Below are 114,884 nucleotides of genomic sequence, written 5' to 3' on the forward strand. Positions count from 1 at the left end.
CAAACTCAGTACCTGGCTGTTCTGGTTCAATATCGGTCTGGTCTTTATTTCTGTTTTTCTGGGCTGGCTGACCACACGTATTGGTCTGAAACCGCTACGGGAAATGACCAGTCTGGCTTCCTCCATGACCGTACACAGCCTGGATCAGCGTCTAAATCCCGATCTGGCTCCGCCGGAAATCTCTGAGACCATGCAGGAGTTCAATAATATGTTTGATCGCCTGGAGGGGGCATTCCGGAAACTGTCAGATTTCTCGTCTGACATCGCGCATGAGCTGCGCACACCAGTCAGTAATCTGATGATGCAGACGCAGTTTGCACTGGCTAAGGAAAGGGATGTTTCGCATTACCGCGAAATTTTATTCGCTAACCTGGAAGAACTGAAAAGGTTGTCACGAATGACCAGTGACATGCTTTTTCTGGCACGTTCAGAGCATGGTCTGCTGCGGCTGGATAAACATGATGTGGATCTGGCAGCCGAACTGAATGAATTACGTGAGTTGTTCGAGCCCCTGGCAGACGAAACAGGAAAGACAATCACGGTTGAAGGAGAGGGCGTTGTTGCCGGAGACAGCGATATGCTCCGACGTGCTTTCAGTAACCTGCTTTCCAATGCAATCAAGTATTCTCCCGATAACACCTGTACAGCGATACACCTTGAGCGTGACAGTGACTGTGTGAACGTGATGATTACGAATACGATGTCCGGCCAGGTTCCCGCTAATCTGGAACGTTTGTTTGACCGGTTCTATCGCGCAGACTCATCAAGGTTCTACAACACGGAAGGCGCGGGGCTGGGATTATCAATTACAAGGTCGATCATTCATGCTCACGGCGGCGAGCTGTCAGCAGAACAGCAGGGGCGTGAAATTGTGTTCAAAGTGCGCCTGTTAATGGATTAATCCCGTTGTTCAGGAGAAACCTGGAAGGTGACAAAATTGTCATCATTCAGTCACGCGATAAACAGAGGCGGTTTTTTATAATTATTCATAAATCAGGAGCAGCGTGATAACACAATCACCTGGTTCCTGGAGTGATGATTAACCCGCCCTGAGATCAACTGCTTTCTCTGTTATAAGCCATTGATTGTTTGGGTATGTAAACACCGGAGACCCAACCATGAAAAAGATTCTCGTATCATTTGTTGCCATTATGGCTGCCGCTTCATCTGCCATGGCTGCAGAGACAATGAACATGCATGACCAGGTAAATAATGCACAGGCACCTGCCCACCAGATGCAGTCATCTGCTGAAAAAAGTGCAATTCAGGGAGACAGCATGACAATGATGGATATGAGCAGTCACGATCAGGCCGCAATGTCCCATGACATGATGCAAAACAGCAATTCTGCTGCCCACCAGGACATGGCTGAAATGCATAAAAAAATGATGAAAGCTAAACCCGGAGCTACCAACGAAACAGCAAAGTCATTTTCTGAAATGAGCGAGCATGAGAAGGCCGCAGCTGTACATGAGAAGGCGAATAATGGTCAGTCTTCCGTTGTTCACCAGCAGCAGGCTGATAAGCATCGCAGTCAGATCACCCAGAATTAACCCGCAGCTCCACTTGTTAGACCCTCATTTGACGCCGAAGTCACTGGCTTACGCTCCCGTCCGGGAGCGTTTTTTTTCCCATATATCAAACTTTAACTCTGAAGAGGTGGAAGTATCTGACCAACACTGTCACGTAACGCCAGATAACTACAAAAACACCTTTTTCCTCCTGTAAATTGCAGTTCCTGCAAGAACATCAAGGTATAATGTTGGAACAGCGTGTGATACACACTTAGCATCATGTTTTGTATGTGTTTTTTTAAAACTTTACAACTTTAAAGTCTTTTTCAGGTTAAAGGATACAACTTTAATGTCTCTACACAGCTGAAAAGAACGGTTAATATTTATTTTTTTAGCGTGCTGCGTCCTTATCGGGTCCACGCTTTTTATTGTGTGCATGGTGTTTTGTCTTCTTAAAAGGGTTGTCTATGTCTGCTGCTCATCTCGGTTTCCCGACGGAAACCGTTGTTGTCTTCGTGGTGATGGCCGTTGGGGCGATGTTTATCGACCTCTTCATGCACCGTCACGATAAACCGATCTCGCTGAAAAGCGCGGTCATGTGGTCCATCTTCTGGGTCATGATGGCGATGGCCTTCGCCGGATTCTTATACGTGCACCACGGCGCGGAGATGGCCAGTCTGTTCCTCACCGGCTATGCGTTGGAAGAGGTGCTCTCCGTCGACAACCTGTTTGTGATGATGGCGATCTTCGCCTGGTTCGGCGTGCCGGATAGATATCGTCACCGCGTGCTCTACTGGGGCGTGCTCGGGGCGATTGTGTTCCGTGGTATTTTTGTTGCCATTGGCACCAGCCTGCTGAGCCTGGGACCGTATGTTGAGGTCATTTTTGCGCTGGTCGTCGGCTGGACGGCGGTGATGATGCTGAAACGCAATGAAGAGAGCGATGAAGTCGAAGATTACTCCAACCATCTGGCGTACCGCCTGGTGAAACGCTTCTACCCGGTGTGGCCAAAAATCAGCAGCCATGCGTTTATCCTGACCCAGAAAGAGGTGGATGCCGAACTGGAGAAGCCTGAAAACAAGGATGTGATGGTAGGCCGCGTGAAGAAGGCGAAGCGCTACGCGACGCCGCTGCTGCTCTGCGTCGCGGTGGTGGAGTTGTCCGACGTGATGTTCGCCTTCGACTCCGTACCCGCAATCATTGCCGTCAGCCGTGAGCCGCTGATTATCTACAGCGCCATGATGTTCGCGATCCTCGGCCTGCGTACCCTCTACTTCGTGCTGGAAGCGCTGAAGCAGTATCTGGTGCATCTGGAGAAAGCGGTGGTGTTACTGCTGTTCTTCGTGGCGTTCAAGCTGGGGTTGAATGCGACCGACCATTTCTGGCATCACGGTTATAACATCGGCGCCACGGCAAGCCTGTTTGTGGTGCTGGGGGTACTGGCGCTGGGGATTATTGCGAGCGTGATGTTCCCGGGAAAACGTGAAGCCTGATGTACCGCTTTTCTCCCTCTCCCTGTGGGAGAGGGCCGGGGTGAGGGCATCGGGCCGCACCTAACCCTTAATTGGTGAATTTCGGCGCTTGCTCGGATGATGAAAATGCCGCCAGTGCGGATCCTGCGCCGCCGCCAGCAACTCGTGGTCGCCACGCGTGTCGCCCCAGGCGCGCAGGTGATACGCGTTCAAATCCCCATACACCTTCTCCAGCCTCGCCACCTTCTGGGCACAGCGGCAGTTGTGGCCGGTGATCCGCCCGGTCAGCTTGCCGTCTTTCACTTCCAGCTGCGTGCCAATCAGCTTAATGCCGAGCTTATCGGCCCACGGCTGCAATACCAGCGCCGGGGAAGCAGAGCAAATCGTCACTTCCGCACCGGAATTGACCTCGTTGGCGACGGCCAGCACCCCTTCCGGGCGCATCAGCTTGTTCCAGTATTTTTCACAGAAGGCTTCCGCCTGCTGACGTAACCAGTGCTCATCCACCCCCGTCAGGAAGGTTTTGATCAACACCTCTTTCAGCTCATCTCGCGTCAGCTTGCGGCGCACACAGTGCAGCGTAGGCAGGGCCATGCGCACCAGTCGGCCAGCAAAGTAGCGCTTGCCAAAGGCAAAGCGCAGGAACGGGATAAAACTGTCGTGGTGCGTCAACGTACCATCAAAGTCAAAGACAGAGAGCACGCTGGACTTCGCCACGGCTTCGTCGGCAATCATATTGGTCATAAATACGTCTTAGCTGAAATACACATTCTGTTCACTAGTTTACCTGCTTTACCTTCATAGTCCTTATATCAGGTCGCATTTTTTCCTGAACCTGTGGCCTGACGGGTCAAACAATGTCATCCACCACGCCGCCGTCAACGCGCAGCGCCGCGCCGGAAGTCGCGGAGGCCTGCATGGAACAGACATACACCACCATATTCGCCACTTCTTCCACCGTGGCGGCGCGCTGGATCACCGAGCTGGGGCGATTCGCCATCACGAACTCTTTCGCCAGCTGCTCCAGCGATTTACCGGTTCTTTCGATCTCGTCTTTCATCATCGCGGCAAAACCGTCCGACATTGTCGGGCCCGGCAGCACGCTGTTCACCGTCACGCCGCTGCCTGCCACGAACTTCGCCAGACCGCGCGCCAGCGAGAGCTGGGCGGTTTTTGTCACGCCATAGTGGATCATATCCGCAGGAATATTGCAGGCCGATTCTGACGAGATAAACACCACCCGACCCCAGCCCTTTTGTACCATGCCGGGCAGCAGGGCACGGGAGAGGCGCACGCCGGACATCACGTTGGTTTGCCAGTAGCGTTCCCAGGTCTCGTCGTCGGTGGAATAAAAATCCTGCTGGCCATAGATCCCAGCGTTATTCACCAGAATATCGACGTGCGTGGCAACCCTGAGCAGTTCGTCAACGCCCTCCTGCGAACTCAGATCGGCGATGGCGGCACGAACCTGTACGCCAGGCACCACCTGCTGTAGCGCCTGAATGCCTTTGTTCACCGAGTCGACGCTGCGCCCGTTCACGATCACTTCCGCACCGCTCTCCGCCAGCCCGCGGGCGATGGCAAACCCAATACCGCCGGTGGACGCGGTCACCAGCGCCACTTTCCCCGTTAAATCAATTTTCATCATTCGCTCCTTGTCATCTTTTGGTTCAAAACTTAAAGCGTAGCAGTTGACGATGACGGATCCTGTTTAAAAAGGCGCAACAGCGTCTCAACCTGCTCGTCCAGCGGGCTGAGGGAGCGTTTGACGATGAGGTGCAGCGGCGTGGCGCGACGTACGCCGTGGCTGAGCGGCAGCGTTTTAAGGATGCCCTGCTGGAGCGGGGTCTGAATGCGTTCTTCCGGTAACCAGCCGTATCCAACCTGATACATCACCGCTTCGATCGCGGCATCGATGGTGGAGAAGGTCCACGACTCCCCGGCGGGGTGAGCGGTGGGCTGGCTGTCTGCGATCTGAATGCGCGGCCACGGTCGTAGCATCTCGTCGTTAAGCGGTGTATCCAGCGCAAACAGCGGGTGCGCGTGATGCGCGACGGCAACAAAATCGATATTCATCAGCCATTCGCCCAGGCCGGTAATGTCCTGGCGGCGGGTTAAGACCATCACGTCGGCTTCATCATTGAGCGCATCCGCGCGGCTGTTTTCCAGCACCTCGGTAAGCCGCACCTGCGTTTGCGGGTACAGCTGCTGAAACTGGCGCAAAATCGCGAACAGCCGGCTGCGCGGAAAAATACTGTCTACCATCAGGTCGATACGGGTTCGCATCCCGCTACGCAGGGTCGCTGCGCGCGTTTCAACATAGGCGAAGGCTTTCAGCAGCGGTTTAACCTGATTCAGCAACAGCTCACCCGCCGGGGTCAGCACGGCACGCCGTCCCTCTGTCATCAGAAGCGCCACGCCCAGCCGCTCCTGCAACAGCGACAGGTTATAGCTGACCGAGGACTGGCTGCGGTGGGTCTCTTCCGCCGCCTTAGCGAAGCTGCCCGCCTCGATGACTCTCTCAAGCAAGGCCCACTGTTCGAGCGTCGTCTTGTGCATAATTAATCTAAATTTTGGATGAATTTGATTCAAACATAGCGTTATTCATTCATTTTTTGAAGGGGTACGATCGTCTCATCAAAACAAAGGAGACATCTTATGAGCACCTTCGATAAACATGATTTAAGCGGCTTCGTCGGCAAACATCTGGTATATACCTACGATAATGGCTGGAACTACGAAATTTACGTTAAAAACGAAAACACCCTGGACTACCGTATTCACAGTGGTCTGGTGGGCAACCGTTGGGTGAAAGATCAGCAGGCCTACATTGTCCGTGTTGGGGAGAGCATCTATAAAATTTCATGGACGGAGCCAACCGGTACCGACGTGAGCCTGATCGTGAACCTGGGCGACCGCCTGTTCCACGGCACCATCTTCTTCCCGCGCTGGGTCATGAATAATCCGGAAAAAACCGTCTGCTTCCAGAACGATCACATTCCGCTGATGAATAGCTACCGTGATGCCGGGCCAGCGTATCCAACCGAAGTGATTGATGAATTTGCCACCATCACCTTCGTGCGCGACTGCGGTGCGAATGACGATAGCGTTATTGCGTGCGCGGCCAGCGAGTTGCCAAAAAACTTTCCTGATAATTTAAAATAAGCGCGACAATTAACTAAAAAGAAAAGTTCCCGACTCATTTCATATTTATTGGAAAGGGTCGGGGATTTTTTTATTTGTTGATGTTTGGTTTAGATAATTGGCATTAATACGGTGAGCGGAATCACATAATAAATAATTCATATTTACATAACTTATTGTTTAATAATGAATTAGAATCAATTCATCCCTCCTTTCTATCACCATCTTAATTTTTCCCTAAGAAATGAACGTTACCTTGAGATGAGTTTATGGTTCGTTGAAATAAACGCATCGGCATTTGGTTAATATCAAAAAGTTGCCATGCATAACTCAAGGAAATTATTAATGCGTGATTTTTTGCCTTTTTCCCGGCCCTCAATGGGCGCGGAGGAAATCGCCGCGGTACAGGAGGTCGTAACCTCCGGCTGGATCACCACCGGGCCGAAAAATCAGATGCTTGAAGAGGCGTTCTGTACGCTGACGGGAAACCGTCATGCGATCGCTGTCTCCTCTGCCACGGCGGGGATGCACGTCACCCTGATGGCGATGGGGATTGGTCCCGGCGATGAGGTGATTACGCCCTCCCTGACCTGGGTATCGACGCTGAATATGATCGTGCTGCTGGGTGCCATACCGGTGATGATCGACGTCGACAGAGACACGCTGATGGTGACGCCTGAAGCGGTTGACGCCGCCATTACGCCCCGCACCAAAGCCATTGTGCCGGTACATTATGCGGGTGCGCCGTGCGATATTGACGCCATTCGCGCCGTCGGTGAACGTCACGGTATTCCTGTCATTGAAGACGCGGCCCATGCCGCCGGAACGTACTACCACAGCCGTCATGTGGGCTGGCGGGGCACCGCAATTTTCTCCTTCCACGCCATCAAAAACATGACCTGCGCCGAAGGTGGGCTGGTGGTGACGGATGACGAGCAGCTGGCGCAAAACATCCGTAGCCTGAAGTTCCACGGTCTGGGCGTTGATGCCTATGACCGCCAGACCCATGGCCGCGCGCCGCAGGCCGAGGTCATCACCCCGGGTTTTAAATACAACCTCGCGGATATCAACGCCGCGCTGGCGCTGGTGCAGCTCGGCAAGCTGGGCGAAGCCAATAAGCGCCGTCGCGACATTGCCGACCGCTACCTGCTTGAACTCTCGGATACCCCTTTCCAGCCGCTGCGCATTCCGTCCTGGCCGCATCTGCACGCCTGGCACCTGTTTATCATTCGCGTGGATGAGGCCCGGTGCGGCCTCTCGCGTGATGCTCTGATGGCCGCGCTGAAGGAGCAGGGCATCGGCACCGGTCTGCATTTCCGTGCGGCACATACGCAAAAATACTACCGCGAGCGTTTCCCTGATGTATCGCTTCCGAACTCTGAATGGAACAGCGCGCGTATTTGTTCTCTCCCTCTTTTCCCGGACATGACCCATGACGACACAACCCGCGTCATTACCGCGCTCCATCAGCTTGCAGGACATTGATATGTTCAGCGCGCCGCCCGTGCAAAAAGTTTCCGTGGTGATCCCGGTCTATAACGAGCAGGAGAGCCTGCCGGAACTGATCCGGCGCACGACTGCCGCCTGCGAGACGCTCGGCAAAGCTTATGAAATTCTGCTGGTGGACGACGGCAGCAGCGACAATTCCGCGCGGATGCTGACCGACGCCGCGCAGGCGGAGGGCAGCCACATTGTTGCCGTACTGCTCAACCGTAACTACGGCCAGCACTCGGCAATTATGGCCGGGTTCAGCCACGTGACGGGCGATCTGGTGATTACCCTGGATGCTGATCTGCAAAACCCGCCGGAAGAGATCCCGCGTCTGGTCGCCAAAGCCGACGAAGGCTACGACGTGGTCGGCACCGTGCGGCAAAACCGCCAGGACAGCCTGTTCCGCAAGCTGGCGTCACGCACCATCAACCGTCTGATCCAGCGCACCACCGGTAAAGCGATGGGCGACTACGGCTGCATGCTGCGCGCCTATCGCCGCCACATCGTCGACGCCATGCTGCACTGCCACGAGCGCAGCACCTTCATTCCGATTCTGGCGAACACCTTTGCCCGTAAAGCGACGGAGATCCCGGTGCTGCACGCCGAGCGCGAGCACGGGGAGTCAAAGTACAGCTTTATGCGTCTCATCAACCTGATGTACGACCTGATCACCTGCCTGACCACCACGCCACTGCGCCTGTTGAGCGTGTTCGGCAGCGTTATCGCGCTGGCCGGGTTTGCGCTTTCCGTTCTGCTGGTCGTTCTGCGGCTGGTCTTTGGTCCCCAGTGGGCGGCGGAAGGGGTCTTTATGCTGTTTGCCGTGCTGTTCACGTTCATTGGCGCCCAGTTCATCGGTATGGGTCTGCTGGGTGAGTACATTAGCCGTATTTACAACGATGTTCGCGCGCGTCCGCGCTACTTTATTCAACGTGTTGTCCGTCAGGAGCACCTGGCATCTCAGGAGGAAAACCACCCATGAAAACCGTCGTCTTTGCCTATCACGATATGGGGTGCACGGGCACGCAAGCCTTGCTGGACGCAGGCTTCGACATTACCGCCATCTTCACCCATCCGGATGTTGCCGGGGAAAACCACTTCTTCGGCTCGGTGGCGCGTATTGCGGCTGAACACGGTATTCCGGTTTACGCCCCGGACGATGTGAACCATCCGCTGTGGGTGGATCGTATTCAGAAGCTTGCGCCGGACGTAATTTTCTCTTTCTACTACCGCAATCTGCTCTGCGACGACATCCTGAGCGTGGCGACAAAAGGCGCATTTAACCTGCACGGCTCCCTGCTGCCAGCCTACCGTGGCCGCGCCCCGCTGAACTGGGCGCTGGTTAACGGTGAAACGGAAACCGGCGTAACGCTGCACAAAATGGTACGCCGTGCCGATGCGGGCGGTATCGTGGCACAGCTGAACGTGGGCATTGGCGCTGATGAGACGGCGCTGGAGCTGCACCACAAGCTCTGCATCGCCGCGCAAAGCCTGCTTCGCGACGCGCTGCCGACGATCCTTCAGGGGACCTTTACCGAAACCGCGCAGGACGAAAGCAAGGCAAGCTGTTTTGGTCGCCGCACGCCGGAGGACGGGCGACTGGACTGGGCGAAACCGGCGCGTCAGCTGCATAATCTGGTGCGCGCCGTCACCGACCCGTGGCCGGGCGCGTACAGCTTCGCCGGGGTCTGTAAATTTATCGTCTGGAAATCCCGCGTGCGTGACGACATTCCGGCGGCAAAACCGGGCACCGTCATCTCGGTCTCTCCGCTGATTGTGAGCTGCGGCGAGCAGGCGCTGGAGATCGTCACCGGACAAACGGATAACGGGCTGTACGTGCAGGGGGCGCAGCTGGCGCAGTCTCTGGGGCTGGTGGCGGGGGCGCTGATCACCAGCGCGCCGGTGGTGGCGATCAAACGCCGCACGCGTGTCTTGATCCTCGGCGTAAACGGGTTTATCGGTAACCACCTGACCGAACGGCTGCTGAAAGACGACAATTACGAGATCTACGGTCTCGATATCGGATCCGATGCGATCGGTCGATTCCTCACTAATCCCCGCTTCCACTTCGTTGAAGGGGACATCAGCATCCATTCCGAATGGATCGAGTACCACATCAAAAAATGTGACGTGGTGCTGCCGCTGGTGGCGATTGCCACCCCGATTGAATACACCCGTAACCCGCTGCGCGTGTTCGAACTCGATTTCGAAGAGAACCTGAAGATTATCCGCGACTGCGTGAAATACGATAAGCGCATCATCTTCCCGTCGACGTCGGAAGTGTACGGCATGTGTACCGACAATAACTTCGATGAAGATGCCTCGAATCTGGTGGTCGGGCCGATTAACAAGCAGCGCTGGATTTACTCCGTCTCCAAACAGCTGCTGGACCGCGTGATCTGGGCCTACGGCGAGAAAGAGGGGCTACGCTTTACCCTGTTCCGCCCGTTTAACTGGATGGGGCCGCGCCTGGACAACCTGAACGCCGCGCGTATCGGCAGCTCCCGCGCCATCACCCAGCTGATCCTCAACCTGGTGGAAGGTTCGCCCATTAAGCTGATTGAAGGTGGCAAACAGAAACGTTGCTTCACCGATATCAGCGACGGTATTGAAGCGCTGTTCCGCATCATCGAAAACAAAGACGGCCGCTGTAACGGAGAGATCATCAACATCGGTAACCCGGACAACGAAGCGAGCATCCGCGAGCTGGCGGAAATGCTGCTGGCAAGCTTTGAACGTCACCCGCTGCGCAGCCAGTTCCCGCCGTTTGCCGGTTTCCGCGAAGTGGAGAGCAGCAGCTACTACGGCAAGGGTTATCAGGACGTTGAGCACCGCAAGCCGAGCATCCGCAATGCGAAGCGCTGCCTGAACTGGACGCCGACGGTGAAGATGGAGCAGACCATTGATGAAACGCTCGACTTCTTCCTGCGCACCGTGGAGCTGTCGGAACAGGCATCATGAAAAAGGTCGGTTTACGCATTGACGTCGACACCTTTCGCGGCACGCGCGAGGGCGTGCCGCGGCTGCTGGAGTTGCTGAGCAAGCACAACGTGCGCGCGACGCTTTTCTTCAGCGTCGGGCCAGACAATATGGGGCGTCACCTGTGGCGCCTGGTTAAACCGGCCTTTCTGTACAAAATGCTGCGCTCGCGCGCGGCATCGCTCTACGGCTGGGATATCCTGCTGGCCGGAACCGCATGGCCCGGCAGGCGCATCGGCGCGGAAAATGAAGCGATCATCTGCAAGGCCGCGCAGCATCATGAAGTGGGGCTGCACGCCTGGGATCACCATGCCTGGCAGGCCTGGGCGGGCGTGTGGGATATCCCCCGCCTGGCGCGTGAGGTTGAGCGCGGCGTGCTGGAGCTGGAAGCCATTACCGGCCAGCCTGTGCGCTGTTCCGCCGTGGCGGGATGGCGGGCCGACCAGCGCGTGGTGAAGGCCAAAGAACGCTTTGCCTTTCGCTACAACAGCGATTGCCGGGGCACCGGACCGTTTTTACCGCTGCTGGGGGAAAACCGAACCGGCACGGTGCAGATTCCGGTCACCCTTCCGACGTGGGATGAAGTGGTCGGGCGCGAGGTGAGTGCCGACAGGTTTAACCGTTACATTCTGGATGCGATGCACCGCGATGCCGGTACGCCGGTTTATACCATCCATGCCGAAGTGGAAGGCATTGCGTATCAGCAGGATTTCGACGCGTTGCTTGCGCTGGCGGCGCAGGAGGGCATTCAGTTCTGCCCGTTAAGCCAGCTGCTGCCGGACGATCCCCACACGCTGCCCCTGGGCAAAATCGTCCGTCGTGAAATGGCTGGCCGGGAAGGCTGGCTTGGCTATCAACAAACCGTGAGCCCGGCACTATGAAAACAGCCCGCTATGGCCTGACGCTTCTCGCACTGTTTGTCGTTTACTACCTCCTTCCGGTCAACCTTCGCCTGTTATGGCAGCCAGATGAGACGCGCTATGCGGAAATCAGCCGCGAAATGCTGGCCTCCGGCGATTGGGTGGTCCCGCATTTCCTCGGGCTGCGTTACTTTGAAAAACCGATTGCCGGTTACTGGGTTAACAGCATTGGGCAATGGCTATTTGGACACACTAATTTTGCCGTTCGCGCGGGGGCGATATTCTGCACCGGGCTGACGGCGCTGCTGGTGATCTGGCTGGCCTGGCGTCTCTGGCAGGATAAGCGGGTGGCGATCTTCTCCGGCCTGATCTTCTTAACCCTGTTCCTGGTCTATGGCATCGGCACCTACGCCGTGCTGGATCCCATTATCACCCTCTGGCTGGTGGCGGCTATGTGCAGCTTCTGGCTGGCTTCGCAGGCGAAAACGATAGCCGGAAAAGCGGGGGGCTACATTCTGCTGGGGCTGGCCTGCGGCATGGGCGTCATGACCAAAGGCTTCCTGGCGCTGGCGGTACCGGTGATTGGCGTGCTGCCGTGGGTGATTGCGCAACGACGCTGGAAGGAGGTGCTGGTTTTCGGCTGGCTGGCGATCCTCAGCTGCGTACTTATCGTCCTGCCCTGGGGGCTGGCAATCGCTCAGCGTGAACCCGATTTCTGGCGTTACTTCTTCTGGGTGGAGCATATCCAGCGCTTTGCCCGGAGCGATGCCCAGCATAATGCGCCGTTCTGGTACTATCTGCCGTTCCTCATCGCGGGAAGTCTGCCGTGGCTGGCGATGCTGCCGGGCGCGCTACGCCTGGGATGGCGAGACAGAGAAAACGAGAGGGCGGGGCTTTATCTGCTGGGCTGGATAGTGATGCCGCTGCTGTTCTTCAGCATCGCCAAAGGCAAGCTGCCGACCTATATCCTGCCGTGCTTTGCGCCGCTGGCGATCCTGATGGCGCGCTACGCCTGCACCGTCGCCGAAAAAGCGTTACGTATTAACGGTGGGATCAATATCGCGTTTGGCGTGCTTGGCATGCTGGCGGCGCTGGTGGTATCGCCATGGGGGCTTGCTAAACATCTGGTCTGGACACCGGTCGAATTGTACAAAGTCTTCTGTGCCGTGGTGGCGTTTCTGGTCTGGGCCTCGGTGGGCTGGTTTACCCTTAAAAATCCGCAGCGCTGGTGGCTGGCGGTGCTTTGCCCTGCCGGGCTGGCCCTGCTGGTGGGTTTTGCGATCCCGGACCGGGTAGTGGATTCCAAACAGCCGCAGTCGCTGGTGGATTCCGTTCGCGAGCCATTGCAGATGAGTAAATTCGTCCTGGCGAACAACGTTGGTATAGCCTCCGGGCTGGCGTGGGAGCTTCAGCGTAATGACATCATTTTGTATGGGCAGAGCGGTGAGCTGAAATATGGCCTGGATTATCCGGACGCTAAGGGGCGTTTTGTGAGCAAAGATGATATCGCGCACTGGCTTGAAGCGCATCGTCAGCAGGGACCGGTGTCGCTGGTGATCCTGCTGTCGAAAAACGACGACCTGGCCCGCGCCGGGCTGCCAAAACCGGACAACCTGACGATTCAGGGGCGTCTGGCTTACCTGCAATATCTGCCGCAGTGATGGCCTGGATCTGGCTGGTGCTGGCAAGCCTGTTGAGCTGCGCAGGTCAACTGTGCCAGAAACAGGCGACCCGGGCAGGCGGCGGTCAGCAGGTCGCCCTGTGGCTTGGGCTGGCCCTGCTGATGCTGGGTGGCGGGATGGTTGCCTGGCTGGTGGTATTGCAGCATCTGCCCGTCGGGGTGGCGTACCCCATGCTGAGCCTTAACTTTGTCTGGGTAACGCTGGCGGCAAAAATCGTCTGGCATGAGCCTGTCCCGCTACGTCACTGGCTGGGCGTCGGGTTGATTATCGTCGGGGTTATTTTGCTGGGAGGAAGCCTGTGAACGGTGCGTGTTGGGCGTTATGCAGCGTAGTGTTAGTCAGCGTGGCGCAGCTGCTGCTGCGTCATGCGATGGTAACGCTGCCCCCGATGAGCGACGCTTTCTGGGCAGCCCTCTGGCATATAGCCCCCGGTACGGGCGCGCTGATGCTGGGGCTGACAGGCTATTGCGCCTCAATGGGCTGCTGGTATCTGGCATTGCATCGTATGGCGCTCAGCAAAGCGTATGCCTTGCTGAGCCTCAGTTACATCCTGGTGTGGAGTGCTGCAATTTTACTGCCCGGCTGGGGAGAACACTTTTCCTGGCGCGGGCTGGCGGGCGTCGGCTTGATTATACTCGGCGTGCTGGTCATTTTTATGCCGCAGAAATACCGGAGTAAGTAACCGCTTCCGCCGTTAAGGTGAAAGGCGTAGGGGTACAGACCGCCAGGCTCAGCGAGCCGAAGCGTAGCTGACTGACCGGGAGGGTCTGGGCGGTGCTGTCAATACTGACAATCTGCCACGCGCTGCCGCCACGCTGTTTGACGATTGCCTCTTTGCGCGTCCAGATGCGCCAGAATGCGGAAAGCTGCTCTTCCGGCGCTTCACGTTCCAGCTCGTCATGTTCGGTGAGGCTGAAAACGGCATTCGCCAGCGCCTGCCAGTTTTCCCGCGGGCGGATCACTTCGATATCGCAGCCCACTTCACCTTCATCGCTCATCAGCAGGGCAATGTCGTCCCCGCTGTGGCTCAGGTTAAACCACAGAGGATGGCCGTTAGCGAAGGCCGGTTTTCCCTGCTCGCCGTAAATTATCTCGGGAAGCGGTGAGGGGGATAAGGTTCTGGCGAGCAGCGTCCGGCCTGCAAGCCAGGAAGCGTGTCGTGCACCCTGAGGTGCCATGTCTGCGAGCGTTGACGCCAGCGGGTCCGCGCTAAGGGTGGAGATCTTTCCCAGTACAAACTGGTACATAGTTACGCCCAGCGTTTAATGATTATCGAGGTATTGATGCCGCCAAAGGCAAAGTTATTGCTCTGAATAAATTCGCAATCAATCGGGCGGGTTTCCCCCATAATATAATCTAAAGCGCCGCATTGCTCATCCGGTTGTCTTAAATTGAGCGTTGGCGTGAACCAGCCCTCCCGCATCATGTGCAGACTCAGCAAGGCTTCCAGCGCGCCGCAGGCGCCCAGGGTATGGCCGAAATAACTCTTTAAGGATGAGATGGGCACGCTGTCGCCGAAAATGGCGGCGGTCGCCTGACTCTCGGCGATGTCCCCGCGATCGGTTGCCGTGCCATGGGCAGAAATGTAGCCAATCTCCTGAGGGCCAAGGCCCGCCATCGCCAGCGACTGCGCCATACACACCTGCATGGTTTCACGCTGGGGCTGGGTGATGTGCGCCGCATCGCAGTTGGTGGCAAAGCCCACGATCTCGCCATAGATTGTCGCCCCGCGCGCTCTGGCGTGATCCAGCGCTTCCAGCACCAGCGTGCCCGCCCCTTCGCCAATCACCAGGCCATCGCGCTGAACGTCAAACGGCGACGGCGTGGTTTTTGGCGCGTCGTTACGCTGGCTGGTGGCAAACAGGGTATCGAAAACCGCCGCTTCCGACGGGCACAGCTCTTCCGCGCCGCCTGCCACCATCACCGTCTGGTAGCCGTGACGAATCGCTTCCCAGGCGTAGCCAATCGCCTGGCTGCCAGAGGTACAGGCGCTCGAGGTGGGGATCACCCGTCCGCGCAGGCCAAAGAACAGCCCGGTATTCACCGCCGTGGTGTGCGGCATCATCTGCACGTAGGTGGTGCCGGTGATGTTGTGGGTGTGCTTTTCGGTGAGCATGGAGGCGAACTCGCTGACCGGCCCGGTGCTGCCGGTCGACGAGCCGTAGGCGATGCCGGTCTGACCGTTGGTCAGCACCGCGTCGTCGATCAGTCCCGCCTGCTCCAGCGCCAGCTCGGTGGCGCGGGTAGAGAGCAGCGACACCCGGCCCATGGCGCGAATGCGCTTACGGGTATAGTGAGCGGGGAGAGTGAAGTCTTCAATCGGCGCGGCGAGCAGGGTTTGCAGGCCGTCATACGCCTGCCACTCCGTCATGGTACGCACCGCATTTTCATACTCGCGCAGACGGCGCGAGATGGTCGGCCAGTCCTCGCCGAACGCGGTGACGCCGCCCATGCCCGTAATCACTACCCGGCGGGTCATAGCATGCCTCCGTTAATCGAAATCACCTGACGCGTCACATAGCCTGCTTTATCCGACATCAGGTAACTCGCCAGCCCGGCGACCTCCTCGGCCTGGCCCATACGCTGCATCGGGATCATCGACATCGCCGCGTGCAGCGCGGCTTCGTCCATCTCGATCATGCCGGTATCGATCAGCCCCGGCGCGATGCAGTTGACGGTGATTTTGCGTTTTGCCAGCTCGGTGGCGAGCGCTTTGGTGGCGCCGATGATCCCGGCTTTCGCCGCGCTGTAGTTCACCTGCCCACGGTTGCCCATAATGCCTGACACCGACGACAGGGTGATGATCCGCCCGCCCTTGCGGGTGCCGATCATCGGCATAATGCAGGGATGAATGACGTTATAAAAACTGTCGAGATTGGTGTGGATCACGCTGTCCCAGTCATCGTCGCTGAGCGCCGGAAAAGCACCGTCGCGGGTAATACCGGCGTTACTGACCACGCCATACCACGCGCCGTGGTCAGCGATCTCCTGTTCCAGCACCGTGCGGCACTGCTCGCGGTTGCTCACGTCGAAGGTGAGTAAACGGCCCGCGCCGCCTGCCTGGACAATCGCTTCCAGCGTCTCCTGCGCGCCCGCTTCATCACGATGGTAATGCACGCCGACGGTGAAACCGTCCGCCGCAAGCTGAAGGGCGATAGCGCGGCCAATGCCTTTGCTGGCGCCGGTGACCAGTACGGATCTCATGATGGTGTTCCCTGGTTGAAAAGTGTGGTTAATTCATCCTCGCTCGGCTGGAAGGTGTTCACGCGGCCCGTGGCGAGGGAGACATTATCCGCATGAATGGCGCACTCGAAGCTGCCAAAGCGTTCATCCTGCATCAGACGTTCGATGGTGATGATCAGCGTGCTGCCTGCGGCAAAATGCCCTGCGTCGCACACCAGCTCGCGCGCGCCCAGCACCATGCCCAGCGCACAGTGCGGCAGCCCTTTTTGCATCCGGTGCCATTCAGACCAGACGCCCACGGTCTGGGCCATCAGCTCCAGCGCAAACCAGCCAGGCAGGTTGCCGTCCGCGTCCAGGAACGGAGCCAGAACGCCCCGATCGTTCACCGTCACGCTGCAAACGGCGCGGTCATCGGTGACGTTTTCCACGCTCTCAAGCAGCAGCATCGGCGTGTCGTGAGGAAGATAATCCCCGGGAGGTAAGTAGCGCATCATACCCTCCCCAGCAGAAGGCTGGCGTTGTTGCCGCCAAACGCGAAGGAGTTTGACAGGATCGCCGGTTTATTCAGCGGTGCGCTCTGGTGCAGCAGGCCGAAGGCGGGCAGGGTGTCGTCTGGTGCGTAGCGGGAAAAATCCTGCGGCGGCAGCGGCAGGTCTCGGGTCAGGATCAGCCAGCTCAGGGCGGCCTCGGTGATCCCCGCTGCGCCCAGCGTGTGGCCGGTAAGATGTTTCGTGGAGCTGCACGGCACGCGGTCGCCAAAGAGATCGTGGATCACCTGCGCCTCAATGCGATCGTTCAGCGGCGTGGCGGTGCCGTGCAGGTTGATATAGCCGACGTCCGCCGCCGTCATGTCCGCCTCGTTCAGCGCCTGGTTGATGGCGCGGATCGCCCCTTCGCCCTGCGGATGCGGGGCGGAAATATGGTACGCATCGCTGGATTCCCCCGCGCCCAGGAGCGCAACCTCGCCCGGCTCGCGGGTCAGCACCATCAGTGCCGCCGCTTCGCCAATGGTGATCCCCCGACGGTGGCGGCCAAACGGTTCGCACAGGGTCGGGGAGAAGGACTCCAGGCTGTTGAAGCCGTTGACCGGCATGCGGCTCAGGCTGTCGGCCCCGCCGACGATGGCGACGTCCACCAGCCCGGCGTCAATCAGGCGACGACCGCTGACGATCGCCCGCGCGCTGGAGGAGCAGGCGGTTGAGATGGTATACGCCGGGCCGTCCAGCGCAAGCCAGCGGGCGAGAAAGCGCGACGGATCGCCCAGCTCCTGCTGCGGATATTGCCACTGCGGGCTGCTCTCGCCGTTCTGCGCGCGGCGCACGTACTCATCACCCTCGTCCAGCCCGGAGGTGCTGGTGCCCAGAACAACCGCCACGCGGTCGCGCCCCACGCGCGCAATGGCCGCATCGACGGCGGGCCGGATTTGCGCCAGCGCCGCCAGCAGCAGCTGGTTGTTGCGGCTGCGATGCGCAGAAAAAGACTCGGGGACAGGGGGAAGTTCACCCTCCACGCCCCCCAGCACGGCCTCGGGTAAGCCCTGTAGCCAGCCCGCACGCTGGCGCATCCCGGGGGCCACGCCAGCGATCAGGTTCGCCGCTATTTCATCAGCCGAGTTGCCGAGCGCGTTGACCATGCCAACGGCAGAAAGGTAAATCATCTCAGTCACCCAGATATTGAATGGTGATGTGGTAGTGAAAAGCGTGCTGCACAATGCTAATCGGATCGCGCCTGCCGTTACGGTTCAGGTAGACAATTTCCGTGACCAGTTTGCCCTCGGGGTTGCGCAGTTCGCGTCTGGTGTCAGTATCGTTCAGCGTCCAGCCTTTCGGCAACTGCTGCTGCCAGGCGCTGAGCGGCCAGTGGCTCAGCATCACGTCGGCCAGCACCTGGCTGGCGGGCGGCAGCTGCGGCATCACAACCGACTGCTCGGTGTGGATCCCGGTGTTGTCGTAGGTGGCGAGGAACAGGCGGATCCCGACGGAGGAGAGGCCGGCAAGCGCCACTTTATTTCCATCGGCGTTCAGCATCACCAGCAGCGACTGGGTCTGGCCTTTAAAACTGCCGGTAAGCAACTGCTGCGCGCGGATGGCAGGCGTGATGCCCGGCGGGGGCAGCGTGACGCGGGTGCCGGGCTGGAGCCAGGCCTGAGGGCGCGCGTCATCGCGGTTCGTCGTATGGCTACACCCCGCCAGCAACAGGGCCATCATCACTGCCGCCAGGCGAATGAAACGGGTCATGGTAAGTTCTCTTTGTTAGACGGCATCGCCAGCGGGGCGAGCAAGAACGCGGTGAAGATACCGCTCACCAGCACAATGCCAAAGCTGCTGATGGCCTGAGTGGTGCTGAACACCAGCATCCCCAGCGTCAGCAGGGTAGTCATCATGGCGAGGGTAATCGCCAGCATGGAGGTCAGCGGCGTGCCGCGCGGGTTGCTGAAAAACAGCGTGTAGTTAATGCCAATGCCGAGGACCAGCACCAGCGCCAGCAGGGAAAACAGGTTCACCGGATGGCCCGTCACGGCCAGCGCCGCCAGCCCGCCGCCCAGCGACAGCACGGACGGCACCAGCGCCACTAGCCCTTTTCGCCAGCCGAGGCGTAGCATCGCGCCGCAGGCAATCACCGCCAGCGCCACGCCCAGCAGCCCCGTCAGCAGCGAGCGGTAGAGCGCAAACAGGCTGTCGAAGCTGGCCTTACGGTCAACCCAGACGACCCCGGGATGGCGGGCGGCCAGCTCACCGAGCGCGGCGCTGTTTCTGACGCCATCGACCGGGACCAGCACACCGCTTTTGCCGTCCGGCAGCGTCAGCCACAGCAAACGCCAGCCCTCGCTGGCCGGGCTGGCGAGCCACGCTTCCACGCTGACAGGCATGGCGTTCAGGTTCGGTGGGACGGCGTTCAGCCCCGTGCTTTGCAGCATTTTCATCACCGTCGGTGCGGCGTTACGCAGAAGATGCAGATCGCTGTTCTGCCGCGCCAGCGAGTTCAGCGGCAGGGTGCGCCAGCGGGTTAATTCACCGGCTTTTTGCGCCTGCGCCAGCGCCGGGGTAAACGCCTCCAGCCGCTCCAGCGTTTCCTGAGCCGACGCGCCGTACACCACGAACCACTTCTGATCGACATTTTGCCCGGTCAGGGCGGTGATGGTTTTTTCCTGCGCCAGAATGTCCTGCGGCAGCGCCTGAAGCCGGGCGATATCGTCATCCACCCGCAGGCTGGCGATCCAGATGGCGGAGAGCAGCGCCAGCGCTACCGGCAGCCCGACAGAGAGGGCTTTACCGTCGCGCCAGGCGTTCAGCCAGCGCTGCATAATCCCTCTCAGGGGGACCGGGCGGACCGGCATGCCCCGGCACAGCCACGGATGCCAGAACATTACCGTCAGGCACGAGGCGCTCAGCCCTGCGGCGGCGAACACCGCCATCTGACGAATGCCGGGGAAGGGGGCCAGCATCATGAAGAGATACGCCACGACGGTGGTCAGCAGCGCCAGCAGCAGCGCGTTACGTACTTTCGCCAGGCTTTGCCAGGGCGAGTGTTCCGCGCCGTGCACCATCCGCTCCGTGAGGTAGTAAATCGTATAGTCCGCCGAGATGCCGATGATGCTCATGCTCATCACCAGCGTCATCAGGTGCAGTTCACCGAACAGCAGCAGCGTCACGACCGTCCCCGCCAGCGCGCCGATGGCAATGGAGAGCAGGCTCAGCAGCAGCGGACGCACGGAGCGAAACACCGACACAATCAGCAGGATCACCCCGAGCACCGTGGCGACGCCAAGCGTGGAAATATCGTTTTTAGCCTGTTGGCTGGCGTAATCGCTGTAGAACACCGTCCCGCGCGAGAGCAGCTGCGCCTGTGGATACTGGCTTTTCAGCGTCTGCTGCAACGCGTTAAGGGTGGTCACCAGCTGGTGGGTTTGCTGCATATCAAACGATGAGCCCGCCAGCTCGCCGTGCAGCAGATACCAGTAGTTCCCGGCCGCATCTTTTGTCACCAGCCAGCCGTCCATCAGCTGCATCTTCTGGCTGTTTTTCGCCAGCGCGAGCTGCGCGCCGCGCATCAGCATCAGCGGATCGTTTTGCAGCTCCTTGCCGCTCACGCCGGAAAAGGCGGAGTAGAGCTGGGACAGGATCCACTGGGCCTGTGCTTGACCGCCGTTTTGCAGGCGGGCGCGGGTGGCCGGATCGACCAGGCCATTGCGGTGTTGCCAGAAGAAATCTCCCCAGGCCTGTTGCCCGGCGGCATCCAGCGGACCTTTTACGACACTCAGCGCCTGGCTGCGTTGCAGCAGGGTTAACCACTGCTGCGCCACGCGCGGGTCCGGCTGTTTGCCGGGGCTGACCAGCCAGATGAGCTGGCGGTCGAGGCGCTGCATAAATCCGTCGTTGAGAGCGGGAGGGATCGCGCCGAGCGTCTGTTTCGGCAGCATGGCGAGCACGCTGCTGTTCAGCCGCGCGCCGGGCAGCAGCGACAGCAGCACGCCCAGCAGGATCAGGCATACCGCGGCCCACAGCAGCGCCGGGCGCAGGGCGTTACGGTGCGGCAAAGCGCTGGCGTTCTGCATCGGTCAGGCGGGCGGGCGTCAGTTGGTGGCGGGAGAGGGCGATATCCGTCGTGTCGCCCTGCTTATCGTTCAGGCGAATGGATTCCAGATAGATCGCGCCCTTCAAATCAAGGGTGGAGAAAATCTTGTCCAGCGGCGTGGTGACGGGCGTCAGCACCAGTGACCAGCGGCCTTCACCCAGATCTTTGAAATCGACGCGGAAGTTCTCTTCCAGCACCTTGCGGTCGGCCTGGAACAGCGCCCGCAGCAGATGGTTGAACTGGAACATCTGCGGGTTAGTGTCGGCGGTAATGGTCTGCGGCGACTGACCGTTGACGATCTGCACCATCCGTTTGTCATCCAGCAGCAGCGTCATCGGGAACGGCGCTTTTTGATCCCACAGCAGGCCATTGTCACGGGCGATCAGCATCTCCCCCTGCGAGCGCAGGGGCTGAGGCATATCCTTGATCGTGCGGATCTGTTCGAAGTGTGCGCGTACCACTGGTTGCTCCGCAAACCGCTGTTGCAGTTCATCCAGCGTGATCGCGTTCACCAGCGGGCTTACCAGCAGCGCGAGTAGCGTTATCCATTTCATGGCGCGATCCCCATGCGTTCGAACAGAATGGCCGGGCTGACAAAGCACATCTCCCGGCTTGCTTCTTCCACCGCCACCTGAATCGTGTAGCCGGTGGTGGTGCGTTTCCCGGTTTGCGCGTCGAAGATTTGATAGGCGATGCGCAGACGGTTTTCAACCTCTTCAATGTGGGCGCGGACGCGAATGCGCTGCTCGAAGGTCACCGCGTCGCGGTATTTCACCCGGGTATCCACCACCGGCCAGACGTAGCCGGACGCTTTCATCTGGCGATAGCCGTAATCAAACTGGTTGAGCAGCGCTTCGCGGGCAATCTCAAAGTAGCGGAAGTAGTTGCCGTGCCACACCACGCCCATCATATCGACGTCGTGGAACGGAACGGTGATTTCAACTTCAGCCGTAAAGCGGGGATCGGTCAGCACCCTTTACTCCTTCTCGTTGACCTCTGGCAGCTGCCAGAAATCGAAAAAATTAAACCAGTCGAGCGGCGACAAGAGCGCGTAATGCTCCAGCCGCTGCGCATAGCGGTCGACGGTCTGCTGTAGCGCCTGCTGGCGTTCGCCGCGCGGCAGCAGCAGCGGGTCGGCAAACGGCTCGCAGTGCAGGGTCAGCTTTCCCTGCTGACAGAGGGCAAAAATCAGCACCACCGGGCAGCGCAAAATGGACGCCAGGATAAACGGCCCCTGCGGGAACGGCGCGGGCTGGCCCATAAATTCGCTCCATATCACCCGCCAGCTGCCGCCGCGCTGCGGGGTGACGGCGATGCGATCGCCCACGATCGCCACCCATTCGCCGCGATCCAGCTTCTCTTTAATGAGGATGGCAGTCTCCGGGCCAATGTCGGTGACCGGCATCAGGTGAATGCCCGCCAGCGGCGCCATCTCCTCCATCACCTGCTTAAAGCGTCTGGCGTTGTCGCTGAAGACCAGCGCGTTGATGGTTTTCGCCCCTTCGCGCTGGGCCAGCGCACGGCAGGCTTCCACATCGCCAAGATGCGACGCGAGCAGCAGTTTGCCCTGAGGATCGTCGAGCCCCAGCGCCTCCTGCGCGCCTGGCGCAAAGACCAGATCGTGATGGAGTTTCATTTCGCCGCGCCAGCTGGCCACTTTGTTCAGCATGGCATGACCGAAGCGCAGGAAGTGGGAAAAACTGTTAAGCCGCGCGAGGGGCGGCATTTGCCGCTGTGCCATCACCGTTTTAACCCGCGCCAGCCACTGCTGAGACGCCTGACGCGCAGCGCGGGCGGTCAGCCAGTAGACGGCGGTAACCGGCCACAGCAGGGCGGTAAACGCCTTTCGCCCCAGCAGCTGCCAGACGCGCAGCATCAGGCGCATGCCCCATAATCCTTTTACCTCCTGCTGCTGCGCCCAGTGCTGTGAGCGGCGACGCATCAGCAGGGAAGGAATGCGCGGCAGCATGCCGAGAAACAGACGGGTATGCATCAACGAGATGCGCACGTTGTCTTTCAGGGCATCGAAATGGGATACCCCGTTCGGCGGATAGGTCACGCGGGTGGGCAGAAAATAGCTGGTGTTGCCCTGCCAGTAGAGGCGCACCATCACTTCGGTATCAAAATCCATTCGCCTGCCGAGCGGCGTGGTTGCTGCAAGGCGCAGAACCGGGGCTATCGGGTAAACGCGAAACCCGCACATGCTGTCTTTCAGTTGCAGGGAGAGGGTTTCAATCCAGACCCAGACGTGCGTTATCCAGCGCCCGTACAGGCGCGAACGGGGGATTGAGTCATCGTAAACGGGCTGCCCGGAAATGAGCGCATCGGGATGACGCCCGGCCAGCGCCAGCAGTTTGGGAATGTCCTCGATAGCGTGCTGGCCGTCAGCGTCCACCTGAACGGCGTGGGTGAAGCCGTGATCGGCGCAGGCTTTCAGCCCCTGCATCACCGCCGCGCCTTTGCCGCTGTTTTCGGCCAGCCGCAGCAGTGTGATCTGCGGACGATCCGCCGCCAGCGCTTCAAGCGTGCGGCGCGTGGTTTCATCGCTGCCGTCGTCCACCACCAGACAGGGCAGATCGAAAGGTGCCAGGCGCGCCAGCACCGAAGCCATCATCGCCCCGTGGTTGTAGCAGGGGATCAGCACGCAGGGGCGGAAGGTTACTGACATAAGCGAATCTTCCCGCTGCTGGCGGTGTGGCGCTCGTTACCCGCATGGCGCTGGTAGCTAAAGGTCAGCAACTGGCGTTCAGGCTGCCAGGCAAGGAGCAGCGTGACCGTGTTCTCCGGCAACAGCGGGGCGGCGAACTTCACGTTCTGAATACTGTGAAAGCGGTAGCCCGACGCCAGCGCGGCGGCGTAATGCATCACCCAGTCGAGCTGCGCCACGCCCGGCAGTAGCGGCTGTACGGCGAAATGTCCCTTAAACCAGAGCAGGTCAGGATCAAGATAAAAGGTTATCTCCAGATGCTGTGGATCGGGCTGGAGGCGCCCGATTTCAGGGATCTTCATGAAACAACTCCTGTAGCTGCGCAGTCACGCGCTTGTTCATGCTGTTGACCGGGATTTCATCAACGATCCGCCAGTAGCGCGGTACGGCAACCGGTTCAAGCCAGGGGCGAAGGGCGCGTCGCCAGGCGAGCTCCTGCGCTGTTTTGCTCTGTTCGTGTTGCTGACGCACCGCTTCATTCAGCACCAGCAATACGCCAATGCCCTGACGCCCGCCGCGCGTCACCGTCAGCGCGGCGGCCTCGCGGATGCCGTCCAGCGCCAGCAGGCGGTGCTCAATGTCATCGAGTGAAATGCGCTTATCTTCAATTTTGACCACCCGACCACGACGCCCGACGAGGCTGAACTGCCCGTCAGCCGTGAAGTGCAGGATATCATCCAGCACGATTCCCTCCGCCTCGGGGATCAGCGGCGACGTCACGCGATCGCCGTGAAACGCCACGCCGGGGAAAGGCTGCCAGCGCGTGCTTTCCTCCTGACGGTAGCGCCAGGCCATTACGCCCGTTTCCGTGCTGCCGTATATTTCATCCGGCCAGACGTTGAGCCAGGCCTGAACCGCGGCGACCTCCTGCCAGGGCAGCGCGCCGCCGGCGGAGACGAGCAGGTTGACGGGGGGCGGCGTCAGCGACGCGTCCAGCCGCTTGAGAAACGCCGGACTGCTGATGAAAAGGTAGCGTTTATCGTCGGGAAGGGCAGAGAGCTGCTCGGCATAGTTGAGCAGGCTGGCATGCAGCGGCAGGCCGAGCGCCATGGGTAAGACAACACGAAACGTCAGGCCATACAGGTGGTGCAGCACCACGGAAGCCACGACGTGACAGCCCGCCAGACGCTCGCCAAAATGCGCCGCCAGCAGACGAGCCTCACGATCAAGGCTGACCACCGGCTTACTTACCCGCTGCGGCGTGCCGGTCGAGCCGGAGGTGTAAAGCTCGATCGTGCGCGTCTCACCGATGGCTGGCAGCGGTGAAAAGGGATGGCCTGCCCGCTGCGCGGAAGCCACCCGCAGCTGTCGCCCCTGAAAATCGAGCGTGGTGTCGCTCAGGACGCCGCTGAACAGCGCCCGCTGTTCGTTAAGCTGCGCCGCCCGGCTGTGCCCGGGGAGGACCGGCGTTTTACCCGCATGCAGCGTCGCCAGCAGCGCGACAATAAACAGATAACCGTTTTCGATGCACAACGCCCAGCGCTCGCCATCTTCACGACGCAGCGTGTCGACCAACTGAGTGACGTCGTGGCGCAGATCGCCAAGCGTCCAGAGATGGTCGTCCTGCCAGGCGACAGGGGTGTCGTCAGGGCGGGGCGCACTGAGCCACTGGCTAAGCGGAAGAGGGTTAAGCATCGTTTTTCATCACCCGTTGTCGCACCACCCACTCGCCAGCCATCAGCGTGCCCATCAGGAGATAGGCAATCATCCCATTCCACAGCGTCCACAGACGGATATCGGCGTGTAATACGGTAAACAGCGCGATCGCCCCGTTGATAATAAAAAAGCCGCACCAGACCTGGGTAACCCGGCGCGTGTAACGTACCCCGACGGGGGAGAGATCCGGTTCACGCAGGCGCGCCAGCCGTTCAACGACAGGCATTGACGTCCACAGCGAACCGCCAAACACCACCAGCATCACCAGATTCACCACCACCGGATATAACAGCACCCACTGGTGCGCGTGCAGGACGTAGCTCGCCGCGCAAAGTGCTATGCCGGCCAGCGCCACGCTCACGAACAGATAACGCAGGGGGCCGCCCTGCCGACGGGCCTGGCAGACGCGCAACAGCAGCACCAGCGCCATCACGGGCAGTATCCCGTGCAGGCTATTATTCGCCAGCCCGAAGCCGATCAAAAACGGCCATGCCAGCAGCATCAGCCCCGTCAGGGCGGGAAGAACTGGAATCGAACGCACGTTACGCGTCGCGCTGAAGCTGTTCCACAACGTCCACGACGTCCTGCACCGTGCGCACCGCTTTGAAGGTTTCGGGCTTGATTTTATGGCCCGTTTTCTTTTGCAGGTGCACCACCATATCGACGGCATCAATGCTGTCGAGGTCCAGATCCTCGTAAAGACGTGCCTCAGGGGTAATATCCTCCGGGGCGATTTCAAACAGCGTAATAAGAAGCGCAGAGACTTCCTGATAAATCGTTTGTTGTTCTGTCATAGCGGTCATTCTCAGGCGCGTTGTTGATGGATAAAAGCCGCGAGCGTGGCAACGGAATAGAAGTGCTGACGCATCTCGTCACTTTCGGCAGAAAGCACTACGCCGTACTGATTTTTTACCGCCAGACCCAGCTCAAGGGCGTCGATTGAGTCCAGACCGAGGCCGTCGCCAAAGAGCGCGGCGTCTGTATCAATATCCTCTGGGGTAAGTTCTTCCAGATTCAGCGTAGAGATAATGAGATTCTTAATTTCAAGATAGAGCGCTTGCATCTTTCGTTCCTGACAAAGATTGAAGACCGGTTATTAACTGATGCTGCATATGCCGGTTTAACTGCCTTGCTGCCAGCGCGGGTTCGTGCTGACTCGCATCATAAAAATCATGAATGTTGATGCGTTCGCGAACATCCACGGTGAAAACAGGTTTGTTGGGGGGCACGTTATACCAGCTGCTCTGTTTATCAAGCATCCGTTCGCTACAGTGGATCACCACCACGCGCACGGCGCTGTTGCAGCGAACGGCGATATTCGCCGCCCCACGTTGCAGGGTCATGGCTTCCCCCACCCGGGTGCGGGTGCCTTCAGGGAAGATAAGCAGGGTGTCGCCCTGGGCCAGACGCTGCTGGCTTGCGGCAAGCAGCGTGTCGGCTTCGCTGTTAATCAGATAGTCAGCCGCGCGGATCACGCCGCTGACGAACGGGTTACGCAGCAATGCGCTTTTCACCAGACAGTCGGTTTCGTTCATCACCGACGCCAGCAGAACATAGTCCAGCAGCGAGGGATGATTCGCAATCACCAGACAGCCCCGCTCGGCGCGCAGAACGTCCAGGTTGTTGAAACGGTAATCCAGTACCCCTGCACCGCGTACCACCGCGAGGAACAGGCGAAAACTGGCAGAAATAGTGCGGCGTGCCAGGCGGCGACGTTGAGTGCGGTCGCGCTGGAAAATCAGCAGCAGGTTAAACCACACCAGCGACAGCGTCAGCCCGCCGAGGCCGAACAGGACGAAGCACAATCCGGTCATCAGCATCCGCCATATCCGATCGAGGCGGGAACGTAACCCTCTCATTGGCGCGTCCATTGCCACAGCAGGCGCTCGCCCGGCAGGGTAAACTGGCGCTCGTCCCGCAGGTAATGTCGAAGGAACTGGAGACTTTGCGGCAGCGCGGGCTCTTCAGGCGCGCGGTTGACGTGCGTTTCACAGCTGAGCGTATTTCCCGCCTCAATCACCAGCGCCAGCGCGTAGGGCCAGACGGGCATCTGCGGCGGCAGCCCGGCGTGATAAAAATCAGGCAGCAGACCGTCGAAATCCACCAGCAACACGCGGGTGTAGCCCGCATGCAGCAGGCTCAGCACGTCGCACAAGCTCTGCTGGAAGGTATCCATACCGGCGGAAACCGACGAAGAGACAACAGGCTGACGCGCAGCGATAGTGAGATTGCCGACCGCCGAGTTGTGTACCGACATGGCAAAATCGGTGGGGGAAACGGGCTGTTCTGCCGCCAGGGCCTGGAGAATACGGAAATTGCGCTCCAGCTCCCCATGACGGCTGCTGTAGACGACGGCATCGATGCGGTGTTTGCGCAGCATCATCAGGCCAAGATCGACGGCCAGCCTGCTGCCTGAATTCAGGCGGCGGGCGGTCATCATCGGCAGATCGGTCAGTTTCGCCAGCGGTGCAGCGGGATCGATGGCGTCAGACCGGCGTGACCATGCCTGCCATTCGTCGGCATCGCTGAGTCCTGGCGCTCTTGCCTGCCAGTCGATAAGGGTAAGTGTAAATTTCATCTACGCGCGTCCGCGATAAACCTGTTTCTGTGACTTCTTCTTCGCCAGCGCGATTTGCTGCGCACATCGTACAATGTTGTCGTCGCGCTGGCGAATAAACGTCACTTTTGACCCTTTCCACCCGGTTATCCCGGCAAACGGCTTTTTGGCCGACCCGGACCCAGAAGAATGGCGAGTTTACTGCCTCCTTTCGTGGTTTCCATCCAGATTTTACAGACGCTGGTGAGCGGCACGGAGAGCAGCATGCCCACCGGACCCAGCAGCCATCCCCAGATCAGTAACGATAAAAACACCACCATCGTCGACATGCCCAGACGGTGGCCCATCATGCGCGGCTCGAGAATGTTACCCAGCACCATATGCACGACAAGGAACAGCGCCCCTACCAGCATGCACTCATAAAAACCGTTAAACAGGAACGCCTGGATCATCGGCGGAACGGCGGAAAGCACCGCGCCGATATTGGGTACGTAGTTTAGTAAAAAGGCCAGCACGCCCCACATCAGCGCGAACTGCACGTCCAGCAGTACCAGCCCCAGCCAGACGATCACGCCGGTCCACAGGCTTAACAGCGTTTTCAGCGCCAGATATTTGGATACGCCCTTCAGCGCACGGTGCAAGCCGGCAATGTGGATCTGAGGATTGTTCAGGGCAAAACGCAGTTTATACGGCACGTGGCGTACTTCGAACAGCATAAACACCACCGTCATCACCAGCAGCAGAATGCTGGCCATTGCCCCGGAAAGCCCGGTCATCAACGTGGTGGCGTAGGTCATCACCTTCTCGGAATCCATCCGACGCAGCATCCGTTCCGGTGAGATATGCAGATTCACGAACGGCAACATGCGCTGAAGATCGACCAGCTTGCGCGTCAGCTCTTTATTGTACTGCGGCAGCATGGTGGAAAATTCGCTCAGCGAGGCGGCGAGCACGCCGAACAGCGCCGTCAGGACAACCAGCATCACCATCACCACAATGGTAATCGCGACCGGGCGGCTGATGCCCCGGCGTAAAAACCATGTCACCAGCGGGTTGAGCACAATGGCGAAAAACAGCGCCAGCAGAAGCTGAACAATGATATCCGCCGCCGCGTGGATACCCGCAAGGATAACCACCAGGCAGGCAAGTTTTAATAAAATATGAAGTCCGGCTTTGTCGGGCGGGCTGGCAGTCATAAGAATTCCTTTTTCCGGGGGGCTTGTTAATTGTAGTGCGCCGGATGGGCTTCGTCTGGCGTGTTAGTCTGAAAGTCGTGGCAAAAAAATGGCCCCCGGCGCAAGCGACGGAGGCCACGGCATCCTGGTGAACGATTACTGGATCACGAGGGTGTTAATGATGTTTTCAGCGGCGGTCTGCGCTTTCTGCTGATTGTCTGCCGGCAGGGTGATCTGCATGGTCAGCAGTTTATTGTCCACCTTGCCGAGCACCACGGAGGAGTAGGCGGTCTGGCCTTTGGCAGAGATGATGCTGTCCAGCTGTTGCAGCGTGTGGCCTTTCAGTTCAACAGACTTATTGGTGACCACCTGAAGCTGCGGGTCGCGGCTGCGCTGCTGATCTTCCAGGCGTTTGGCCAGCACGCCAAGATCTTCGCTGGTATCGTCACCGACGATCACAATCACCGCTTTTTGGCCGGTGGCATCGGAATAGACGTGCATATTGTTCGCCTGGGTGCCCAGCTTACCGCTCTGGTCGGTCATGTCCGCGGGCAGAGAGAAACTGAGTTTGCCATCCATCAGGCTCACCGGCTGACCGGTGGCGTTGCTTTCTGCTGACGCGCCCTGAGCAGGCGTTTTGGTGTCGCTGTTATCACAGGCTGCAAGGCCAACAACCAGCAGGCCAATCCCGACATATTTAACCAGATTGCGCATTGACTTCTTCCTTTCGATAAACGGCCATAACGGCTCATTCGTTCATCTTATCACAACTGATAAAGCGAACCCTTAACCTGCCTGCAATGCGGAGATTTCAGATTTATCTGCCAGCCTTTTCAGCAGCATATTCAACAGCACGCCGTACATCGGCAGGAAGAAAACCAGGCTGATAAGCACCTTAAAGGCGTAGTCCACCAGAGCGATTTCCATCCAGTGTTCTGCCATGAAGGCGTCCGGGCTGCGCCAGAAGGCGATGAAGAAGAAGGCCAGCGTATCGCTCACGTTACCGAACAGCGTGGAGGCCGTTGGTGCCATCCACCAGCGATGGTTTTGACGCAGGCGGTTAAACACGTGGACATCGAGGATCTGCCCCAGGGCATAAGCCATAAAGCTGGCGGTGGCAATACGCGCGACGAACAGGTTGAAGTGCGTCAGCGCTTCGAAGCCCTGCCAGCTGCCCATGTAAAACAGCGAGGAGATGGCGTAGGAGACAAACAGTGCCGGGATCATCACCGCAAAAATAATCCGCCGCGCCAGCGGTGCGCCAAAAATACGCACGGTTAAATCCGTCGCGAGGAAAATAAACGGGAAACTGAACGCGCCCCAGGTGGTATGGAAACCAAAAATGGAGATGGGGAGCTGTACCAGATAGTTACTGGAGATGATCACCAGCAGATGAAATAGCGAAAGCCAGAACAACGCCTTGACGCGCTGCGATTGTGTAAAGGAGTTCATATTGTACCTTTTTGATTAATATTTGGGGTGAGGGAACCCAATAAAGCCGCCGCATGATACTGCTTTGACGACACTTTGCAATGGCTAATTTTCACGCAATCGTTAACCTGGTTTGCATTGGCGATAGCGGGGCGTAAACTACAGCCGTTTTTACCTGAACGAGAAGAAAATGACCGACCTGTTTTCCAGCCCAGACCACACGCTTGATGCTCAGGGCCTCCGTTGCCCGGAGCCGGTAATGATGGTGCGTAAAACCGTCCGTAACATGCAGAGTGGCGAAACGCTGCTGATCGTCGCCGATGATCCGGCTACCACCCGCGATATCCCCGGCTTTTGTACCTTTATGGAACATGAACTGGTGGCGCAGCAAACCGAGACCTTGCCGTACCGGTATTTGATTCGTAAGGGGTAAGTGCGGCCTGATGCGCGGCGGCGCTTCGCTTGCATGGGCCTACGGGTGTAGTAGTTCGGGTAAGGCGCAGCCGCCGCCCGACAAGTAACCATCACAATTTCGAACCATCGTTTCAAAATTTCGCGCTTTTGTGAGGCGCTTCACCCTCCCTTTTCCAGCCGTAGTCTAATTTTTAAGCGTCAAAAACTAAAACACCGTTTTAACGCTTATCTCACTACCCTGGAGTTGACTCAATGAAAACGACCCTCAAGCCGTTACTGGCCGCGCTGTGCCTGTCTGCTTTTGCCTGCACCGTTTCTGCCCAGACCATCAAAGCCGCCGATGTGCATCCCGAAGGCTACCCGAACGTGGTGGCGGTTCAGCACATGGGTGAAAAACTCAAACAACAAACCGATGGCAAGCTGGAGATTAAGGTCTTCCCCGGCGGCGTGCTGGGGGATGAAAAGCAGATGATTGAGCAGGCGCAGATGGGGGCGATCGACATGATCCGCGTCTCTATGGCGCCGGTGGCTGCCATTTTGCCGGATATCGAAGTGTTTACGTTGCCCTACGTATTCCGCGATGAAAACCACATGCACAAGGTGATCGACGGGGATATCGGCAAGCAGATCGGCGACAAACTCACCGCCAACCCGAAATCGCGTCTGGTCTTCCTTGGCTGGATGGATTCCGGCACCCGTAACCTGATCACCAAAGAGCCGATCGTCAAACCGGACGATCTGAAAGGGAAGAAAATCCGTGTGCAGGGCAGCCCGGTGGCGCTGGCCACGCTGAAAGCGATGGGGGCGAACTCGGTGGCGATGGGCGTCAGCGAGGTTTACAGCGGCATGCAGACCGGGGTGATCGACGGCGCGGAGAACAACCCGCCAACCTTTATCGCCCACAACTATATGCCGGTCGCCAAAAACTACACGCTGAGCGGCCACTTCATCACCCCGGAAATGCTGCTCTACTCCAAAGTGAAATGGGACAAACTGAGCGCTGACGAACAGCAAAAGATCCTGGTGCTGGCCCGCGAAGCGCAGTTCGAGCAGCGCAAGCTGTGGAATGCGTATAACGACCAGGCGCTGGCGAAAATGAAGGCCGGCGGGGTGCAGTTCCACGACATCGATAAAACGGTGTTTATCAAGGCGACAGAGCCGGTGCGCGCGCAGTATGGCGATAAGCATCAGGATCTGATGAAAGCCATCGCTGACGTTCAGTAAGCCGGAGTACGTATGTCCGAACTCTACCTGAAGTGGATGGACCGTCTGTACCTGTTCGCCATGGCGGTGGCAGGTATTTCGCTGTTGGTGATGACGATTGTCATCCCCATCGGCATTTTTTCACGCTACGTGCTCAATCGCGGCGAATCCTGGCCGGAGCCGATCGCCATTATCTGCATGGTGACGTTTACCTTTATCGGCGCGGCGGTGAGCTACCGCGCCGGGTCGCATATTGCGGTCAACATGCTCACCGACCGCCTGCCCGCGTCGCTGCAAAGAGTGTGCGCGCGGATGGTGGATCTGCTGATGCTGCTGATTTCAGGCCTGATGTGCTGGTATAGCTACTGGCTGTGCGTCGAGCTGTGGGAGCAGCCGGTGGCGGAGTTTCCGCTTCTGACCTCCGGCGAAAGCTATCTGCCGCTACCTGTCGGGTCGGCCATTTTGATCCTGTTTGTGCTTGAACGCCTGCTGTTTGGCTCGCAGGAAAACCGTCCGGTCGTGCTGATCGGCAATCACAGTTAAGGGGTGAACAATGGATGCGTTTGTTTTGTTATTCACCCTCGCCATTTTGCTGGCGCTGGGGATGCCGGTGGCCTTCGCCGTCGGCTTAAGCGCCGTGGCGGGCGCGCTGTGGATTGACCTGCCGCTGGAGGCGCTGATGATCCAGATCACCAGCGGGGTGAATAAATTTACCCTGCTGGCGATCCCGTTCTTCATTCTTGCCGGGGCGATCATGGCGGAAGGGGGCATTGCCCGACGGCTGGTCAACTTCGCGTACGTTTTTGTCGGCTTTATTCGCGGCGGGCTGTCGCTGGTGAATATCGTGGCATCAACGTTCTTCGGCGCGATTTCCGGCTCGTCGGTGGCGGATACGGCGTCTATCGGCAGCGTGATGATCCCGGAGATGGAGAAGAAGGGCTATCCGCGCGAATACGCGGCGGCGGTGACGGCCAGCGGGTCGGTGCAGGCGATCCTGATCCCGCCCAGCCACAACTCGGTGATTTACTCTCTGGCAGCAGGGGGAACGGTCTCCATCGCCACGCTGTTTATCGCGGGCGTGCTGCCGGGCCTGCTGCTGGGCGTGAGCCTGATGGTGCTCTGCCTGTGCTTCGCCCGCAAGCGCGGCTATCCGAAAGGGGACAAAATCCCGTTCAGGCAGGCGCTGAAAATCATGCTCGATGCTCTGTGGGGGCTGATGACGGTGGTGATTATCCTCGGCGGGATCTTGTCCGGGATATTCACGGCGACCGAATCTGCCGCCGTGGCCTGCCTGTGGGCGTTCTTCGTCACCATGTTCATTTACCGCGATTACAAGTGGAATGAACTGCCGAAGCTGATGTGCCGCACGGTGAAAACCGTCACCATCGTGATGATTTTGATTGGCTTTGCCGCGGCGTTTGGCGCGGTAATGACCTACATGCAGCTGCCGATGCGCATCACCGAATTCTTCACGTCGCTCTCCGATAACAAATACGTGATCCTCATGTACCTCAATATCATGCTGCTGTTGATTGGCACGCTAATGGACATGGCGCCGATCATCCTGATCCTGACCCCGGTACTGCTGCCGGTGACCAACTCGCTGGGGATCGATCCGGTGCATTTCGGAATGATCATGATGGTGAACCTGGGGATTGGGCTGATCACGCCGCCGGTCGGGTCGGTGCTGTTCGTGGCGAGCGCGGTGAGTAAGCAGAAGATCGAGCACGTGGTGCGGGCGATGCTGCCGTTTTACGGTATGTTGCTGGTAGTGCTGGGGATGGTGACATACATCCCGGCGATATCATTGTGGTTGCCGGGGGTGCTAGGGATGCAGTGACGCCGTTTTATGCCGGGTGGCGGCTACGCCTTACCCGGCCTACGGTTACGGTTCGGAGATGTTGTAGGCCCGGTAAGGCGTAGCCGCCACCGGGCATTTTTACCGACGGCGCAACAGCCGCAACGCGTTCGCCGTAACCAGCACCGTCGCCCCCGTATCCGCCAGTACCGCCAGCCACAGTCCGGTCATACCGAGCAGCGTGGTGACCAGGAAAATCCCCTTCAGACCCAGCGCAATGCCGATGTTCTGCCGAATATTAGCCCGCGTCGCCCGCGCAAGATCTATCATCTGCGCCAGCCCGGTCAGGCGGTTGTGCGTCAGCGCCGCGTCGGCGGTCTCCAGCGCCACGTCGGTGCCGCTGCCCATCGCAATGCCGATGGTGGAAGCCTTCATTGCCGGGGCGTCGTTTATCCCGTCCCCGACCATCGCCAGCGGGGCATGACCGTTCAGCTCGGTTACCGCGCTGACTTTATCCGCAGGCAACAATCCGGCCTTAAACTCCAGCCCCAGCTCGCCGGCAATCGCCGCCGCCGCGCGCGGGTTATCACCGGTCAGGATCACGCCCTGTACCCCCAGCCTGTGCAGCGCGTCGACGGCGTCTTTCGCATCGTCACGCAGGGTGTCGCGCAGCGCCAGCATGCCCATCGGTACACCGTCCTGCATCACGGCAACGACCGTCTGCCCGGCCTGCTCTAATGCCTCAACCTGTGGATTCGGGTACGCGCCTGCCGCGGCGATCAGCACTTTTTTGCCTTCGACCACAGCCTCAATCCCCGACCCGACCAGCGCTCGCTGGGCGGTTGCCGGAGGGATGTTCAGCCCGCGCCCCTTCGCTTCACGCACAATCGCCTGCGCCAGAGGGTGGGTGGAGCCCTGTTCAACGGCGGCGGCCAGTATAAGCAACTCGTCTTCACTGATGTCCTGCGGATACACGCCGGTCACCTGCGGCTTGCCAACCGTCAGCGTGCCGGTTTTATCGAAGGCGATGTGCTGAATCTGGCTCAGCTGTTCCAGCGCCGCGCCGCCCTTAATCAACGCCCCGCGCCGCGCCGCCGCCGCCAGCCCTGAGGTAATCGCCGCCGGGGTGGATATCACCAGCGCACACGGGCAGCCGATCAGCAGCAGCGTCAGCCCTTTGTAAATCCAGCCCTCCCACGGCGCGCCGAAGAACAGCGGCGGGACGACGGTGACCAGCAGCGCCACCAGCATGATGGCGGGGGTGTAAATCCGGCTGAAGCGATCGATAAAGCGTTCTACCGGCGCGCGGCGCTCCTCGGCTTCTTCTATCAGCCTGAGGATGCGGTCGATGGCGCTGTCGCCCGGTTCGGAAAGGACCGTCAGCAGCACCAGTCGGTCGACGCTGGTGGCGCCCGCAGGCACCTTTTCACCTGCCGCGCGCGCTACCGGGATGGATTCCCCGGTCAGGGCGCTTTCGTCAAAGCTCGCGGTGGCGGTAATGAGGGTCCCATCGGCTGGCAGACGTCCGCCTGCGGGCACTTCAATCACGTCGCCCGGGCGCAGGGTATTGATGGCGACCGTTTCACGCTGACCATGAATAACCCGCGTGGCGGTTTCCGGCTTCAGCGCCATCAGCGCGCTCACCCCTTTACGCGCCCGGCTCGCCGCCCAGCCCTCAAGGCGTTCGCCAATTAAGAACAGCAGCAGCACCATCGCCGCTTCCGCCGTCGCGCCAATAAACAGCGCCCCGATAGCCGCCACGCTCATCAGCGTTTCGATGGCAAACCAGCTGCCGCTTCTCATCAGACGCAGCGCCTGACGCGCAATCGGGAACAGGCCAACCAGCGTGGTGGCGATAAACGCCAGGTTGCCGAACGGGTGGTTGATTTGCTCCAGCCCCCAGCTCAGGGCCATCATGATGATGAGGGTAATGAGCGGCAGATTTTCTTTTAGCGGGGACGTTTTTTCTGCGGGCGCCGTTTCGCTGCGCAGGGTATAACCCGCTTTGCTGACGGCGGCTTCAACCTGTCTGCTGACGTCGTTTTCGGCGCTGACCAGCAGCTTTTCGGTAGCGAACAGCACCTGAACGTGGTTCACACCCGGCACCTGCTTCACTGCATTTTCCACTTTGCGGGCGCAGGCCGCGCAGTCCATGCCGTTGACCACCCAGCTGTAGTGATTGCCGTTTTCAGGCAGCGCTTCGGTCCGGGTTTCGCACGCGCCCTCGCAGCAGCAGCAGTCCTCTTTTGGCGGAACCGGGCTGAGCTTAAGTGCCGAGAATTGGGGAACTTTTTTAGGTGTTTCTGGAGTCGACATGGCAGTCTCCGGTAATGATAATTTTCTCATTAACCGCAGCATACACTCTGGAGTCGACTCCAGAGTCAAGCGTTATTTAGATATACAGCGAACGCACAATCAGGAAGTGTCCGGCAAAGTAACAGGCGGCGGAAATCGCATTATCCGCACGGAAGCGGCGGCGATAGTGGCTGCCCAGCCAGACGATATTACCCAACAGCAACAGTGCGGCACCGAAGAACGCAGACATTGCCGGAGCGGTCGGACGGAAGAACCACAGCTCGCCCGCCAGCCACACCATCACCAGCGTCATGGCGATAAACGTACAGACCGGGAGACGCATCTCTTCCAGACGCGACCAGATCACCGCGATCAGCAGAGCGCCAATCACCAGCAGCACCAGCGGCAGCGGCCAGAAGAAGGAGAGCGTCATCTGGCTGGCAAAGTAGATGGTATAGAGCAGATGCGACAGGAAGAATGCCCCCACGGCGTACAGCAGGCGCTGGCGCGGCAGCAGGGTTAAGGCATCGCCAATCAGGGAAGCACACAGCCCCGCGAGGACAAGATAGCTAACGGCGTTAAACATCGGGGCCTGCCAGGCAAGCAACAGCAGGAGTAATAGCGTGACGGGTTTAAACAACCAGCGCTGCCAGGCTGGGCCACGGTAAGACGCATCGACGTAAAGCCATGCGGAAAAACAGACAGCGATAAATGACCAAAGCATATTAACTCCCTGTAACTGTTGAGGCTGAATGATCAGTTCCTGATCCAGTGTAGTGACGCGAGCGGGCGTTTGGCAATGCCGGGGCAGGCGAGGTATCCTGAATTCCGCATAATCTGATGGGATTTTTCAATGAGCAAGATGCCGCTGTTTTTCATTATCGTGGTGGCGATTATCGTCATTGCCGCCTCGTTTCGCTTCGTGCAGCAGCGCCGTGAGAAGGCCGACAATGACGCCGCGCCGCTGATGCAAAAGCGCGTGGTGGTGACGAACAAGCGTGAGAAACCGCTTAACGACCGCCGCTCCCGCCAGCAGCAGGTGACGCCTGCGGGCACAACGATACGCTATGAAGCGAGCTTTAAGCCGGAAACCGGCGGGCTGGAGATGACCTTCCGCCTGGAGGCGCAGCAGTACCACCAGTTGACGGTGGGGGAGAAAGGCACGCTGAGCTACAAAGGGTCGCGGTTTGAAGGATTTGAACCGGGGCTGTAGTTTTCCCCTCACCCCGGCCCTCTCCCAAGGGGAGAGGGTGTAATCGTCCCCTCTCCCCTTGGGAGAGGGTTAGGTTGAGGGGCCTACTTCTTCACCTGCGCCTTAAACTTCTTCATCCACACCAGCAGCTCAAACACGCCGAAAATAAACACCCGCAGCTGCTGCCAGCCGGTCATCGGTGGGCCATCTTTCGGCAGACCGTTTTTCAGCATCACCATCTGCAAGGCATGCATGAACGCGGTAAAAATCAGCGCCACGTTAATAAAGATATTCAGCGGACGCGGGAACGGGTGCACCAGATTCAAAATCAAAAATGCCCAGACGCACAGCATCAGCACGCGCCCTACGTTAATCAGTACTGGCATCGGATCCTCCTTGTGCCTGACGGTGATACAGACGATAAGCCACCTGGCCGGCGACCTTCTCGCGGTGTAGATCCCAGTGAACGGGAACGGGCGGCAGGCCATTTTCCACTTCGCTTTCAACGTAAATCAGCGCGTCGTCTGCCAGCCAGCCATTTTTTTCCAGCAACGATAATGTCTCTTCCAGCAGCCCTTTACGGAACGGCGGGTCAACAAACACCACGTTGAACGGCGTCCCCTGTTGGGCGAGGAAGCTCAGCGTGTTGGTATTCACCACTTTCGCGTTGGTTGCCTTCAGCGTAGCCAGATTTTGCTGCAACGTCTGCGCGACGCCGCGCTCCATCTCCAGCAGCGTGGCGCTGGCGGCATAACGCGACAGCGCTTCCAGCCCCAATGCACCGCTTCCGGCGAAGCAGTCCAGGCAGTTGGCGTCTACCATAGACGGGGCGAGCCAGTTAAACAGCGTCTCGCGAACGCGGTCCGTGGTGGGGCGTAAACCGGGGCTGTCCGGCACCGGTAATTTCCGGCCTCGCCACTGACCGCCGATAATGCGAATTTGACCGGCCGGGGCGCGGGTGGGTTTCTTCATCTCAGGAAAGCTCTGTTAACCATTGCCCTGCGATTGCGGGCGGTGATGTCAATTAAGTAAAGTGTTAGACTATTTCATCATTTTTTTAGCTTCCCTGTATATAGCGCCGCGAGGAGTGTAGTCGCAGATGGCAAAACAAAAAAAACGTGGCTTCTTTTCCTGGTTGGGTTTCGGTGAAAAAGAGCAAGAAACAGAACAGAAAACCGAAGAACAGCAGGTTGTAGAAGAGCCGTCACAGCCTGAAACGCCTGTCGAAACCGCTGCGGTTGTCGAAGCGGAAGAGCCAGCCCACAGCAAAGAAGAGATTGAATCCTTTGCCGAAGAGGTGGTTGAGGTTACTGAACAGGTTCAGGAGAGCGAAAAACCAGAGCCGGTTATCGTTGAAACCCTTAACGAAGCGCCGCAGGCCACTATCGAACACGAAGAGCTGCCGCTGCCGGAAGAGGTGAAAGCTGAAGAGGTTTCTGCCGAAGAGTGGCAGGCCGAAGCGGAAACCGTTGAAATTGTTGAGGCGGTGGAAGAAGAAGCGGCCCTTGAGCCAGAGCTGACCGACGAAGAGCTGGAAGCCCAGGCGCTGGCGGCGGAAGCGGCTGAAGAAGCGGTCATCGTCGTGCCGGTGGAAGCGCAGGCCGAAGAAGAGATCGTTCAGGAGCAGGAAAAACCGACCAAAGAAGGTTTCTTTGCGCGCCTGAAGCGCAGCCTGCTCAAAACCAAAGAAAATTTAGGTTCCGGATTTATCAGTCTGTTCCGCGGCAAAAAGATCGACGACGATCTGTTTGAGGAGCTGGAAGAGCAGCTGCTGATTGCGGACGTGGGCGTGGAAACCACCCGGAAGATCATCGCCAACCTGACCGAAGGGGCGAGCCGCAAACAGCTGCGTGACGCCGAGGCGCTGTACGGCCTGCTGAAAGACGAGATGGGTGAAATTCTCGCAAAAGTTGACGAACCGCTTAATATTGAAGGCAAAATGCCGTTTGTTATCCTGATGGTTGGCGTCAACGGCGTGGGCAAAACCACCACCATCGGCAAGCTGGCGCGCCAGTTTGAGCAGCAGGGCAAATCGGTGATGCTGGCGGCGGGCGATACCTTCCGTGCGGCAGCGGTGGAACAGCTTCAGGTGTGGGGCCAGCGCAACAATATTCCGGTTATTGCTCAGCACACCGGCGCGGATTCCGCGTCCGTGATTTTCGATGCCATCCAGGCGGCGAAGTCGCGTAACGTGGACGTGCTGATTGCGGATACCGCAGGGCGTTTGCAGAACAAATCGCACCTGATGGAAGAGCTGAAGAAAATCGTTCGCGTCATGAAGAAGCTGGACGAAGATGCACCGCATGAAATTATGCTGACTATCGACGCCAGCACCGGACAGAACGCCATCAGCCAGGCGAAGCTGTTCCATGAAGCGGTAGGACTGACCGGGATCACGCTGACCAAGCTGGACGGCACCGCGAAAGGCGGGGTGATCTTCTCCGTGGCCGACCAGTTCGGCATTCCTATCCGTTACATCGGTGTGGGCGAGCGTATTGAGGATTTACGTCCGTTTAAAGCGGACGACTTTATTGAGGCACTATTTGCCCGAGAGGACTAACAATGATTCGCTTTGAACACGTCAGCAAGGCCTATCTCGGCGGGAGACAAGCGCTACAGGGGGTGACATTCCACCTCCAGCCAGGCGAGATGGCATTCCTGACCGGCCATTCCGGCGCGGGGAAAAGTACCCTGCTCAAGCTGATCTGTGGGATCGAGCGGCCAAGCGCCGGGAAAATCTGGTTCAGCGGCCATGAAATTAGCCGTCTTAAGAACCGTGAAGTGCCGTTCCTGCGTCGTCAGATTGGCATGATTTTCCAGGATCACCACCTGCTGATGGATCGCACGGTTTTCGATAACGTCGCGATCCCGCTGATTATTGCCGGCGCCAGTTACGATGATATCCGCCGTCGCGTCTCTGCGGCGCTGGATAAGGTCGGGCTGCTGGACAAAGCGAAGAACTTCCCGATCCAGCTCTCCGGCGGTGAGCAGCAGCGCGTGGGCATCGCCCGTGCGGTGGTGAACAAGCCAGCCGTTTTGCTGGCGGATGAACCGACCGGTAACCTGGACGATGCCCTCTCTGAAGGCATCCTGCGTCTGTTTGAGGAATTTAACCGCGTGGGGGTCACGGTACTGATGGCGACGCACGACATGGGGCTGATCTCCCGCCGTTCGTACCGCATGCTGACCCTGAGCGACGGGCATTTGCACGGAGGCCACGGTGAATAAGCGTGATGCAATGAACCAGATTCGGCAGTTCAGCAACCGGTTTGACCGTTTCCGCAAGCCTCAGGGCGGCGGGGACGGCAATCGCAATGCGCCTAAGCGTGCCAAAGCGGCACCGAAACCGAACTCCCGCAAAACCAACGTCTTTAACGAGCAGGTGCGGTACGCCTTCCAGGGCGCGTTGCAGGATCTGAAAAGCAAACCGCTGGCGACGTTCCTGACGGTGATGGTGATTGCCATCTCCCTGACGCTGCCCAGCGTCTGCTACATGGTTTACAAAAACGTAAACCAGGCTGCGTCCCAGTACTATCCGTCGCCGCAGATCACCGTTTATCTGGATAAAGCCCTCGACGATAACGCGGCGGCTCAGGTGGTGGGGCAGATTCAGGCCGAGCAGGGCGTGGAAAAGGTGAACTACCTTTCCCGCGATGAAGCGCTGGGCGAGTTCCGCAACTGGTCCGGCTTCGGCGGCGCGCTGGATATGCTTGAAGAGAACCCGCTGCCCGCCGTGGCGGTGGTGATCCCGAAACTCGATTTCCAGGGCACGGATTCGCTCAACACCCTGCGCGACCGCATTACCCGCATCAACGGGATTGATGAAGTGCGCATGGACGACAGCTGGTTTGCCCGTCTTGCCGCCCTGACCGGGCTGGTAGGACGCGTGTCGGCGATGATCGGCGTGCTGATGGTGGCGGCGGTGTTCCTCGTCATTGGTAACAGCGTGCGCCTGAGCATCTTCGCTCGTCGCGATACCATCAACGTGCAGAAACTGATTGGCGCAACGGATGGTTTCATCCTCCGCCCGTTCCTTTACGGCGGCGCGTTATTAGGTTTTTCTGGTGCATTTCTTTCATTGATATTGTCAGAAATTTTGGTGATGCGGCTGTCGTCTGCCGTGACTGAAGTGGCGCAGGTTTTCGGAACTAAGTTTGATATCAGTGGCTTAGGGTTCGATGAGTGCCTGCTGTTGCTGCTGGTGTGCTCCATGATCGGCTGGGTGGCGGCATGGCTGGCAACGGTTCAACATTTACGCCACTTTACTCCCGACTAATAAAAGCGTGATATAATCTTTCCCTGCACCGAGATGTTCGCTTGCAGGGAAAGCGTCCCTGTTGTCTCTTCCCCTGTAATCATCTTCATGTCACATTTTGTGCGTAATTTATTCACTGTTGCACCTGGAACTTGTGGATAAAATCACTGTCTGATAAAAGAGTGAATGCTAATCTCGTTGCTCAAACGCTTTGGCATGGTTGTTGCCTGACGGGGACAACCTGGACCAGAAGAAACATTGAGAGGAATGAATGACCAAAGAAATGCAAACTTTAGCTTTAGCCCCTGTTGGTAACCTGGAATCTTACATCCGGGCTGCGAACACCTGGCCGATGTTAACGGCTGAGGAAGAAAAGGAGCTTGCTGAAAAGCTGCATTACCAGGGCGATCTGGAAGCAGCTAAAACGCTGATCCTGTCTCACCTGCGCTTTGTTGTTCACGTTGCTCGTAATTATGCGGGCTACGGCCTGCCGCAGGCGGACCTGATTCAGGAAGGTAACATTGGCCTGATGAAGGCGGTACGTCGCTTTAACCCGGAAGTGGGTGTGCGACTCGTCTCCTTCGCCGTGCACTGGATCAAAGCGGAAATTCACGAATACGTCCTGCGTAACTGGCGTATTGTGAAAGTCGCCACGACGAAAGCGCAGCGCAAACTGTTCTTCAACCTGCGTAAAACCAAGCAGCGTCTGGGCTGGTTCAATCAGGATGAAGTGGAAATGGTGGCGCGCGAGCTGGGCGTTTCCAGCAAAGACGTCCGCGAGATGGAATCCCGTATGGCCGCGCAGGACATGACGTTTGATATGTCTGCCGACGATGACGCGTCCGACAGCCAGCCGATGGCCCCGGTTCTGTATCTACAGGATAAAACCTCTAACTTTGCTGACGGCATTGAAGAGGATAACTGGGAAGACCAGGCGGCGAACAAGCTGACCTTCGCGATGGAAGGCCTCGACGAGCGTAGCCAGGATATTATTCGTGCCCGCTGGCTGGACGAAGATAACAAGTCCACGTTGCAGGAACTGGCCGACCGCTACGGCGTCTCCGCTGAACGTGTGCGTCAGCTTGAGAAAAACGCCATGAAAAAACTTCGCGCCGCTATCGAAGCGTAATTTCCGCGAAGTACACCGAGAACCCTCGAATGCAAATTCGGGGGTTTTGTTTTTTTAGCGCCCGCTCTGGCGAATTTCTTCCCCCTGGCAAACACTTACTGATGCGCTAAGCAGGCGACTTTCAGAGGGTGACAGGGTGAAAAATAACGAACTGAACGACCGGCGTTTACAGGCGACGCCGCGCGGTATCGGCGTCATGTGTAACTTCTATGCCGATAAAGCCGAAAACGCCACGGTGTGGGACGTGGAAGGTAACGAGTATATTGATTTTGCCGCCGGGATCGCCGTGCTGAATACCGGGCATCGCCATCCTAAAGTTATCGCCGCCATCGAAAAACAGCTTCACGCCTTTACCCATACCGCTTATCAAATCGTCCCCTATGAAGGTTATGTGGCGCTTGCCGAGCGCATCAACCAGCGCGTACCCATAGAGGGGCCAGCCAAAACCGCCTTCTTCTCAACGGGGGCGGAAGCGGTCGAAAACGCGGTGAAAATCGCCCGCGCGTACACCAGACGTCCCGGCCTTATCACCTTCGGCGGCGCGTTCCACGGCCGTACCTTTATGACCATGGCGATGACCGGCAAAGTGGCGCCCTATAAGCTCGGCTTCGGCCCGTTCCCCGGCTCGGTGTACCACGCGCAATTCCCCAACAGCCTGCACGGGGTGAGTACCGCCGAAGCGCTAAAAAGCCTGGAGCGCATCTTCAAAGCCGATATCGCGCCCGATCAGGTGGCGGCAATCATTATTGAACCGGTTCAGGGCGAGGGCGGGTTCAACGTCGCGCCCGCTGATTTTATGCAGGCGCTGCGTGCCCTGTGCGATACCCACGGGATTTTACTCATTGCCGACGAAGTGCAAACCGGCTTCGCCCGTACCGGCAAGCTGTTCTCCATGGAAAACCACTGCGTGAAGCCCGATCTGATCACTATGGCGAAAAGCCTGGCGGGCGGGATGCCGCTCTCTGCCGTCTCTGGCCGGGCGGAGGTGATGGATGCGCCCGCCCAGGGCGGGCTGGGCGGCACCTACGCGGGTAACCCGCTGGCGATTGCGGCGGCCCATGCGGTGCTGGATGTGATTGACGAGGACGATCTCTGCACCCGCGCGGCGCATCTCGGGCATCATCTGGTCGAGGTGCTGAATAAAGCGAAGGATGGTTGTCCGTATATCGCCGATATCCGTGGGCAGGGCTCGATGGTGGCGGTGGAATTTACCGATCCGCAAACCGGACAGCCGTCGCCGGAATTTACCCGTCAGGTTCAGGAGCGCGCCTTAAATGAAGGTCTGTTACTTTTGAGTTGCGGCGTTTACGGCAACGTTATTCGCTTCCTCTATCCGCTCACCATCCCCGAAGCGCAGTTCCGTAAAGCGCTGGACATTATTTCCGCCTCGCTGACACGATAAAGCCAAAAGCCCGGCTGAAATGACGGTCGGGCTTATCATATTTTCATTTCAAATTAGCTATTCCAAAATCATAAAAATGGGGTATGTTTTAGCAGAGTATGCTGAAAAAGCGCGAACAGCACGCCTATAACTGAAATAAAGCGCTACACAACAACATCACAACAATCGTTATAACCATAATAATGGGGAATCTCAGGATGAACATGAAGGGTAAAGCGTTACTGGCAGGATGTATCGCGTTGGCATTCAGCACTATGGCCCAGGCCGATATTAAAGTGGCCGTGGTGGGCGCGATGTCCGGTCCGGTAGCACAGTACGGCGACCAGGAATTTACCGGCGCGGAACAGGCGGTTGCAGACATTAATGCCAAGGGCGGCATCAAGGGCGAAAAGCTGCAAATCGTAAAATATGACGATGCCTGTGACCCGAAACAGGCGGTCGCGGTGGCGAACAAAGTGGTAAACGACGGGATCAAATACGTTATCGGTCACCTGTGCTCCTCTTCCACCCAGCCCGCGTCTGACATCTACGAAGACGAAGGCATTCTGATGATCACGCCAGCCGCGACGGCGCCAGAGCTGACCGCGCGCGGCTATAAGCTGATCCTGCGTACCACCGGTCTGGACTCCGATCAGGGGCCAACCGCCGCGAAATACATCGTGGAAAAAGTGAAGCCGCAGCGCATCGCGATTGTTCATGACAAACAGCAGTACGGCGAAGGCCTGGCCCGTGCGGTGCAGGACAACCTGAAAAAAGCGAACGCCAATGTGGTGTTCTTTGACGGTATCACCGCCGGTGAGAAAGACTTCTCGACCCTGGTCGCGCGTCTGAAGAAAGAAAATATCGATTTCGTTTACTACGGCGGCTACCACCCGGAAATGGGGCAGATCCTGCGCCAGGCGCGTGCGGCGGGTCTGAAGACGCAGTTCATGGGGCCAGAAGGTGTCGCGAACGTTTCCCTGTCTAATATCGCGGGTGAATCCGCTGAAGGTCTGCTGGTGACCAAGCCGAAGAACTACGACCAGGTGCCTGCGAACAAACCTGTTGTCGATGCCATCAAGGCGAAGAAACAGGATCCAAGCGGTGCGTTCGTCTGGACCACTTACGCAGCGTTGCAGTCTCTGCAAGCGGGCCTGAACCAGTCAGCCGATCCGGCGGAGATTGCCACCTGGCTGAAAGCGAACTCGGTGGAAACCGTGATGGGGCCGCTGTCCTGGGATGAGAAGGGCGACCTGAAGGGCTTTGAGTTCGGCGTGTTTGACTGGCATGCCAACGGCACGGCGACAGACGCAAAATAAACGCAAAAAGGCAACGCAAGTTGCCTTTTTTTAATGTTTTCTCCCTCTCCCCGTGGGAGAGGGCCGGGGTGAGGGCATCAGGCCGCTCAGCCCTCTTTTGCCCGGTGGCGCTTCGCTTACCGGGCCTACAATAAGCACCTCGCAGCCGCCACCCGGCTTTCTTTTAGCGCTTCTCCCACCCGTTCGCCTGCGCCGTAAACCCTAACGCCTGCATAAACGCCGCCATCACGCCGCGATCCTCTACGCCCACGTCGGCCATCCACCAGGAGGTTACGCTCGGGTTTTCGCGGATCACCTCTTCAATCAAATACTGCCCGACCCCGCGACGACGGGTCACGTCGCGCACGCGCAGGGAGTCCAGCGCCCCTTCCGTGCCGCTCAGCGTTACGCGGACGGCGGCCAGCAGACGTTCATTAAAACGCGCGGCATAGATGCGGTGGTTTTCATCGACGGCCAGCGATGAAGGGGAATATTCCGGCCAGATCTTGCCCAGGTCGATATGATCCTGGTCGCTAAAGGTCACCAGACGCACGATAGTCAGTTTCATTAGCTGCTTGTCCAAATCAAAAAGAGTAGGGCCAGTGTACTCAATTTATTTGCTCAGGCGCTTTCTCTTTTTCTTCCCATTTACCAGGTGATTAGTTTTTTGGCAGCGCGATGGGCAGTTTGAAAACACATGGATCGAAAAATAAGCAGAATTTTAACCTGAAGGGCAGTGATTTATTCGGCGCTTTGTACCGTTATTTTATGCTGCAAACTGCGCTTTTATTTGTTTATCTCCGCCTGATTTCAGAATATTATCTTTGCTTAATCGCCTGAAAAATAGAGATTTTAGTCTGGTTTTTGACAAAAAACTGCGCTAAACCATTAAAGGCACTGGTAAAAATAGCGTTGTTCATTAAAAGTACAGAATGCTTTTTAACCATAATAAAACAAAATATAAACACGACATCACGAATGGGGATTCAGAGATGAAAAGGAACGCGAAGACGTTAATCGCGGGGATGGTCGCACTGTCGATCTCGCATGCCGCTATGGCAGACGACATTAAAGTTGCGGTAGTGGGGGCGATGTCCGGCCCTGTTGCCCAGTGGGGTGACATGGAGTTCAACGGCGCGCGTCAGGCCATCAAAGATATCAACGCCAAAGGCGGCATCAAAGGCGACAAGCTGGTAGGCGTGGAGTATGACGACGCCTGCGATCCGAAACAGGCCGTCGCGGTCGCCAACAAAATCGTTAACGATGGCATCCAGTACGTCATCGGGCACCTGTGTTCCTCCTCCACGCAGCCCGCGTCTGATATCTACGAAGACGAAGGCATCCTGATGATCACCCCGGGCGCCACTAACCCTGAGCTGACCCAGCGCGGCTACCAGCACATCATGCGTACCGCCGGTCTGGACTCCTCTCAGGGGCCAACCGCCGCCAAATACATCCTCGAAACCGTTAAGCCGCAGCGTATCGCCATCATCCATGATAAGCAGCAGTACGGCGAAGGCCTGGCGCGTTCCGTACAGGACGGCCTGAAAAAAGGCGGCGCAAACATCGTCTTCTTCGACGGCATTACCGCCGGTGAGAAAGACTTCTCCGCGCTGATCGCCCGCCTGCAAAAAGAGAATATCGACTTCGTTTACTACGGCGGCTACTACCCGGAAATGGGGCAGATGCTGCGCCAGGCACGCGCTACCGGCCTGAAAACCCAGTTTATGGGGCCAGAGGGCGTCGGTAATGCCTCCCTGTCCAACATCGCGGGCGATTCTGCCGAAGGCATGCTGGTGACGATGCCAAAACGCTATGACCAGGATCCGGCGAATAAGGCTATCGTGGATGCGCTCAAGGCGCAGAAGAAAGATCCGAGCGGTCCGTACGTCTGGATCACCTATGCCGCCGTGCAGTCTCTGGCAACGGCCATGGACCGTACCGGCAGCAAAGAACCGCTGGATCTGGTGAAAGATTTAAAAGCGCACGGGGCGAACACCGTGATTGGGCCGCTGAACTGGGATGAGAAAGGCGATCTGAAGGGATTTGAATTTGGTGTCTTTAAGTGGCACGCCGACGGGTCTTCCTCGGTCGCCAGATAATCATCCCACCGCCTGGCTCACCGGGCGGGTATAAAAAGGTTTTCTTATGTCCGAGCAGTTTCTCTACTTCTTGCAGCAGATGTTTAACGGCGTCACGCTGGGAAGCACCTACGCGCTGATCGCCATCGGCTACACGATGGTTTACGGCATTATCGGCATGATCAACTTCGCCCACGGCGAGGTGTACATGATCGGTAGCTACGTCTCCTTTATGATCATCGCCGCGCTGATGATGATGGGCATCGACAGCAGCTGGCTGCTGGTGGCCGCCGGGTTTGTCGGCGCGATTGTGATTGCCAGCGCCTACGGCTGGAGTATTGAACGGGTGGCCTACCGGCCGGTGCGCAGCTCCAAGCGCCTGATCGCGCTGATCTCCGCCATCGGTATGTCCATTTTCCTGCAAAACTACGTCAGCCTGACCGAAGGTTCACGCGACGTGGCGCTGCCAAGCCTGTTTAACGGCCAGTGGATTGTGGGGGCCAGCGAAAACTTCTCCGCCTCTGTCACCACCATGCAGCTGGTTATCTGGGTTGTGACCTTTATTGCCATGCTGGCCCTGACCCTGTTCATCCGCTACTCCCGCATGGGACGCGCCTGCCGCGCCTGCGCGGAAGATCTGAAGATGGCGAGCCTGCTCGGGATTAACACCGACCGCGTGATTGCCCTGACCTTCGTGATCGGCGCAGCGATGGCGGCGGTGGCTGGCGTGTTGCTCGGCCAGTTCTACGGCGTAATCAACCCGTACATCGGCTTTATGGCCGGGATGAAAGCCTTCACCGCGGCGGTACTGGGCGGTATTGGCAGCATTCCGGGCGCGATGATCGGCGGCCTGATCCTGGGCGTGGCCGAAGCGCTCTCCTCGGCGTACCTGAGCACCGAATATAAAGATGTGGTGTCGTTTGCCCTGCTGATTCTGGTTCTGCTGGTCATGCCTACCGGTATTCTGGGCCGTCCGGAGGTAGAGAAAGTATGAAACCGATGCATTTTGCGATGGCGCTGCTCTCTGCCGCCATGTTCTTCGTCCTGGCGGGCGTCTTTATGGGCGTCCAGTTAGGACTGGACGGCACGAAGCTGGTGGTAGATACCGCTCCCGACATCCGCTGGCAGTGGGTGTTTATCGGCACCGCGGTGGTGTTCCTGTTCCAGCTGCTGCGTCCGCTGTTCCAGAAGACGCTGAAAAACGTCTCCGGGCCGAAATTCGTCCTGCCGGCGATCGACGGTACAACGGTGAAACAGAAGCTGTTCCTTGTGGCGCTGCTGGTGGCTGCCGTGGCGTGGCCGTTTGTGGTATCGCGCGGGACGGTGGATATTGCCACCCTGACCATGATCTACGTGATCCTCGGTCTCGGCCTGAACGTGGTGGTGGGGCTGTCTGGCCTGCTGGTGCTGGGCTACGGCGGCTTCTACGCCATCGGCGCGTACACCTTCGCGCTGCTGAACCACTATTACGGCCTCGGCTTCTGGACCTGTCTGCCGCTGGCGGGGCTGGTCTCTGCCGCGGCGGGCTTCCTGCTCGGCTTCCCGGTGCTGCGCCTGCGCGGTGACTATCTGGCGATTGTGACCTTAGGCTTCGGCGAAATCGTCCGTATTCTGCTGCTCAACAATACCGAAGTGACCGGCGGTCCGAACGGCATCAGCCAGATCCCGAAACCGACCTTCTTCGGCCTGGAGTTCAGCCGTACCGCCCGCGAAGGCGGCTGGGATACCTTCAGCAATTTCTTTGGCATCAAGTACGATCCGTCCGACCGCGTGATCTGGCTCTACCTGGTGGCGCTGCTGCTGGTGGTGATTACCCTGTTCGTGATTAACCGTCTGCTGCGCATGCCGCTGGGCCGCGCGTGGGAAGCGCTGCGTGAAGATGAGATCGCCTGCCGCTCCCTCGGCCTGAACCCGACCCGCATCAAGCTGACCGCGTTTACCATCAGCGCCGCGTTTGCCGGTTTCGCCGGGACGCTGTTTGCCGCGCGTCAGGGCTTCGTCAGCCCGGAATCGTTCACCTTTGCCGAATCCGCCTTTGTACTGGCGATTGTGGTGCTGGGCGGAATGGGCTCGCAGTTCGCCGTGATCCTCGCGGCTATCCTGCTGGTGGTCTCCCGCGAGCTGATGCGCGACTTTAACGAATACAGCATGTTAATGCTGGGTGGTTTGATGGTGCTGATGATGATCTGGCGTCCGCAGGGTCTGCTGCCGATGACCCGTCCACAACTGAAGCTGAAACGCACGCAGGCGAAAGGAGAGCAGGCATGAAGCCTTTATTATCCGTTAACGGCCTGATGATGCGTTTTGGCGGCCTGCTGGCGGTCAACAATGTGAATCTGGATCTGCACAAGAAAGAGATTGTCTCCCTGATTGGCCCGAACGGCGCGGGAAAAACCACGGTCTTTAACTGTTTGACCGGCTTCTACAAGCCGACGGGCGGCACCATCATGTTGCGCGACCAGCACCTTGAAGGGCTGCCGGGCCAGCAGATTGCCCGCATGGGCGTGGTGCGTACCTTCCAGCACGTACGTCTGTTCCGCGAGATGACGGTGATTGAGAACCTGCTGGTGGCACAGCATCAGCAGCTGAAAACCGGGCTGTTCTCCGGCCTGCTGAAAACCCCGGCCTTTCGCCGCACGCAGGAGGAGGCGCTCGACCGCGCCGCGACCTGGCTCGACCGTATCGGCCTGCTCCAGCACGCCAACCGCCAGGCGAGCAACCTCGCTTACGGGGATCAGCGTCGCCTTGAGATCGTGCGCTGCATGGTGACCCAGCCGGAGATCCTGATGCTCGACGAACCAGCGGCAGGTCTCAATCCGAAAGAGACCAAAGAGCTGGACGAGCTGATTGCCGAGCTGCGCGACCATCACGACACCACCATCCTGCTGATTGAGCATGACATGAAGCTGGTGATGGGCATTTCGGACCGTATCTACGTGGTAAACCAGGGCACGCCGCTGGCAAACGGCACGCCGGAAGAGATCCGCAACAACCCGGACGTGATCCGCGCATACCTTGGTGAGGCATAAGATGGAAAAAGCGATGTTAACGTTCGACAAGGTCAACGCGCACTACGGCAAGATCCAGGCGCTGCACGACGTCAGCCTGCACATCAATCAGGGCGAAATCGTCACCCTGATTGGCGCCAACGGCGCGGGTAAAACCACGCTGCTCGGCACCCTGTGCGGCGACCCGCGCGCCACCAGCGGGCGGATTGTGTTTGACGGCAAAGATATTACCGACTGGCAGACGGCTAAGATCATGCGTGAAGCGGTGGCGATTGTCCCGGAAGGGCGCCGCGTATTCTCCCGCATGACGGTGGAAGAGAACCTGGCGATGGGCGGTTTCTTCGCCCATCGGGATGAATTCCAGACCCGCATCAAGTGGGTGTACGAACTCTTCCCGCGCCTGTGGGAGCGTCGTATTCAGCGAGCGGGCACCATGTCCGGCGGCGAGCAGCAGATGCTGGCGATTGGCCGCGCGCTGATGAGCCAGCCGCGTCTGCTGCTGCTGGACGAGCCGTCGCTTGGCCTGGCGCCGATCATTATCCAGCAGATCTTCGATACCATCGAGCAGTTGCGCAAAGAGGGGATGACCATCTTCCTCGTCGAGCAGAACGCCAACCAGGCGCTGAAGCTCGCCGACCGTGGCTATGTGCTGGAGAACGGGCGCGTGGTGCTCTCCGATACCGGTGACGCGCTGCTGGCGAACGAGGCGGTGCGGAGCGCGTACCTCGGAGGCTAAGCCGTCTGTGTTGCCCGGTGGCGCTGCGCTTACCGGGCCTACAGGGATCGACCAGGCCGGGTAAGGCGTAGCCGCCACCCGGCTTTTTTAACCACTAAACCCCTTCACACAACCATCATCCCCCTGACGCCTGGCTGTCACTTATCTGTAAACAAACAGTTATTTTTCTGTCATTCGAGCATGTCATGTTACCTCGCGAGCATAAAACGCGTGATATCGCGCATCCGGCACAATAAGAGAGATGACAATGACATCGTTACGACACACAGCTTTGGGTCTGGCACTGGGTCTGGCTTTTGCGACGAACGCAATGGCTGTGACCACCATTCCGTTCTGGCATTCCATGGAAGGGGAGTTGGGTAAAGAGGTTGACTCCCTGGCGCAGCGTTTCAACGACACCCACCCGGATTACAAAATTGTGCCGGTGTACAAAGGCAACTACGAGCAGAGCCTGAGCGCGGGCATCGCCGCCTTCCGTACCGGTAACGCGCCTGCGCTGTTACAGGTTTATGAAGTGGGCACCGCGACAATGATGGCCTCCAAAGCCATCAAGCCAGTGTACGAGGTGTTCAAAGAGGCGGGCATTAACTTTGACGAATCCCAGTTCGTGCCGACCGTCTCCGGTTATTACACCGATTCCAGAACCGGACATCTGCTGTCCCAGCCGTTTAACAGCTCCACGCCTGTGCTGTACTACAACAAAGACGCCTTCAAAAAAGCCGGTTTAGATCCGGAGCAGCCGCCAAAAACCTGGCAGGATCTGGCGGAGTACACCGCGAAGCTGAAAGCGGCGGGGATGAAGTGCGGCTACGCCAGCGGCTGGCAGGGCTGGATCCAGATTGAAAACTTCAGCGCCTGGCACGGGCTGCCGGTTGCCACCCAAAATAACGGCTTCGACGGTACCGACGCGGTGCTGGAGTTCAACAAGCCGGAGCAGGTGAAGCACATCGCGCTGCTGGAAGCACTCAACAAGAAGGGCGACTTCAGCTACTTCGGGCGTAAAGACGAATCCACCGAGAAGTTCTACAACGGCGACTGTGCCATTACCACCGCCTCGTCCGGCTCGCTGGCGGATATACGTCACTATGCCAAATTCAACTACGGCGTGGGCATGATGCCGTACGACGCTGACGTGAAGGGCGCGCCGCAAAACGCCATTATCGGCGGGGCGAGCCTGTGGGTGATGCAGGGTAAAGACAACGGCACCTACAAAGGCGTGGCTGAGTTCCTCGACTTCCTGGCGAAGCCTGAAAACGCCGCTGAGTGGCACCAGAAGACTGGCTATCTGCCGATCACCAAAGCCGCGTACGACCTGACCCGCGAGCAGGGCTTCTACAGCAAGAACCCGGGCGCGGATATCGCGACGCGTCAGATGCTGAATAAGCCGCCGTTGCCATTCACCAAAGGCCTGCGTCTGGGCAACATGCCGCAGATCCGCACCATCGTCGATGAAGAGCTGGAAAGCGTCTGGACCGGGAAGAAAACGCCACAGCAGGCGCTGGATTCAGCGGTAGAGCGCGGGAATCAGCTGCTGCGCCGCTTTGAGCAGTCGACCAAATCGTAATCGCTGAAACGCCCGGTGACGCGTAGCGATCCGGGCCTACGGGGATCGTGCGGGCTGATGCCCTCACCCCAACCCTCTCCCACGGGGAGAGGGAGAAATATTTGTAGGCCGGGTAAGGCGTAGCCGCCACCCGGCACTGTTCAGGAACCAAATCTCAATGTCCTCATCCCGTCCGGTGTTCCGTTCCCGTTGGCTGCCGTACCTGCTGGTCGCGCCGCAGCTGGTCATCACCGTTATCTTCTTTATCTGGCCTGCGGGCGAAGCGCTGTGGTACTCGGTACAAAGCGTCGATCCGTTCGGGCTTTCCAGCCAGTTTGTCGGGCTGGACAACTTTACCGCGCTGTTCCACGACAGCTACTACCTGGACTCTTTCTGGACGACGATCAAATTCAGTGCGCTGGTCACCGTGAGCGGTCTTGTCGCGTCACTGTTTTTCGCCGCGCTGGTGGATTACGTGGTACGGGGCAGCCGTCTGTATCAGACCCTGATGCTGCTGCCCTACGCCGTGGCTCCCGCCGTCGCCGCCGTGCTGTGGATCTTCCTGTTTAACCCAGGGCGCGGGCTGATTACCCACTTCCTGGGCGAATTTGGCTACGACTGGAACCACGCCCAGAACAGCGGTCAGGCGATGTTCCTGGTGGTGTTCGCCTCGGTGTGGAAGCAGATCAGCTATAACTTCCTGTTTTTCTTTGCCGCGCTACAGTCTATCCCGCGTTCGCTGGTGGAGGCTGCCGCGATTGACGGCGCAGGGCCGGTGCGCCGCTTCTTCAGGCTGTCGCTGCCGCTGATCGCCCCGGTGAGTTTTTTCCTGCTGGTGGTGAACCTGGTGTACGCCTTCTTCGACACCTTCCCGGTGATCGACGCCGCCACCGCGGGCGGCCCGGTGCAGGCAACCACCACGCTGATTTACAAGATCTACCGCGAAGGCTTTGCCGGGCTTGATCTCTCCGCCTCTGCCGCGCAGTCCGTGGTGCTGATGTTCCTCGTCATCATCCTCACGGTGGTGCAGTTCCGCTATGTCGAAAGTAAGGTGCGCTACCAATGATTGAGAACCGTCGCGGGCTGACGATTTTCAGCCATACCCTGCTGATTCTGGGCATCCTCGTCATCCTGTTCCCGCTTTACGTGGCTTTCGTCGCCGCCACGCTGGACACCAAAGCGGTGTTCGACACCCCGATGACGCTGATCCCAGGCGGGCATCTTTTCGAGAACATGAAAACTATCTGGACGCAGGGCGTGGGCGCTAACAGCGCGCCGTTCTGGCTGATGATGCTCAACAGCTTCATCATGGCGTTTGGCATCACCGTCGGCAAAATTACGGTGTCGATGCTCTCAGCGTTCGCCATCGTCTGGTTCCGCTTTCCGCTGCGTAACCTGTTTTTCTGGATGATTTTCATCACCCTGATGTTGCCGGTAGAGGTGCGTATCTTCCCGACGGTGGAAGTGATCGCCAACCTGAAGATGCTCGACAGCTACGCGGGCTTAACCCTGCCGCTGATGGCCTCGGCGACCGCCACCTTCCTGTTCCGCCAGTTCTTTATGACCCTGCCGGATGAGTTGATTGAAGCCGCGCGCATCGACGGGGCTTCGCCGATGCGCTTCTTCCGCGACATCGTGCTGCCGCTGTCGAAAACCAACCTCGCGGCGCTGTTTGTGATCACCTTTATCTACGGCTGGAACCAGTATCTGTGGCCGCTGCTGATCGTTCAGGACGTCAACCTCGGCACCGCCGTGGCAGGCATCAAAGGCATGATCGCCACCGGCGAAGGCACCACCCTCTGGAACCAGGTGATGGCGGCGATGCTGCTCACCCTTATCCCACCCGTAGTCATTGTTTTAGCCATGCAGCGCGCGTTTGTCCGCGGCCTGGTCGATAGCGAGAAATAAGATGGCAGGTTTAAAATTACAGGCAGTAACCAAAAGCTGGGACGGTAAAACCCAGGTCATTCAGCCGCTGACGCTCGACGTGGCGGACGGGGAATTTATCGTGATGGTCGGCCCGTCCGGCTGCGGCAAATCCACGCTGCTGCGTATGGTGGCCGGGCTGGAGCGCGTAACGTCCGGAGATATCTGGATTGACCGCCAGCGCGTCACCGAGATGGAACCCAAAGATCGCGGCATCGCGATGGTATTCCAGAACTATGCCCTCTATCCGCACATGAGCGTGGAAGAGAACATGGCCTGGGGGCTGAAAATCCGCGGTATGGGCAAAGGCCATATCGAGGAGCGCGTGAAAGAGGCCGCGCGCATTCTGGAGCTGGACGGCCTGCTCAAGCGCCGTCCGCGCGAGCTTTCCGGCGGCCAGCGTCAGCGCGTGGCGATGGGACGCGCCATCGTGCGCGATCCGGCGGTATTCCTGTTCGACGAACCGCTGTCAAACCTCGACGCCAAACTGCGCGTGCAGATGCGCCTTGAGCTACAGCAGCTGCATCGCCGCCTGAAAACCACGTCCCTCTATGTGACCCACGATCAGGTTGAAGCCATGACCCTCGCCCAGCGCGTGATGGTGATGAACAAAGGCATCGCCGAGCAGGTTGGCACCCCGGTGGAGGTCTACGAAAAACCGGCCAGCCGTTTTGTTGCGAGCTTTATCGGCAGCCCGGCGATGAACCTGCTGGACGGGCGGATCAATGCGGCGGGAACCCACTTCGAGCTGGAAAGCGGGATGGCGTTGCCGATCAACTGGTACTATCGTGGCTACGCCGGGCGTAAGATGACGCTTGGTATCCGCCCGGAGCATATTGGTTTGACGTCTCAGGCGGACGGCGGCGTGCCGCTGGTGATGGACACGCTGGAGATGCTGGGCGCAGACAACCTGGCGCACGGACGCTGGGGCGAGCAAAAGCTGGTGGTGCGCCTGCCGCATCAGGAGCGCCCGAAGGCAGGCAGCACGCTGTGGCTGCATATGCCGGAAAATCACCTGCACTTATTTGACGGTGAAACAGGACAACGAGTATGAGCAACTGGCCTTACCCCCACATCGTCGCCCACCGTGGCGGCGGTAAACTGGCGCCGGAAAACACCCTGGCGGCAATTGACGTTGGCGCGCGCTACGGCCACACGATGATCGAGTTCGACGCGAAGCTGTCGAAGGACGGCGAAATTTTCCTGCTGCACGACGACAATCTCGAACGCACCAGCAACGGCTGGGGCGTGGCGGGCGAACTGCCGTGGCGTGACCTGCTGAAGGTGGACGCCGGCAGCTGGTACAGCGGCGAATTTAAAGGCGAACCGCTGCCGCTGCTGGCGGAAGTGGCGGACCGCTGTCGTCAACACGGCATGATGGCCAACATCGAAATCAAACCGACCACCGGCACCGGGCCGCTGACGGGTAAAGTGATTGCCCTTGCCGCGCGCGAGCTGTGGGAAGGTATGACCGCGCCGCTGTTATCGTCGTTTGACATCGACGCGCTGGAAGCCGCACAGGCCGCCGTTCCGGAGTTGCCGCGCGGGCTGCTGCTGGATGAGTGGCGAGAAGACTGGCGCGCGCTGACGACCCGCTTAGGCTGTGTGTCGATCCACCTCAACCATAAGCTGCTGGATGAAGCGCGCGTGACGCTGTTGAAGGAGGCCGGTCTGCATATCCTGGTGTATACCGTCAACAACCCCCAGCGTGCAGCCGAGCTGCTGCGCTGGGGCGTGGAGAGCATCTGTACCGATGCGATTGACCAGATCGGGCCGAACTTTATTTATTAAGCATACTGCCGTTCTGCTGGGTCGGCAGCATGTGCTGCTGACCGCTGCTTTGCGATACCCCGCCTCCTAACATCCCACCGTTTGAGTTTGGCAGCGGCTGTTCAAGCATCTGGCCCTGCTGCACGCGCTGGGTGTTGGTATTCATCTGGTTTTGCAGGTGCTGCTGCTGCACCTGGGTCTGCGTCTTTAACTGCTGATTGAGCATCCCTTTCTGCTGCTGTTGCTGGCTCATCATCTCCGTCTGCATACGCTGCTGGCTCGGAATGACGTAGCCCGGCTGGTTCGGGTTGTTCAGGGTGTTGATTGGCTGTGCGAGCGCGGCGAACGGAAGCAGCGCGGTCAGGATCAGTAATCGTTTCATGGTTATCTCCTCCTTTGAGGCTTCTCTTAAGTTTACCCTGATTCCGGCATAACGATGATTTTTTAAGAGTTGTGAACCAGGCTTAAGCGGGGAATATGGGCCCCTTCACCTGGAGAACAATAATGATGAAACCAACCTTTTTGCGCTGGGTCGCCATCGCTGCGCTGATGGCAGGCGGCACATTTACCGTGGCGGCCAACCCGCCCGCCGCTCCTCCGGTCTCTTACGGCGTGGAGGAGGATGTTTTTCACCCCGTGCGGGCGACGCACGGCATGGTGGCCTCGGTTGACGCGCTGGCAACGCAGGTGGGCGTCGATATTCTTAAACAGGGCGGTAACGCGGTGGATGCGGCGGTCGCGGTGGGATATGCGCTGGCGGTGACGCATCCACAGGCGGGGAACCTGGGCGGCGGCGGGTTTATGATGCTGCGCACCAAAGACGGTGAAACCACGGCCATCGACTTCCGTGAGATGGCGCCGAACCAGGCCTCCCGCGATATGTTCCTCGACGATCAGGGCAATCCGGACAGTAAAAAATCCCTGACCTCGCACCTTGCCTCCGGCACGCCGGGCACCGTTGCGGGCTTCTCGCTGGCGCTGGAAAAATACGGCACGCTGCCGCTGAATAAAGTGGTGCAGCCTGCCATCAAGCTGGCGCGCGACGGCTTCGTCGTCAACGACGCGCTGGCGGACGACCTCAAAACCTACGGCAGCGAAGTTATTCCCAATCATGAGAACAGCAAGGCTATCTTCTGGAAAGACGGCGAGCCGCTGAAGAAGGGCGATAAACTGGTGCAGAAGAACCTCGCAAAAAGTCTCGAACTGATTGCCGAAAACGGACCGGACGCCTTCTATAAGGGGCCGATTGCCGATCAGATTGCCGGTGAGATGCAGAAGAACGGCGGGCTGATCACCAAAGCGGATCTGGCGGAATATAAGGCGGTGGAGCGCGAGCCGATTAGCGGCACCTATCGCGGCTACGAGGTCTTCTCCATGCCGCCGCCGTCCTCCGGGGGCATTCACATCGTGCAGATCCTCAATATTCTGGAAAACTTCGATATGCACAAGTTCGGCTTCGGTAGTGCCGATGCCATGCAGGTGATGGCGGAGGCGGAGAAGCGCGCCTACGCTGACCGCTCGGAATACCTTGGCGATCCGGACTTCGTGAAGGTGCCCTGGCAGGCGCTGACCAACAAAGCTTATGCCAAATCGATTGCCGACGAGATCGACATCAATAAGGCTAAACCGTCGAGCGAGATCCGCCCGGGCAAGCTGGCGCCGTATGAAAGTAACCAGACCACCCACTTCTCGGTGGTGGATAAAGACGGTAACGCGGTGGCGGTGACGTACACGCTTAACACCACCTTCGGCACCGGTATTGTGGCGGGCAACAGCGGTATTTTGCTGAACAACGAGATGGATGACTTCTCCGCCAAACCGGGCGTGCCGAACGTCTACGGTCTGGTCGGCGGCGATGCGAATGCGGTCGGGCCGAAGAAGCGCCCGCTGTCGTCCATGTCGCCCACCATCGTGGTGAAAGACGGCAAAACCTGGCTGGTGACCGGCAGCCCTGGCGGGAGCCGGATTATCACAACCGTGCTGCAAATGGTGGTGAACAGCATCGACTTTGGGATGAACGTTGCCGAAGCGACCAATGCGCCGCGTTTCCACCACCAGTGGCTGCCGGACGAGCTGCGCGTCGAGAAGGGCTTTAGCCCGGACACCATTAAGCTGCTTGAGCAGCGCGGGCAGAAGGTGGCGGTGAAGGAGGCGATGGGCAGCACCCAGAGCATTATGGTCGGGCCGGACGGGGCGCTGTTTGGCGCATCGGACCCGCGTTCGGTGGATGATTTAACGGCGGGGTATTGATTTTTTTGCCCGGTGGCGCTGCGCTTACCGGGCCTGGAACGGCACGAACGTAGGCCGGGTAAGGCGAAGCCGCCACCCGGCAACTCACTACTTCATCCTCGCCATATAATACGCGTCCACATACTCGCCGTTGCGCAGGGCGTAGCGCCTGCCGATGCCTTCAATCTCAAACCCGTGCTTTTTGTACACCGCGATTGCCGGTTCGTTATCCACAAACACCGTTAACTCGATGCGGTCGACGCGCAGCCAGTTGTCGCACATATCGATCATGGTGCGAATCAGCGCGCTGGCCACGCCGCGGTTATGCCACTGCGCGCCAACGCAGATACCGAAATCGGCAACGTGGCTGCGGCGTGGTCGCTGGGCGACATCAATGGTGAGGTGGCCGACCACGTTATCCTCAATGCAGGCAACCAGCTGTTTAATGCCCGGCTGCTCGCCTAGCCGCATTTGCCACATTTCCATTGAAGGATGAGGAACCTGTAGCGTGTTGTGGTACACCTCCGGCTGGGCGTGGATCTGACGAATGGCGTCGTAATCTTTCGGTTCAGCGTGGCGTATCACTATCTCACTCATTCCTTGTTCCTCAGTCAGTTAAAAGTCCCCTCCAACATCAGTGACTTTAAAAGTTGAGTCAATCGCTATTTTTTGCAAAAAGTGTTGGACAAGTGCGAATGAGAATGATTATTATTGCTCTGCATTCAGGAAGACCTTCTACGGGAACCTGAAAGCACGACATTGCTCACATTGCTTCCAGTATTACTTTAGCCAGCTTCTCGCTGGCTTTTTTTTGCCCTTTTTCTCCCTCTCCCCGTGGGAGAGGGCTGGGGTGAGGGCAAAACATGCGCTATGGTAAAACCCAGTAACCTTCCAAAAGGACTGAGCCATGACACTACATTGCGCATTTATTGGATTTGGCAAAAGCACCACGCGTTACCACCTTCCGTATGTTCTTAACCGAAAAGAGACCTGGCACGTGGCCCATATCTACCGCCGCCGCGCGAAGCCAGAAGAGCAGTCCCCGCAGTATTCCCATATTCATTTCACCAGCGATCTTGATGAGGTGCTTAACGACCCGCAGGTGAAGCTGGTGGTGGTCTGTACCCACGCCGACAGCCACTTTGACTACGCGAAACGCGCGCTGGAAGCGGGTAAAAACGTGCTGGTGGAAAAACCGTTCACCCCGACCATCGCCGAAGCGAAGGAGCTGTTCGCGCTGGCGAAAAGCAAAGGGCTGACCGTCACGCCGTACCAGAACCGTCGCTTTGACAGCTGCTTCCTGACGGCGAAAAAGGCAATTGAGAGCGGCAAACTCGGCGAGATCGTGGAAATCGAAAGCCACTTCGATTACTACCGCCCGGTGGCGGAAACCCAGCCCGGACTGCCGCAGGACGGATCGTTCTATGGTCTGGGCGTGCACACCATGGACCAGATCATCTCCTTGTTTGGCCGCCCGGACCACGTGGCGTATGACATCCGCAGCCTGCGCAATAAGGCCAACCCGGACGATACCTTTGAAGCGCAGCTGTTCTACGGCGACCTGAAAGCCATCGTAAAAACCAGCCATCTGGTGAAAATCGACTACCCGAAATTTATCGTTCACGGCAAGAAAGGCTCCTTTATCAAGTACGGTATTGACCAACAGGAGACCAGCCTGAAGGCCAATATCATGCCGGGTGAACCGGGCTTTGCGGCAGATGATTCCGTGGGCGTGCTGGAGTACGTGAACGACGAGGGCCTGACGGTCAGGGAAGAGCTGAAGCCGGAAACGGGCGACTATGGACGCGTCTACGATGCGCTGTATGACACCCTCGCCACCGGCGCGCCGAATTATGTCAAGGAATCTGACGTTCTGACCAACCTGGAAATCCTTGAACGGGCCTTTGAGCAGGCTTCTCCTGCCACGGTAACCCTCGCAAAATAAGCAAAAATGGCTCCTCTGCGCTTGTTCTAAATTTTTGAACAGAGGAGTCAATTTTCACCCTCTATGATCCCAGGGCGTTTGCGTCCACACTTACTCCATCGAAACGAACTGAGGGTGAAAACAATGATCTACTTACGCAAAGCAAACGAACGTGGTCACGCGAATCATGGCTGGCTGGACTCATGGCATTCATTCTCGTTTGCCGACTACTACGACCCGAACTTTATGGGCTTCTCCGCACTGCGCGTGATTAACGACGACGTGATTGATGCAGGCCAGGGCTTCGGTACCCACCCGCACAAAGACATGGAAATCCTGACCTATGTGCTGGAAGGGGCGGTTGAGCACCAGGACAGCATGGGCAACAAAGAGCAGGTTCCGGCGGGCGAGTTCCAGATTATGAGCGCGGGTACCGGGGTGCGTCACTCTGAGTACAACCCGAGCAAAACGGAAAAACTGCACCTGTATCAAATCTGGATCATTCCAGAAGAGACCGGCATCACGCCACGCTACGAGCAGCGCCGCTTCGACGCGAAACAGGGCAAACAGCTGGTGCTGTCCCCGGATGCGCGTGAAGGTTCCCTGAAAGTGCATCAGGATATGGAGCTGTACCGCTGGGCGCTGGCGAAAGATGAACAGTCTGTACACCAGATTGCCGCTAACCGCCGCGTGTGGATCCAGGTGGTGAAAGGTGAAGTGTCCATCAACGGCACCAAAGCGACAACCGCCGATGGCCTGGCAGTCTGGGATGAGCAGGCGCTCTCCGTGCATGCCGACAGCGAAAGTGAAATTCTGCTGTTTGACCTGCCGCCGGTCTAAATAATTTCTCAACCTTCCCTTTAAACGGGGAAGGTTGAGCTTTGTCCGTGATAAACTGAGCAAATCTCTCACTTCAAGATTTCTCAGGACGATGAAAAAGAAACGCCCCGTACTTCAGGATGTCGCCGATCGCGTCGGTGTGACCAAAATGACGGTCAGCCGTTTTTTACGTAACCCGGAACAGGTTTCCGTGGCGTTGCGTGGCAAGATTGCCGCCGCCCTTGATGAACTGGGTTATATCCCCAACCGCGCGCCCGATATTCTCTCCAATGCGACCAGCCGTGCGGTGGGCGTCCTGCTTCCTTCCTTAACCAACCAGGTATTCGCCGAAGTGCTGCGTGGCATTGAAAGCGTCACCGATGCGTTTGGCTATCAGACCATGCTCGCCCACTACGGGTACAAGCCGGAACTGGAAGAGGAACGTCTTGAATCGATGCTTTCCTGGAACATTGACGGCCTGATTTTAACGGAACGTACTCACACCCCGCGCACGCTGAAAATGATTGAAGTGGCAGGCATTCCGGTGGTGGAACTGATGGACAGCCAGTCGCCGTGCCTCGACATCGCCGTGGGGTTCGATAACTTTGAAGCGGCGCGTCAGATGACGGCGGCGATCATCGCCCGCGGTCATCGCCATGTGGCCTATCTGGGTGCGCGTCTGGATGAACGTACTATCATCAAACAGAAGGGATACGAGCAGGCGATGCTCGACGCCGGTTTAACCCCGTACAGCGTGATGGTGGAGCAATCTTCTTCTTACACGTCGGGTATTGAGCTGATGCGTCAGGCGCGACGCGAGTATCCGCAACTGGACGGTATTTTCTGCACCAACGATGACCTTGCGGTCGGCGCGGCGTTTGAGTGCCAGCGTCTGGGGCTCAAGATCCCGGATGATATGGCGATTGCCGGCTTCCACGGCCACGACATTGGCCAGGTGATGGAGCCGCGTCTGGCGAGCGTCCTGACCCCGCGTGAACGCATGGGCCGCATAGGTGCAGAACGCCTGCTGGCGCGCATTCGTGGTGAGGCAGTTACTCCTAAAATGTTAGATTTAGGTTTCACCTTGTCACCAGGTGGATCTATTTAATCCGACAAATTTGAAGTAGCTCACACTTATTCACTTCGCGCACGTTTGGATATTGCTTCTCATATGCCCCGGCAGGACAATGTTACCGATAACTGTTACCCGTAACAATTGACTGAGGGACACCCTTTGAGCACGACTAATCACGATCACCACGTTTACGTCCTGATGGGCGTGTCCGGTAGCGGTAAATCTGCCGTGGCGAGCGAAGTGGCGCATCAACTCCAGGCTGCGTTTCTTGATGGTGACTTCCTCCATCCGCGCAGCAACATCATGAAAATGGCTTCCGGCGAGCCGCTGAACGACGACGACCGCAAACCGTGGTTGCAGGCGCTGAATGACGCCGCGTTCGCGATGCAGCGCACCAATAAAGTCTCCCTGATCGTCTGTTCCGCGCTGAAAAAAACCTATCGCGATCTGCTGCGCGATGGCAACCCGAACCTCTCTTTCATCTACCTGAAAGGCGATTTCGGGGTAATTGAAAGCCGCCTGAAGGCGCGTAAAGGCCACTTCTTCAAAACCCAGATGCTGGTCACGCAGTTCGAAGCGTTGCAGGAGCCGGGTGCTGACGAACAGGATGTCTTAGTGGTTGATATCGATCAGCCGCTGGAAGGTGTTGTTGCCAGCACCATCGAGGTTATTAATAAAAGGCAGTAAGTTTTGAGTACATTAACGCTAGTTTTGACAGCAGTGGGTTCCGTATTGCTGCTGCTGTTTTTAGTGATGAAGGCACGTATGCACGCCTTCGTGGCTTTGATGGTGGTTTCTATTGGTGCCGGTCTCTTTTCCGGCATGCCGCTCGACAAAATCGCGGCGACGATGGAAAAAGGGATGGGCGGCACGCTCGGCTTCCTGGCCATTGTGGTGGCGCTGGGCGCGATGTTTGGCAAGATTTTGCACGAGACGGGCGCGGTCGATCAGATTGCGGTCAAGATGCTGAAATCCTTCGGGCACAGCCGTGCGCACTACGCGATTGGTCTGGCCGGTCTGATTTGCGCGCTGCCGCTGTTCTTTGAAGTGGCCGTTGTGCTGCTGATTAGCGTGGCGTTCTCCATGGCGCGGCATACTGGTACCAACCTCGTGAAGCTGGTCATTCCGCTGTTTGCGGGCGTGGCGGCGGCGGCGGCGTTCCTGCTGCCGGGGCCTGCGCCGATGCTGCTGGCCTCCCAGATGCATGCTGACTTTGGCTGGATGATCCTGATTGGCCTGTGCGCGGCAATTCCGGGGATGATTATCGCCGGTCCGCTGTGGGGCAACTTCATCAGCCGTTACGTTGAGCTGCACATTCCGGATGACATCTCCGAGCCGCACCTGGGCGAGGGCAAAATGCCATCCTTCGGCTTCAGCCTGTCGCTGATCCTGCTGCCGCTGGTGCTGGTGGGCCTGAAAACCATCGCTGCGCGCTTTGTGCCGGTGGGGTCAACCGCTTACGAATGGTTCGAATTTATTGGTCATCCGTTCACCGCGATCCTGGTGGCGTGTCTGGTAGCAATTTACGGCCTGGCGATGCGTCAGGGCATGCCGAAAGACCGCGTGATGGAGATCTGTGGTGCCGCGCTGCAACCGGCGGGGATTATCCTGCTGGTGATCGGGGCGGGCGGCGTGTTTAAGCAGGTGCTCGTGGATTCCGGCGTTGGCCCGGCGCTGGGTGAAGCGCTGACCGGGATGGGGCTGCCGATTGCAGTCACCTGTTTCGTGCTGGCCGCGGCGGTACGTATCATTCAGGGCTCCGCGACCGTAGCGTGCTTAACCGCCGTGGGTCTGGTGATGCCGGTGATTGAACAGCTGAACTACTCCGGTGCGCAGATGGCGGCGCTCTCTATCTGTATCGCGGGTGGCTCGATTGTGGTTTCTCACGTGAACGACGCGGGCTTCTGGCTGTTCGGTAAATTTACCGGCGCAACCGAAGCGCAAACCCTGAAAACCTGGACGCTGATGGAAACCATCCTCGGCACGACGGGTGCGGTTGTCGGGATGATTGCGTTTACGCTGCTGAGCTAATCCCGGTTTTCTCCCTCTCCCCGTGGGAGAGGGCTGGGCTGAGGGCATCAGGCCGCAGAGGGCGTATTTTGTCGGGTGGCGGCTTCGCCTTACCCGACCTACAAAAAACTTAGGTCCCGTAGGCCGGGTAAGCGCAAGCGCCACCCGGCTTTTTTACATCTTCACCCTTTCATCCATGCCCGGATCCCGTCCAGGAACATCTGCGTCGCCATCATCACCAGAATCAGCCCCATCAGGCGCTCCAGCGCGTTCACCCCTTTCTCACCCAGCAGGCGCAGGAACAGCGACGACTGCAACAGGATAATAAACGTCCCGCCCCAGGCGATCAGCAGGGCAATCACCAGATGGCTCATCTGATTCGGATACTGATGCGACAGCAGCATCAGCGTCGCCAGAATCGTTGGCCCGGCGACCAGCGGAATTGCCAGCGGCACGATAAACGGCTCTTCACCCGCAGGCAGGCCGCTGCTGCTGCCCTCCGCGCTCGGGAAAATCATCTTAATGGCAATCAGGAACAAAATTATCCCGCCGGAAATGGAGACCGTTTCGGCGCGTAAGTTCAGGAAAGCGAGGATTTTTTCCCCGGCGAACAGGAAGATAAACATCACCAGCAGGGCGATGAGCAACTCGCGGATCATGATCGCCCGACGGCGCTTCGGCTCGGTATGCTTCAGCACCGACATGAAGATCGGCAGATTACCGAGCGGATCCATAATCAGGATCAATAAAACCGCTGCGGAAATGATTTCACTCATCTTAAATTATCCCTGATACTTATTGTGGTCATTGCGATGATTAGCACTTTTTCTGATTGCCGGGCAATCATCGATTAATTTCGCTTGCGACTTTGGCAGCATTTTGTAATGTGAAGCATATCCCAGTTCAATACTGGCTTGCACAATCAGCACACACCCCTTGCAGGAAAAAAATGCTATGAAAAACGTTGGTTTTATCGGCTGGCGCGGTATGGTCGGCTCTGTACTCATGCAACGCATGGTTGAAGAGCGCGATTTCGACGCCATCCGCCCGGTCTTCTTCTCCACTTCCCAGCTCGGCCAGGCTGCACCGTCCTTTGGGGGTACCACAGGCACGTTGCAGGATGCTTACGATCTGGAAGCGCTGAAGGCACTCGACATTATTGTGACCTGCCAGGGCGGCGATTATACCAACGAAATCTATCCGAAGCTGCGTGAAAGCGGCTGGCAGGGCTACTGGATTGACGCGGCCTCTTCGCTTCGCATGAAAGACGATGCGATCATTATTCTCGACCCGGTTAACCAGGGCGTCATCACCGACGGCCTGAACAACGGCGTGAAAACCTTTGTTGGCGGTAACTGCACCGTCAGCCTGATGCTGATGTCCCTCGGCGGCCTGTTCGCGCAGGATCTGGTGGAGTGGGTCTCCGTGGCGACCTACCAGGCGGCCTCCGGCGGCGGCGCGCGTCATATGCGCGAGCTGCTGACCCAGATGGGCCAGCTGCACCAGAGCGTCGCTGCCGAGCTGGCAGACCCGGCGTCCGCCATCCTCGACATCGAGCGTAAAGTCACTCAGCTCACCCGCAGCGGCGAGCTGCCGGTAGATAACTTTGGCGTACCGCTGGCCGGTGGCCTGATCCCGTGGATCGACAAACAGCTGGATAACGGCCAGACCCGCGAAGAGTGGAAGGGCCAGGCTGAGACCAACAAAATCCTCGGCACCGCGAACACCATTCCGGTTGACGGTCTGTGCGTGCGTATCGGCGCGCTGCGCTGCCACAGCCAGGCCTTCACCATTAAACTGAAAAAAGATGTGTCTATTCCGACCGTGGAAGAGCTGCTGGCCGCGCACAACCCGTGGGCGAAAGTGGTGCCAAACGATCGCGATATCACCATGCGCGAACTGACCCCGGCAGCCGTCACCGGCACGCTGACCACCCCGGTTGGTCGTCTGCGCAAGCTGAACATGGGGCCGGAGTACCTCTCCGCGTTCACCGTTGGCGACCAGCTGCTGTGGGGTGCAGCCGAGCCGCTGCGCCGCATGCTGCGCCAGCTGGCGTAATAATTTGTTAAACACGGGGGGTGATTGTCACCCCCTTTTTTTGCGTACTACATGGAGTAAAACGCAGATGTCTTATTTTTTATCAGGAGGACCCACGACGTTGGCTATGCTTTAAGGAAGATTTATTTCTCACCTGAGGGTAGGGCGGAGCAGAGAGGATTAACTGCACCGTTTAGGTCACATTAAAAGTCGTCCCGGAGCGCGTAAAAAGGGCGACATAAAAAAACAGGATGAATACCATGTCCGATCGTATTTCGAGAGACGTGATTAATGCGCTTATTGCGGGTCACTTTGCCGACCCCTTTTCTGTGCTAGGGATGCACCGTACAGAGGCCGGACTGGAAGTTCGGGCGCTGTTACCGGATGCAACGGAAGTGTGGGTTATCGAACCCAAAACCGGCCGCAAGGTGGGTAATCTGGAATGCCTCGACTCGCGTGGCTTCTTCTCGGGCGTCATGCCCCGCCGTAAAAATCCTTTTCGTTATCAGCTTGCCGTTATCTGGCACGGTCAGCAAAACCTGATTGACGATCCCTATAGCTTCGGCCCGCTTTTAAAAGAGATGGACGCCTGGCTGCTGTCCGAAGGGACCCATTTACGCCCCTACGAAACGCTGGGTGCCCATGCGGATACCATGGACGGTATCACCGGCACGCGTTTTGCCGTATGGGCGCCAAACGCCCAGCGCGTCTCCGTCGTCGGGCAGTTCAACTACTGGGACGGTCGTCGTCACCCCATGCGCCTGCGCCGGGAAACCGGCATCTGGGAACTGTTTATCCCCGGTGCGCACAACGGTCAGCTCTACAAATTCGAGATGATCGATGCCAACGGCAAGCTGCGCATTAAATCCGACCCTTACGCTTTTGAGGCCGAACTGCGCCCGAATACCGCCTCGCTGATTTGCGGCCTGCCGGAGAAGGTTGTCCAGACGGAAGAACGCAAGCAGGCCAACCGCTTTGATGCGCCGATCTCCGTCTATGAGGTGCATCTCGGCTCGTGGCGTCGCCACACCGATAACAACTTCTGGCTGAGCTATCGCGAGCTGGCGGACCAGCTGGTGCCGTACGCCAAATGGATGGGCTTTACCCATCTGGAGCTGCTGCCGATCAACGAACACCCATTTGACGGCAGCTGGGGCTATCAGCCAACCGGGCTGTATGCGCCTACGCGCCGCTTCGGCACGCGCGATGACTTCCGCTATTTCATCGATGCCGCGCACGCCGCCGGGCTGAACGTGATCCTCGACTGGGTGCCGGGCCACTTCCCGTCGGACGATTTTGCGCTGGCAGAGTTCGACGGCACAAAGCTGTACGAGCACAGCGACCCGCGCGAAGGCTATCACCAGGACTGGAACACGCTGATCTACAACTACGGTCGCCGTGAAGTGTCGAACTACCTGGTCGGGAACGCGCTGTACTGGATCGAGCGTTTCGGCATTGATGCCCTGCGCGTCGATGCGGTGGCGTCGATGATTTACCGCGACTACAGCCGCAAAGAGGGGGAGTGGATCCCGAACGAGTATGGTGGCCGTGAAAACCTCGAAGCGATTGAGTTTCTGCGCAACACCAACCGCATTATCGGCGAGCAGGTGGAAGGCGCCGTGACCATGGCGGAAGAGTCCACCGACTTCCCGGGCGTTTCCCGTCCACCGTCAATGGGCGGACTGGGCTTCTGGTTCAAGTGGAACCTTGGCTGGATGCACGACACGCTCGACTACATGAAGCTCGACCCGGTCTATCGTCAGTATCACCACGATAAGCTCACCTTCGGGCTGCTCTACAACTACACCGAAAACTTCATGCTGCCGCTGTCGCACGATGAAGTGGTGCACGGCAAAAAATCCATTCTCGACCGCATGCCGGGGGACGCGTGGCAGAAGTTTGCCAACCTGCGCGCCTACTACGGCTGGATGTTCGCCTTCCCGGGCAAAAAGCTGCTGTTTATGGGTAACGAATTTGCCCAGGGGCGCGAATGGAACCACGATACCAGCCTTGACTGGCATCTGCTGGAAGGTGCGGACAACTGGCACCATGGCGTACAGCGTCTGGTCCGCGACCTGAACCTGACCTATCGCCACCATAAAGCGCTGCACGAGCTGGACTTCGATCCATACGGCTTTGAGTGGCTGGTGGTGGACGACCACGAGCGCTCGGTGTTTGTCTTTGTGCGCCGCGACAAGGCGGGTAACGAGATCATCGTTGCCAGCAACTTCACGCCGGTGCCGCGCGAACACTACCGCTTCGGCATTAACCAGCCGGGCAAATGGCGCGAAATTCTCAATACCGACTCCATGCACTACCACGGCAGCAACGCCGGTAACGGCGGGCTGGTGCAGAGCGATGCCATTGAAAGCCACGGCCGTCCGAACTCCCTGAGCCTGACGCTGCCGCCGCTGAGCACAATCTGGCTGGTGCGGGAGGGAGAATGACGCAGCTCACGGCAGGTAAACCCGAACCGCTCGGGGCGCGCTTTGACGGAAAGGGGGTGAACTTCACGCTCTTTTCCGCTCACGCGGAGCGGGTGGAACTCTGTGTCTTTGACGGGGAAGGTAACGAGCACCGTTACGATTTACCGGCGCGCACGGGGGATACCTGGCATGGCTACCTGGCCGGAGGACGGCCAGGGATGCACTACGGTTTTCGCGTACACGGCCCCTGGGAGCCCTCTCAGGGGCACTGGTTTAACCCGGCGAAGCTGCTGATTGACCCGTGCGCGCACCGCGTGGACGGTGAGTTTAAAGATGACCCGCTGTTCCACGTTGGCTACGGCGAACCTGACCACCGCGACAGCGCGCCCGTCGCGCCCAAAAGCGTGGTGGTGCACGATCTCTACGACTGGGAAGACGATGCCCCGCCGCGCACGCCGTGGGGCAACACCGTTATTTATGAAGCCCACGTCAAAGGGCTGACGTATCTGCACCCGTCAATTCCCAAAGAGATGCGCGGCACCTACAAAGCGCTTGGGCATCCGACGATGGTCGCGTACCTGAAGCATTTAGGCATCACCGCGCTGGAGCTGTTGCCCGTGGCGCATTTCGCCAGCGAGCCGCGGCTACAGCGTCTTGGGTTAAGCAACTACTGGGGCTATAACCCGCTGGCGATGTTCGCCCTCGACCCGCGCTACGCAGTGCAGCCGGAGAAGGCACGGGATGAGTTTCGCGATGCGGTGAAGGCGCTTCACGCGGCGGGTATCGAGGTCATTCTGGACGTGGTGCTGAACCACAGTGCGGAAAGCGATCTTGACGGCCCGACGCTCTCACAGCGCGGAATCGATAACCGTAGCTATTATTGGATCAGGGACGACGGCGATTACGAGAACTGGACCGGGTGCGGTAACACCCTCAACCTCAGTCATCCGGCCGTTACGCATTACGCGTACGAGTGCCTGAAATACTGGGTTGAGACGTTCCACGTGGACGGTTTTCGCTTCGACCTGGCGCCGGTGATGGGGCGCACCCCGGCGTTCAGCCAGCAGGCGCCGCTGTTTGAGGCCATCAAAAACTGCCCGGTGCTCTCAAAGGTGAAGCTGATTGCGGAACCCTGGGACATCGGCGAGGGCGGTTACCAGGTGGGGAATTTCCCGCCGCTGTTTGCCGAGTGGAACGACCACTTCCGCGATGCCATCCGCCGCTTCTGGCTGACGCGCGATCTGTCGCTGGGGGAGTTTGCCGGTCGCTTTGCCGGCTCCAGCGATCTCTTCAAGCGTGACGGCAAACGTCCGTCGGCCACCATTAACCTGGTGACGGCGCACGACGGTTTTACGCTGCGCGACTGCGTTTGTTTCAATCAGAAACACAATGAGGCAAACGGCGAAGAGAATCGCGATGGGACTAACAATAACCATAGCTTTAACCATGGTATAGAAGGGTTAGGCGGAAGTCTGGATGTGATCGAGCGGCGACGCGCCAGCGTTCATGCGCTGCTGACGACGCTTTTGTTGTCGCAGGGCACGCCGATGCTGCTGGCGGGCGATGAGCACGGCCACAGCCAGCACGGCAACAACAACGCCTATTGCCAGGACAACACCCTGACCTGGCTCGACTGGGGAGAAGCGAACAGCGGGCTGACCCATTTCACCGCGGCGCTGATTCATCTTCGCCAGCGCATCCCCGCGCTCACCGCTGACCGCTGGTGGGAAGAGGGCGACGGCAACGTTCGCTGGCTGAACAAAGACGCGCAACCGTTAAGCGCGCAAGAGTGGCAACACGGCATACCCTGTCTGCAAATCCTGCTTTCGGATGCGTGGCTGGTGACGCTGAACGCGACGGATGACGTCGCAGAGATTGTTTTACCTGACGGGGAGTGGCGAGCCATTCCTCCCTTTGCCGGAGCGGATAATCCGGTTGTTATGGCTGTCTGGCACGGGCCTGCGCACGGAGTGTGCGTATTCCAAAGATGATAAAAAAGGAGTTAGTCATGGTTAGATTAGAGAAGAACGATCCGTTAATGTTGGCGCGCCAGCTACCATTAAAAACAGTTGCCCTGATACTCGCGGGCGGGCGTGGTACCCGTCTGAAAGATTTGACCATCAAGCGCGCCAAACCGGCCGTTCACTTTGGTGGTAAGTTCCGTATTATCGATTTTGCACTTTCCAACTGCCTGAACTCAGGCATTCGCCGTATTGGCGTCATTACCCAGTATCAGTCGCACACGCTGGTGCAGCACATTCAGCGCGGCTGGTCATTCTTCAGCGAAGAGATGAACGAATTTGTCGATCTGCTCCCGGCGCAGCAGCGCGTTCACGGGGAGAACTGGTACCGCGGCACGGCGGATGCCGTGACCCAGAACCTCGACATCATTCGTCGCTACAGCGCGGAATACATCGTCATCCTCGCCGGGGACCACATCTACAAGCAAGATTACTCCCACATGCTGATCGACCACGTCGAAAAAGGGGCGCGCTGCACCGTGGCGTGTCTGCCGGTGCCTGTTGCGGAAGCAACCGCGTTTGGCGTGATGCATGTAGATGGCGATGACAAGATTATCGACTTTGTCGAAAAACCGGCGAACCCGCCAACCATGCCGGGCGACGACACCAAATCGCTCGCCAGCATGGGGATCTATGTCTTTGATGCCGATTATCTTTATGAACTGCTGGAAGAGGACGACAAAGACGAAAACTCCAGCCACGACTTCGGTAAAGACATCATCCCGAAAATCACCAAAGCTGGCATGGCGTATGCACATCCTTTCCCGCTGTCCTGCGTGCAGTCCGATCCGAATGCGGAGCCTTACTGGCGCGATGTGGGAACGCTGGAAGCGTACTGGAAAGCCAACCTCGATCTGGCATCCGTCACGCCTGAGCTGGATATGTACGACCAGAACTGGCCGATTCGCACGCATATGGAATCGTTGCCGCCGGCGAAGTTCGTCCAGGATCGCTCCGGCAGCCACGGCATGACGCTCAACTCGCTGGTCTCTGGCGGTTGCATTATCTCCGGTTCGGTGGTGGTGCAGTCCGTGCTGTTCCCGCGCGTGCGTATAAACTCATTCTGTAATATCGATTCGGCAGTTCTGCTGCCGGATGTCTGGGTAGGACGCTCATGTCGTCTGCGTCGCTGCGTTATCGATCGTGCCTGCATCATTCCCGAAGGGATGGTGATTGGGGAAAACGCGGAAGAAGATGCGCGTCGTTTCTACCGTTCGGAAGAGGGGATCGTGTTAGTAACACGGGAAATGTTGCGGAAGCTGCAAATCAAACAGGAGCGATGATGCAGGTTTTACACGTATGTTCTGAGATGTTCCCGTTGTTAAAAACGGGCGGCCTGGCGGATGTTCTTGGTGCATTACCAGCGGCGCAAATCGCCGGAGGGGTGGATACCCGCGTGTTGTTGCCCGCTTTTCCGGATATCCGGCGCGGTATTCCCGATGCAAAGGTTGTTACCCGTCGCGAGACCTTCGCGGGACGTATCACCCTGCTGTTTGGACATTACAATGGCGTAGGGATTTACCTGATTGATGCCCCGCATTTATACGATCGACCCGGCAGCCCGTATCACGATACCAACCTGTACGCCTATACCGATAACGTGATGCGCTTTGCCCTGCTCGGCTGGGTGGGGGCGGAAATGGCCGTCGGACTGGATCCGTTCTGGCGTCCGAACGTGGTGCACGCGCACGACTGGCATGCGGGGCTGGCTCCTGCGTATCTGGCGGCGAAGGGGCACCCGGCCAAATCGGTGTTTACGGTGCACAACCTGGCGTATCAGGGCATGTATTACGCGCATCATATGAATGACATCGATCTGCCATGGTCATTCTTTAACATGCACGGACTGGAGTTTAACGGACAGATTTCGTTCCTGAAGGCGGGTCTGTACTACGCCGACCACATCACGGCGGTCAGCCCAACCTACGCGCGGGAAATTACCCAGCCGGAGTTCGGTTACGGTATGGAAGGGCTGCTGCAACAGCGCCACCGTGAAGGTCGCCTGTCGGGCATTCTGAACGGCGTGGATGAACAGATCTGGAATCCGGAAACGGACCTCCTGCTGGCGGCGCGCTATGGTCGCGACTCCGTGGAGGACAAAGCGGAGAACAAGCGCCAGCTACAGATTGCGATGGGGCTGAAGGTCAACGACAAGGTGCCGCTGTTTGCGGTGGTCAGCCGCCTGACCAGCCAGAAAGGGCTGGATCTGGTGCTGGAAGCGCTGCCGGGATTACTGGAGCAGGGCGGCCAGCTGGCGCTGCTCGGCGCGGGCGACCCGGTATTGCAGGAAGGTTTCCTCGCGGCCGCGGCGGAACATCCGGGGCAGGTGGGCGTGCAGATTGGCTATCACGAAGCGTTCTCGCACCGCATCATGGGCGGCGCGGACGTTATTCTGGTGCCGAGCCGCTTCGAGCCCTGCGGCCTGACGCAGCTCTATGGTCTGAAATACGGCACGTTGCCGCTGGTACGCCGCACGGGCGGGCTGGCGGATACGGTGTCTGACAGCTCCCTGGAAAACCTGGCGGACGGTATCGCCAGCGGGTTTGTTTTCGAGGACAGTAATGCCTGGTCGCTGCTTCGGGCGATCCGGCGTGCTTTCGTCTTGTGGTCCCGTCCATCCCTGTGGCGTTACGTACAACGTCAGGCGATGTCCATGGACTTTGGCTGGCACGTTGCGGCGCAGTCCTACCGCGACCTTTATCAACGCTTGATGTAACGAGGCGAAGTTACTGATATGAATGCTCCATTTAGCTACTCTTCCCCCACGCTCAGCGTTGAGGCGTTGAAACACTCCATCGCCTATAAGCTGATGTTTACCATTGGGAAAGATCCCGTTATTGCCAACAAACATGAGTGGCTGAACGCCACGCTGTTTGCGGTGCGTGACCGTATGGTCGAACGCTGGCTGCGCTCCAACCGCGCCCAGCTTTCGCAGGAGACGCGACAGGTGTATTACCTGTCGATGGAGTTTCTGATTGGTCGCACCCTCTCCAATGCGCTGTTATCGCTCGGGATTTATGACGACGTCAAAAACGCACTGGAAGAGATGGGGCTGGATTTAGAAGAGCTGATTGACGAAGAGAACGACCCGGGGCTGGGTAACGGTGGTCTCGGGCGTCTTGCCGCCTGTTTCCTCGATTCACTGGCGACGCTGGCGCTGCCGGGGCGCGGCTACGGTATTCGCTACGACTACGGTATGTTCAAGCAGAACATCGTGGATGGTCGTCAGAAAGAGTCTCCAGACTACTGGCTGGAGTACGGTAACCCGTGGGAGTTCAAGCGCCACAACACGCGCTACAAGGTGCGTTTTGGCGGGCGCATTCAGCAGGAAGGGAAAAAATCCCGCTGGGTGGAAACCGAGGAGATCCTCGCCGTGGCCTATGACCAGATCATCCCCGGCTACGACACCGATGCGACCAATACGCTGCGCCTGTGGAACGCGCAGGCCAGTAGCGAGATCAACCTGGGTAAATTCAACCAGGGTGACTACTTCGCGGCGGTGGAAGATAAAAACCACTCCGAGAATGTGTCACGCGTCCTGTATCCGGATGACTCGACCTACTCAGGCCGCGAGCTGCGCCTGCGTCAGGAGTATTTCCTCGTCTCGGCAACGATTCAGGATATCCTTAGCCGTCACTATCAGCTGCACAAAACCTATGCGAATCTGGCGGAAAAAACCGCCATTCACCTCAACGATACCCATCCGGTGCTGTCGATCCCTGAGCTGATGCGCCTGCTGATTGACGAGCATAAGTTCAGCTGGGATGACGCGTTTGAAGTAACCTGCCAGGTGTTCTCGTACACCAACCATACGCTGATGAGTGAAGCGCTGGAGACGTGGCCGGTGGATATGCTCGGCAAAATTCTGCCGCGCCATCTGCAAATCATCTTCGAGATCAACGACTACTTCCTCAAGACCTTGCAGGAGCAGTACCCGAACGATACCGGTCTGCTGAGCCGCGCCTCGATCATTGATGAATCCAACGGGCGTCGCGTACGGATGGCCTGGCTGGCGGTGGTGATCAGCCACAAGGTGAACGGCGTGTCAGAGCTGCACTCGAACCTGATGGTGCAGTCGCTGTTTGCGGACTTCGCGAAGATCTTCCCGACGCGTTTCTGCAACGTGACCAACGGCGTCACCCCGCGCCGCTGGCTGGCGCTGGCGAACCAGCCGCTCTCCGACGTTCTGGATGAGAACATTGGCCGCACCTGGCGCACCGATTTGAGCCAGCTGAGCGAGCTGGAGCAGCACATTGATTTCCCGACGGTGAATAAAGCGGTACGGGAAGCCAAGCTGCTGAACAAGAAGCGTCTGGCGGTCTGGCTGGCGATGCATCTGAACGTGGTGGCGAACCCGAAAGCGCTGTTCGACGTGCAAATCAAACGTATCCACGAGTACAAGCGTCAGCTGATGAATGTCCTGCACGTTATTACCCACTACAACCGCATTAAGGCTGACCCGACGGCGGAGTGGGTGCCGCGCGTGAAAATCTTTGCCGGTAAGGCGGCGTCCGCGTACTACATGGCGAAGCACATCATTCATCTCATCAACGATGTGGCGAAGGTGGTGAATCACGATCCGGACATTGGCGATAAGCTGAAGGTCGTGTTTATCCCGAACTACAGCGTAAGCCTGGCGCAGCTGATTATTCCGGCGGCGGATCTCTCTGAGCAGATTTCCACGGCGGGGACGGAAGCATCCGGCACCAGTAACATGAAGTTTGCCCTGAACGGCGCGCTGACTATCGGCACGCTGGACGGCGCAAATGTCGAAATGCTGGAGCATGTGGGCGCGGAGAATATCTTTATTTTCGGGAATACGGCGGAAGAGGTGGAGGCGCTGCGCAAGCAGGGCTACTCGCCGCGTGAGTATTATGAAGAGGATGAAGAGTTACGCCAGGTGCTGACGCAAATCGCCACCGGCGTGTTTAACCCTGAGGAGCCCGGACGCTATCGCGATCTGGTGGACTCGCTGATTAACTTTGGCGATCACTATCAGGTGCTGGCGGATTACCGCAGCTACGTGGATTGTCAGGATAAGGTGGACGAACTGTACCGTCAGCAGGAGAAGTGGACCAGCGCCGCGATGCATAACATCGCCAACATGGGATACTTCTCGTCGGACAGGACTATCAAAGAGTATGCCGAGAATATCTGGCATATTGATCCGGTGCGGTTGTAAAAACAAAGCCCGGTGGCGCTGCGCTTACCGGGCCTACGGGATCGAGTAGGCCGGGTAAGGCGGAGCCGCCACCCGGCTTTTTTTCAATTACGACGCCAACGACAATTCACGCTTTCCCGCATGTTGTTGCAACCATTGCGCCACGCGAGACTGCTGCTCGGCATTCAGCCACATCCCTTCTTTAGTACGACGCCAGATAGCATCGTCCAGACGGCGCACCCACTCGTGTTCCACCAGGTAGCGCAGTTCCGCTTCGTACAGCTCATGGCCAAAATGCTCGCCCAGATCGGCAATCTCTTTCGCCTCGCCGAGGAACAGTTCGGTGTTGCTGCCGTAGGTACGGGCATAGTGGCGCGCCATTCCTTCGGTAATGAACGGGAAGCGGCGACGCAGCTTCGCGGCGTAATCGTCGCGGTTATCGCCGATATCGCCGCCAGGCAGCACGGCGCCTTTCGTCCACGCCGGGCCGATGCCTTTGTAATACGGCGCCAGTTTCTCCAGCGCGTGCTCCGCCAGTTTACGGTAGGTGGTGAGCTTACCGCCAAATACCGACAGCAGGGGCGCCTGACCGTCCACGTCATGAATATCAAGCGTATAGTCACGGGTGATGGCCTGCGGTGAGTCAGACTCGTCATCACACAGCGGACGCACGCCGGAGTAGGTCCAGACCACGTCATCGCGCGCCAGCTGTTTCTTAAAGTGCGCGTTGTACACTTTCAACAGGTAGCTGACTTCACTCTCGTCGATTTCAACGTTTTTCGGATCGCCCTTGTACTCCACGTCGGTGGTGCCGATGATGGAGAACTCGTCCATCCACGGGATCACAAACACAATGCGCTTGTCTTCATTTTGCAGGATATAAGCCTGTTTCTGGGTATGCACGCGCGGCACCACAATGTGGCTGCCCTTGATCAGGCGGATGCCGTACGGAGAAGGCAGGTGCATACCGTCATCGAAGAACTGTTTTACCCACGGGCCGGTGGCATTCACCAGGCCGCGCGCTTTCCAGCTAAACTTCTCACCGGTATCCACGTCTTCCGCTTCCACAATCCACAGGCCGTTTTCGCGGCGTGCGGCGGTCGCGCGGGTACGGGTTTTCACCTCGCCGCCTTTCTTCTCGACCATCTGCGCGTTAGCCAGCACCAGACGCGCATCGTCCACCCAGCAGTCGGAATATTCGAAACCGCGCACGATTTCAGGTTTAAGAACCGACTCTGAGCCAAAACGCAAACCTGTCGAACCCGGCAGGCTGGTGCGTTTACCCAGATGATCGTACATAAACAGACCAATGCGGATCATCCACGCCGGACGCAGATGCGGGCGATGAGGCAGACGGAAACGCATCGGGATCGCCAGATGCGGAGCCATTTTCAGCAGTACTTCGCGTTCAGCCAGCGCTTCGCTGACCAGGCGAAATTCGTAGTGTTCCAGGTAGCGCAGGCCACCGTGGATCAGCTTGGAGCTGGCGGACGACGTCGCGCAGGCGAGATCGTTAGCTTCCAGCATCAGCACGGATAAACCGCGTCCTGCGGCATCAACCGCAATACCGGCACCGTTGATGCCACCGCCTATCACAATCAGATCTTTGGTTTCCATAACACCCTCATGCACTTTCGTTAAAGCTCAAAAATGTTCGATATCGCTCATAATAGCAAAGGAACGCGCTTTTGGTAACATCAAAAAAACAATTTAGAGTGATATGGATAACATAATGGCGTTTACCCGCCGCCAGGACGTACACTACGGGGTAAAATAGTGCGGTCTGATGCCCTCACCCCAGCCCTCTCCCACGGGGAGAGGGTGATCCGTTACCCTCTCCCTCCGGGAGAGGGTAGGGTGAGGGGAAAACCGCACCACACCTGAATATAAGATGAGAACACCATGGATCAGTTTGAATGTATTAACGTAGAAGAAGCCCATCAGAAGATGCACCAGGGACAAGCGGTGCTGGTGGATATCCGCGATCCGCAGAGCTTTGCGATGGGCCACACGCCGGGCGCGTTCCATCTCACCAACGACACGCTGGGCGCGTTTATGCGCGATAACGACTTCGATACCCCGGTGATGGTGATGTGCTATCACGGCAACAGCAGTAAAGGCGCGGCGCAGTATCTGCTCCAGCAGGGTTACGACGCGGTGTACAGCGTCGATGGCGGCTTCGATGCCTGGCATCGTCATTTCCCGGCAGAAGTTGAATACGCGTTTGAGCGCTGATCCCGCTATACTGTCCCCTTTTGTGTGGAAATAAGCGACCGCTGCCCATGTTGATGATCACCTCTTTTAGCAACCCGCGCGTCGCCCAGGCGTTTGTCGACTATATGGCGACGCAGGGCATTATCCTGACTATTCAGCAGCATACACAGACGGATGTCTGGCTGGCAGACGAAAGCCAGGCCGGCCGCGTGAACGACGAGCTTGCGCGTTTTCTGGAAAACCCGGGCGACCCGCGTTATCTGGCGGCAAGCTGGCAATCCGGCCAGACCGGCAGTGGCCTGCACTATCAACGTTTTCCGTTTCTCGCCACCCTGCGCGAGCGCGCAGGACCGTTTACGCTGCTTTTGATGGCAGCCTGCATCATCGCCTTCATTATTATGAGCGTGGTGGGCGACCAGAGCGTGATGATTGCCCTCGCATGGCCGTACGATCCCTCCCTGCAATTTGACGTCTGGCGCTACTTCACGCATGCGCTGATGCACTTCTCGGTGATGCATATCCTCTTTAACCTGCTGTGGTGGTGGTATCTCGGCGGGGCGGTGGAGAAGCGGCTCGGCAGCGGCAAGCTGATTGTGATCACCCTTATCAGCGCCCTGTTAAGCGGCTACGTGCAGCACAAATTCAGCGGTCCATGGTTTGGCGGGTTATCCGGCGTGGTGTACGCCCTGATGGGTTACGCCTGGCTCAGAGGCGAGCGCGACCCGGATAGTGGCATCTATTTACAACGTGGATTAATAACCTTTGCGTTAATATGGCTTATTGCCGGATGGTTTGATCTGTTTGGTATGTCTATCGCCAATGGTGCGCACGTTACCGGCCTGGCGGTTGGGCTGGCGATGGCGCTGGCCGATACGCTCCATGCGCGAAAACGAACATAATTCCCAGGGATATTTCATGAAACAAACACAACGTCATGACGCCATTATCGAACTGGTAAAAAAACAGGGATACGTCAGTACTGAAGAGCTGGTGGAGCAGTTTGCCGTCAGCCCGCAAACCATCCGTCGTGACCTCAACGACCTGGCCGATCAGAACCGTATTCTGCGTCACCACGGCGGCGCCGCACTGCCGTCCAGCTCGGTGAACACCTCATGGCATGACCGTAAGGCGACGCAAACGGCAGAGAAAGAGCGTATCGCCCGTAAAGTGGCGAGCCAGATCCCGAACGGCGCGACGCTGTTTATTGATATCGGCACCACGCCGGAAGCGGTCGCCCATGCGCTGCTGAACCACGAGAACCTGCGCGTGGTGACCAACAACCTGAACGTGGCCAACACGTTGATGCAGAAAGACGATTTCCGCATCATCCTCGCGGGCGGCGAACTGCGCAGCCGCGACGGGGGCATTATCGGCGAAGCGACGCTCGATTTTATCTCTCAGTTCCGCCTCGACTTCGGCATTCTGGGGATCAGCGGTATCGACACCGACGGCTCGCTGCTGGAGTTTGATTACCACGAAGTGCGCACCAAGCGCGCGATCATTGAGAACTCACGCCATGTAATGCTGGTGGTGGATCACTCCAAGTTTGGCCGTAACGCAATGGTGAACATGGGCAGCATCAGCATGGTGAATGCGGTCTACACCGACGTGATGCCGCCGGCGGGCGTCATGCAGGTGATTAAAGATAATAATGTGCAGTTAGAGTTGTGTTGAAAAGCCGTTCTCCCTCTCCCTGTGGGAGAGGGCCGGGGTGAGGGCATCAGGCCGCACAAAACTAAACCCCGTATCCCATCATCTTCAACAGCTGCTGCGCATGCTGCACCGCGTCCTGACGGTGCGCCACGCCCAGCTTCTGATACAGATTGCGAATGTGCGTTTTGATGGTGGTCGCCGCCACCGCCAGCTCACCGGCAATCTGCTCGTTGCTGTAGCCTGAGTAGATCAGCCCCAGCACCTGCCATTCACGCTGGGTGAGCGGGCTGGTGCGGATAAGTTCCGGTACTTCCGGGTGGTTCAGCAGACGTTCAACAAAGTTCTCATCAAAGTGTGCAAACTTGTGGCGGTGGTGCTGGTTGATCTCGCGCAGAATGCGCTGGGCGCGATGCTGATCGAGTTCCGGCAGCGTGTTGAGCTGAATCAGCTGGCGCAGCTGCTGGGCCATCACTTCACCCTCAATCACAAAGTGGCTGATAAACCCGGTGCGGTTCGCCAGCTGTAACGCTTCCAGCAGTACGCGCTGGGCATCGTTTTTACGTCCCGCCTGCCAGTAAAGCTGGTTTAACAGCAGCAGGTTGCGGTTTAAATCGCTCATCAGGCGCAGACTGCGGGCGTTTTCGTTTAACTCTTCCAGCACGATCTCGGCAGGCTCAAAGTCACCCAGCAGGATCTGCACGCGGGCGATGTTGCGCCACTGGCTTTGCAGGAAGTGGTTATTGGCAAATTCCGGTTTAGGCGTATGACGCAGCCAGTTGGCGGCGGACTTTTTATCGCCGGTCATCTGCCAGTAAATCACCCGGACCTTATCGGCGTTGGATACCCAGTCGCTATGGTACTGCCCGTTGCCGAGCAGGTTTTCCAGGCGGTTAAGATGGTTGCGGGCATTATCCAGGTCGCCGCGCGCCAGCGAGCACTGCACCAGCAGAGCCAGACACTGGAGCTGCTGCTGCGGCTGGAAGCTCGAAAGGACATTCAGACCCTGGCGGGCGCAGCTTTCTGCTTCATCCAGACGCGACCATGCCCACAGCAACTGAGCGCGAATACGCAACAGGAACTCGTGCATCGGCAGCTGTTCCAGATGCTGTTCACGGATCAGCTGGAACGCTTTCTCCTGGTTTTCCCAGGCGGCTTGCAGGAATCCCTGAGCAAATAAAATCTCGCTTTGCTGGATCAGGCTCCACAGGGCGTAATGCCAGACATCGTGGCGGCGCGCCATCTGTTCGGTTTGCTGCATGAGTGAAAGCGAACGCGTGAGATCGCCCTTACAGTGCAGCACTTCGCCGTGTACCGAGGTGGCCACAATACGGCTGTAAAAATTCGCCAGCGGCAGCTCATCCAGCGCGACCATCGCCAGCCGTTCGGCTTCCTCAGGGTCACCGTCGTTAATCGCCACCTGCGCACGCAGGGCGTTAAATTCGCCATGCAGGGTGGTATCCATCTCGCTTTCCATCTCCTGCTCGGCGCGCGCCAGCAGGGTGTTCACTTCGCTGTAGCGATGCTGGCTCTGCATCAGCCAGGCCTGGAGCAGCACCAGACGCGGATTCTCCAGCAGGCTTTCCCACGGCAGCGCTTTTAACGACTCTTCCAGCAGCGTCAGTTCACTGTGGTTGAACAGTCCCCACGCGTGGTTGAGCAGAATATCGCGCAGCATACCGGCATCCCCGGCGGCCAGCGCATGGTGGATAGCCTCGCTCGGGAAACCTTGCGCCATCCAGCTTTCGGCGGCGGCGCGGTGAATGTCAGGCAGCTCTGCGGCCAGTTCCCACTGGCAACGCTGGCGCAGGAAGCTGCCAAACAGCGGATGGTAGCTAAACCATTCGCCGGGATCGTCCATGCGCGTCAGGAACAGACCCTGACGTTCAATCTCTTCGAGCTGAAGCTGCCCGTTTTCAATGCCGGTGACGCGTACAATCAGCGCATCGTTCATGGAACGCAGCAGGGAGCTTTTCAGCAGGAAATGGCGGGTGGAGAGGTCAACGCTGTCGAGTACCTCATCCACCAGATAATCCGACAGGTGGCTGGCGTTGATGCCCGCCAGGCGGCGTGCGGACTGATGCGTCGGGCTGTTGTTTTGCCGCGCGGAGAGGGCAATCAGCTGAAGCGCCGTGGCCCAGCCGGCAACGTCATCGCACAGGCGGCTGCTTTCCGACGCCTCAATCGGAGACGTCAGGCGGCAGTCAAAGAACTGCTTCGCTTCCTGATGGGTAAAGGCCAGCTGCTGACTGCCGATTTCCAGCAGCTGATCGCGCACGCGCAGGTTGGCAATGCCCAACTGCGGAAGGTTACGCGACAGGACAACCAGCGTCAGGTTTTCCGGCTGATGGCGCAGGAAGAAACGCATGGACTCGTGAATAACCGGGTTGGTGATCAGATGATAATCATCAATCACCACATACAGCGGGCGATGCCATTCGGCCAGCTCGATAAACAGCTGGGAGAAAAGAGAGGACAGGCTGGCGTACTGGCGCTTTTGCACCATCACCTCGCTGGTGACGCAGTGTCCGTTGGTTGCCTGCTGAATCGCGGCAATTAAATAGCTGGCAAAACGCTCCTGCTGGTTATCCCCTTCATCCAGGGAGTACCAGCCAAGATCGCTTTTACCTGCCGCCCATTGCGAAATGAGCGTTGTTTTTCCATAACCCGCAGGACTCGTAACCAGCGCCAGTCGGAAATTATGCGCACCGGAAAGTTTAGCCAGCAGGCGCTCGCGGACCACAGTATGGTCAAGACGAACCGGGCGACTTAATTTGGACGGAATCAACATAGTTTTCACTTCACTGTGGGGAACGAGAGAATTTATTTTTTTTGCGCTTCGTAATTAATATCTATAAGTTCGGCCAATAGAGGAACTATTGCAAGTTATGTCTGGGTTTGGAGGCTCTGAATTTGCACTCTGTCACAAAACATTCTCATCACTGATGGAACTTTCCGTAAATGGCTGGATGCCGCGCTGCTTCTGGCTTGTCTGCACAAGTCGCGGTTGCGCTGAAACTGGTTTCAGAAAGAGATAATGACGCTGAAGTTAATTAACTTCGGGAAAGTTGCATTGGCTTAATAGGGGTGCTGAATAATCCCGACGCGCGGAAATATTATTCTACGTAAGTAATCATTTCAGCGATGATTAATTTCCTCCGAAACTGCATTTCATTTCTTTGACGCTCTTCCGGGATCGCTTTTTCCGCGAAGCGCACACTCACACAGTGGCCTCGATCACACTTTTATGCTCATCCCCGCTACTCCTCCCTGTCTAATCCCCGACAGGAGGAGGAAGAGGCACAATGAGCCAGGCACACTAGCGTTAAATGTTTTTACTCTCTACAGGATGCCGATTCCCTATGTCACAGCCTACTTTCAACAAAGCTCAATTTCAGGCTGCCCTGACACGTCAGTGGCAGCGTTTTGGCCTTCATGCTGCAAACGAAATGACGCCTCACCAGTGGTGGCAGGCGGTGAGCGGGGCGCTCGCAGAGCAGCTGGACGCTCAGCCTGTGACGAAGCCCGTGAAAGGCCAGCGTCACGTCAACTACATTTCAATGGAGTTCCTGATTGGCCGTCTGACGGGTAACAATCTGCTGAACCTTGGCTGGTATCAGGAGGTCGGTGACGTGCTGAAAGAACACGACATCAACCTGACCGATCTGCTGGAAGAAGAGATTGATCCGGCGCTGGGTAACGGCGGTCTGGGACGTCTGGCAGCCTGCTTCCTGGATTCCATGGCAACCGTGGGTCAGTCGGCGATTGGCTATGGCCTGAACTATCAGTACGGCCTGTTCCGTCAGTCGATTGCCGACGGCCATCAGATGGAAGCGCCGGATGACTGGCACCGCAATACCTATCCGTGGTTCCGCCACAACGCGCAGCTGGATGTGCAGGTCGGGATTGGCGGGAAAGTCACAAAGCAGGGGCTCTGGGAACCGGCGTTCACCATTACCGGTGAAGCCTGGGACCTGCCGGTACTCGGCTACCGTAACGGCGTGGCGCAGCCGCTGCGCCTGTGGCAGGCGAAGCATGCGCATCCGTTTAACCTGACCAAATTCAACGACGGCGATTTCCTGCGCGCCGAGCAGCAGGGGATCGACGCCGAGAAACTGACCAAAGTGCTCTACCCGAACGACAACCACCTGGCGGGTAAAAAGCTGCGCCTGATGCAGCAGTACTTCCAGTGCGCCTGCTCCGTGGCGGACATTCTGCGTCGCCACCACCTGGCGGGCCGCAAGCTGGCTCAGCTGCCGGACTTCGAAGTTATTCAGCTTAACGACACGCATCCGACCATTGCCATCCCGGAACTGCTGCGCGTGCTGATCGACGAGCATCAGCTGAACTGGGACGATGCCTGGGCCATCACCAGCCGCACCTTCGCCTACACCAACCACACCCTGATGCCGGAAGCGCTCGAGTGCTGGGATGAGAAGCTGGTGAAAACGCTGCTGCCGCGCCATATGCAGATCATCAATAAGATTAACGACCAGTTCAAAACGCTGGTGGAGAAAACCTGGCCGGGCGATAAGGCCGTCTGGGCGAAGCTGGCCGTGGTGCACGACAAGCAGGTGCGCATGGCGAACATGTGCGTGGTCAGCGGCTTTGCGGTGAACGGCGTGGCCGCGCTGCACTCGGATCTGGTGGTGAAAGATCTCTTCCCGGAATACCACCAGCTGTGGCCGACTAAGTTCCATAACGTGACCAACGGCATCACGCCGCGCCGCTGGATCAAGCAGTGCAACCCGCTGCTGGCCGGCCTGCTGGACAAGACCCTGAAGAAAGAGTGGGCCAACGACCTGGACCAGCTCATCAACCTGGAAAAACAGGCCGACAACGCAAAGTTCCGCGAGCAGTACCGCGCCATTAAGCTGGAGAACAAGGTTCGTCTGGCCGAGTTTGTGAAAATGCGCACCGGAATTGAGATCAACCCGAATGCGATTTTCGATATCCAGATCAAACGACTGCACGAGTACAAACGTCAGCACCTGAACCTGCTGCACATTCTGGCGCTGTACAAAGAGATCCGCGAGAACCCGCAGGCCGACCGCGTCCCGCGCGTGTTCCTGTTCGGTGCGAAAGCGGCGCCGGGCTACTACCTGGCGAAAAACATTATCCTTGCCATTAATAAAGTGGCGGCGGCGATCAATAGCGATCCGAAAGTGGGCGACAAGCTGAAGGTGGTGTTCCTGCCGGACTACTGCGTTTCTGCGGCTGAAATGCTGATCCCGGCGGCGGATATTTCCGAGCAGATCTCTACCGCCGGTAAAGAAGCGTCCGGTACCGGCAACATGAAGCTGGCCCTGAACGGCGCGCTGACCGTCGGCACGCTGGACGGTGCGAACGTCGAAATTGCCGAGAAGGTCGGCGAAGAGAACATCTTTATCTTCGGCCATACTGTTGAAGAAGTGAAAGCCATCAAAGCCAAAGGGTACGACCCGGTGAAATGGCGTAAAAAAGATAAAGTGCTGGATGCGGTGCTCAAAGAGCTGGAAAGCGGGAAGTACAGCGACGGCGACAAGCACGCGTTTGACCAGATGCTGCACAGCATGGACAAACAGGGCGGCGACCCGTACCTGGTGATGGCTGACTTCTCGGCTTACGTTGAAGCGCAGAAGCAGGTCGACGTGCTGTATCGCGACCAGGATGCCTGGACCCGCGCGTGTATCCTGAACACCGCGCGCTGCGGTATGTTCAGCTCTGACCGCTCAATCCGTGATTATCAGGCTCGTATCTGGCAGGCAAAACGCTAAGGAAGCGCGATGGAGAGTAAACGTCTGGACAGTGCCGCGCAGGCGGCGGGAATTAGCCTCAGTTACATCAATGCGCACGGCAAACCGCAGTCTATTGGTGCGGACACCAAAAGACGTTTGCTGGATGCCATGCACAAAACCGACGCGAAAGCGTCGGGTGCGCCGGTGCCGAACGTCAAGGTCTTTACCGCAGGCAAAAAGATGCCGCTGGCGGTGGAAGGGCGCGGCGAGTTCAGTTGGCTGCTCACCACCGAAGAGGGGCATCAGCACAAAGGCCATGCCACCGGCGGCAAAACCCTCAACCTTCCGGCGAAGCTGCCGGAGGGCTACCACACGCTTACGCTGACCCGGGACGACCAGCGTTTTCACTGTCGGGTGATTGTGGCGCCAAAGCGCTGCTATGAGCCGCAGGCGCTGCGTGAAGGCAAAAAGCTGTGGGGCGCCTGCGTGCAGCTCTATACCCTGCGTTCGGACAGCAACTGGGGAATCGGCGATTTCGGCGATCTGAAAAAGATGCTGGCATCTGTTGGTGAGCGCGGCGGCGCGTTCATCGGCCTCAACCCGATCCACGCCCTCTATCCGGCGAATCCGGAAAGCGCCAGCCCGTACAGCCCGTCTTCCCGTCGCTGGCTGAACGTGATTTACATCGACGTTAACGCGTTAGACGATTTCAAAAACAGCAAAGAGGCGCAGGCGTGGTGGAAGCTTGAGACCACGCAACAGCTGCTGAAACAGGCCCGCGATGCGGACTGGGTTGATTACGCCTCCGTTACCGCGCTGAAAATGGCGGCTCTGCGTCTGGCCTGGAAGGGCTTTGCGAAGCGTGACGACGAGCAGATGGCAGCCTTCCGCCAGTTTGTGATGCAGGAAGGCGAGAGCCTTTACTGGCAGGCAGCGTTTGATGCGCTGCATGCGTATCAGGTTCAGGAGGACGAGATGCGCTGGGGCTGGCCGGTGTGGCCGGAAGCCTATCAGTCCGTTGATACCCCGGAAGTGAAGGCATTCTGTGAGACGCATGCCGACGAAGTGGATTTCTATCTCTGGTTGCAGTGGCTGGCGTACAGCCAGTTTGCCGCCTGCTGGCAGGTGAGCCAGGGCTATAACATGCCGATCGGGTTGTATCGCGATCTGGCCGTCGGCGTGGCGGAAGGCGGGGCGGAAACCTGGTGTGACCGTGAACTTTACTGCCTGAAAGCTTCTGTGGGGGCGCCGCCGGATATTCTGGGCCCGCTTGGTCAGAACTGGGGCTTACCGCCGATGGATCCGCACGTGATGGCGGCGCGTGCCTACGAGCCGTTTATCGACCTGCTGCGCGCTAACATGCAGAACTGCGGCGCGTTGCGTATCGACCACGTGATGTCCGTGCTGCGCCTGTGGTGGATCCCGTACGGTGAAACGGCTGACCACGGGGCGTACGTGCAGTATCCGGTGGACGACCTGCTCTCAATCCTCGCGCTGGAGAGTAAACGTCATCAGTGCATGGTGATTGGCGAAGATCTCGGTACCGTGCCGGTGGAAATTGTCAGCAAGCTCCGCGACAGCGGGGTTTACTCCTACAAAGTGCTCTATTTTGAAAACGACCATGAGAAAACCTTCCGCGCGCCGAAAGCGTACCCTGAACAGTCAATGGCAGTCGCGACGACGCATGATCTTCCTACGCTCAGAGGCTACTGGGAAAGCGGCGACCTGACGCTCGGCAAAACGCTGGGTCTCTACCCGGATGAAGAGGTTCTGCGTGGGCTGTATCAGGATCGCGAGCTGGCGAAGCAGGGGTTGCTGGATGCGCTGCATAAGCATGGCTGTCTGCCGAAGCGCGCCGGGCATAAGGCGTCGCTGATGTCGATGACGCCAACGCTTAACCGTGGCTTACAGCGCTATATTGCCGACAGCAACAGCGCGTTGCTCGGTCTGCAACCGGAAGACTGGATTGATATGGCGGAGCCGGTAAACATCCCCGGCACCAGCTATCAGTACAAAAACTGGCGTCGCAAGCTGTCCACAACGCTTGAAGCGATGTTTGCCGATGACGGGGTGAACAGGTTGATTAAGGATTTGGATAAACGGCGAAAAGCAGCCGCGAAGAAGTGATAAAAAACCCGCCAGTGGCGGGTTTTTTATTGCCCGGTGGCGCTAACGCTTACCGGGCCTACGTGCATTAAGTAGGTCGGGTAAGGCATAGCCGCCACCCGACTTAATACATCAAACCACCATATTCAACAGCAGCACCCCGACCAGACCGCACACCGAAATAATGGTTTCCAGCGCGGACCAGGACTTGATGGTTTCACCGATGGTCAGGTTGAAGTACTCCTTGAACAGCCAGAAGCCCGGATCGTTCACGTGGGAGAAAATCACGCTACCGGAACCAACCGCGATAACCATCAGCTCAGGGCTGACGCCCGTGGTCGCAATCAGCGGCGCAACGATACCGCCCGCGGTAATCGCCGCAACGGTCGCAGAGCCCAGCGCGATACGCAACACCGCGGCAATAGACCATGCCATCAGCAGCGGGGAGACGTTGGTTTCATGCATCATGGCCGCGATGTATTTATCCACGCCGCTGTCGACCAGCACCTGCTTGAACGCGCCGCCACCGCCGATGATCAGCAGCATCATGGCAATGATTTTGATGGAAGAGGTCAGCGTGTCGTTGATCTGATCCATGGAACGGCCACGGTTAAGACCGAAGGTGAACATGGCGATCAGGACCGCAATCAGCGTCGCCATCACCGGGTCGCCCAGGAACTCCGCAACGGACAGGAACGCGTGACCTTTCGGCAGAACCATCTCTGCTATGGCACGCATCGCCATCAGGATCACCGGTACCAGTGAGGTCCAGACGCTGACGCCAAAGCCTGGCATCTCTTCTTCAGTAAAGGTTTTGGCGCTATACAGCCCTTCCGGGATAGGCTTATCAATGCCTTTCAGGAAGCGCGCATACACCGGGCCTGCCAGAATCACCGTCGGGATCGCCAGAATCGTACCAAACAGCAGGGTTTTACCCATATCGGCATGGAAGATGGTGGCGATAGCCGTTGGGCCCGGGTGCGGCGGCAGGAAACCGTGGGTGACGGACAGCGCCGCAGCCATCGGCACACCCACGAACAGCAGCGGGATGTTGGCGGCAGCGGCGATGGTGAACACCAGCGGCAGCATCAGCACGAAGCCCACTTCATAGAACAGCGCGAAACCGACGGTAAAACCGGTTAACACCACCGCCCATTGAATGTTCTTCTTACCAAATTTGTCGATCAGCGTGGTGGCAATACGCTGTGCGCCACCGCAGTCCGCGAGCATTTTACCGAGCATGGCGCCGAAGCCCATGATCAGCGCCAGGCTGCCGAGCGTACCGCCGACACCGGCTTTAATGGAGCTGATAACTTTAACCAGCGGCATTCCCTGCATCAGACCGACTGCAAGTGCCACCAGAACCAGAGCGATAAATCCGTTCATTTTGAAGCGGATCATCAAGAGCAGTAATAACACAACACCGATAGCGACGATGACTAATGGCATGATTGACCTGGCCTTTGAATTGTTATGGGTAACGTCATTGTTTCAACGACAAATTCCGGTTGTCCCAACTGGGAACAGAGTGTTAACGGCACTCATACTGATGCCTGCGAAAACGTTAAGTTTAGTCGGCTGTTATAAGGGTGTTGAGTGCCCACGAGAATGATACGGGTAACATGCGGTGATTGAGAATCACCCAGGGAGGCAAAATTTGAATTATGAGACGCAGGTCAACATACAGAGGGGGAGGCAAGAAAAAGTAGGCCCGGTAAGCGCAGCGCCACCGGGCAATACAGACGGGGACTGAATCAGTAGTAAGAGTGCTCGCCGCGCTGGTGCTCGGTCAGATCGCGCACGCCTTTCAGTTCCGGAAATTCGTTCAGCAGCTGCTTCTCGATCCCTTCTTTCAGGGTTACATCAACCATGGAGCAGCCGTTACAGCCGCCGCCGAATTGCAGGATCGCCAGACCATCTTCGGTGATTTCCATCAGGGAAACACGTCCCCCGTGGCCGGCCAGCTGCGGGTTGATCTGCGATTGCAGCAGATATTCCACACGCTCCATCAGCGGGGCATCGTCAGAAACTTTACGCATCTTCGCGTTTGGCGCCTTCAGCGTCAGCTGAGAACCCAGCTGGTCAGTGACGAAATCAATCTCCGCATCTTCAAGATACGGCGCGCTCAGCTCATCAACGTACGCGGTGAGCTGTTCAAATTTAAGGGCAGTGTCAGTTGCTTCCACAGCATCCGGAGGACAATAAGAGACACCACATTCTGCATTCGGAGTGCCTGGATTGATCACAAACACGCGGATCTGCGTCCCTTCTTCCTGATTTGCCAGCAGTTTGGCAAAGTGCGCTTGTGCAGAATCGGAAATACGGATCATAGCTTTGGCCTAATAGTTGACTAAATTACCTGGGTATAATCATACGCCCATTGAAGAAGGGCTACAAGGTACGGCACAGACACCATACCTGAACTGACGCGGCGCCGCTTTGCAAAAGCAGTCGGGAAAGTTCAGCCACGGTACTGCCCGTGGTGACGACATCATCCACAATCGCGATATGGAGGCCGTTGACCGGCAATTCAAGGCGAAAGGCGTTTTTCAGGTTCCTTTTGCGCGACCGGGCGTTGAGCCGGTGCTGAACGGCAGTGGCATGAGTACGTTTCAGCGCAGAGGCGGGGTACCGGCAACCCAGCCAGCGGGCGAGCGGACGGCACAGCAGGTCGCTCTGATTGTATCCCCGCCGCCAGTGCCGACGCTGAAACAGTGGCACGTTCACAAGCGTGTCGACCGGCGGCAGCCCGCGCGTTCTTCGCGCCTGTAATACCGCCAGTAACAACAGGCGTGCCAGGGGCTGCGCCAGTGCAGTCTGGCTGGAAAACTTAAACTGATGAACCAGACGACTCAGCGGCAAAACGTAATCATCCACCGCCACCAGCGCGCTCCACGGCGGCGCTTTTTTCAGGCAACGGCCGCAGGGGAGCGTCTGGCTTACGGCAGGCAAGCCGCATTGCGGACAGCCCTTCAGGTAACCCAGTGCTCGCGTACAAACGGAACAGACGCCCCACGCGCTCATCGCAAGTGGCATTCGGCATAGCCAGCACAAGCCGGGCACTGTTAGCATACGCAACCTCCATGTGAAAAAAGAGAACGTTAACTGATGAAGACGCTGTGGTGGCAGACCGTTGGGACGGGAAATTGTCATCTTGTGCTGCTGCACGGATGGGGACTGAACGCCGAAGTGTGGCGTTGCATAAGTGAGGAACTGGCCTCGCAATTCACGGTACACCTGGTGGATCTACCGGGCTATGGCCGCAGCCACGGCTACGGCGCGATGACGCTCGACGACATGGCGGAGCAGGTTCTGGAAGCGGCGCCGCAAAAAGCCGTCTGGCTCGGCTGGAGCCTGGGGGGGCTGGTGGCAAGCCAGATTGCGCTGCGCCATCCTGAGCGGGTCCAGGCGCTGATCACCGTTGCCTCATCACCCTGTTTCAGCGCCCGCGAGGCGTGGCCGGGCATCAAACCTGAGGTGCTGGCCGGGTTCCAGCATCAGCTGAGCGAAGACTTCCAGCGGACGGTGGAGCGTTTCCTGGCATTACAGACGATGGGAACAGAAACCGCCCGTCAGGATGCGCGGACGCTGAAGCAGACGGTGCTTTCTCTGCCGATGCCGGAGGTTGAGGTGCTGAACGGAGGGCTGGAAATCCTGAAAACGGTCGATCTGCGCGAGCCGCTGGCGTCGTTAACGGTGCCGCATCTGCGTATTTATGGCTATCTGGATGGACTGGTTCCGCGCAAGGTGGTTCCGCTGCTGGATGCGCTGTGGCCGGAGAGTAAATCAATGGTGGTTGCCAAAGCGGCACATGCGCCGTTCATCTCTCATCCTGCTGAGTTTTGTTCGGCGCTGTCCGGTTTTATCAGCGAAGCGTCCACCACTCCCTGAGACAGGCTTTACCTTCAGGACAACTCTTACAACTGCCGGACAGACAACCGTCCGGCTCTTCCTGAATGCGCACGGCTTTCCCCATGGCCTCCAGCCTTTCCAGCATGGCATCGATCATCGGCTGCGGCGTATGCAGGCTGAGGCTGAGCTGCTTCGCCTCCATTCGTCCCTGTAACGCCAGTAAGTCACGAACCTGAATCAACGATGCCATCTTTTTTCCCCTCAGTGACAGTCGCCCGCAGGGCTGCTACAGCAGGTCGTCGGGGTTTTGCGCGTTGCCAGCAGGTTAACGTCAACGCGGCTACGCGCCCGGCGCAGCAGGCCAATCACCATCACGTTAAACAGGATCACCGCGAGGATACAGACCAGGCTGTAGCGCGGATGCTGGCTGTAATTGACGGCCTGATAAAACACGGTCGCCAGCGAGTAGGCAATGTTCAGCCCCCACAGAATGGAGAAGCCCATCCAGCCGCGGCTGGACTCACGGGCAATGGCGCCCATGACCGAGATGCACGGAATATAGAGCAGGACGAAGATCAGGTAGCTGTAGGCCGCCGACGCGCTGCCAAATTTCTGGCCCATCACGCCCATTGCTCCGGTCGCCATTTCGCCGTCGCCTTTGCTGGCTTCAATCGGGTTCGCCAGTACGCTCAGGCTGAAGGTGTCTTTCAGGCTCTGCCAGGTTTCTTCCACCGCGCCAAGCAGTTCATCGCCGAGGTTGAACGCTGCCGGATTAAACTCCTCTTCCTGGATGTTTTCCGCGGTGTAAAGCGTGTTCAGGGTGCCGACAACCACCTCTTTTGCCATCGCGCCGGTGAACAGGCCCACGGTTGCCTGCCAGTTGTCTTCCTGAACGCCAATCGGTTTGAAGACCGGCGTAATGATCCGGCTGACGGAGGCCAGGGCAGAGTCATTAATGTTGTCCGCGGCCTGGCCGCTCAGAGTGAAGCTGTTCAGGGCGCTCAGGAAAATGCTGACCACCACAATCACCTTACCGGCGCGCAGAACGAAGCCCTTCAGGCGCTGCCATGTCTGAATAATCAGGCTTTTCAGATGCGGAACGTGATAAACCGGCAGTTCCATCACGAACGGCGACGCTTCGCCACGCATGATGGTGTGCTTCAGCATCAGGCCGGTGAGAATAGCCATCACGATACCCAGCACATACAGGGAGAAGACGGCCAGCGCCCCTTCCTGACCAAAGAACGCCGCGGCAAAGACCGCGAAGATCGCCAGCCGCGCGCCGCAGGACATGAACGGCGCCATCATGATGGTCATCAGGCGTTCGCGCGGGGCATCCAGCGTACGCGCTCCCATGACTGACGGCACGTTACAGCCAAAGCCGACAATCAGCGGCACGAAGGATTTGCCCGGCAGCCCCAGCGCCTGCATCAGGCGGTCCATCACGAAGGCGGCGCGCGCCATGTAACCGGAATCCTCAAGGAAGGAGAGGAACAGGTACATCATGCCGATCTGCGGCACCAGCGGCAGGACGGTATTGATCCCGCCGCCGATCCCCTGCGCAAGGAAGATGGTCAACCATTCCGGGAAGTGGAGGGTGTAGCCCAGCCACTGAATACCGTGCACGAAGATAGCGACAGAGCCGCCATCAAAGATAGGTTGTAATGCACCGCCGATGTTAATGGCGAGCAGGAACATCACATACATCACCAGTAAAAAGATCGGCAAACCGAGGAAGCGGTTGAGCACAATCTTATCCACGGCGGCGGTGAAGCGGCTGGGTTCAGCGGTTAATGCATTGCTGACCACGTCACAGATAGCGGCGATGGCCTGATAGCGCGCATCCGCAATGTGCAGGGCCGGGTCATCCAGCTCGTCGCTAAGGCGAGCCTGTGCGACATCCAGCTTATCCGCCGCATCGCCTGCGTAGGCGCGGCTGTAGATATCGCCTTCCAGCATTTGCAGGCCAAGCCACAGACGTTGTCTGGCGGGCATGCTGTTATCCATCTCCTGCGCCAGCTGCCCGGCTTCGCGCAGCAGCGGCTGGGCGTAGTGCACCAGTTCGACGTCGGCATTGCCCGTGTGGCGGTCAATCGCCAGCTTCAGGGCGTCAATGCCGCGCGCGCGGGTAGAAACCAGCGGAACCACCGGGCAGCCCAGACGGGCGGAGAGGGCATCGACGTCGATGCGCAGCTTTTGCTTCTCCGCGATGTCGAGCATGTTAAGCGCCACGATGCAGGGAATACCCAGCTCCAGCAGCTGTAACGTGAGATACAGATTTCGTTCGAGGTTAGAGGCATCCACTACGTTGATAAGCAGATCCGCGTCGCCGCTCAGAATATAGTGGCAGGCAATTTGCTCATCGAGAGAGGTCTGGGATGAAATCGTGGTGAGGGAATAGGTCCCCGGTAAATCAACCAGCGTGACCTGATTATCTGTCGTGGTGAACTGGCCTTCTTTGCGTTCCACCGTCACGCCTGCCCAATTTCCCACACGCTGGCGTGCGCCAGTTAACTGATTAAATAAGGTTGTCTTGCCGGAATTAGGATTGCCAATTAAGCCAATAGTTAATTTTTTCATTGTAGTAGACTCACTGAAACCGCTGGCTTGTTAACGGGATAAAGATTCAATTTCAATTAATGCGAGATCTTTTTTACGCAGAACCAGATTAACGCGTCGGGTTTCGATATGAACTGGATCGCCCAACGGCGCAACGCGCACAACCTGGAATGATGAGCCGGGTAGCATGCCCAGTGACAGGAGCTTCTGCCGATAGGCCGGGCTTATCTCACGGGTAAAACCGATAATTTTCCACGCACTGTCTGGAGTGAATTGCATAGCGCCTGATTCCACGATAGGTTAAATAATCTACACTGCGATGATAATGAGAATAGTTTTTATCAGCAATAATAAAAATGTGACGGGATGTTGTTAATCGTATTAATTTGCGGTCTGCTTGACCTTGCTCAATATTTTCGAAATTGAGGTGAAAATAAAAAGAGGGCTATTTGTTAATGAGGTGATAATTCGTGGTTTAAATATGGATACAACATATTTATTTTAATTCCCTGCGGCCTGCTTGCCGGGCGGCACTGCGTTTGCCCGGCCTACAAAACCGTAGGCCCGGTAAGCGTCGCGCCACCGGGCATTTACAGCATTAGCGTTTCTTACCCATCGCCGCTGCCAGCGCATCCATCATCGCGCTGTTGCCCGCCGGCTGTGCGTCACGTCCGCGTGGCTTCGCGGCTTTCGCTGCCGGACGCTGCTGTTCACGGCCACCGCCATTACCGCCACGGCGCGCGTTAGTGTCGCCCGGCTGCTCGTCCAGACGCATGGTCAGGGCAATACGCTTGCGCTGGAGATCCACTTCCAGCACTTTCACCTTCACGATGTCGCCCGCTTTGACCACGGTGTGCGGATCTTCAACGAACTTGTCGGCGAGGGAAGAGATATGCACCAGACCATCCTGATGTACGCCGATATCCACAAACGCGCCAAAGTTGGTGACGTTGGTTACCGCCCCCTCCAGCACCATGCCCGGCAGCAGGTCGTTCATGGTTTCTACGCCCTCAGCAAAGGTCGCGGTTTTAAACTCAGGGCGCGGATCGCGGCCCGGTTTTTCCAGCTCTTTGATGATGTCGGTGACCGTCGGCACGCCGAACTGTTCGTCGGTGAAATCCACCGCTTTCAGGTTACGCAGCGCGCTGCTGTCGCCCATCAGGTCTTTCAGCGCCTGCCGGGTGGCGGCCAGGATACGCTCGACAACTGGATAGGCTTCCGGGTGAACGGTAGAGGCATCCAGCGGGTTATCGCCGTGATTGATGCGCAGGAAGCCCGCGCACTGCTCAAATGCTTTTGGCCCCAGACGGCTCACCTTCAGCAGCTGCTGGCGGTTCTGGAACTGACCGTTCTCATCACGCCAGGCGACGATATTCTGCGCCATCATACGGGTCAGGCCCGCCACGCGGGTCAGCAGGGGAACGGAAGCGGTGTTCAGGTCCACGCCGACGGCGTTAACACAGTCTTCCACTACCGCATCCAGCTTGCGCGCCAGCTGCGTCTGGCTCACGTCGTGCTGATACTGGCCCACGCCGATGGATTTCGGGTCAATCTTCACCAGCTCCGCCAGCGGATCCTGCAAACGACGGGCGATAGAGACCGCACCGCGCAGGGAAACGTCCAGATCCGGGAACTCCTGCGCTGCCAGCTCAGAGGCGGAGTAGACCGATGCCCCCGCTTCGCTGACGATCACTTTCTGCGCCGTCACTTTCGGGAACTGCTTCTGCACGTCGAGATAGAAACGTTCGGTTTCGCGGGACGCCGTACCGTTACCGATGGCAACCAGCTCAACGTTGTACTTCTCGCACAGCGCGGCGACGACGACAGCCGCTTTCGCTGCCTGACCGGTGTGCGGGTAAATGGTGTCGGTGGCAACCAGCTTGCCGGTGCCGTCAACCACGGCCACCTTCACGCCGGTACGCAGACCCGGATCGAGACCCATGGTGGCGCGCAGGCCAGCTGGCGCCGCCATCAGCAGGTCGTGCAGGTTACGGGCGAAGACGTTGATCGCTTCGTCTTCGGCGCGCTCGCGCACGGTGCCCATCAGCTCGGTTTCGAGGTGCATCAGCACCTTGATGCGCCAGGTCCAGCTCACCACGCCTTTGCGCCAGCTGTCCGCCGGGGCGTTGTTCAGGCGCAGGCCCAGATGGTCGATAATGATCTGCTCGCAGTGGCTCTCTTTTGGCGGCTCGTCAAACTGTGGATCGGCATTCAGGGAGAGTTGCAGCACGCCTTCGTTACGGCCGCGGAACATCGCCAGCGCGCGGTGAGACGGCGCGGTAGAAATGGGTTCGTGGTGATCGAAGTAGTCGCGGAATTTCGCGCCTTCTTCCTCTTTGCCGGACACCACGGTGGAGACGATATGCGCGTTCTTCCACAGGTAATCACGCACTTTGGCCAGCAGCGCCGCGTCTTCGGCGAAGCGCTCCATCAGAATATAGCGCGCGCCGTCCAGCGCAGCTTTGGTGTCCGCTACGCCTTTATCGGCGTCGATAAATTTGGCGGCTTCGGTTTCCGGATCGTGAGACGGCTCGTTCCACAGCAGATCGGCCAGTGGCTCAAGGCCGGCTTCGATCGCAATCTGCCCGCGCGTGCGGCGCTTCGGTTTGTACGGCAGATAGAGGTCTTCGAGCTCGGTTTTACTCAGGGTACCGTTAATGGCTTTTTCCAGGTCACTGGTCAGCTTGCCCTGCTCGCCGATAGATTTGAGGATCGCCTGACGTCGGTCTTCCAGCTCGCGCAGATAGCCCAGACGGGTCTCCAGGTTTCGCAGCTGCGTGTCATCCAGACCGCCGGTGACTTCCTTACGATAACGTGCAATAAACGGCACGGTGTTCCCTTCATCAAGCAGGCGAACGGCAGCTTCTACCTGTTCGGCTCTGGCCTGAAGTTCACCCGCAATAATGCGGCAGAGCGACTCTTTCATCATGGTCAGTTCATCTTGTGGATCGAAAATCAGGGGGATAGTTATACGGGCTGACACCAAAAAATGCCAGCCGGGGAGGGCGCTCTCGGACTATTTAACATACTCGATTTCGTTGACGTACCAGCTTGCTTCACCCGCAGGCGTCTGGACAACGGCTAAATCGCCTACCTCTTTTTTCAGCAGGGCGCGGGCCATGGGTGAGTCGATAGAAATGTAATCCTTACGACCGAAAATTTCATCGTAGCCGACGATACGAAAACGCAGGGTGTCGCCGCTGTCGTTTTCAATTTTGACCCACGCGCCGAAGAAGACTTTACCTTCCTGCTGCGGGGAGTAATCGACAATTTTGAGATTCTCGAGGCACTTCGTCAGGTAGCGTACCCGGCGATCGATTTCGCGCAGCCGCTTTTTATTGTACTGATAGTCCGCATTCTCGCTGCGGTCGCCCAGGCTTGCTGCCCAGGTGACTTTTTTGGTCACTTCCGGACGCTCTTCGCGCCACAGGTAATCCATCTCTTTTTTGAGTTTCTCGTACCCTTCACGGGTGATCAGAGGCGTTTTCATGGTGCAGCCTTTAATGCCGGTTAACTGTCTTTGCGCACAATACGTAGCGCACAGTGTAACAGACAAGATTAATAATGATTTATGTGATGAAATGAACAGATAAGCTGCTGTTAAATATGCTTTGTAACAATTTCGTCTAGAATTTATACCAGAATTTGCTGGTCGAACCCGTGCACTTTTTTAGAATACGCTGTTCCAGGCTTATCCGAACCTTTGGGAGTACACACAATGCAAGAGAACTACAAAATTCTGGTCGTAGATGACGACATGCGCCTGCGTGCGCTGCTGGAACGTTATCTGACCGAGCAGGGCTTCCAGGTTCGTAGCGTCGCGAACGCGGAACAGATGGATCGTCTGCTGACGCGTGAATCCTTCCACCTGATGGTGTTGGACCTGATGCTGCCTGGCGAAGACGGGCTCTCTATTTGCCGCCGTCTGCGTAGCCAGAGCAACCCGATGCCGATCATCATGGTGACGGCGAAGGGTGAAGAAGTTGACCGTATTGTCGGCCTTGAGATTGGCGCTGATGACTACATTCCAAAGCCGTTTAACCCGCGTGAACTGCTGGCGCGTATTCGCGCCGTGCTGCGTCGTCAGGCGAACGAACTGCCGGGCGCGCCGTCTCAGGAAGAGGCCGTCATTGCATTCGGTAAGTTCAAGCTGAACCTCGGCACCCGTGAGATGTTCCGTGAAGATGAGCCAATGCCGCTCACCAGCGGCGAGTTCGCAGTGCTGAAAGCGCTGGTCAGCCACCCGCGTGAGCCGCTCTCCCGTGACAAGCTGATGAACCTGGCGCGTGGTCGTGAATACTCCGCGATGGAGCGTTCTATCGACGTGCAGATCTCTCGTCTGCGCCGCATGGTGGAAGAAGATCCGGCGCATCCTCGTTATATTCAGACCGTGTGGGGTCTGGGCTACGTGTTTGTCCCGGACGGCTCTAAAGCATGAGGCGAATGCGCTTCTCGCCGCGAAGTTCGTTTGCCCGCACGCTGTTATTGATCGTCACCCTGCTGTTTGTCAGTCTGGTGACGACCTACCTGGTGGTGCTGAACTTTGCAATCCTGCCGAGCCTTCAGCAGTTTAATAAGGTGCTGGCATACGAAGTGCGTATGCTGATGACCGACAAACTGCAACTGGAGGACGGCACGCAGTTGGTTGTTCCCCCGGCGTTCCGTCGGGAAATCTACCGTGAGCTGGGCATTTCTCTCTACTCGAACGAAGCGGCGGAAGATGCCGGCCTGCGCTGGGCGCAGCACTATGAATTCCTTAGCCAGCAGATGGCGCAGCAGCTTGGCGGCCCGACGGAAGTGCGCGTTGAGGTCAATAAAAGCTCGCCGGTTGTCTGGCTGAAAACCTGGCTGTCACCTAACATCTGGGTGCGCGTTCCGCTCACCGAGATTCATCAGGGCGACTTCTCGCCGCTGTTCCGATACACCCTGGCGATCATGCTGCTGGCCATTGGCGGCGCATGGCTGTTTATTCGTATCCAGAACCGACCGCTGGTCGACCTGGAGCATGCGGCATTGCAGGTCGGTAAAGGTATTATCCCACCGCCGCTGCGTGAGTATGGCGCATCGGAAGTGCGCTCGGTAACGCGTGCGTTTAACCACATGGCGGCAGGCGTTAAACAGCTGGCGGACGACCGTACGCTGCTGATGGCGGGGGTCAGCCATGACCTTCGCACCCCGCTGACGCGTATCCGGCTGGCAACAGAGATGATGGGCGAGCAGGATGGTTATCTTGCAGAGTCCATCAACAAGGATATCGAAGAGTGTAACGCCATCATCGAGCAGTTTATCGACTACCTGCGCACCGGGCAGGAGATGCCGATGGAGATGGCGGATCTGAACGCAGTTCTGGGCGAAGTGGTTGCTGCCGAAAGCGGCTACGAACGTGAAATTGCGACCGACCTTCAGGCAGGTGAGATTCAGGTACGTATGCATCCGCTCTCCATTAAACGCGCGGTGGCGAATATGGTGGTCAACGCGGCGCGGTACGGCAACGGCTGGATCAAAGTCAGCAGCGGTACGGAACTCAACCGCGCCTGGTTCCAGGTGGAAGACGATGGCCCGGGCATCAAGCCTGAGCAGCGTAAGCACCTGTTCCAGCCGTTCGTGCGCGGCGACAGCGCGCGCAGCACCAGCGGAACCGGCTTAGGCCTGGCGATTGTGCAGCGTATTGTTGATAACCATAACGGACTGCTGGAAATTGGCACCAGCGAGCGGGGCGGTTTGAGCATTCGTGCGTGGTTACCGGTGCCGGTTTTACGGGGGCAGGTGAAAGAGAGCTAAAAAAGGGGGGCCTGATTCCCTCACCCCGGCCCTCTCCCACGGGGAGAGGGAGAAAACATTAAAAAAGGCAACTTTCGTTGCCTTTTTGCTTTTACCTTGGTCCCGCACTCACCAGCGCAGCACCGGCCGGGGTGTCGGTATACTTCTCGAAGTTTTCGATAAACAGTTTCGCCAGCGATTCAGCCTTCTCACGCCACTGTTCCGGTGAACCGTAGGTGTTACGCGGATCCAGGATACGCGTATCCACGCCCGGCAGCGCTGTTGGGATCGCCAGATCGAACATCGGCAGCGTAAAGGTCTCGGCGTTATCCAGCGAACCATCCAGAATCGCGTCGATGATGGCGCGTGTATCTTTGATGGAGATACGTTTGCCCGTACCGTTCCAGCCGGTGTTCACCAGGTACGCCTGGGCGCCGGATGCCTGCATGCGTTTCACCAGCACTTCCGCATACTGCGTTGGGTGCAGCGACAGGAACGCCGCGCCGAAACAGGCGGAGAAGGTTGGGGTTGGCTCGGTCACACCGCGCTCGGTACCCGCCAGTTTAGCGGTAAAGCCGGAGAGGAAATGGTACTGCGTCTGGCTGGCGGTCAGGCGGGAAACCGGTGGCAGCACGCCGAACGCATCCGCGGTCAGGAAAATCACCTTCGTGGCATGACCCGCCTTCGATACCGGCTTGACGATGTTCTCGATGTGGTAGATCGGGTAAGAGACGCGGGTGTTTTCCGTTTTCGAGGCATCGTCGAAGTCGATAGAACCATCGGCACGCACGGTGACGTTTTCCAGCAGCGCATCGCGGCGAATCGCGTGGTAGATATCCGGCTCTGCCTCTTCCGACAGGCGAATGGTCTTCGCGTAGCAGCCGCCTTCAAAGTTAAACACGCCGTCATCATCCCAGCCGTGTTCATCGTCGCCAATCAGACGACGTTTTGGATCGGTGGACAGCGTTGTTTTACCGGTGCCGGAAAGGCCGAAGAACACTGCTACATCGCCTTTTTCCCCGACGTTCGCCGAGCAGTGCATGGAGGCGATACCGCGCAGCGGCAGCAGGTAGTTCATGACTGAGAACATCCCTTTCTTCATTTCGCCGCCGTACCAGGTACCGCCGATCAGCTGGATACGCTCGGTCAGGTTGAAGGCGATAAAGTTTTCGGAATTAAGACCCTGCTCTTTCCACTGCGGGTTGGTGCATTTCGCGCCGTTCATCACGATAAAGTCAGGGGTGAAGTCTTGCAGTTCTTCATCGGTCGGACGAATGAACATGTTCTTCACGAAATGCGCCTGCCAGGCCACTTCAGTAATGAACCGTACGGAGAGACGGGTGTCGGCGTTAGCGCCGCAGAACGCATCAATAATAAACAGACGCTTGCCGGAAAGCTGATGGGTGACAAGTCCTTTCAGATGCTGCCAGGTTTCCGGGGAGAGCGGTTTGTTATCGTTCTTCCCTTTGCCCTTATCAGCCCACCACAGCGTATCGCGGGTGGTGTCGTCTCGGACGATATACTTATCTTTAGGCGAACGACCGGTAAAAATACCCGTATCGACGGCGATAGCACCCAGGTTCGTCAACACACCGCGCTCGTATCCTTCCAGTGCCGGATTGAGCTCTTCCTGATACAGCGTATCGTAATCGGGGTTGTAGACCACTTCCTGGACGTCGTGAATACCATAAGCCTTGAGATCTTGCGGGGTTAAACCATTAACACGCATATCACTGCTCCTTAGCCAATATGTACTGCCTGAAATTGTAGGGTTTTTCTGGGGATGTTAACCGCGACGGGGCTCATAGATTTACGTATCTGGTCAAAACCCTTACTAACGGAAAACGCTGCGACTCCAGTCACAGGGCGGGCAGATTATCGCAGGAATCGCTTTTTGGATGGGGAAAATGTTCTTAAAAGGTTAATCTCTGGTGAATTTATCCAGAAGAATGTGAATGTAATCGCATACATGTAAGAAAATTACGTAAGGGTTACATTGGGAAAACGATTCAGGTCTCTTGGGTCAGCTATTTTCAGAGTTTGAGGTGGGGGCCAGAGTTTTGCTTTGATGAGACAATAGATTTTTCATGAACAAGGGATGAGAAATGGAAAACCGTGAGGCGTTATCCCCTTCAACGCGCGTAGCCGTCGTGCTGGCGGGGGCTTTACAGGGCGTAATTTGCTATGTAATCACGTGGTATATCGAGTACGCAAAATTGCCATCGGATACGCTGTGGCTGATGTGTGTAGTACCTGCCACCGTGGTAATGACAACCACGTTGTCGCTTGCCCTGACGTCATTCAGAAAGCCATTTTTGTGGCTGTCACTCGGGATAATTGGCGCGGCAGTCGCGGGGATGGGCGGCTGGCTTAAGTGGAGCGTTGCGGGGCTGGACAACTGGGATACCAGAAATGCGGTGCTCCTTTTCGGTTTTCATCTGCTCCTGATGACGCTTCTCCTGTTGCCATGGCTTCAGCGACGCCTTGAGACCGCACCGACGGACGCTTTCTACCGCGATTTCAACGATAAAAACTGGCATAACGCGCTGACATTTCTTCTTGTTTTTGTCTCGAATGGGCTGTTCTGGCTGGTGCTTTTCCTCTGGGCTGAGCTTTTTAAACTCATTGGCATCTCTTTTTTTGATCGGCTTTTCTTTAATTCTGACTGGTTTATTTCAGTGGCGATTGGCGTGGTTTCAGCCAGCGCGGCAGTACTTGCGCGTATGCAGGTTCGGCTGATTCTGGCATTGCAAAATCTCCTTACGCTTATCGCGACAGGTTTGCTTCCACTGATGGCTGCGCTGGCGCTGCTCTTTATAGGCATATTGCCCTTCGTTGGCTTAGAGGCTGTTTCAGCACGGATCTCGGCTGCGGGCTTACTGACGACGCTGGCGCTGTTGCTGTTATTGCTGGTGACTGTCGTATGGCACCCACAACGTCAAAAGCTGCCTTACTTCTCTCCCCTGCGAGGAATGATTCATCTTGCCGTGATTATCGCTCCTGCGTATCCCGTCCTGGCGGGCTGGGCGCTCTGGCTGCGCATCGCACAGTATGGCTGGTCACCGGAGCGTCTGTACGGTGTGCTGATTACGATAGTGGCGCTGGTCTGGACGGTAGGATTCTGTCTTAGCGTACTTTTTTACCGTCGGGATCCACAAAGGCTCCAGGCTCATATCACTCCGGCTACCGGATTACTGGCGCTGATCTTCCTGGTGTTGGTCTATACACCGGTGCTTGATCCCTGGCGTATCAGCGTTGAAAGCCATATGGCGCGTTATCAGGATGGCAGAATAAACGCAGACCAGGTAAGCCTGTATATGCTCAGCAATACCGGACGAAAGGGGCGAGAGGCGATGCAAATGCTGCAAAATGATCCACAGTTTATCTCAAACCCAAAACGCCAGCGTGAAATAAATGGTCTTCTCTCCGGGAACGCTGGCGGAGCAGGTAAGATGACCGCCGCGATGCTGGAAAAACAGATCCAGCTCGCACCGGGAATGGCCCGTCCTGATAAGGCATTGTGGCGAGCCATGCTCAGCAATCAGTATCGCTTTGAGAGCTGCGATAGCGCCCAGAGAAACTGTTTACTCATGCCGCTGGATCTTAACAGCGACGGCAAGCCGGAAGCCGTGCTATTTCAATTTACCGATCGCAGGATCGTGGCTTACACACAAACCAACACGGGCTGGAGGATCGCCGGGGACGCGTGGAAAATGCCGGAGGCGTTGACCAGAGAAGAACTTGACCGCGCATTAAGGCAGAGGAAAGTGAAATCTGTCGTGAAGCCCTGGGCGGATATTGAGATTTTTGGGGAGCGTGTCGATATGAGCTACGACAGTTACAATAATGCGCAGTGGCGTTAGTGCTTTTTCTTGCCGGGTGGCGCTACGCTTACCCGGCCTACAATTAGCAATCATATCAAAAAATTGCACAATTCATTGTAGGCCCGTGCAAGCATAGCGCCGCCGGGCAACAGGCTCAGAGCTTAGTGAACCTGCGGGTCCGCCGGAGAGGCGTTATTGCGGATCTCCGCGATATCCATGGAATTGAACACGTAGTGCGTACCGCAGTAATCACAGTGCATATCGATCTCACCGTCTTCCGCCATGATGCTGTCGATCTCTTCATCCGGCAGCGTTTTCAGGGCGCCAGCACAACGCTCGCGAGAGCAGGTGCACTTAAATTCCACATCCTGCGGATCGTAAACCGTCACTTCTTCTTCGTGGTACAGACGCCACAGCACGTCGGTCGCCGACAGGGTGAACAGCTCTTCCGCTTTGATGGTTTCCGTCAGCGTTGCCAGATGCTCGAAATCATTGGTCTGCGCATCCTGCGCAGGCAGAACCTGAAGCAGCATACCACCGGCAGCAGGCTGACCATCCACTTCACCGGTGCGGATGAACAGGCGGGTTGGCAGCTGTTCGGAACGCATGAAGTAATCTTCCAGGCAGGCGGCAAGCGTGTCGCCTTCCAGACCGACAACGCCCTGATAGCGCTCACCCTCTTCAGGCGAGATCGTGATAACCAGGTAGCCATTTCCGACCAGCGTTTTCAGATCCGCATTTTCAGGGATATCGCCCTGAACGCGCGCCACGCCGCGCATCTGCTGCTGGTTATTGCCGTTGATCACCGCCAGCGACATCGGGCCATCACCCTGCAACTGAACGGTAATATCGCCAGCGAACTTCAGCGTGGCGGTCAGCAGGCTGGTGGCAACCAGCAGTTCGCCCAACAGGGTTTTCACCGGCAGCGGGTAGTTGTGGTTTTCCAGAATCTGTTTCCAGGTTTCGGATACGGTGACCAGCTCGCCGCGCACGGCGAATTGTTCAAACAGATAGCGGTGTAATTGGTCGTGTTGGGCCATTTTCATCTCTCGTGCAGGTGAGGGTTACTCGCTCTCACCGTGTTTAAATTTCATCAGATCGCGGCGCTCTTTTTTATCCGGTCGCCGGTCCGGGTGAGGCATGGTCAGCGCATTCATCTTGCGCGCCAGCGCGGTTTTCTCGCGCTTCTCTATGCTTTTGGCCGTCTCTTCATACAGCAAAACGGCTTCGGTTGCGGGCCGCCGCTGCTCGGTAATGGCTTTCACCACCACCGTTTTCTCATCGTTGCCCTGGCGAAGCGTTAGCGTGGCATTCAGTTCAACCAGCTTGCTCGGTTTGCTGCGCTGACCGTTGTAATGCACCTTTCCGCCATCAACCATTTCACGGGCAAGGGCGCGCGTTTTGTAAAAACGGGCGGCCCACAGCCATTTATCCAGTCTTACCCCATCAGCGGGTTTTTCTTTCATGGCGTCTCCTTCACGGTGAGTGAGGGGATCATCCGGCGATAGTCGTTCAGCCCCGGATGTCGCAGATAGCTTTTTTCAGCCAGGCCGGAATCCGGATTGGTCACGCCCAGACAATAGCGAATGCCAAAAGCGGCCGCAGAATCCAGAATCGGCTCGCTGTCGTCAATAAACAGCGTGCGTTCCGGCTGTAAACCGGTCTCTTCCACCACGGCATGCCACAACCGCTGATCCTCTTTCGGATAACCAAATGTGTGGGTGGAAAGCAATAAATCAAGGTGTGAAGCAAGACCGGTATGTTCCAGCTTCACGGCCAGGTTATGGGGATGCGCATTCGTCAGCAAAATGCGGCGCTTACCGCAGGCTTTCAGCGCATCCAGGAACGGGACCGTATCGTCGCGCAGTACGGCGCGTGCGCCCTGGGCGGTGGTCATGGCACAAATATCCAAACCGAGTCGCTCGCTCCAGTAGTCAAGACAGTACCAGTTTAGCGTATGCTGCACCGCGCTATATTGCGAACGAATGAATTCCTGCGCTTCCGCCGGGGAGATCCCCTGCTGTTCACCGTATGTTTCCGGGACCAGCTTTTGCCAGAAATAGTTATCAAAGGCGAGATCAAGCAGCGTGCCGTCCATATCAAGCAGGACGGTATCGACCGCCTGCCAGTCGATATTAAGATGCATAAGGGGGAACTCCAGCCAGAAGAAACGTGCGCGACAGGGTAGCACAACTTGTCGCGCAGGGACGTTATCCGATCAGGCTCTCGGAAGAGGAGATCAGTTTCGGGTTCAGGCAATTTTCGTAGTAGGCCTGGATTTCTGCCAGCCGCGTGCGGGAACGCTGATAGCGGCGTACGGCCTGATAACCGTTCCAGACAATGCACGCCAGCATTGCAATCAGCAGCAGGGATGTCCCTATATAGCGCCACAGGCCAGCGCTATCCGGCATACGGTGCAGGCCAATATGACGCGTGCCGTTGGCGTCGGTAAAGAGGGTGGTGACGATCCCTTCCGCGCTGAATGGCGTCTGCATCAGCATCTGCGCCAGACGCTGGAATTCGCTCCACTGCTCCTGGGCAGGATAGTCATACAGCGAAACCTGCGGATAAGGTTGATCCACCAGGTCACTGCCTTCATCGCTGGCAATCACAAAACCGCCCGGCGCCGGGCTGTTAAGCGCCTGGGCGGCACGGGTGGTTTCACGCATCACGAAGGGGGCGGTAGAGGTCGCCACAAGGTTATCCAGCGACTCGGCGCTGACCGGACGCAGAAGCACGTTCACACCGTCCAGGCGTCCCGCTTCGGCGCGTTTCACCAGCGCGTCCCAGTCTTTGCTGTTGCCGAGGTTGACCAGCGCGTTCTTGAGCCGGATACAGTCATCCTGGGCGGAACAGAGATCCTCTGTTTTCAGGACGATTTCGCCAAAGTCATCCAGCAGTACCATGCCCGACTTCTGAATAGCCGAACGCAGGGCAGGGCTGACGCGAGAATCATCATCCGGTTTTGGATGGAGCTGGCGATTAATCGTCTGGGTGAGCGCAGTGGCCTTGTTGACCACATCCGATTCCGGCAGCGGCAGCGGAGAGGCGTCATTCCAGATGATCTGAGAGCAGTCGAACGGCGCGAACGGCGAGTTCTGGCGCGTGTTCCAGGCGCCCGGCGTGTGGATATTACACATCCCGGTGCCTTTGAGGCGCAACGTATCTCCCACGCGTACACCCGCTTCTTCGAGCTGCTGTACGCTGGTGGCTTCCACAGTTTGCGCCCCTTTGATCCACGACAGGGTAAATTTAATCGGCATATCCAGCGGCACGAAGAGCAGCAGCATGACGAAGATTAACGCGGCACCACCGGCAATCATCGCGCTGCGGAGCCAGTGCTGAAGCGGGAAGTTTTTCACTTCGTCGTGCAGGGATAAGTAGCGCCCCTGGCGTACAACGTGGCGGTCGAGATAGATATCAATATCCGTTTTGTGGCCAAGGTCCTGCGCAATCCACGGCTGCCAGTGGCGCGGATAGATAAGATCGATGATCCCGAGCGAGATATTGTTGATATGTTCCTGATCGTTCTCACCGAACAGTCCCCAGCGTTTTGGGGTTCCGCGCAGGCAGTGAATTTCGCGTAATGACGTTTTTGCCGGCGGAGCAAATATGCCCCACAGCCCGGCGGCCAGAAGCAGTACTGCGCCACCCGCGAGCCACGGAACAAACACGTCCGGCGTCAGCAGGCAGATGAAAAAGAGCAGGAACGAGGCGACAATCAACACCGCTTCGCGAATGCCATCCGGGCGGCTCAGGACGTACTCTTCATGCGTCTCCTGGCGGATGTTCAGCAGTTCGATCTGCTCAGTCTCTTCACCGCGAATAGAGGCCTGCGTTCCGCTTGCGCGTTCCAGCGCAAAGCGTGGCGCTTCCTGAACATATTCGCTCAGAGTATGACCATTGAGGGAGATAACCAGCGGCAGCGTATCGGTATGGATGAGCTCGACGCTGTTTTCGTCGTTAATATACTGCTCCCAGAAGGGAGGCAGGTGCACTTCAACAGAGTCGAGATAGTAACGCCACTTGTTGGGATCGTCGGTTGTAATACCGTAGCGGGTAATGGAGCGCGTTACGCACAGAACGGTGTCACTTTGGGCGTTCAGGTTGAGCGATACGGGGGCGGCGCTGGCACCGGTAGGGCCAGGCGAAAGCCGGGATCGGTTCAGCGTGTCGAGATACTGCTCAACGGTGCTGCGTTCCTCTGGCGAAAGCTTGCGCGTGTTTGCCCCGGCAAACGCGTTCAAAAAGGGCAGCCGATAACGGCGATGTACGCGGCGCCTGAATACCCACACCGCAATCGACGCGCAGGCCAGCACAGCAGCGAGAAAAATCAAAATGGTGCTCATGCTTTCCCCATCTTACTTATCTTCTTACAGGTGTTGTCAGTCGCACCTTTTGTACAATGAATGAGATTCTGTGGTCGGCTATCGGCAAGTATGGAGTCTAACTTGAGCATGTTGACGCGCATCCCAGTGACCGGTAATGATAACAAAGCCTGTTCCGGCGCGATATCAGCAAATTCCTGGAAACATTTCAACCTCTTGACATTTGTTTTGAAATGAGAATCGCATTCAATTACGTTGCATAAATGTAAATAAAGAGCAATTGACATTGCCGAAACCGTGCGGCGTATCGCACAATAAAGCCAGTTCACCCAGCAAAGACCCGTCAAGATGACCAAACCCTTACAAAAGCCCACCATTCTGAATGTTGAAACCGTCGCGAAATCGCGTCTGTTTAATGTCGAAAGCGTGGATCTGGAGTTCAGCAACGGTGTGCGTCGTGTTTATGAGCGCATGCGCCCCTCCTCGCGTGAAGCGGTGATGATTGTGCCCATCGTCGACGAGCACCTGATCCTCATTCGTGAATACGCCGTGGGCACAGAATCGTACGAGCTGGGCTTCTCCAAAGGACTGATCGACCCGGGCGAAACGGTGTTTGAAGCGGCAAACCGGGAGCTGAAAGAAGAGGTCGGTTTTGGCGCGAAAGAGCTGACGTTCCTGAAAAAGCTGAGCATGGCGCCGTCCTATTTCTCCAGCAAAATGAACATCGTTGTCGCGGAAGATCTCTATCCTGAATCGCTGGAAGGAGACGAGCCGGAACCGCTACCGCAGGTTCGCTGGCCGCTGGCTCATCTGATGGATTTGCTGGAAGATCCTGACTTTAACGAGGCGCGCAACGTGAGCGCACTGTTCCTGGTGCGGGAGTGGCTGAAGGGACAGGGGCGTTTGTAGCGCCACCATTAAAAACGGCAACCGAAGGTTGCCGTTTTGCATTGACGTTGTAGGCCGGGTCAGGCGTAGTCGCCACCCGGCTTTTTTGTTGGCGTCAGAACAGCTCGTGCGTTTCGCCGTTATCAATCAATTCCGTACCCACCTCATGCACTGCCTGCGTGGTTGGCTGAGTGCCCTCGATGAAATACTCGGCACGGCTGTTACCGCCATTCGCGAGCTGTCCGGTACTGCGGTCGATATTCACCGTCACCACGCCCGGTGGAGGCGTTAGCGGCTGCTCTGGTACGCCCTCGAGAACGGCCTTCATGTATGCATCCCAGGCAGGTTGCGCACTCTTCGCGCCGCCTTCGTAACCGGAAATCTGATCTTTAATCGCGCCAGAGGCGGTCGTGCGCCCCAGATCGCGGCGGTGATCGTCAAAACCAATCCAGACGGAGGTGACAACCCCCGGGCCATAACCTGAGAACCAGGCATCTTTTGAACTGTTGGTTGTCCCGGTTTTGCCGCCGATGTCGTGGCGCTGCAAATCGCGGCCCGCTCGCCAGCCGGTGCCTTGCCAGCCCGGTTCACCAAAGATGTTGGTGTTCAGTGCGCTCTTAATCAGGAACGACAGCGGCGTGCTGATCACGTGCGGGGCATACTCCTGCGCGCCACTCTGGGCGACCAGCGCCTGATTGGCCTGTTCCAGCTGGGGCTGCGGCACCGCCAGATTCTGACGTTCCTGAGAGATCGCCACATCTTCCATATCCTTGTTTTCCAGGACATTGGATTTTGGCGTGTCGCCGTAAATCACCGGAATATCGCATTCAGGGCAGGCAATTTTCGGTTTCGCTTCAAACAGTACGCCGCCCTGATCGTTCTCGATTTTACTGATGAAATACGGATCGACCAGGAAGCCGCCGTTCGCCATCACCGAGTAGCCACGCGCAACCTGGAGCGGCGTAAAGGATGCGGATCCGAGCGCCAGAGATTCGGTATGAACGATGTTTTGCGCCGGGAAGCCAAAGCGTTGCAGATACTCTGCCGCATAATCCACGCCCATCGCACGCATCGCGCGAACCATGACCACATTCTTCGACTGGCCAAGGCCCTGACGCAGACGGATAGGGCCAGCGTATTGCGCCGGAGAGTTCTTCGGCTGCCAGTCAGAGCCCGCACCGGCATCCCAGCGGGAAATTGGCACGTCGTTGAGAATGCTGGCGAGAGTCAGCCCCTTATCCATCGCCGCGGTATACAGGAATGGTTTGATGTTCGAGCCAACCTGACGCAGCGCCTGGGTCGCGCGGTTAAACTTGCTCTGGTTGAAATCGAACCCGCCAACCAGCGCCATCACGGCGCCGTTCTGCGGATTGATGGAGACCAGCGCAGAGTTTACGTCCGGCACCTGCGCCAGCCACCAGGCATCACCGACCTGACGCACCCAGATTTGTTGTCCGGTTTGTACGACATCGGTCACTTTACGTGGCGTAGGCCCCTGAAGGGTGTCAGAACGGTATGGACGCGCCCAGCGGACACCCTCCATGCGCAGCGAAACGGATGTGCCATCGGCCATCATCGCCACTGCTTCCTGTGGATCGGCCTGGGTGACGACCGCCGGACGCAGCGGGCCATAGGTCGGCAGCGCTTTCAGGGAATCCGTGATTTTTTTACTGTCCCATGCGCCTTCACCCACTTTCCACAGCACGTTGGACGGGCCGCGATAGCCGTGACGCATATCGTAATCCATCACGTTATTACGCACCGCCTGCTGGGCAGCCTGCTGCACCTTGCGGGTCACGGTGGTATAGACGCGATAACCATCTTCATACGCTTTATCACCGTAGCGACTCACCATCTCCTGGCGAACCATTTCAGTAAGATACGGTGCAGAGAAGGCGATTTCCGGCGCATGGTAATTGGCGTCAATAACGTCGCTGCGCGCCTTATCGTACTCAGACTGGCTGATATAGCCTTCGCTCAACATACGCGACAGCACCACGTTACGGCGCGCGGTGGCGCGGTCCAGCGAGTAGAGCGGGTTAAACGTGGATGGCGCTTTTGGCAGGCCGGCAATGGTCGCCATTTCGCTCAGCGTGAGCTGATCGATCGGCTTACCAAAATAGACCTGAGCCGCAGCCCCTACGCCATAGGCGCGGTAGCCCAGATAGATCTTGTTGAGGTAAAGCTCAAGGATCTCGTCTTTGCTCAGCAGTTGCTCAATGCGGATCGCGAGGAACACCTCTTTGATCTTACGCATCAGCGTCTTTTCCGGGCTGAGGAAGAAGTTACGCGCCAGCTGCTGGGTAATGGTACTTGCCCCCTGAGAGGCATGACCGGAGAACAGCGCCACGCTTGCCGCACGGAAAATACCGACCGGATCGACACCGTGGTGCTCGTAAAAACGGCTGTCCTCGGTGGCGATAAAAGCCTTCACCATCACGGGTGGAATTTGATTTAAGGTCAGAGGGATACGACGTTTCTCGCCGTATTGCGCCATCAGTTCACCATCGGCGCTATAGACCTGCATAGGGATCTGAAGCCGCACATCACGAAGCGTGGCGACATCAGGGAGTTGTGGCTCGACATATTTGTACAAACCAATAATCGAGCCTGCTCCCAGCAGAATGCAACAGACTGCAAGGATCAATAAATACTTTACGAACTTCACCGGAGATTTCCCATTTGGTTTAGCCTGGGCAGTTTCTAAACAATCGCGCGGTAGTATAAAGGCAAGCCTGATTCATTGATATAGCCGTCACTCCGACGGGCGATAAGGAGATCGTGAAGCATGGCTTTTAAAACGTGGCAAACAGGCGTTCATATTCAACAGGATAAGGTGGTTGCGGTAGCGCTGACCAGAGAGCGGGCCGGCTGGCGTTTACGGCGCTGGTGGGCGGTACCGCTGTCGGACGGCGTTATCGGGGAAGGCAAAATACTTAAGCCAGAACAGCTGGTTAACGCATTACGTGGCTGGCGGAAAACATTGCCGCACTCGCATCGGGTATTTCTCTCATTTCCGGCGACGCGCGTTCTGCAACGCGCGTTGCCCCGTCCATCCGTTACCTTGCGTGACAGCGAACAGCTCACCTGGGTAGGCGCCGCATTAGCGCGTGAGCTGGAGATGCCCGCCGATACGCTCTGTTTTGACTACACGCAGGATACGTTCAGCAACACTTTTCAGGTTACCGCAGCGCAAAACAGAGAGGTCGATACCCTGTTGACGCTGGCGAACGCGCTGCGTTTGCGTCTGGCAGCAATCGCCCCGGATGCCGGCGCGCTGGCTAATCTTCTCTCTGCTGTTGCCCCCGCCCGGTGCGTCGCCTGGAGAGATCAACACCAGTGGCTATGGGCGATGCGTCACCAGTGGGGGCGGCGCTATACCACAGAAGCGGCGACGGTGAATGAACTGGCGGCGCTGCTTGCGCTTTCTCCTTCTGATATCGCCGTGTTTGATGCTGCCCGCGATCCCTGGGAAGCGGTGACGCTGTGCCAGCCGCCGTTGCCGGAATGCGGTGCTGATTACACCGTCGCCCTGGCGCTGGCCATGAGCGAGGCGCCGTAATGAGCATGCCCAATCTTTTACCCTGGCGTCGGCAGCAACGTAATCAGCGCCTGCGTTTCTGGGGGCTGCTGTTTGCTGGCTCATGGCTGGTGATGCTGGCGGGGAGTATCAGCCTGCGGGCGACGCAGACTCTCGCGTTACAGGCGTTGCAGAGCGAACTGGCCGGGACACGTGCGGTACAGAAAGTATTGAGAGCCCGTCAGCCGCAGTCAGCGGGGCAGAAAACCCCTTCGCTGCCGTCTGATCCGGCCTGGCAACCTGCGCTGGAGTCCCTTGCCAGCGCAATGCCCCGGCAGGCGTGGCTAACGGCGCTGCGTTATCAGCCACCCTCGCTGACCCTGACCGGCTATACCACCTCACTGCCAGCGCTCACCGCCATGACCGATGCCCTGAAAAGGGTGACGGGATTTAACCCCGGACCGGCAGGCGAAATGCAACAGGATAGCCAGGGGCGATGGATGTTCTCTTTTCAACTGCATAGCCGGAGGTAGCCCGTGGGTATCTGGTATCAACGCTGGACTGATGCACGTCCTTCCCGGCGCGTCCTTTGCTGGTTGATCGCATCGGGGCTTGTTGCGTGGGCAATTTGGGGACTGCTGCTCAGGCCCGCAGCTCTGCGCTACACCGATATTCAGGCGCAGGCCATCAGTGCGAAGCGAATTAACGCCTCGCTGTGGCCAGAGGCCGGACGGCGAGTAGTGGTTAGGCAAGTGACGCCCTCGCAGCCCTTTTCTCCCCTGGCTTTTCAGCGTGAGGGCGCAAGGCTGGTGTACTGGAAGCCGCAGCAGAGTGGGGGAGAGCTGGCGCTGGATGCCTCCTGGGGCGAGGTTCCGGCGCTCTTTTCCCGGCTGGCGCTTGAGAACGCGCGGGTGAGTGCGTTTTCCATCACCCCACAGGGCAAACAGTTACGCCTCAGCCTGCAACTGGAGATCGGTCATGCGCAGTAAAGCCCGTTTGCTGATCCTGCTTTCTCCGCTTTTCCTGACCGGGATGCGGGATCCCTTCTCTGTGCCGGAAGAGCGTTGCGCAGCCGGGCAGCTCAGCCAGTGGCGGTATCAGGGGGTAGTCAGCGGCAGCAGGGATATCGGCCTTATGCAGGACGGGCAGAAACGCTGGCACCGGGTAAAAACGCAGGTGCGGTTACCGACAGGCTGGCGGGTGAGCGCGATAGATAAACTACAACTGACCGTTGATGTCGGCGACATGTGCGAGCCGAAGCGATGGACATGGCAACGAGAAGGAACGAAAAAAAGTGAAGATAAGGATAGGGCTGTTACTGGCGGCACTCAGCCAGCCCCTGTGGGCCGCGACGCCAAAACCGGTCACCCTGCTGGTGGATGATGTCCCGGTGGTGCAGATATTACAGGCGCTGGTGGCGCAGGAGGAGCGCAATCTGGTGGTGTCGCCGGATGTCAGCGGTTCGCTTTCGCTGAATTTAACGCGGGTGCCCTGGAGACAGGCGCTTCAGACAGTAGTGAACAGCGCCGGGCTGGTATTGCGGGAAGAGGGCGGCATTTTTTATGTGCATACGGCGGCCTGGCAACGGGAGCAACAGACGCGTAAAGAGCAGGAGCGGGCCCAGCGTCTGCTTGACGCCCCGCTGCACTCTCACAGCATTCCGTTTGCTTATGCGGATGCAGCCGAATTGCAAAAAGCGGCAGAAAAGCTCTTAAGCCCGAAAGGCAGTCTCTCCGTCGACAAGCGCACCAACCGTTTCCTGGTCAGGGATAACCAGACGGTGGTGGATATGCTCCAGCGCTGGGCTGTGCAGATGGATCTGCCCGTCGAGCAGGTGGAACTGGCAGCGCAGATTGTGACCATCAGTGAAAAAAGCCTGCGTGAACTGGGGGTGAAATGGAACCTCGCTGACGCAACGGAGGCCGGTAAGGTGGGTCAGGTCACGACGCTGGGGGCGGACCTGTCGGTGGCCAGTGCAACCACCCACGCAGGGTTTAACATCGGGCGCATCAACGGCAGGATGCTGGATCTTGAGTTGTCGGCGCTTGAGCAAAAGCAGCAGGTGGATATCATCGCCAGCCCGCGGCTGCTGGCGTCGCACATGCAGCCGGCCAGCATCAAGCAGGGCAGCGAAATCCCGTATCAGGTTTCCAGCGGCGAAAGCGGGGCGACATCCGTTGAATTTAAAGAAGCGGTATTAGGCATGGAGGTCACGCCGGTGGTCCTGCCGGGTGGTCGCGTGCGCCTGAAACTGCATATCAGTGAAAATATGCCCGGCCAGGTGCTGCAACAGGCAGACGGCGAAACGCTGG

Annotated in this window: 105 protein-coding genes and 1 pseudogene (1 of these 106 cut by a window edge); 59 read left to right on the plus strand and 47 right to left on the minus strand. The window is 57.9% G+C overall.

What is annotated here, in order from left to right:
• The 3 genes and pseudogenes from pcoS to ACOTX5_RS13620 form a co-directional block, all read left to right on the plus strand.
• A pseudogene (pcoS, locus tag ACOTX5_RS13610) lies at positions 1–901 on the plus strand (copper resistance membrane spanning protein PcoS); the annotation flags it as partial.
• A gap of 217 nt (positions 902–1,118) precedes the next feature.
• Complete coding sequence (gene pcoE, locus ACOTX5_RS13615) at positions 1,119–1,553, plus strand: copper resistance system metallochaperone PcoE (protein WP_000723069.1); 435 nt, start codon at positions 1,119–1,121, stop codon at positions 1,551–1,553.
• Positions 1,554–1,981: 428 nt separating this feature from the next.
• Positions 1,982–3,007: a TerC/Alx family metal homeostasis membrane protein gene (locus tag ACOTX5_RS13620; protein ID WP_015571505.1), complete on the plus strand. Its 1,026-nt coding sequence runs from the start codon at positions 1,982–1,984 to the stop codon at positions 3,005–3,007.
• A 60-nt stretch (positions 3,008–3,067) separates the two neighbouring features.
• Here the strand turns inward: ACOTX5_RS13620 and ACOTX5_RS13625 are convergent, their stop codons facing one another.
• The 3 genes from ACOTX5_RS13625 to ACOTX5_RS13635 form a co-directional block, all read right to left on the minus strand.
• The gene (locus tag ACOTX5_RS13625) at positions 3,068–3,730 is read right to left on the minus strand and encodes an HAD family hydrolase (protein ID WP_003861228.1); all 663 of its coding nucleotides are present in this window, start codon (positions 3,728–3,730) and stop codon (positions 3,068–3,070) included.
• Positions 3,731–3,836: 106 nt separating this feature from the next.
• On the minus strand, positions 3,837–4,631 hold the full coding sequence (locus ACOTX5_RS13630; protein ID WP_032649780.1) for an SDR family NAD(P)-dependent oxidoreductase: 795 nt from the start codon (positions 4,629–4,631) through the stop codon (positions 3,837–3,839).
• Positions 4,632–4,663: 32 nt separating this feature from the next.
• Positions 4,664–5,545, minus strand: a complete 882-nt coding sequence (locus ACOTX5_RS13635; RefSeq protein WP_045910925.1) for a LysR family transcriptional regulator — start codon at positions 5,543–5,545, stop codon at positions 4,664–4,666.
• A gap of 99 nt (positions 5,546–5,644) precedes the next feature.
• Here ACOTX5_RS13635 and ACOTX5_RS13640 point away from each other — a divergent pair, with 99 nt between their 5' ends.
• The 8 genes from ACOTX5_RS13640 (at position 5,645) to arnF (ending at position 13,821) form a co-directional block, all read left to right on the plus strand.
• A complete protein-coding gene (locus ACOTX5_RS13640) occupies positions 5,645–6,151 on the plus strand; it encodes a phenolic acid decarboxylase (protein ID WP_022649694.1) in 507 nt (168 codons plus the stop codon).
• A 324-nt stretch (positions 6,152–6,475) separates the two neighbouring features.
• Complete coding sequence (arnB, locus tag ACOTX5_RS13645; RefSeq protein WP_045910924.1) at positions 6,476–7,615, plus strand: UDP-4-amino-4-deoxy-L-arabinose aminotransferase; 1,140 nt, start codon at positions 6,476–6,478, stop codon at positions 7,613–7,615.
• A 1-nt stretch (position 7,616) separates the two neighbouring features.
• Positions 7,617–8,600: an undecaprenyl-phosphate 4-deoxy-4-formamido-L-arabinose transferase gene (arnC, locus tag ACOTX5_RS13650; protein WP_063438936.1), complete on the plus strand. Its 984-nt coding sequence runs from the start codon at positions 7,617–7,619 to the stop codon at positions 8,598–8,600.
• Entirely contained in the window at positions 8,597–10,579 is a 1,983-nt protein-coding gene (arnA, locus tag ACOTX5_RS13655) for a bifunctional UDP-4-amino-4-deoxy-L-arabinose formyltransferase/UDP-glucuronic acid oxidase ArnA (protein ID WP_045910923.1), read from the plus strand. The genes arnC and arnA overlap by 4 nt, the downstream gene beginning before the upstream one ends.
• On the plus strand, positions 10,576–11,478 hold the full coding sequence (gene arnD / locus ACOTX5_RS13660) for a 4-deoxy-4-formamido-L-arabinose-phosphoundecaprenol deformylase (RefSeq protein ID WP_045910922.1): 903 nt from the start codon (positions 10,576–10,578) through the stop codon (positions 11,476–11,478). The genes arnA and arnD overlap by 4 nt, the downstream gene beginning before the upstream one ends.
• Positions 11,475–13,118 carry a lipid IV(A) 4-amino-4-deoxy-L-arabinosyltransferase gene (arnT, locus tag ACOTX5_RS13665; RefSeq protein ID WP_047726917.1) on the plus strand — a complete coding sequence of 548 codons (1,644 nt, stop codon included), beginning with the start codon at positions 11,475–11,477 and terminating at the stop codon, positions 13,116–13,118. Before arnD ends, arnT begins: the two co-directional genes overlap by 4 nt.
• Complete coding sequence (gene arnE / locus ACOTX5_RS13670; protein ID WP_015571497.1) at positions 13,118–13,441, plus strand: 4-amino-4-deoxy-L-arabinose-phosphoundecaprenol flippase subunit ArnE; 324 nt, start codon at positions 13,118–13,120, stop codon at positions 13,439–13,441. Before arnT ends, arnE begins: the two co-directional genes overlap by 1 nt.
• A complete protein-coding gene (gene arnF / locus ACOTX5_RS13675; protein WP_045328552.1) occupies positions 13,438–13,821 on the plus strand; it encodes a 4-amino-4-deoxy-L-arabinose-phosphoundecaprenol flippase subunit ArnF in 384 nt (127 codons plus the stop codon). Before arnE ends, arnF begins: the two co-directional genes overlap by 4 nt.
• Here the strand turns inward: arnF and acpT are convergent.
• The 20 genes from acpT to ACOTX5_RS13775 form a co-directional block, all read right to left on the minus strand.
• Positions 13,793–14,386 carry a 4'-phosphopantetheinyl transferase AcpT gene (gene acpT / locus ACOTX5_RS13680; RefSeq protein WP_015571496.1) on the minus strand — a complete coding sequence of 198 codons (594 nt, stop codon included), beginning with the start codon at positions 14,384–14,386 and terminating at the stop codon, positions 13,793–13,795. The two genes, arnF and acpT, sit on opposite strands and share 29 nt — an antisense overlap.
• A 2-nt stretch (positions 14,387–14,388) precedes the next feature.
• Positions 14,389–15,618 carry a beta-ketoacyl-ACP synthase gene (locus tag ACOTX5_RS13685; RefSeq protein ID WP_017384107.1) on the minus strand — a complete coding sequence of 410 codons (1,230 nt, stop codon included), beginning with the start codon at positions 15,616–15,618 and terminating at the stop codon, positions 14,389–14,391.
• Positions 15,615–16,346 (minus strand): 3-ketoacyl-ACP reductase FabG2, encoded by a 732-nt coding sequence (locus tag ACOTX5_RS13690; RefSeq protein ID WP_026080665.1) that lies wholly within the window; start codon positions 16,344–16,346, stop codon positions 15,615–15,617. Before ACOTX5_RS13690 ends, ACOTX5_RS13685 begins: the two co-directional genes overlap by 4 nt.
• Complete coding sequence (locus tag ACOTX5_RS13695; RefSeq protein ID WP_017693830.1) at positions 16,340–16,816, minus strand: 3-hydroxy-fatty acyl-ACP dehydratase; 477 nt, start codon at positions 16,814–16,816, stop codon at positions 16,340–16,342. Before ACOTX5_RS13695 ends, ACOTX5_RS13690 begins: the two co-directional genes overlap by 7 nt.
• Positions 16,813–17,979, minus strand: coding sequence for a beta-ketoacyl-[acyl-carrier-protein] synthase family protein (locus tag ACOTX5_RS13700; RefSeq protein ID WP_047726922.1), 1,167 nt, complete (start codon positions 17,977–17,979; stop codon positions 16,813–16,815). Before ACOTX5_RS13700 ends, ACOTX5_RS13695 begins: the two co-directional genes overlap by 4 nt.
• A 1-nt stretch (position 17,980) precedes the next feature.
• The gene (locus ACOTX5_RS13705; protein ID WP_045910919.1) at positions 17,981–18,559 is read right to left on the minus strand and encodes a DUF3261 domain-containing protein; all 579 of its coding nucleotides are present in this window, start codon (positions 18,557–18,559) and stop codon (positions 17,981–17,983) included.
• Positions 18,556–20,877 carry an MMPL family transporter gene (locus ACOTX5_RS13710; protein ID WP_045910918.1) on the minus strand — a complete coding sequence of 774 codons (2,322 nt, stop codon included), beginning with the start codon at positions 20,875–20,877 and terminating at the stop codon, positions 18,556–18,558. The genes ACOTX5_RS13705 and ACOTX5_RS13710 overlap by 4 nt, the downstream gene beginning before the upstream one ends.
• Positions 20,846–21,451, minus strand: coding sequence for an outer membrane lipoprotein carrier protein LolA (locus tag ACOTX5_RS13715; RefSeq protein WP_023295558.1), 606 nt, complete (start codon positions 21,449–21,451; stop codon positions 20,846–20,848). The genes ACOTX5_RS13710 and ACOTX5_RS13715 overlap by 32 nt, the downstream gene beginning before the upstream one ends.
• A complete protein-coding gene (locus ACOTX5_RS13720; RefSeq protein ID WP_006812302.1) occupies positions 21,448–21,870 on the minus strand; it encodes an acyl-CoA thioesterase in 423 nt (140 codons plus the stop codon). Before ACOTX5_RS13720 ends, ACOTX5_RS13715 begins: the two co-directional genes overlap by 4 nt.
• Before the next feature lie 3 nt (positions 21,871–21,873).
• A complete protein-coding gene (locus ACOTX5_RS13725) occupies positions 21,874–23,565 on the minus strand; it encodes a glycosyltransferase family 2 protein (protein WP_045910917.1) in 1,692 nt (563 codons plus the stop codon).
• Positions 23,556–23,906: a hydroxymyristoyl-ACP dehydratase gene (locus ACOTX5_RS13730; protein ID WP_017693835.1), complete on the minus strand. Its 351-nt coding sequence runs from the start codon at positions 23,904–23,906 to the stop codon at positions 23,556–23,558. The genes ACOTX5_RS13725 and ACOTX5_RS13730 overlap by 10 nt, the downstream gene beginning before the upstream one ends.
• Entirely contained in the window at positions 23,893–25,239 is a 1,347-nt protein-coding gene (locus ACOTX5_RS13735) for an AMP-binding protein (protein ID WP_045910916.1), read from the minus strand. The genes ACOTX5_RS13730 and ACOTX5_RS13735 overlap by 14 nt, the downstream gene beginning before the upstream one ends.
• Positions 25,232–25,831 carry a hypothetical protein gene (locus ACOTX5_RS13740; protein ID WP_045910915.1) on the minus strand — a complete coding sequence of 200 codons (600 nt, stop codon included), beginning with the start codon at positions 25,829–25,831 and terminating at the stop codon, positions 25,232–25,234. Before ACOTX5_RS13740 ends, ACOTX5_RS13735 begins: the two co-directional genes overlap by 8 nt.
• Positions 25,803–26,054 (minus strand): acyl carrier protein, encoded by a 252-nt coding sequence (locus tag ACOTX5_RS13745; protein WP_003861262.1) that lies wholly within the window; start codon positions 26,052–26,054, stop codon positions 25,803–25,805. The genes ACOTX5_RS13740 and ACOTX5_RS13745 overlap by 29 nt, the downstream gene beginning before the upstream one ends.
• Before the next feature lie 11 nt (positions 26,055–26,065).
• A complete protein-coding gene (locus ACOTX5_RS13750; protein ID WP_003861263.1) occupies positions 26,066–26,323 on the minus strand; it encodes a phosphopantetheine-binding protein in 258 nt (85 codons plus the stop codon).
• Entirely contained in the window at positions 26,304–27,119 is an 816-nt protein-coding gene (locus ACOTX5_RS13755) for a lysophospholipid acyltransferase family protein (protein ID WP_045910914.1), read from the minus strand. Before ACOTX5_RS13755 ends, ACOTX5_RS13750 begins: the two co-directional genes overlap by 20 nt.
• Positions 27,116–27,838, minus strand: a complete 723-nt coding sequence (locus ACOTX5_RS13760; RefSeq protein ID WP_045910913.1) for a beta-ketoacyl synthase chain length factor — start codon at positions 27,836–27,838, stop codon at positions 27,116–27,118. Before ACOTX5_RS13760 ends, ACOTX5_RS13755 begins: the two co-directional genes overlap by 4 nt.
• 125 nt (positions 27,839–27,963) lie before the next feature.
• The gene (locus tag ACOTX5_RS13765) at positions 27,964–29,013 is read right to left on the minus strand and encodes an AI-2E family transporter (protein ID WP_003861270.1); all 1,050 of its coding nucleotides are present in this window, start codon (positions 29,011–29,013) and stop codon (positions 27,964–27,966) included.
• 135 nt (positions 29,014–29,148) lie between these two features.
• The gene (locus ACOTX5_RS13770) at positions 29,149–29,706 is read right to left on the minus strand and encodes a DcrB family lipoprotein (protein ID WP_003861272.1); all 558 of its coding nucleotides are present in this window, start codon (positions 29,704–29,706) and stop codon (positions 29,149–29,151) included.
• Positions 29,707–29,778: 72 nt separating this feature from the next.
• Positions 29,779–30,444, minus strand: coding sequence for a 7-cyano-7-deazaguanine/7-aminomethyl-7-deazaguanine transporter (locus ACOTX5_RS13775; RefSeq protein WP_003861274.1), 666 nt, complete (start codon positions 30,442–30,444; stop codon positions 29,779–29,781).
• Positions 30,445–30,613: 169 nt separating this feature from the next.
• Between ACOTX5_RS13775 and tusA the strand changes: the two genes are divergently transcribed.
• From tusA to ACOTX5_RS13795, 4 genes are all read left to right on the plus strand, one after another.
• Positions 30,614–30,856, plus strand: a complete 243-nt coding sequence (gene tusA, locus ACOTX5_RS13780; RefSeq protein WP_000130627.1) for a sulfurtransferase TusA — start codon at positions 30,614–30,616, stop codon at positions 30,854–30,856.
• Between the two features lie 233 nt (positions 30,857–31,089).
• On the plus strand, positions 31,090–32,061 hold the full coding sequence (locus tag ACOTX5_RS13785) for a TRAP transporter substrate-binding protein (protein ID WP_045910912.1): 972 nt from the start codon (positions 31,090–31,092) through the stop codon (positions 32,059–32,061).
• A 12-nt stretch (positions 32,062–32,073) separates the two neighbouring features.
• Positions 32,074–32,583 (plus strand): TRAP transporter small permease, encoded by a 510-nt coding sequence (locus ACOTX5_RS13790; RefSeq protein ID WP_015571482.1) that lies wholly within the window; start codon positions 32,074–32,076, stop codon positions 32,581–32,583.
• A gap of 10 nt (positions 32,584–32,593) precedes the next feature.
• On the plus strand, positions 32,594–33,880 hold the full coding sequence (locus tag ACOTX5_RS13795; protein ID WP_015571481.1) for a TRAP transporter large permease: 1,287 nt from the start codon (positions 32,594–32,596) through the stop codon (positions 33,878–33,880).
• Between the two features lie 99 nt (positions 33,881–33,979).
• Here ACOTX5_RS13795 and zntA read toward each other — a convergent pair whose 3' ends face one another.
• Together zntA and ACOTX5_RS13805 are read right to left on the minus strand one after the other, a co-directional pair.
• A complete protein-coding gene (gene zntA, locus ACOTX5_RS13800; protein ID WP_045910911.1) occupies positions 33,980–36,154 on the minus strand; it encodes a Zn(II)/Cd(II)/Pb(II) translocating P-type ATPase ZntA in 2,175 nt (724 codons plus the stop codon).
• A 76-nt stretch (positions 36,155–36,230) separates the two neighbouring features.
• The gene (locus ACOTX5_RS13805; protein ID WP_003861515.1) at positions 36,231–36,857 is read right to left on the minus strand and encodes a lysoplasmalogenase; all 627 of its coding nucleotides are present in this window, start codon (positions 36,855–36,857) and stop codon (positions 36,231–36,233) included.
• 129 nt (positions 36,858–36,986) lie between these two features.
• Between ACOTX5_RS13805 and ACOTX5_RS13810 the strand changes: the two genes are divergently transcribed.
• Positions 36,987–37,346, plus strand: a complete 360-nt coding sequence (locus ACOTX5_RS13810; RefSeq protein WP_045910910.1) for a DUF2500 domain-containing protein — start codon at positions 36,987–36,989, stop codon at positions 37,344–37,346.
• 83 nt (positions 37,347–37,429) lie between these two features.
• Here ACOTX5_RS13810 and ACOTX5_RS13815 read toward each other — a convergent pair whose 3' ends face one another.
• Complete coding sequence (locus ACOTX5_RS13815; protein ID WP_017384124.1) at positions 37,430–37,711, minus strand: DUF1145 family protein; 282 nt, start codon at positions 37,709–37,711, stop codon at positions 37,430–37,432.
• Entirely contained in the window at positions 37,695–38,297 is a 603-nt protein-coding gene (gene rsmD, locus ACOTX5_RS13820) for a 16S rRNA (guanine(966)-N(2))-methyltransferase (RefSeq protein ID WP_015571477.1), read from the minus strand. The genes ACOTX5_RS13815 and rsmD overlap by 17 nt, the downstream gene beginning before the upstream one ends.
• Before the next feature lie 127 nt (positions 38,298–38,424).
• Here rsmD and ftsY point away from each other — a divergent pair, with 127 nt between their 5' ends.
• From ftsY to livJ, 6 genes are all read left to right on the plus strand, one after another.
• Positions 38,425–39,885, plus strand: a complete 1,461-nt coding sequence (gene ftsY / locus ACOTX5_RS13825; protein ID WP_032649752.1) for a signal recognition particle-docking protein FtsY — start codon at positions 38,425–38,427, stop codon at positions 39,883–39,885.
• Between the two features lie 2 nt (positions 39,886–39,887).
• Positions 39,888–40,553, plus strand: a complete 666-nt coding sequence (gene ftsE / locus ACOTX5_RS13830) for a cell division ATP-binding protein FtsE (protein ID WP_006812284.1) — start codon at positions 39,888–39,890, stop codon at positions 40,551–40,553.
• Positions 40,546–41,601, plus strand: coding sequence for a permease-like cell division protein FtsX (gene ftsX / locus ACOTX5_RS13835; protein ID WP_017384126.1), 1,056 nt, complete (start codon positions 40,546–40,548; stop codon positions 41,599–41,601). Before ftsE ends, ftsX begins: the two co-directional genes overlap by 8 nt.
• A gap of 250 nt (positions 41,602–41,851) precedes the next feature.
• Positions 41,852–42,709 carry an RNA polymerase sigma factor RpoH gene (rpoH, locus tag ACOTX5_RS13840; RefSeq protein ID WP_000159624.1) on the plus strand — a complete coding sequence of 286 codons (858 nt, stop codon included), beginning with the start codon at positions 41,852–41,854 and terminating at the stop codon, positions 42,707–42,709.
• A gap of 136 nt (positions 42,710–42,845) precedes the next feature.
• The gene (locus ACOTX5_RS13845) at positions 42,846–44,111 is read left to right on the plus strand and encodes a 4-aminobutyrate--2-oxoglutarate transaminase (protein ID WP_045910909.1); all 1,266 of its coding nucleotides are present in this window, start codon (positions 42,846–42,848) and stop codon (positions 44,109–44,111) included.
• A gap of 197 nt (positions 44,112–44,308) precedes the next feature.
• A complete protein-coding gene (gene livJ / locus ACOTX5_RS13850) occupies positions 44,309–45,409 on the plus strand; it encodes a branched chain amino acid ABC transporter substrate-binding protein LivJ (RefSeq protein WP_015571474.1) in 1,101 nt (366 codons plus the stop codon).
• 163 nt (positions 45,410–45,572) lie between these two features.
• On the opposite strand, the gene panM is transcribed toward livJ, so the two are convergent.
• The gene (panM, locus tag ACOTX5_RS13855; protein WP_003861532.1) at positions 45,573–45,956 is read right to left on the minus strand and encodes an aspartate 1-decarboxylase autocleavage activator PanM; all 384 of its coding nucleotides are present in this window, start codon (positions 45,954–45,956) and stop codon (positions 45,573–45,575) included.
• A 424-nt stretch (positions 45,957–46,380) separates the two neighbouring features.
• Here panM and livK point away from each other — a divergent pair, with 424 nt between their 5' ends.
• The 10 genes from livK (at position 46,381) to ugpQ (ending at position 56,473) form a co-directional block, all read left to right on the plus strand.
• Positions 46,381–47,490 carry a high-affinity branched-chain amino acid ABC transporter substrate-binding protein LivK gene (gene livK / locus ACOTX5_RS13860; RefSeq protein WP_023307130.1) on the plus strand — a complete coding sequence of 370 codons (1,110 nt, stop codon included), beginning with the start codon at positions 46,381–46,383 and terminating at the stop codon, positions 47,488–47,490.
• 46 nt (positions 47,491–47,536) lie between these two features.
• Positions 47,537–48,463: a high-affinity branched-chain amino acid ABC transporter permease LivH gene (gene livH / locus ACOTX5_RS13865; protein WP_003861540.1), complete on the plus strand. Its 927-nt coding sequence runs from the start codon at positions 47,537–47,539 to the stop codon at positions 48,461–48,463.
• Complete coding sequence (locus ACOTX5_RS13870) at positions 48,460–49,737, plus strand: high-affinity branched-chain amino acid ABC transporter permease LivM (RefSeq protein ID WP_023295546.1); 1,278 nt, start codon at positions 48,460–48,462, stop codon at positions 49,735–49,737. The genes livH and ACOTX5_RS13870 overlap by 4 nt, the downstream gene beginning before the upstream one ends.
• Positions 49,734–50,498, plus strand: a complete 765-nt coding sequence (gene livG, locus ACOTX5_RS13875; protein WP_003861544.1) for a high-affinity branched-chain amino acid ABC transporter ATP-binding protein LivG — start codon at positions 49,734–49,736, stop codon at positions 50,496–50,498. Before ACOTX5_RS13870 ends, livG begins: the two co-directional genes overlap by 4 nt.
• A gap of 1 nt (position 50,499) precedes the next feature.
• A complete protein-coding gene (livF, locus tag ACOTX5_RS13880) occupies positions 50,500–51,213 on the plus strand; it encodes a high-affinity branched-chain amino acid ABC transporter ATP-binding protein LivF (protein ID WP_015571469.1) in 714 nt (237 codons plus the stop codon).
• 247 nt (positions 51,214–51,460) lie between these two features.
• Positions 51,461–52,777: a sn-glycerol-3-phosphate ABC transporter substrate-binding protein UgpB gene (gene ugpB / locus ACOTX5_RS13885; RefSeq protein WP_045333883.1), complete on the plus strand. Its 1,317-nt coding sequence runs from the start codon at positions 51,461–51,463 to the stop codon at positions 52,775–52,777.
• Between the two features lie 157 nt (positions 52,778–52,934).
• Complete coding sequence (gene ugpA / locus ACOTX5_RS13890; protein WP_003861551.1) at positions 52,935–53,822, plus strand: sn-glycerol-3-phosphate ABC transporter permease UgpA; 888 nt, start codon at positions 52,935–52,937, stop codon at positions 53,820–53,822.
• On the plus strand, positions 53,819–54,664 hold the full coding sequence (gene ugpE / locus ACOTX5_RS13895) for a sn-glycerol-3-phosphate ABC transporter permease UgpE (protein ID WP_045347706.1): 846 nt from the start codon (positions 53,819–53,821) through the stop codon (positions 54,662–54,664). Before ugpA ends, ugpE begins: the two co-directional genes overlap by 4 nt.
• A gap of 1 nt (position 54,665) precedes the next feature.
• Positions 54,666–55,736, plus strand: a complete 1,071-nt coding sequence (locus tag ACOTX5_RS13900; RefSeq protein WP_045910908.1) for a sn-glycerol-3-phosphate import ATP-binding protein UgpC — start codon at positions 54,666–54,668, stop codon at positions 55,734–55,736.
• Entirely contained in the window at positions 55,733–56,473 is a 741-nt protein-coding gene (ugpQ, locus tag ACOTX5_RS13905; protein ID WP_045910907.1) for a glycerophosphodiester phosphodiesterase, read from the plus strand. The genes ACOTX5_RS13900 and ugpQ overlap by 4 nt, the downstream gene beginning before the upstream one ends.
• On the opposite strand, the gene ACOTX5_RS13910 is transcribed toward ugpQ, so the two are convergent.
• Positions 56,463–56,834, minus strand: a complete 372-nt coding sequence (locus ACOTX5_RS13910; protein WP_015571465.1) for a DUF2756 family protein — start codon at positions 56,832–56,834, stop codon at positions 56,463–56,465. The two genes, ugpQ and ACOTX5_RS13910, sit on opposite strands and share 11 nt — an antisense overlap.
• A 125-nt stretch (positions 56,835–56,959) precedes the next feature.
• Here ACOTX5_RS13910 and ggt point away from each other — a divergent pair, with 125 nt between their 5' ends.
• The gene (ggt, locus tag ACOTX5_RS13915; RefSeq protein WP_045910938.1) at positions 56,960–58,702 is read left to right on the plus strand and encodes a gamma-glutamyltransferase; all 1,743 of its coding nucleotides are present in this window, start codon (positions 56,960–56,962) and stop codon (positions 58,700–58,702) included.
• A gap of 87 nt (positions 58,703–58,789) precedes the next feature.
• On the opposite strand, the gene yhhY is transcribed toward ggt, so the two are convergent.
• Positions 58,790–59,278 carry an N-acetyltransferase gene (gene yhhY / locus ACOTX5_RS13920; protein WP_045910906.1) on the minus strand — a complete coding sequence of 163 codons (489 nt, stop codon included), beginning with the start codon at positions 59,276–59,278 and terminating at the stop codon, positions 58,790–58,792.
• A 310-nt stretch (positions 59,279–59,588) separates the two neighbouring features.
• Between yhhY and ACOTX5_RS13925 the strand changes: the two genes are divergently transcribed.
• The 5 genes from ACOTX5_RS13925 (at position 59,589) to gntU (ending at position 64,530) form a co-directional block, all read left to right on the plus strand.
• On the plus strand, positions 59,589–60,626 hold the full coding sequence (locus ACOTX5_RS13925; protein ID WP_045333876.1) for an oxidoreductase: 1,038 nt from the start codon (positions 59,589–59,591) through the stop codon (positions 60,624–60,626).
• A 123-nt stretch (positions 60,627–60,749) separates the two neighbouring features.
• Positions 60,750–61,445, plus strand: coding sequence for a pirin family protein (locus tag ACOTX5_RS13930; RefSeq protein WP_003861565.1), 696 nt, complete (start codon positions 60,750–60,752; stop codon positions 61,443–61,445).
• A 91-nt stretch (positions 61,446–61,536) separates the two neighbouring features.
• The gene (gene gntR / locus ACOTX5_RS13935; RefSeq protein ID WP_003861567.1) at positions 61,537–62,532 is read left to right on the plus strand and encodes a gluconate operon transcriptional repressor GntR; all 996 of its coding nucleotides are present in this window, start codon (positions 61,537–61,539) and stop codon (positions 62,530–62,532) included.
• 126 nt (positions 62,533–62,658) lie between these two features.
• A complete protein-coding gene (gntK, locus tag ACOTX5_RS13940) occupies positions 62,659–63,186 on the plus strand; it encodes a gluconokinase (protein WP_003861569.1) in 528 nt (175 codons plus the stop codon).
• A gap of 3 nt (positions 63,187–63,189) precedes the next feature.
• Positions 63,190–64,530, plus strand: a complete 1,341-nt coding sequence (gene gntU / locus ACOTX5_RS13945) for a gluconate transporter (protein WP_017693851.1) — start codon at positions 63,190–63,192, stop codon at positions 64,528–64,530.
• 161 nt (positions 64,531–64,691) lie between these two features.
• On the opposite strand, the gene yhgN is transcribed toward gntU, so the two are convergent.
• A complete protein-coding gene (gene yhgN / locus ACOTX5_RS13950) occupies positions 64,692–65,285 on the minus strand; it encodes an NAAT family transporter YhgN (protein ID WP_003861574.1) in 594 nt (197 codons plus the stop codon).
• A gap of 178 nt (positions 65,286–65,463) precedes the next feature.
• Here yhgN and asd point away from each other — a divergent pair, with 178 nt between their 5' ends.
• The 6 genes from asd to glgP all read left to right on the plus strand — a co-directional run bounded on the left by asd (position 65,464) and on the right by glgP (position 76,175).
• The gene (asd, locus tag ACOTX5_RS13955; protein ID WP_003861575.1) at positions 65,464–66,567 is read left to right on the plus strand and encodes an aspartate-semialdehyde dehydrogenase; all 1,104 of its coding nucleotides are present in this window, start codon (positions 65,464–65,466) and stop codon (positions 66,565–66,567) included.
• A 239-nt stretch (positions 66,568–66,806) separates the two neighbouring features.
• Positions 66,807–68,993, plus strand: a complete 2,187-nt coding sequence (gene glgB / locus ACOTX5_RS13960; RefSeq protein ID WP_045910905.1) for a 1,4-alpha-glucan branching enzyme — start codon at positions 66,807–66,809, stop codon at positions 68,991–68,993.
• Entirely contained in the window at positions 68,990–70,963 is a 1,974-nt protein-coding gene (glgX, locus tag ACOTX5_RS13965) for a glycogen debranching protein GlgX (protein WP_045910904.1), read from the plus strand. The genes glgB and glgX overlap by 4 nt, the downstream gene beginning before the upstream one ends.
• 17 nt (positions 70,964–70,980) lie before the next feature.
• Entirely contained in the window at positions 70,981–72,276 is a 1,296-nt protein-coding gene (gene glgC / locus ACOTX5_RS13970) for a glucose-1-phosphate adenylyltransferase (RefSeq protein ID WP_017384139.1), read from the plus strand.
• Positions 72,276–73,709: a glycogen synthase GlgA gene (glgA, locus tag ACOTX5_RS13975; RefSeq protein ID WP_017384140.1), complete on the plus strand. Its 1,434-nt coding sequence runs from the start codon at positions 72,276–72,278 to the stop codon at positions 73,707–73,709. Before glgC ends, glgA begins: the two co-directional genes overlap by 1 nt.
• Positions 73,710–73,727: 18 nt before the next feature.
• Positions 73,728–76,175 (plus strand): glycogen phosphorylase, encoded by a 2,448-nt coding sequence (gene glgP / locus ACOTX5_RS13980; protein WP_032103634.1) that lies wholly within the window; start codon positions 73,728–73,730, stop codon positions 76,173–76,175.
• An 87-nt stretch (positions 76,176–76,262) separates the two neighbouring features.
• On the opposite strand, the gene glpD is transcribed toward glgP, so the two are convergent.
• Positions 76,263–77,771 (minus strand): glycerol-3-phosphate dehydrogenase, encoded by a 1,509-nt coding sequence (glpD, locus tag ACOTX5_RS13985; RefSeq protein ID WP_015571453.1) that lies wholly within the window; start codon positions 77,769–77,771, stop codon positions 76,263–76,265.
• A gap of 285 nt (positions 77,772–78,056) precedes the next feature.
• Here glpD and glpE point away from each other — a divergent pair, with 285 nt between their 5' ends.
• The 3 genes from glpE to ACOTX5_RS14000 are packed head-to-tail and all read left to right on the plus strand — an operon-like array spanning position 78,057 to position 80,042.
• Positions 78,057–78,389, plus strand: coding sequence for a thiosulfate sulfurtransferase GlpE (glpE, locus tag ACOTX5_RS13990; RefSeq protein ID WP_015571452.1), 333 nt, complete (start codon positions 78,057–78,059; stop codon positions 78,387–78,389).
• Positions 78,390–78,436: 47 nt separating this feature from the next.
• Positions 78,437–79,267: a rhomboid family intramembrane serine protease GlpG gene (glpG, locus tag ACOTX5_RS13995; protein ID WP_063438934.1), complete on the plus strand. Its 831-nt coding sequence runs from the start codon at positions 78,437–78,439 to the stop codon at positions 79,265–79,267.
• A 16-nt stretch (positions 79,268–79,283) separates the two neighbouring features.
• Positions 79,284–80,042, plus strand: a complete 759-nt coding sequence (locus tag ACOTX5_RS14000; protein WP_032655365.1) for a DeoR/GlpR family transcriptional regulator — start codon at positions 79,284–79,286, stop codon at positions 80,040–80,042.
• 61 nt (positions 80,043–80,103) lie between these two features.
• Here ACOTX5_RS14000 and malT read toward each other — a convergent pair whose 3' ends face one another.
• On the minus strand, positions 80,104–82,809 hold the full coding sequence (gene malT / locus ACOTX5_RS14005) for an HTH-type transcriptional regulator MalT (RefSeq protein WP_015571449.1): 2,706 nt from the start codon (positions 82,807–82,809) through the stop codon (positions 80,104–80,106).
• A gap of 571 nt (positions 82,810–83,380) precedes the next feature.
• On the opposite strand from malT, the gene malP reads away from it, so the two are divergent.
• Positions 83,381–85,774 (plus strand): maltodextrin phosphorylase, encoded by a 2,394-nt coding sequence (gene malP, locus ACOTX5_RS14010; RefSeq protein WP_047726930.1) that lies wholly within the window; start codon positions 83,381–83,383, stop codon positions 85,772–85,774.
• Positions 85,775–85,783: 9 nt separating this feature from the next.
• Complete coding sequence (malQ, locus tag ACOTX5_RS14015; protein WP_045348705.1) at positions 85,784–87,862, plus strand: 4-alpha-glucanotransferase; 2,079 nt, start codon at positions 85,784–85,786, stop codon at positions 87,860–87,862.
• 111 nt (positions 87,863–87,973) lie between these two features.
• On the opposite strand, the gene gntT is transcribed toward malQ, so the two are convergent.
• The 3 genes from gntT to gntX all read right to left on the minus strand — a co-directional run bounded on the left by gntT (position 87,974) and on the right by gntX (position 90,913).
• On the minus strand, positions 87,974–89,290 hold the full coding sequence (gene gntT, locus ACOTX5_RS14020; RefSeq protein ID WP_017384145.1) for a gluconate transporter: 1,317 nt from the start codon (positions 89,288–89,290) through the stop codon (positions 87,974–87,976).
• Positions 89,291–89,595: 305 nt separating this feature from the next.
• Positions 89,596–90,171, minus strand: coding sequence for a Fe-S biogenesis protein NfuA (nfuA, locus tag ACOTX5_RS14025; RefSeq protein WP_003861601.1), 576 nt, complete (start codon positions 90,169–90,171; stop codon positions 89,596–89,598).
• Between the two features lie 61 nt (positions 90,172–90,232).
• The gene (gene gntX / locus ACOTX5_RS14030; RefSeq protein ID WP_023304553.1) at positions 90,233–90,913 is read right to left on the minus strand and encodes a DNA utilization protein GntX; all 681 of its coding nucleotides are present in this window, start codon (positions 90,911–90,913) and stop codon (positions 90,233–90,235) included.
• Between the two features lie 36 nt (positions 90,914–90,949).
• Here gntX and bioH point away from each other — a divergent pair, with 36 nt between their 5' ends.
• Positions 90,950–91,732 carry a pimeloyl-ACP methyl ester esterase BioH gene (bioH, locus tag ACOTX5_RS14035; protein WP_017693858.1) on the plus strand — a complete coding sequence of 261 codons (783 nt, stop codon included), beginning with the start codon at positions 90,950–90,952 and terminating at the stop codon, positions 91,730–91,732.
• Here the strand turns inward: bioH and feoC are convergent.
• The 5 genes from feoC to greB form a co-directional block, all read right to left on the minus strand.
• On the minus strand, positions 91,707–91,943 hold the full coding sequence (gene feoC, locus ACOTX5_RS14040; protein WP_017384148.1) for a [Fe-S]-dependent transcriptional repressor FeoC: 237 nt from the start codon (positions 91,941–91,943) through the stop codon (positions 91,707–91,709). The genes bioH and feoC overlap by 26 nt on opposite strands.
• Before the next feature lie 11 nt (positions 91,944–91,954).
• Positions 91,955–94,273 (minus strand): Fe(2+) transporter permease subunit FeoB, encoded by a 2,319-nt coding sequence (gene feoB, locus ACOTX5_RS14045; RefSeq protein WP_015571442.1) that lies wholly within the window; start codon positions 94,271–94,273, stop codon positions 91,955–91,957.
• Between the two features lie 30 nt (positions 94,274–94,303).
• The gene (gene feoA / locus ACOTX5_RS14050; RefSeq protein WP_015571441.1) at positions 94,304–94,531 is read right to left on the minus strand and encodes a ferrous iron transporter A; all 228 of its coding nucleotides are present in this window, start codon (positions 94,529–94,531) and stop codon (positions 94,304–94,306) included.
• Positions 94,532–94,850: 319 nt separating this feature from the next.
• Positions 94,851–97,181, minus strand: coding sequence for a Tex family protein (locus ACOTX5_RS14055; RefSeq protein WP_015571440.1), 2,331 nt, complete (start codon positions 97,179–97,181; stop codon positions 94,851–94,853).
• A gap of 87 nt (positions 97,182–97,268) precedes the next feature.
• Entirely contained in the window at positions 97,269–97,742 is a 474-nt protein-coding gene (gene greB / locus ACOTX5_RS14060; protein ID WP_045910901.1) for a transcription elongation factor GreB, read from the minus strand.
• A gap of 228 nt (positions 97,743–97,970) precedes the next feature.
• On the opposite strand from greB, the gene ompR reads away from it, so the two are divergent.
• Entirely contained in the window at positions 97,971–98,690 is a 720-nt protein-coding gene (gene ompR, locus ACOTX5_RS14065) for a two-component system response regulator OmpR (protein WP_001157751.1), read from the plus strand.
• Positions 98,687–100,033, plus strand: coding sequence for a two-component system sensor histidine kinase EnvZ (gene envZ / locus ACOTX5_RS14070; protein ID WP_003861615.1), 1,347 nt, complete (start codon positions 98,687–98,689; stop codon positions 100,031–100,033). Before ompR ends, envZ begins: the two co-directional genes overlap by 4 nt.
• A 91-nt stretch (positions 100,034–100,124) precedes the next feature.
• On the opposite strand, the gene pckA is transcribed toward envZ, so the two are convergent.
• A complete protein-coding gene (pckA, locus tag ACOTX5_RS14075) occupies positions 100,125–101,741 on the minus strand; it encodes a phosphoenolpyruvate carboxykinase (ATP) (protein ID WP_015571439.1) in 1,617 nt (538 codons plus the stop codon).
• Positions 101,742–102,117: 376 nt separating this feature from the next.
• Between pckA and ACOTX5_RS14080 the strand changes: the two genes are divergently transcribed.
• Positions 102,118–103,875: a DUF4153 domain-containing protein gene (locus tag ACOTX5_RS14080; RefSeq protein WP_045910900.1), complete on the plus strand. Its 1,758-nt coding sequence runs from the start codon at positions 102,118–102,120 to the stop codon at positions 103,873–103,875.
• Between the two features lie 122 nt (positions 103,876–103,997).
• Here the strand turns inward: ACOTX5_RS14080 and hslO are convergent, their stop codons facing one another.
• The 4 genes from hslO to ACOTX5_RS14100 form a co-directional block, all read right to left on the minus strand.
• Entirely contained in the window at positions 103,998–104,876 is an 879-nt protein-coding gene (gene hslO, locus ACOTX5_RS14085; protein ID WP_023304550.1) for an Hsp33 family molecular chaperone HslO, read from the minus strand.
• 24 nt (positions 104,877–104,900) lie between these two features.
• The gene (hslR, locus tag ACOTX5_RS14090) at positions 104,901–105,302 is read right to left on the minus strand and encodes a ribosome-associated heat shock protein Hsp15 (protein WP_045910899.1); all 402 of its coding nucleotides are present in this window, start codon (positions 105,300–105,302) and stop codon (positions 104,901–104,903) included.
• Positions 105,299–105,982, minus strand: coding sequence for a GMP/IMP nucleotidase (gene yrfG, locus ACOTX5_RS14095; RefSeq protein WP_000550486.1), 684 nt, complete (start codon positions 105,980–105,982; stop codon positions 105,299–105,301). The genes hslR and yrfG overlap by 4 nt, the downstream gene beginning before the upstream one ends.
• Positions 105,983–106,046: 64 nt before the next feature.
• Positions 106,047–108,185, minus strand: coding sequence for an intracellular growth attenuator family protein (locus tag ACOTX5_RS14100; protein ID WP_045910898.1), 2,139 nt, complete (start codon positions 108,183–108,185; stop codon positions 106,047–106,049).
• 327 nt (positions 108,186–108,512) lie between these two features.
• Here ACOTX5_RS14100 and nudE point away from each other — a divergent pair, with 327 nt between their 5' ends.
• The gene (gene nudE, locus ACOTX5_RS14105) at positions 108,513–109,073 is read left to right on the plus strand and encodes an ADP compounds hydrolase NudE (protein ID WP_003861622.1); all 561 of its coding nucleotides are present in this window, start codon (positions 108,513–108,515) and stop codon (positions 109,071–109,073) included.
• A gap of 94 nt (positions 109,074–109,167) precedes the next feature.
• Here the strand turns inward: nudE and mrcA are convergent, their stop codons facing one another.
• A complete protein-coding gene (gene mrcA / locus ACOTX5_RS14110; RefSeq protein ID WP_017693864.1) occupies positions 109,168–111,720 on the minus strand; it encodes a peptidoglycan glycosyltransferase/peptidoglycan DD-transpeptidase MrcA in 2,553 nt (850 codons plus the stop codon).
• A 120-nt stretch (positions 111,721–111,840) separates the two neighbouring features.
• Between mrcA and pilM the strand changes: the two genes are divergently transcribed.
• From pilM to hofQ, 5 genes are all read left to right on the plus strand, one after another.
• Positions 111,841–112,614, plus strand: coding sequence for a pilus assembly protein PilM (gene pilM, locus ACOTX5_RS14115; RefSeq protein WP_058687098.1), 774 nt, complete (start codon positions 111,841–111,843; stop codon positions 112,612–112,614).
• Complete coding sequence (locus tag ACOTX5_RS14120) at positions 112,614–113,105, plus strand: PilN domain-containing protein (protein WP_045910896.1); 492 nt, start codon at positions 112,614–112,616, stop codon at positions 113,103–113,105. The genes pilM and ACOTX5_RS14120 overlap by 1 nt, the downstream gene beginning before the upstream one ends.
• A 63-nt stretch (positions 113,106–113,168) precedes the next feature.
• A complete protein-coding gene (locus tag ACOTX5_RS14125) occupies positions 113,169–113,561 on the plus strand; it encodes a DNA utilization protein HofO (protein ID WP_216674626.1) in 393 nt (130 codons plus the stop codon).
• Complete coding sequence (locus ACOTX5_RS14130; RefSeq protein WP_045341820.1) at positions 113,551–113,955, plus strand: HofP DNA utilization family protein; 405 nt, start codon at positions 113,551–113,553, stop codon at positions 113,953–113,955. Before ACOTX5_RS14125 ends, ACOTX5_RS14130 begins: the two co-directional genes overlap by 11 nt.
• Positions 113,867–114,884: the 5' portion of a DNA uptake porin HofQ gene (gene hofQ / locus ACOTX5_RS14135; RefSeq protein WP_045348067.1), read on the plus strand. The gene runs 221 nt beyond the window's last position; only the first 1,018 of its 1,239 coding nucleotides appear in the window; it begins with the start codon at positions 113,867–113,869; the stop codon falls past the right edge of the window. The genes ACOTX5_RS14130 and hofQ overlap by 89 nt, the downstream gene beginning before the upstream one ends.

Source organism: Enterobacter cloacae complex sp. IR5441, from assembly GCF_049238215.1.
GTDB classification, from domain to species: domain Bacteria; phylum Pseudomonadota; class Gammaproteobacteria; order Enterobacterales; family Enterobacteriaceae; genus Enterobacter; species Enterobacter hormaechei_C.

Coding starts and splice junctions, on each gene's coding strand:
- arnT (WP_047726917.1), top strand. CDS start 11,475: ATGAAAACAGCCCGCTATGGCCTGACGCTTCTCGCACTGTTTGTCGTT.
- ACOTX5_RS13705 (WP_045910919.1), bottom strand. CDS start 18,559: ATGACCCGTTTCATTCGCCTGGCGGCAGTGATGATGGCCCTGTTGCTG.
- arnE (WP_015571497.1), top strand. CDS start 13,118: ATGGCCTGGATCTGGCTGGTGCTGGCAAGCCTGTTGAGCTGCGCAGGT.
- glgA (WP_017384140.1), top strand. CDS start 72,276: ATGCAGGTTTTACACGTATGTTCTGAGATGTTCCCGTTGTTAAAAACG.
- glpE (WP_015571452.1), top strand. CDS start 78,057: ATGGATCAGTTTGAATGTATTAACGTAGAAGAAGCCCATCAGAAGATG.
- nudE (WP_003861622.1), top strand. CDS start 108,513: ATGACCAAACCCTTACAAAAGCCCACCATTCTGAATGTTGAAACCGTC.
- arnA (WP_045910923.1), top strand. CDS start 8,597: ATGAAAACCGTCGTCTTTGCCTATCACGATATGGGGTGCACGGGCACG.
- ACOTX5_RS13870 (WP_023295546.1), top strand. CDS start 48,460: ATGAAACCGATGCATTTTGCGATGGCGCTGCTCTCTGCCGCCATGTTC.
- glgC (WP_017384139.1), top strand. CDS start 70,981: ATGGTTAGATTAGAGAAGAACGATCCGTTAATGTTGGCGCGCCAGCTA.
- ACOTX5_RS13925 (WP_045333876.1), top strand. CDS start 59,589: ATGACACTACATTGCGCATTTATTGGATTTGGCAAAAGCACCACGCGT.
- ACOTX5_RS13730 (WP_017693835.1), bottom strand. CDS start 23,906: ATGAAGATCCCTGAAATCGGGCGCCTCCAGCCCGATCCACAGCATCTG.
- zntA (WP_045910911.1), bottom strand. CDS start 36,154: ATGTCGACTCCAGAAACACCTAAAAAAGTTCCCCAATTCTCGGCACTT.
- ggt (WP_045910938.1), top strand. CDS start 56,960: ATGAAACCAACCTTTTTGCGCTGGGTCGCCATCGCTGCGCTGATGGCA.
- ACOTX5_RS13815 (WP_017384124.1), bottom strand. CDS start 37,711: ATGCCAGTACTGATTAACGTAGGGCGCGTGCTGATGCTGTGCGTCTGG.
- rsmD (WP_015571477.1), bottom strand. CDS start 38,297: ATGAAGAAACCCACCCGCGCCCCGGCCGGTCAAATTCGCATTATCGGC.
- yhhY (WP_045910906.1), bottom strand. CDS start 59,278: ATGAGTGAGATAGTGATACGCCACGCTGAACCGAAAGATTACGACGCC.
- glgB (WP_045910905.1), top strand. CDS start 66,807: ATGTCCGATCGTATTTCGAGAGACGTGATTAATGCGCTTATTGCGGGT.
- bioH (WP_017693858.1), top strand. CDS start 90,950: ATGAAGACGCTGTGGTGGCAGACCGTTGGGACGGGAAATTGTCATCTT.
- ACOTX5_RS13635 (WP_045910925.1), bottom strand. CDS start 5,545: ATGCACAAGACGACGCTCGAACAGTGGGCCTTGCTTGAGAGAGTCATC.
- malP (WP_047726930.1), top strand. CDS start 83,381: ATGTCACAGCCTACTTTCAACAAAGCTCAATTTCAGGCTGCCCTGACA.
- ACOTX5_RS13750 (WP_003861263.1), bottom strand. CDS start 26,323: ATGCAAGCGCTCTATCTTGAAATTAAGAATCTCATTATCTCTACGCTG.
- ACOTX5_RS13700 (WP_047726922.1), bottom strand. CDS start 17,979: ATGATTTACCTTTCTGCCGTTGGCATGGTCAACGCGCTCGGCAACTCG.
- ACOTX5_RS13620 (WP_015571505.1), top strand. CDS start 1,982: ATGTCTGCTGCTCATCTCGGTTTCCCGACGGAAACCGTTGTTGTCTTC.
- ompR (WP_001157751.1), top strand. CDS start 97,971: ATGCAAGAGAACTACAAAATTCTGGTCGTAGATGACGACATGCGCCTG.
- ACOTX5_RS14080 (WP_045910900.1), top strand. CDS start 102,118: ATGGAAAACCGTGAGGCGTTATCCCCTTCAACGCGCGTAGCCGTCGTG.
- ACOTX5_RS13805 (WP_003861515.1), bottom strand. CDS start 36,857: ATGCTTTGGTCATTTATCGCTGTCTGTTTTTCCGCATGGCTTTACGTC.
- nfuA (WP_003861601.1), bottom strand. CDS start 90,171: ATGATCCGTATTTCCGATTCTGCACAAGCGCACTTTGCCAAACTGCTG.
- ACOTX5_RS13775 (WP_003861274.1), bottom strand. CDS start 30,444: ATGAACTCCTTTACACAATCGCAGCGCGTCAAGGCGTTGTTCTGGCTT.
- ugpQ (WP_045910907.1), top strand. CDS start 55,733: ATGAGCAACTGGCCTTACCCCCACATCGTCGCCCACCGTGGCGGCGGT.
- ACOTX5_RS13745 (WP_003861262.1), bottom strand. CDS start 26,054: ATGACAGAACAACAAACGATTTATCAGGAAGTCTCTGCGCTTCTTATT.
- ACOTX5_RS13790 (WP_015571482.1), top strand. CDS start 32,074: ATGTCCGAACTCTACCTGAAGTGGATGGACCGTCTGTACCTGTTCGCC.
- ACOTX5_RS13795 (WP_015571481.1), top strand. CDS start 32,594: ATGGATGCGTTTGTTTTGTTATTCACCCTCGCCATTTTGCTGGCGCTG.
- ACOTX5_RS13710 (WP_045910918.1), bottom strand. CDS start 20,877: ATGCAGAACGCCAGCGCTTTGCCGCACCGTAACGCCCTGCGCCCGGCG.
- arnC (WP_063438936.1), top strand. CDS start 7,617: ATGTTCAGCGCGCCGCCCGTGCAAAAAGTTTCCGTGGTGATCCCGGTC.
- ACOTX5_RS13810 (WP_045910910.1), top strand. CDS start 36,987: ATGAGCAAGATGCCGCTGTTTTTCATTATCGTGGTGGCGATTATCGTC.
- yrfG (WP_000550486.1), bottom strand. CDS start 105,982: ATGCATCTTAATATCGACTGGCAGGCGGTCGATACCGTCCTGCTTGAT.
- pcoE (WP_000723069.1), top strand. CDS start 1,119: ATGAAAAAGATTCTCGTATCATTTGTTGCCATTATGGCTGCCGCTTCA.
- malT (WP_015571449.1), bottom strand. CDS start 82,809: ATGTTGATTCCGTCCAAATTAAGTCGCCCGGTTCGTCTTGACCATACT.
- glpD (WP_015571453.1), bottom strand. CDS start 77,771: ATGGAAACCAAAGATCTGATTGTGATAGGCGGTGGCATCAACGGTGCC.
- glgX (WP_045910904.1), top strand. CDS start 68,990: ATGACGCAGCTCACGGCAGGTAAACCCGAACCGCTCGGGGCGCGCTTT.
- ugpE (WP_045347706.1), top strand. CDS start 53,819: ATGATTGAGAACCGTCGCGGGCTGACGATTTTCAGCCATACCCTGCTG.
- pckA (WP_015571439.1), bottom strand. CDS start 101,741: ATGCGTGTTAATGGTTTAACCCCGCAAGATCTCAAGGCTTATGGTATT.
- glgP (WP_032103634.1), top strand. CDS start 73,728: ATGAATGCTCCATTTAGCTACTCTTCCCCCACGCTCAGCGTTGAGGCG.
- ACOTX5_RS13910 (WP_015571465.1), bottom strand. CDS start 56,834: ATGAAACGATTACTGATCCTGACCGCGCTGCTTCCGTTCGCCGCGCTC.
- asd (WP_003861575.1), top strand. CDS start 65,464: ATGAAAAACGTTGGTTTTATCGGCTGGCGCGGTATGGTCGGCTCTGTA.
- livF (WP_015571469.1), top strand. CDS start 50,500: ATGGAAAAAGCGATGTTAACGTTCGACAAGGTCAACGCGCACTACGGC.
- ACOTX5_RS13640 (WP_022649694.1), top strand. CDS start 5,645: ATGAGCACCTTCGATAAACATGATTTAAGCGGCTTCGTCGGCAAACAT.
- arnB (WP_045910924.1), top strand. CDS start 6,476: ATGCGTGATTTTTTGCCTTTTTCCCGGCCCTCAATGGGCGCGGAGGAA.
- pilM (WP_058687098.1), top strand. CDS start 111,841: ATGGCTTTTAAAACGTGGCAAACAGGCGTTCATATTCAACAGGATAAG.
- livG (WP_003861544.1), top strand. CDS start 49,734: ATGAAGCCTTTATTATCCGTTAACGGCCTGATGATGCGTTTTGGCGGC.
- acpT (WP_015571496.1), bottom strand. CDS start 14,386: ATGTACCAGTTTGTACTGGGAAAGATCTCCACCCTTAGCGCGGACCCG.
- greB (WP_045910901.1), bottom strand. CDS start 97,742: ATGAAAACGCCTCTGATCACCCGTGAAGGGTACGAGAAACTCAAAAAA.
- ACOTX5_RS13930 (WP_003861565.1), top strand. CDS start 60,750: ATGATCTACTTACGCAAAGCAAACGAACGTGGTCACGCGAATCATGGC.
- ACOTX5_RS14100 (WP_045910898.1), bottom strand. CDS start 108,185: ATGAGCACCATTTTGATTTTTCTCGCTGCTGTGCTGGCCTGCGCGTCG.
- ACOTX5_RS14055 (WP_015571440.1), bottom strand. CDS start 97,181: ATGATGAAAGAGTCGCTCTGCCGCATTATTGCGGGTGAACTTCAGGCC.
- ACOTX5_RS13770 (WP_003861272.1), bottom strand. CDS start 29,706: ATGCGCAATCTGGTTAAATATGTCGGGATTGGCCTGCTGGTTGTTGGC.
- ACOTX5_RS13630 (WP_032649780.1), bottom strand. CDS start 4,631: ATGAAAATTGATTTAACGGGGAAAGTGGCGCTGGTGACCGCGTCCACC.
- ACOTX5_RS13900 (WP_045910908.1), top strand. CDS start 54,666: ATGGCAGGTTTAAAATTACAGGCAGTAACCAAAAGCTGGGACGGTAAA.
- ftsE (WP_006812284.1), top strand. CDS start 39,888: ATGATTCGCTTTGAACACGTCAGCAAGGCCTATCTCGGCGGGAGACAA.
- ACOTX5_RS14120 (WP_045910896.1), top strand. CDS start 112,614: ATGAGCATGCCCAATCTTTTACCCTGGCGTCGGCAGCAACGTAATCAG.
- ACOTX5_RS13725 (WP_045910917.1), bottom strand. CDS start 23,565: ATGTCAGTAACCTTCCGCCCCTGCGTGCTGATCCCCTGCTACAACCAC.
- rpoH (WP_000159624.1), top strand. CDS start 41,852: ATGACCAAAGAAATGCAAACTTTAGCTTTAGCCCCTGTTGGTAACCTG.
- yhgN (WP_003861574.1), bottom strand. CDS start 65,285: ATGAGTGAAATCATTTCCGCAGCGGTTTTATTGATCCTGATTATGGAT.
- ACOTX5_RS13695 (WP_017693830.1), bottom strand. CDS start 16,816: ATGATGCGCTACTTACCTCCCGGGGATTATCTTCCTCACGACACGCCG.
- ugpB (WP_045333883.1), top strand. CDS start 51,461: ATGACATCGTTACGACACACAGCTTTGGGTCTGGCACTGGGTCTGGCT.
- ACOTX5_RS13715 (WP_023295558.1), bottom strand. CDS start 21,451: ATGAAATGGATAACGCTACTCGCGCTGCTGGTAAGCCCGCTGGTGAAC.
- ACOTX5_RS14130 (WP_045341820.1), top strand. CDS start 113,551: ATGCGCAGTAAAGCCCGTTTGCTGATCCTGCTTTCTCCGCTTTTCCTG.
- ACOTX5_RS13785 (WP_045910912.1), top strand. CDS start 31,090: ATGAAAACGACCCTCAAGCCGTTACTGGCCGCGCTGTGCCTGTCTGCT.
- gntX (WP_023304553.1), bottom strand. CDS start 90,913: ATGCTAACAGTGCCCGGCTTGTGCTGGCTATGCCGAATGCCACTTGCG.
- tusA (WP_000130627.1), top strand. CDS start 30,614: ATGACCGACCTGTTTTCCAGCCCAGACCACACGCTTGATGCTCAGGGC.
- ugpA (WP_003861551.1), top strand. CDS start 52,935: ATGTCCTCATCCCGTCCGGTGTTCCGTTCCCGTTGGCTGCCGTACCTG.
- ACOTX5_RS13760 (WP_045910913.1), bottom strand. CDS start 27,838: ATGAAATTTACACTTACCCTTATCGACTGGCAGGCAAGAGCGCCAGGA.
- glpG (WP_063438934.1), top strand. CDS start 78,437: ATGTTGATGATCACCTCTTTTAGCAACCCGCGCGTCGCCCAGGCGTTT.
- ACOTX5_RS13735 (WP_045910916.1), bottom strand. CDS start 25,239: ATGCTTAACCCTCTTCCGCTTAGCCAGTGGCTCAGTGCGCCCCGCCCT.
- livK (WP_023307130.1), top strand. CDS start 46,381: ATGAAAAGGAACGCGAAGACGTTAATCGCGGGGATGGTCGCACTGTCG.
- livH (WP_003861540.1), top strand. CDS start 47,537: ATGTCCGAGCAGTTTCTCTACTTCTTGCAGCAGATGTTTAACGGCGTC.
- feoB (WP_015571442.1), bottom strand. CDS start 94,273: ATGAAAAAATTAACTATTGGCTTAATTGGCAATCCTAATTCCGGCAAG.
- panM (WP_003861532.1), bottom strand. CDS start 45,956: ATGAAACTGACTATCGTGCGTCTGGTGACCTTTAGCGACCAGGATCAT.
- arnD (WP_045910922.1), top strand. CDS start 10,576: ATGAAAAAGGTCGGTTTACGCATTGACGTCGACACCTTTCGCGGCACG.
- feoC (WP_017384148.1), bottom strand. CDS start 91,943: ATGGCATCGTTGATTCAGGTTCGTGACTTACTGGCGTTACAGGGACGA.
- ACOTX5_RS13755 (WP_045910914.1), bottom strand. CDS start 27,119: ATGAGAGGGTTACGTTCCCGCCTCGATCGGATATGGCGGATGCTGATG.
- ftsY (WP_032649752.1), top strand. CDS start 38,425: ATGGCAAAACAAAAAAAACGTGGCTTCTTTTCCTGGTTGGGTTTCGGT.
- hslR (WP_045910899.1), bottom strand. CDS start 105,302: ATGAAAGAAAAACCCGCTGATGGGGTAAGACTGGATAAATGGCTGTGG.
- hslO (WP_023304550.1), bottom strand. CDS start 104,876: ATGGCCCAACACGACCAATTACACCGCTATCTGTTTGAACAATTCGCC.
- feoA (WP_015571441.1), bottom strand. CDS start 94,531: ATGCAATTCACTCCAGACAGTGCGTGGAAAATTATCGGTTTTACCCGT.
- malQ (WP_045348705.1), top strand. CDS start 85,784: ATGGAGAGTAAACGTCTGGACAGTGCCGCGCAGGCGGCGGGAATTAGC.
- ACOTX5_RS13765 (WP_003861270.1), bottom strand. CDS start 29,013: ATGACTGCCAGCCCGCCCGACAAAGCCGGACTTCATATTTTATTAAAA.
- ACOTX5_RS13685 (WP_017384107.1), bottom strand. CDS start 15,618: ATGACCCGCCGGGTAGTGATTACGGGCATGGGCGGCGTCACCGCGTTC.
- livJ (WP_015571474.1), top strand. CDS start 44,309: ATGAACATGAAGGGTAAAGCGTTACTGGCAGGATGTATCGCGTTGGCA.
- envZ (WP_003861615.1), top strand. CDS start 98,687: ATGAGGCGAATGCGCTTCTCGCCGCGAAGTTCGTTTGCCCGCACGCTG.
- ACOTX5_RS13625 (WP_003861228.1), bottom strand. CDS start 3,730: ATGACCAATATGATTGCCGACGAAGCCGTGGCGAAGTCCAGCGTGCTC.
- ACOTX5_RS14000 (WP_032655365.1), top strand. CDS start 79,284: ATGAAACAAACACAACGTCATGACGCCATTATCGAACTGGTAAAAAAA.
- gntT (WP_017384145.1), bottom strand. CDS start 89,290: ATGCCATTAGTCATCGTCGCTATCGGTGTTGTGTTATTACTGCTCTTG.
- gntR (WP_003861567.1), top strand. CDS start 61,537: ATGAAAAAGAAACGCCCCGTACTTCAGGATGTCGCCGATCGCGTCGGT.